We start from the raw sequence: 115343 nt of genomic DNA on the forward strand, positions 1-115343 counted from the left end.
GCATCCCGGCCAAACGCCAGCGCCGCAATGACCGCCAGCAGCAGCACCGCGCCGCCCGCCAGGGCAAACCACAGCACGTGGTGACGTTCCGCCTGTACTTTATCTCCGGCGTTCATCGCCGGGGCACTCATGCTGCGCAGGCGCGGCAGCAGCCAGAGCAGCAGCGGCGCGCCAATCAGCGCCGTCACCGAACCGGTAGAGACTTCCATCCACACCCGCGTTAGCCAGAGGATCACCTGGTCAGAGAGCCAGAGGATCAACGCGCCAATCAGCGGGGCGAGGATCAGGCGGGAGAGCAGACGCCGCGCGCCGAGCATTTTGGCCAGCAGCGGCGCGAAAAGGCCGATAAAGCCGATGATGCCCACCGCATTCACCAGCAGGGCGCTGATAACAATCGCCAGGGTCAGCGCCGCCAGGCGGGCCAGCGACAGCGCCAGGCCAAGGTTACGTGCCACGCCATCGTCCAGCCCCATCAGGGTGAGCGGACGCAGCAGCAGCAGGGTCAGCAGTACGCCGCCGAGCAGTTGAGGCCACAGGCGCTGGACGATGCTCCAGTCGGTTTGCGTCAGCGTCCCGGTGCTCCAGAGGAACATGCTCTGCAGCTGGTCGTGATGGAAAATCACCAGAAGCTGGTTAACCGCCCCGCAGTAGAGGCTCACCACCAGCCCGGCGAGGATCAACGTTACCGGCGAGAGGCGTTTACCCCAGGCCACGCCAAAGACAATCGCCCCCACCACACAGGCTCCCACCAGCGCGGCAAACTGCGCTGCCAGCGCGCCCGGCAGCGCCCACAGGGTGATGATGGTCATCCCCAGTTGCGCACCGGTTGCCACTCCCAGGGTGGTCGGTTCCGCCAGCGGGTTGCGCAGCACCTGCTGGAACAGGACACCCACCAGCCCAAGCCCGGCCCCCACCAGCAGCGAGATCGCCAGCCGCGGCAGCAGGCTGTAGTGGAACAGCATCTGTTGAATATTGTCGATATCCGGGGCGACCAGCGCGCTACCCCACTGGGTGCGCGGCAGGGCAATGCTCAGGTTCCACCAGGTTAAGCCCAGCGCAACGGCCAGCAGCAATGTGATTAACAGCGTCGGGAAAAAGGCGATCCGGGACCTCATGCCTGACCTCCCAGCGCGCTATCCAGCACGCGGGCAAAGTGCATGGCCGACAGGGTCGCGCCGTAGAACCACACCGCCGGCACGCGTTTGACGCGCTGCTGGCGGACAAAGGGCATCGCCTGCCACAGCGGCGTCGCCATTAAGGTCTGCATCTCGCGCTCATTGCCGTGATCGAAGCACAGCACATCCACATCGCGAAACGCCGCCAGACGGTCGATGCCGACGGCGGTACTGCCCCAGAAGGTCATCTCCCCTTCCCAGGCGTTTTTAATCCCGTAGCGATCGAGTACTTCCTGGAACAGGCAGTTATTGCCAAATACCAGCATATGGCGGGCATCGAGCAGGGTCACCATCAGCAGCGGGCGATCGCCGCGACCGGCAAAACGCGGCTTGTAGCTGTCGATCACGCTGTCGAAATGATCGAGATGCTCGCGGGCCGCCGCTTCCCGGTTCAGCAGCTGCGCCATCTCGCTTAAGGATTTACGGGCGTTGGTCAGCGGCTTTTTGCCGTCGCTAAAGGCGAACCCGCGCCCTGGCGCAATGCGCGCCAGCTTCTCTTCCGATGGACCATACCCGGCCGACCAGACCAGGTATGACGGTTTCATCTGGGTGAGCAGTTCAAGGTTAGGCTCGGTACGCAGGCCAATGTCGATCACCGATTCCGGCAGACGAGGCTCGTTCACCCACAGGGTGTAGTTAGGAATGTCGGCCACGCCGTAGGGAGTCACGCCGAGCGCCAGCAGCAGCTCGACCGGCAGCCACTCGAGGGCCACAATGCGATGAGGATCGACGGCGGCGGCATGCGCCGGGCTCATTTTCCACAGCAGCGGCGAGAGGGCCATGGCCGTCAACAGCCGACGACGGCTAATCATTAAATCAGGCATCAATAGACAAAGCTCACCGGTGCCGCTCCCGCAGGATGCGGCAGAATACCCATTGGAATTCCGTAGATGTGTTCCAGCGTTTCACTGCGCATCAGCTCGGCAGGCGTGCCCCGGGCGATCATCTCGCCGCCGCGCAGCGCCACCAGATAGTCGCAGTAACGCGCCGCCATGTTGATGTCGTGCAGCACCGCAATCACCGTCAGGCCGCGCTGCTGGCTTAAGCGATGCACCAGCGCCAGCACGTCCACCTGATGGGCAATGTCCAGCGCCGAGGTCGGTTCATCCAGCAGTAAACAACGGCTGTCCTGCGCCACCAGCATGGCGATCCACGCCCGCTGCCGCTCGCCGCCGGACAGGCTATCCACCAGACGATGGGCCAGCGGCTTTAACCCCACCAGCGCAATCGCCTCTTCCACTTTCTCGCGGTCGGCCACGCCGAAGCGACCCAGTGCGCCATGCCAGGGATAACGGCCAATCGCTACCAGCTCGCGGACGGTCATGCCCTCCGCCTGCGGCAGCTGCTGCGGCAGATAGGCCACCTTGCGGGCAAAGGCCTTACTGTTCCAGCTCTCCAGCGGCTGTCCGTCGAGCAGAATATCGCCCTCGGACGGCGGCTGATGGCGGCCCAGCATTTTCAGTAAGGTGGATTTGCCGGAGCCGTTATGGCCGATCAGGCCCGTCACCTGGCCTGCGGGAAAGGTCAGTGAAAGCGGATGCAGCAGCGTGCGTCCGGGAACGCGAAAGGAGACGCCGTCGAGCGCAAAAGTGGTATCGGATTGCGGGTTGTTTTCCTGCATGTTAGCCAACTTAAGTGAAGAAAAGGGCACGAAAATCGTGCCCAAGTTTCAGGATTAGAAGCGGAAGGTCGCGGTCGCAACCACCTGGCGCTCTGCACCCCAGTAGCACGCATAGTCTTTGTAGCAGCTGGAGACGTATTCACGATCGAACAGGTTATTCACGTTGACCGCGATGGAGGAACCTGGCAGGCCCAAACGCGCCAGATCGTATTTCACCATTGCATCTGCCAGCGTGTAACTTGCTACGCTAAACGGCTGATCTTTTTTGTCTCCGGTGGAGTAATAGCTCACCGTATTGCCCACGTAACGGGTACCTGCGCCAATCGTCAGACCACTGAGAGCCGTATTGGTGAAGGTGTAATCTGCCCACAGAGAAGCCTGATTACGCGGCACTTCGGCAGGTCGCTGGCCTTCAAACACCGTGTCATGGGTGAATTCTGCATCGGTATAGCTATACGCGGCCGTCACGTTGATGTTGGCATTCACCGCCGCTTTCGCTTCCAGCTCAAAACCACGGGAACGGACTTCGCCGCTTTGCACGCTATACAGCAGCGTTGGATCGTTTGGATCCGCAGTCAGGTTCTTGTCTTTGGTCAGCTCATAAACGGCAGCGGTCACCACGATCGGCAGATCTTTTGGTACATACTTCACACCAGCTTCATACTGCTTGCCGCGTGAAGGATCGAATGGCTTGCCATTACGATCGGAGCCAGAAGTAGGCTCAAACGATTCGCTGTAGCTGAAGTAAGGTGAGATGCCGTTATCGAACAGATAGTTAATACCGCCACGCCAGGTAAACGCCTGATCGTGGTTCTCGGCCAGCACATCAGTGGTACGCGTGTGGGTTGAGGTCATCGCATAATCATAACGGCCACCCAAAGTCAGCACCCATTTATCCCACTCGGCCTGGTCCTGAGCATACAGTCCGGTCTGCTCCATACGGTTAACGACGGAATAGTTAGACCATGGCAGGTTGGTGTTAATATTCGGGTTGCCGTAATCCGGGTTCTGGATATCAATTGGATCCGCTGAACCGTACAGGGCAGTAACATCGTTACGCATGCGAGAATAATCCACGCCGGTCAGCAAGGTGTGCTCTAACGCTCCGGTGGAGAATTTCGATTGCAGTTGGGTGTCAACGGTAAAGATGTTCAGGTCTTCATCTGAACGAACATAAGCACGGCTGATTTTACCAGGCGCCACGTAGCCATTACCGTAGACCGAACGGTAAAGCGTATTGACCTGTGCATAACGCAGGTTCTGACGGACGGTGAAGGTATCATCGAACTCATGAGAGAAGCTGTAACCCACCATCTGCTGGCGGCGTGACATCTTGTTGTCGGCTTCACCTTCGTTGAAATCTGTTGGGATTTTATGTTGATTGCCATCGGCATCACGATATGGCACAACCGTACCTTCGCGCGGCAGCCAACCGTAATAACCCGCATCAGGATCGTTCTGGAAGTTGCTCAGGAAAGTGAAATCCGTTTTGTCATCAGGGCGCCAGCTGAAAGATGGCGCAACCGCATAGCGTGTTGATTTCGACATCTCCTGCTGGGCATTCTCACTACGGCCTAAGCCGGTCAGACGGTAGGACCACACGCCGTCATCATCGATCGCATCGCTAAAGTCAAAGCCAGTCTGCCACAGGTTTTTGGTACCCATTTTAAACTGCACTTCTTTCAGCGGCTCGGTGGTAGGACGTTTGCTAACCATGCTGACGATACCGCCAGGGTTGCTGTTGCCGTACAGAACAGAGGTTGGCCCGCGCATAACTTCTACGCGCTCCAGGAAATACGGGTCCATAGAAACTTCAGAGTAGTTGTTACCCTGCAGCTTCATGCCGTCAAGATATTGGTTGGTGTTTACCGTTGAAGGCGCGGTAAAACCACGAATGGAGACCACATCATATGTGGTGGAGCTGCCACGGGTTGCAAATACGCTTGGGGTATAGCCCAGCGCTTCTTTTACCGTCGCAGGCTGGCGACGTTCCATTTCATCACGCGTTACTACGGAAATAGACTGCGGCGTCTTTTCAATAGGCGTATCTGTTTTAGTCGCTGTTGCGGAACGTTTTGCCGCAATCGTTGGTGCAGGACCCCAGGCACTCTCCTGTGGAGCAGGTGCCGCAGTAACGGTGATAGTTTCTTCTTTTTTAGGAGTGTCAGCAGCCTGAGCGTAAGCAGACATGCCGCTAACCGCTGTGGCTACAACGACTGCGATTTTACGCAGCGAAGATTGCATTGGCTGAGCAGTTTTTGAATGCGCCATTGGTATGTCTCTGATGAAAGCGTGAATGATAACGTAAACGATAATTATTATTATGACCGCAGCATATTATGCGAAACATTCACGGCATAGCAAGTGATATGCGCCCCTACGGGAATTAAGGGTATAAGAAATAAACAACGGAAAATGAAGGGTTAATAAACGGGAGATTTACTGTTGGGGGGATGTTGAATTGAGGTGAAAATGCCCTCTCCCGCAGGAGAGGGCATTTTTATTAGTTACCGCCGAACATATCCTTGATCCAGCCTGCGACGCCGTCGCTATCCTTCTTCTCATTCTGCTGCTGCGGCTGTTGTTGCTGCTGCTGCGGCTGTTGCTGAGGAGAAGACTGCTCAAACGGGTTGCCCGTCGGCTGCGGCGCTGGCGCCTGGCACAGGGAGTCCGGGTTGGTGGTCCAGACCGGAACGCTACGCATCCCGCCGCCACACACGAAGGTACCCGACTCATCCACGCCCATATCCACGATATCTTCCGGTGGCGTCAGGGTTAATGGAACCGGCGACTGGTTAGCCAGATAGCGCTGGTAAATCGACATCGCCCCGCTGGCACCGTACAGTTTGGTCGGTTGGTTGTTGTCGCGTCCTACCCAGGTGATCACCACTTCGCGCCCGTCGATGCCGGCAAACCAGGTATCGACGTTGTTGTTGGTGGTCCCGGTTTTACCCGCCAGATGCAGGCCCGGATACTTCGCGCCAAGCTGACGCCCGGTCCCGCGCTGCACTACCTGCTGCATGGTCCACAGAGTCATGTAGGCGGCCTGTGCCGGTACGGCACGCTCCGCCTGCGGGAAGCTCTGGTACAGCGGCGTACCGTCTTCAGCAATCACCGAACGCAGCGCAGAGAGCTGGGCACGGTTACCGCCGCTGGCGATGGTCTGGAACGCCTGCGCCACTTCAATTGGCGTCAGGTTCAACGCACCTAACAGCATGGCCGGAACCGGATGCAGCTGATCTTTTGGCACGCCCAGCTTCAGCCAGGTATCGGTGACCGCTGGCAGACCCAGCGCCATCCCGAGGTTGACCGTTGGCACGTTCATGGAACGCGTCAGAGCGTCCACCAGCATCACCTGGCCGCTGTACTGTTTATCGTCGTTCTGCGGCGACCACACCTGGCCATTCGGCTGGCGCAGGGATATCGGCGCATCGGCAATCCAGGTATTCAGTCGGTACTGGTTAGGCTGGCTCAGGGCGGTGAGATAGGTCGCCGGTTTTGCCAGAGAACCGATCGAACGGCGTGCCTGCATGGCGCGGTTGTAGCCCGCAAACTGCGGCTCCGCCCCGCCGACCATCGCCCGCACTTCACCGCTGGTGCGATCGACCACCACCATCGCAGTTTCAAGATCGCTCAGCTTACGCTGCTTCTTCAGCGCCGGAATGCCTTCCACCGCCGCTTTCTCTGCGGCGTCCTGCGCCACGGAGTCAAAGGTGGTGAAGATCTTCACGCCGGAGAGATCTTTAACTTTGTCGCCCAGTTTGGTCTGCAGCTCCTGACGCACCATCTGCATAAACGCAGGCTGCGGGGAGATCACGCCGCCGCGCGGCTGCACGCCTAACGGACGCGCGCTGAGCATGTCGTACAGCTCCTGGTCGATCACCTGCTGCTGTTGCAGCAGACGCAGCACCAGATTACGACGCTCCAGGGCCAGTTTCGGGTTACGCCACGGGTTGTAGATCGACGCCCCTTTCACCATACCGACCAGCAGCGCCTGCTGGTCGAGGCTCAGCTCTTCCACCGGACGCCCGAAGTAGTACAGGCTCGCCAGCGGGAAGCCGCGGATCTCATTGTCACCGCTCTGACCGAGGTAGACCTCGTTCATGTACAGCTCAAGAATGCGATCTTTGCTGTAGCGGGCATCCATCAGCACCGCCATGTAGGCTTCGTTGGCCTTACGCCAGTAGGAGCGCTCGCTGGAGAGGAACAGGTTCTTCACCAGCTGCTGGGTCAGGGTACTTGCCCCCTGCACCGTCCGGCCGGCCGTCAGGTTCGCCAGCACCGCACGGCCGATGGAGTACAGGCTGACGCCATCGTGCTCATAGAAGTGACGGTCTTCGGTCGCCAGCAGGGTATCCACCAGCAGATCCGGGAAGCCGTTACGCGCGACGAACAGACGCTGCTCGCCGTTTGGCGAGGAGAGCATAGTGATCAGTCGTGGATCGAGACGGAAGAAACCGAACTGGCGGTTGTTCTCCATGTTCTCAATGGTGTCGATATGATCGCCGTCGAAGGTCAGACGCGCGCGCACCTGTCCCTCTTTGCTGTCCGGGAAGTCAAACGGACGGCGGATCATTTCGATGCTTTTCGCCTGCACCGTAAACTCGCCGGGACGCGTCATCTTCGTCACCTGGCGGTACTGAGTAGCCTCCAGCAGTTTGACCATCTCGTTCTTGCTGATAGTCATTTCCGGCTCGAGGTTGACCATCCGGCCATACACCGCCGCTGGCAGCTGCCAGACTTTACCGTCGATACGGCTACGGATCTTCTGATCCAGATAGACGCCGTAGATCGCCAGCAGGACGATGAAAACAATTAACAGCTTCAGCAGCAGCCAGAACCAGCCGCGCTTGCCGCGAGGTTTTCCTTTTTTGCCTTTCCCTTTACGTGGCACGGACGCTTCATCCTCATACTCATTATCAACGTCGTCATATTCCTCATCGCTGAGGCGACGACGGCCTGCCTTTTCTTTCGCCGGACGCGTTGGTTTCCCTTTACGTCCTATTGGCTCGCGGTCATTCCCCGCCATGCTCTCTCTCCGCAACTATCAGGCGCAAAGGCCCGATTCTCAGTTCTTCCCCCTGATGGAGGAAGAAGAAATCTCTCAAAATAAACCGCGTTTGCTCCCTCTCCCCGTGGGAGAGGGTTGGGGTGAGGGCATCAGGCCGCTCGGTTCCCATTGCCGGGTGGCGCTGCGCTTACCCGGCCTACAACTGCTCGTTTTTCTCCCGCCCCGCTACGAATACTTCCTGGTGCGCCGGGTTGGCGCGGTATTCGCTGGATCGTCCGGCCAGACATGTTTGGGATAGCGCCCTTTCATCTCTTTTTGCACCTCGCGGTAGCTGCCGGCCCAGAAAGCACCGAGATCGCGGGTGATCTGCAGCGGACGCTGGGCCGGTGATAGCAGCTCCAGCACCAGCGGCACACGCCCCTGCGCAATGGCAGGCGTGGTCGCCTCGCCAAACATCTCCTGCATCCGTACCGCCAGCGCCGGAGGATTATCCTCATGATAACGAATGGCTATCCGGCTGCCGGTCGGCACAGTGTAATGCCCCGGAAGCTCAGTATCCAGACGTTGACGTAACGACCAGTCGGTTAAGTTCTGTAATGCCGACTTAACATCCAGTGATTTCAGGGCGCGAAGCGAATGTACGCCCTGCATTTGCGGCAGCAGCCACGTTTCAAGCGACGCCAGCAGCGAGGCCTCGTCCACCGCCGGCCAGTCAAATTCCGGCAGCCACTGCGCCGCGCAGTGCAGGCGCAGCCGGTACTGCTCCGCCTCCGGGGTCCAGTTCAGTACGCTGAGCCCTTTATCGCGAATGCCGTTGAGCATCGCCTGGTGCAGCTCCTCTTCCGAGGGCTTCGCCAGCGGTTTGACGTTCACCGTCAGGCGGCCAATCTGTGCCCGGCGAAAGGCCTTCAGCGTGCCCTGGGCATCATCCCACTCGACGATATCCGATTGTTCCACCAGGCCCGGCGAGGCCGCGATCAGGGCCTCAATATCCACGGCGACGGCCTGCAGAATGCGGGCATCTGGCGACTGGCTGCCCTGCAACAGCAGCGGAGCAATCAACCACTCGTGGCGGGTCATGGCGTCGTCGCTTTGCAGCATCGCTCCCATGCCGTTCGCCAGTTGATAGCGCCCGTCGAGCCCGCGGCGGCGGGCAATCCGGTCGGGAAACGCCTTTGCCAGCAGCGCAGGCACGCGGTCACTGTCCGGCGCCCCACCACGACTGTTGAGGCGTGAGCTTAACTGCCGGGCGCGCTGCTGCCACTCCGGCTGATTGCGGGAGAAGGCCTGGGCCAGATCGCTGCTGCTGCCTCGCGGCGGCTGTTCAAGGATAGCCGCCAGTTTTGCCGCCGTCGCCATTTCGTCTTCGCCCACGGCGCTGGCCAGCATCGCCGCCAGCCGCGGATCGTTGCCGAATTTCGCCATCTTCTGACCAAAGGGAGAAAGCTGTTCCCCCGCCAGCGCCCCGAGCTGGGTTAACAGACGGCGGGCCGCAGCAAGGTTAGTCGCTGGCGGCAGATCCAGCCAGCTCAGTTGGGAAGGATCCCGACAGCCCCACTGCAGCAGCTCCATCAGCAGGCCGCTGAGATCGCTTTGCAACATTTCCGGTGTGCCCTGAGCCGCCGCGCGCTCAGCCTGCTCAAACGGCGTCAGGTGCAGGCAGATGCCCGGCTCCAGTCGCCCGGCTCGCCCGGCGCGCTGGGTCATTGAGGCCTGGCTGACGCGCTGGGTCAGCAGGCGGGTCAGGCCGGTGCGCGGATCGAAATTCGCCACCCGCTCCTGGGCTGAATCTACCACCAGCCGGATACCTTCGATGGTCAGACTGGTTTCGGCGATATTGGTCGCCAGCACCACTTTGCGCTGTCCGGCTGGCGCGGGCAGGATCGCCTTACGCTGCTCGGCAAGCGACAGGGCGCCATACAAGGGGCAAAGCACCACGTCGTCGGCCACCCGACGGGCGAGCTGCTCCTGCACGCGCTGGATCTCGATCACGCCCGGTAAAAACAGCAGCAGCGAGCCCGACTCCTGGCGCAGCAGTTCGGCGGTCGCGACCGCCACCGCTTCGTCGAAACGGTGCTGGGCGGAGAGCGACTGATAGCGGCGCTCCACCGGAAAGGTACGCCCCTCAGAAACGACAGTGGGCGCGTCAGGCAGCAGGCGCTGGAGCCGATCGTTATCCAGGGTCGCGGACATGATCAGCAGCTTAAGATCCTCCCGCAGCCCCTGCTGGACGTCCAGCAGCAGCGCCAGGGCCAGATCCGCCTGCAGGCTACGCTCGTGGAACTCATCGAGGATCACCAGCCCCACGCCGGTCAGCTCGGGATCCTGCTGTAACATCCGGGTGAGGATCCCCTCGGTGACCACCTCCAGCCGGGTGGTCGCCCCCACGCAGGTTTCGGCACGCATCCGGTAGCCGATCGTTTCGCCCGGCTTTTCCCCCAGCAGATCCGCCAGCCGCTGCGCCACGTTACGGGCGGCGATCCGCCGCGGTTCGAGCAGAATAATTTTGCCGTTAATCTCCCCCTGGGCCAGGATCTGCAGCGGCAGCCACGTCGATTTCCCCGCCCCGGTGGGCGCAGTAAGCAGAACCTGGGGGGCGTGTTGTAACGCGAGGAGAAGTTCAGGAAGGACAGCGGCGACCGGCAACAGGGACACGAATGGCTCCAGAGGGTTAACTTTAGACGGCGTACATTGTAGCATCGCCACAATTCATTACCGAGTACCCCGTATGTCTGAGTCGAAAAGGCTGTTTTTTGCCATTGAAATGCCTGCCCCGCTCCAGCGCCAGATCGTGCGCTGGCGCGCCGACCATTTTGCCCCGGAAGCGGGCCGTCCTGTGGCCGGGGCCAACCTGCACCTGACGCTGGCGTTTTTAGGCGATGTCAGCGAGGAGAAACGTCAGGCGCTGGCGGCAATGGCCGGACGCATCCGCCAGCCGGGGTTTACCCTGACGCTGGACGATGCCGGTCAGTGGCTGCGCTCGCGGGTCGTGTGGCTCGGCACCCGCCAGCCGCCTCGAGGATTATTGCAGCTGGCCAATATGCTGCGGGCCCAGGCCGCGCGCAGCGGCTGTTACCAGAGCCCACAGCCGTTTCATCCGCACATCACCCTGCTGCGCGACGCCAGCCACGCGGTGGCCATTCCACCGCCGGGTTTTCAGTGGGCGTTTCCGGTGAATGAATTTGTCCTTTACGAGAGCCATTTTACCGGCGGGCGCACGCGCTATACGCCGCTGCAGCGCTGGACGCTTACCGAATAACAAGGAATCTGTATGCAGTTTACCCCTGCCCTCCAACCCGCCACGCTGGTGCAGCGCTACAAGCGTTTTCTGGCCGACGTAGTGACGCCGGAAGGCGAAACGCTGACCCTGCACTGCCCCAATACCGGGGCGATGACCGGCTGCGCTACGCCCGGCGATACCGTCTGGTACTCCACCTCTCTCAATATGAAACGCAAATATCCCCACACCTGGGAAATAACCCAGACTGCCGACGGCAACTTTATTTGCGTTAATACGCTGCGGGCCAACCAGTTGGTCAAAGAGGCGATTACGCTGGATTTAATTCCTGAACTGCGCGGCTACAACACCTTAAAAAGTGAAGTGAAATATGGTGCGGAAAGCAGCAGAATCGACTTTATGTTGCAGGCAGAGGATCGACCCGAGTGCTATATTGAAGTGAAATCAGTGACGTTAGCTGAAAGGGATAACGGCTACTTTCCGGATGCGGTGACGCTGCGAGGGCAGAAGCATCTCCGGGAGTTGATAAGTGTAGCGGCGGCGGGTAAGCGCGCGGTGCTGTTATTTGCGGTATTGCACAGCGCAATTGAACGATTTTCACCAGCTCGCCATATTGACCCTAAGTACGCGCAACTGTTGAATGAGGCACAAAAGCAGGGGGTGGAGGTTTTGGCCTATAAAGCGGAACTTTCTGCCGATAATATGACTCTGAGATCCGCTCTTCCCGTCACGTTATAAAAGGGGTTGAGCGTTGTTTATTAAGTGTTCTGGTCGTGTGCGCAAATACGCTTTTCCTCACAGGCTTGTCAAGTGTTACGTTTAGATAATTGCCTTACGGAAAAGCATCTGCTATTTATAGCGGCCTGATTTTTCCCCCAACACGGGGATCGATAGTGCGTGTTAAGGAGAAGCAACATGCAAGAAGGGCAAAACCGTAAAACATCGTCCCTGAGTATTCTCGCCATCGCTGGGGTGGAGCCGTATCAAGAGAAGCCGGGCGAAGAGTATATGAACGAAGCCCAGCTGTCGCACTTCAAGCGAATTCTTGAAGCATGGCGTAATCAACTCAGGGATGAAGTCGATCGCACCGTTACTCATATGCAGGACGAAGCAGCTAACTTCCCGGATCCGGTAGACCGTGCCGCCCAGGAAGAAGAGTTCAGCCTCGAACTGCGTAACCGTGACCGCGAACGCAAACTGATTAAGAAGATTGAGAAGACGCTGAAAAAAGTCGAAGACGAAGATTTCGGCTTCTGCGAGTCCTGCGGTGTCGAAATCGGCATTCGTCGTCTGGAAGCCCGTCCAACAGCCGACCTGTGCATCGACTGCAAAACGCTGGCAGAAATCCGCGAAAAACAGATGGCCGGTTAATACCGACCCTGTCATGACGCTATCACAGGCGGGAGTTTTCTCCCGCCTGATTACTTTCTGCGCTGTGTAATTATGCCTGCTGACTATATTGGGCGCTTCGCGCCATCCCCCTCTGGCGAACTGCATTTTGGCTCGCTCATTGCCGCGCTTGGCAGCTATCTGCAAGCCCGTTCCCGACAGGGTATCTGGCGCGTGCGGATCGAAGATATTGACCCCCCGCGTGAAGTTCCCGGTGCAGCAGAGACCATTCTGCGTCAGCTGGAACATTACGGCCTGCACTGGGACGGCGAGGTGTTGTGGCAATCCCAACGCCACGATGCCTATCGCGAACGCCTGGCCTGGCTGCATGCCCAGGGGCTCTCTTACTACTGCACCTGCACCCGGGCGCGCATTCAGAGCGTCGGCGGCGTCTATGACGGCCATTGCCGCACGCTGCATCACGGCCCGGAAAACGCCGCGGTGCGCGTGGTGCAACAGCATCCGGTCACCCGCTTTACCGATCGGCTACAGGGCGAACTCCACGCCGATCCACGGCTGGCGGATGAGGATTTTATTATCCATCGGCGGGACGGGCTGTTTGCTTACAATCTGGCGGTGGTGGTGGATGACCATTTCCAGGGCGTAAACGAAATCGTCCGCGGGGCCGATCTGATCGAACCTACCGTGCGGCAGATTTCGCTCTACCAGCTGTTTGGCTGGCCGGTGCCGGACTATATCCATCTCCCGCTGGTGGTGAATGAAAAAGGGATGAAACTCTCGAAACAGAATCATGCCCCCGCATTACCGACGGGCGATCCTCGCCCTGTTCTTATCAATGCTTTACAATTTCTAAACCAGGATGTAACACATGAGTGGCAGGATCTGCGAACCGAAGAATTACTGGAAAAAGCGGTGGCCCAGTGGTCGCTAAACCGCGTGCCGAAAATCCAGCATTCTCAAATGCGTCTCGCTGAGCTATGATTAGCCGCTATTTTTTGTCCTGAATTCTGAAACACACACTACCGAGGTGTACTATTTTTACCCGAGTCGCTAATTTTTGCCGTAAGGTGCTGAGCCGCGATGAGAGCATGGCGGATGACGTCATTGTTCAAAATACGATGTCGGTTATTCCGCGCGAGCAGCATGCTATTTCCCGCAAAGATATCAGTGAAAACGCCCTGAAGGTCCTTTATCGTCTGAATAAAGCTGGCTATGAGGCGTATCTCGTTGGTGGCGGGGTGCGTGACTTACTGTTGGGCAAAAAGCCAAAAGATTTTGACGTGACCACCAGCGCCACGCCTGAGCAGGTGCGTAAATTATTCCGCAACTGCCGTCTGGTCGGTCGCCGCTTCCGTCTCGCCCACGTCATGTTTGGGCCTGAGATCATTGAAGTGGCCACCTTCCGTGGTCATCACGAAGGCACCCCATCAGACCGGACGACCTCTCAACAGGGTCAGAACGGCATGCTGCTGCGTGACAACATCTTTGGCTCTATCGAAGAAGATGCCCAGCGTCGTGATTTCACCATCAACAGTCTCTATTACAGCGTGGCTGACTTTACCGTCCGCGATTTCGTGGGTGGCGTACCGGACCTGAAAGCCGGGATCATCCGCCTGATCGGCAACCCGGAAACGCGCTACCGCGAAGATCCGGTGCGTATGCTGCGTGCCGTGCGTTTTGCCGCCAAGCTGGATATGAAGATCAGCTCCGAGACCGCCGAGCCGATCCCACGCCTGGCTACGCTGATCAACGATGTGCCACCGGCGCGTCTGTTTGAAGAGGCGTTGAAGCTGCTGCAGGCAGGCCACGGTTTTGCTACCTATCAGCTACTGCGCGAATACAGTCTGTTCCAGCCCCTGTTCCCGACCATCACGCGTAACTTCACCGAAAAAGGTGACAGCGCGATGGAACGCATCATCGACCAGGTGCTGAAGAATACCGATAACCGCATTCAGAACGACATGCGCGTTAACCCGGCGTTCCTGTTTGCCGCGATGTTCTGGTATCCGCTGCTGGAAACGGCGCAGAAGATTGCCCAGGAAAGCGGCCTCGCCTACTACGATGCCTTCGCGCTGGCCGCCAATGACGTGCTGGATGAAGCCTGCCGCTCGCTGGCGATCCCGAAACGCATTACCACGCTGGTGCGTGATATCTGGCAGCTTCAGCTGCGGATGTCCCGTCGTCAGGGTAAACGCGCCTGGAAGTTAATGGAGCATCCAAAATTCCGCGCGGCTTACGATCTGATGGCTCTTCGTGCCGAAGCGGAAAACAACCGCGAGCTGCAGCTGCTGGTGCAGTGGTGGGGTGAGTTCCAGGTCTCTGCACCACCGGCGCAGAAAGACATGCTCGGCGATCTGGATGAAGATCCGGCTCCGCGTCGTCGTCACCGCCGTCCACGCAAGCGCGCCCCGCGTCGCGAAGGCGCGGCATGACGCTGGCGTATATCGCCATCGGCAGCAATCTGGCCTCTCCGCTGGAGCAGGTCAATGCTGCCGTCCAGGCGCTGGGCGACATCCCGCAGAGCCGCGTTGTCGCCCTCTCCTCGTTTTACCGTACGCCCCCGCTGGGCCCGCAGGATCAGCCCGACTACCTGAACGCCGCCATTGCGCTGGAAACCGCGCTCAGCCCTGAGGCGCTGCTGGACAACACCCAGCGCATCGAGTTGCAGCAGGGTCGCGTACGCAAAGAAGAACGCTGGGGACCGCGCACTCTCGATTTAGACATCATGCTGTTTGGTGATGCGGTGATGAATACCGAGCGCCTGACGGTGCCGCATTACGACATGAAGCGCCGCGGCTTTATGCTCTGGCCGCTGTTTGAAATCGCCCCTGACCTGATCTTCCCCGACGGCGAAAGCCTGAGCGCCCTGCTGGCGCAGCTGAACGCCGAAAAACCCGCCCGCTGGTAACAGCAAAAATTTATTGATTAGCCATAAAACATTTGTGGTTAATCGGTTGCCTAAAATCATTGTTCCCTCGAATGTTACTGTTAGAATGCGCAAAGATTCGCTTTGGGCTATCAGGAAACAGTATGAAACCAACCACCATCGCCACCTTGCAGAAATGCAAACAGGACAAGCAGCGCTTCGCCACCATTACCGCCTATGACTACAGCTTCGCCAAACTCTTTGCCGAAGAGGGTATTAACGTCATGCTGGTGGGCGACTCGTTAGGGATGACGGTCCAGGGACATGACTCCACTCTGCCAGTAACGGTAGAGGATATTGCTTACCACACCCGGGCGGTGCGTCGCGGGGCGCCAGCCTGTCTGCTGCTCGCCGATCTGCCGTTTATGGCCTACGCCACGCCGGAGCAGGCGTTCGAAAATGCCGCCACGGTGATGCGCGCCGGGGCCAATATGGTCAAAGTGGAAGGCGGCGCCTGGCTGGTGGATACCGTCCGCATGCTCACCGAGCGCGCGGTGCCGGTCTGCGGCCATCTGGGATTAACCCCGCAGTCGGTCAATATCTTTGGCGGCTATAAGGTACAAGGGCGCGGCGACGCCGCCCAGACCCTGTTTGATGATGCGCTGGCTTTAGAAGCCGCAGGGGCACAGCTGCTGGTGCTGGAGTGCGTGCCGGTCGCGCTGGCGAAACGCATTACCGACGCGCTCACCATTCCGGTGATCGGCATTGGTGCCGGTAACGTCACCGACGGCCAGATCCTGGTGATGCACGATGCCTTTGGCATCACCGGCGGGCACATCCCGAAATTTGCGAAGAATTTCCTTAGCGACGCAGGCGACATGCGCGGCGCGGTCAGGCAGTATATTGCCGACGTTGAATCGGGTGTTTACCCGGGTGAAGAACACAGTTTCCAGTAAGGAGTCAAGGTGTGCTAATCATAGAAACCCTGCCGCTGCTGCGCCAGCACATTCGCCGTTTGCGCCAGGACGGTAAACGTATCGCGCTGGTGCCCACCATGGGCAACCTGCATGACGGACACATGAAGCTGGTGGACGAAGCCAAAGCCCGCGCCGATGTGGTGGTGGTGAGTATTTTCGTAAACCCGATGCAGTTCGACCGTGCCGACGACCTGGCGCGCTACCCGCGCACGCTGCAGGAAGACTGCGAGAAGCTGAAAAAGCACAAGGTAGATTTCGTCTTCTCCCCTGCCCCGGCGGATATCTATCCGAAAGGCACGGAAGAGGCCACCTTTGTCGACGTGCCGGGCATCTCCACCATGCTGGAAGGGGCCAGCCGTCCGGGACACTTCCGCGGCGTCTCCACCATCGTCAGCAAGCTGTTTAACCTGGTGCAGCCGGATATCGCCTGCTTCGGCGAGAAAGATTTCCAGCAGCTGGCGCTGATCCGCAAGATGGTGGCCGACATGGGCTACGACATCGACATCGTGGGCGTGCCGATCGTACGGGCCAAAGACGGCCTGGCGCTGAGTTCGCGCAATGGCTACCTGACCGCCGAACAGCGCAAAATCGCGCCGGGCCTGTACAAGGTGATGAGCACCATGGCGACCCAGCTGAAAAACAAAGAATTGAGCAGCGAAGAGATCGTGGCTCTGGCGGAACAGGCGCTGAATGATGGCGGCTTACGGGCTGACGATGTGCAGATCCGCGATGCCGACACCCTGCAGCCACTCTCCCCTGACAGCAAGCGCGCGGTGATCCTGGTGGCGGCATGGCTCGGCCAGGCGCGGCTTATCGATAACACAGTAGTTGAACTGGCTCAGTAAGTACTGAGCATATCCATGCTAACGGATTAGTGATTCTCAGCCCCTTCTTCGGGAGGGGATACGACAAAGAGTTAAGGTAACGTCATGATTCGCAAAATGCTGCAAGGTAAGCTTCACCGTGTGAAGGTCACGCAGGCCGATCTGCATTATGAAGGCTCCTGCGCGATCGATCAGGATTTTCTCGACGCAGCGGGTATTCTTGAAAACGAAGCCATTGATATCTGGAACGTGAGTAACGGCAATCGTTTCTCAACCTACGCTATCGCGGCTGAACGTGGGTCTAAAATTATTTCCGTCAACGGTGCGGCAGCGCATTGTGCCAACGTGGGTGATATCGTCATCATCGCCAGCTTTGTCATGATGTCCGATGAAGAAGCGCGCCGCTGGCAGCCGAAAGTCGCCTATTTCGAAGGGGATAACGACATGAAACGTCTCGCGAAAGCGATCCCGGTTCAGGTCGCCTGACGCTAATATTCGGAATTGCCTGGCTTTCAGGCAATTCCATATTTATTTTGCCTCTTTTTACTCCCGTTATTTCTCTTCGCCTTCTCACGGCTGTCTTACTATTCCCGTACTAACTTCATTCACTTATTACATGCCGTGCTTATTGCAGGGAGGCATCATGCCCGCATTTATTCCCCCGCTCAGAAAAGGCGTCTGCGCCTTAACGTTGATAATTGCCGCCTGCACGTCATGGCAGGCCTGCGCGGATATTGTCATTTCCGGCACCCGAATTATTTATCCGCAGACGGCAAAAGACGTCACCGTGAATTTGCAGAACCGCGGCAATAAACCGCTGCTGGTGCAATCCTGGCTTGACGATGGTCGTGATACGGTCGATCCCCAACAAATTAAGCTGCCGTTTGTGATTACTCCGCCGGTCAGCCGCGTGGACCCGCAGCAGGGCCAGGCCATTCGCATTACCTGGCTTGGCCAGGCGTTGCCGAAAGATCGGGAGTCCCTGCTGTGGTTTAACGTCCTCGAAGTACCGCCTAAAGCAAAAACCGACGCCGATCGGAGTCGCTTACAGCTGGCCTTTCGCACGCGCATCAAACTGTTTTTCCGCCCGGAAGGGTTGGCCGGCTCCCCTGCCGGGGCCATTAAACAGCTGAGCTGGCAGGTGAAGCGCGCCGTAAAAGGCACCTATCTGGTGGCCAGTAATCACACGCCCTGGAACATCTCGCTCGCCAGCGCCAGCTTTATCACTGCGGGTAAAACCTATGTCGCAGACAGCCACGCCATTAAACCGTTTTCCAGCGAAGAGATGAAAATCAACGGCGCTACTGCGACGACCTTCGGCACGGTGAAATACGTGGCAATTAATGATTTTGGCGGCACAGAAGAATATCAGTCTGCCGTGAATTAATTTCTGAACTGTTTATACGCACACCGCGATTCGGGCTGACTTAAAATGAATTGGCGTCTCTCCTTTCTTTGCTTATCGGTTTGTGCGGCGATGTCCGTCGGCGCGAGCGCGCAGGATGACGTCGAATTTAACGATCAGTTTTTATTTAATACCGGCAGCAAAATAGACGTAAGCCGTTATTCCCGCGGCAACCCGGTGATGCCTGGAGAATATCGCGCGGCGATCCGCGTCAATGGCGTGGCGAAAATCACGACCGCCGTGACCTTCAATGATAATGGCACGCCGCAGGCCGCACCCTGCCTGACCTTACCGATGCTGAATCAGCTGGATCTGGACACCTCGCAGCTAAAAGCGGACGCCGAGTGTGTGGATCTGGCCAACGCCTACCCCGGCTCATCGGTGGCGTTTGATACCGCGACCCAGTCTCTCGATCTTACCGTTCCGCAGATCTACCTGTTAAAACGTCCGGCGGGCTATGTGGATGCCTCCCGCTGGGATGCGGGGATCCCCGTTGGCCTGCTGGCCTACGACCTTAACGCCTGGCACAGCCAGAATCCGCAGTCGACGCAGGATACGGCCTACGCCGGGCTGCGCTACGGCGTTAACCTGGGCGCATGGCGATTCCGCGCCCGCGGCAACGCCAACTGGGACCGGGAAACCGGCTCGCGCTATGACCAGCAGGATATCTACCTGCAGCGAGATATTATTCCCCTGAAAGCCCAGATGCTGGTGGGGGACTCTTACACCCGGGGCGATGCCTTTGACTCCGTCTCCCTGCGCGGCGTGCGGCTCTACAACGATGACCGGATGCTGCCCAGCGGATTAACCAGCTATGCCCCGACGATCCGCGGCGTGGCCAACAGCAACGCCAAAGTGACGGTGACCCAGAGCGGCAACACCATTTATCAGACCACGGTCCCGCCCGGCGCCTTCGAGATTAACGATCTCAACACCACCGGCTACGGCAACGATCTTAACGTCACCATCACCGAGGCCGATGGCAGCCAGCACGCCTTTTCCGTGCCCTATTCATCGGTGGCACAGATGTTACGCCCCGGCTTTGCCCGCTGGGATACCGGCGCAGGACGCCTGCAGGACGACACCTTGCACGACAAGCCGCAGCTGGCCTATGGCGACATCTATTATGGCCTCAGCAGTACCTTCACCGGGTACACCGGGGCGCAGTATCTGGATGTCGGCTTTTATGCCCTTCTTGCCGGGCTGGCGATGAACACCCGCCTCGGGGCCTTTGCGTGGGATATCACCCAGTCCCGGGCGCAAATCGCTGGCCTGCAACCGCTGGCGGGGCAACGCTATCGTTTGTCGTACAACAAAACGGTCAGCGAAACCCGGACCTCGCTCAATCTCTCTGCCAACCGCTTTTCCAGCGAAAAGTATCTGAGCCTGCACGATGCGGCAGAGCTGGCGGAATGGATGACGGACCCGGCAGAGCACAACGATATTCATGCCCTGCAACGCATGAAGAACCAGCTGCAGGTGAACATCAATCAGCCGCTGAAAATGGGCAGCACCGACCTGGGCTCGCTGTACGTTAACGGCAGCTGGCAAAACTACTGGAACGCCAGCGGCACCACCTCCAGCTTTTCGATGGGCTACAGCAATGCGTTTCGCTATGGCAGCTACACCCTGTCGCTACAGCGCACCTATGACGATACCGGCCAGCAGGATGACAGCCTCTACCTGAACGTCAGCCTGCCGTTTGATTCGCTGCCCGGCAGCCATCACCGTCCGGGAGGCTTTTCCAGCCTGAATATCGGCATGAACTCTGATTTCAACGGCAGCAACGGCCTCAACATGACCGCCAACGGCAGCTCGGCTGACAACCGCCTGAGCTACAGCGTCACCACCACCGACAACCAGAGCCCGGACAGCAATCTCAGCCAGGTGAGCACCTACGGCAGCTACAACAGCGCATGGGGTCCGCTGGGGGTTTCCGCCTCAGCCAGCAGCGACCACAGCCAGCAATACTCCGCCAGCTACAGCGGCGGCCTGCTGCTCCACGCCGGTGGCGTAACCCTGACGCCGGGCAGCCCGGGCGAAGCCGATGCGCTGGCGCTGGTGAAAGCCAGCGGGGCGAAAGGAGCAAGACTCACCAACGGTAACGCCGAAATCGGCGATTCCGGCTATGCGGTGCTGCCTTATCTCTCAGCCTACAAGGAGAACCGTATCACTCTCGACACCAGCACCCTGACGGCTGATGTCGAGGTGAAAAACAACAGCACCGTAGCCGTTCCGCGTAGCGGGGCCGTGGTGATGGTGGATTTTGCCACCAACCAGGGGCGTTCGGCGGTGCTGGAGCTACAGCGCGATGACCAGGGATTTATTCCGCTTGGCGCCGAAGTTTTTAATCAACAAGGAGAAGAGATTGGCTCAGTCGGACAGGCTGGCCAGGCCTATGTCAGAGGTATCAAAAAGAGTGGAACGCTGCGCGTGGTGTGGGGATCAGGAAAGGAAAACACCTGTACCGTGCGTTATCGAATGGATTCTGGCGCTCAGAAGGTGGGACTGACCACGATTTTGACCAACCAGATATGTCACATATAGCTGGAAAAAACATCATGACTCATTTTTTACATACACTCCCCCGGCAGGTTATAGGTTCAGCGGCGCTGCTTCTGCTTGGCAGCAGTTATGCCATGGCGGCGGACAATCTGGACGTAAGCTTTAGCGCCAATATCCGCGAAACCACCTGCGATATCAAAATTGACGGAGGTACCGGCGACGGCACCAGCAACACCATTACGCTGGGCACCGACGGGAAGGCCCGCGTTGACGATATTGCCAACGGTTCGGTGACCTTCCCCTTCAGGCTGCTGATCACCGAGTGTCCCTCCAGCCTGACCTCGCTGAAAACCGTAGTCAGCGGCACGGCCTCCGAGGTCAAAACCGCTCTGGCTAACAGCATTCTGGAGCCTGCGGGTGGCGCAGAGAACGTCGCCCTCGCCATTTCCCGCGCCGATAACCCGCAGGCGCCTTTTGAAATTAACGCCACCGATGACAGTAAACGGCTGGTCTGGACCCAGGATGAGATCGGCAACAAGGAAGTAGACCTGCTGGCCACCCTCATCGAAACCAAAAGCGGCGACGCCATGACCGGGGCGTTCTCGACCCTGGCGACCTTTAATTTTACCTATGAGTAACCCTGCAGAGTAAGGATACAAGGATGAGACACACCACTGCACTGATCGCATTAACCCTGGCTGGCGGGTTATTTTCTGCGTTCGCCAACGCCGCCATCACCGGCACCAGTTCGCTAAGCGCCACCTTTCTTTCGACCGTGGTGCCCGGCACCTGTACGGCGAACGTGGTGGATGGCGCCGGGAACACCACCTCGGAAATTCACTTTAACGACGTTTTCAAATCAGATCTGAGCAACAAGAGCCGCTCGGAAGCGTTTAAGGTCGTGTTGAGCCAGTGCTCAGGGGTGCGCGCGGCCGAGGTTACGGCCATGCCGGGCGCAGGCGGCGACTGCTCGACAGCCACCAGCGATAACTTTGGCGCGACCCATGCCACGGCATTCGAGCTGTGGAAAGGCAACGTGGATAGCGGCACCCGCCTGAGCTGTCAGAGTCAGCCCTTACAGAAAGTGCCCATTGTTGATGGCGGCGCCAATGTGGCGTTGAACGCCCGCATCGTGATTGCCGATGACAAAACCATCGCCGACGTGACGCCGGGTGACGTGACATCGCTGATCACCTTCCAGGTTGAATATCAGTAGTCCAGTGCGCAGGATGCCGTCATCCTGCGCGTTTTCCCCTCCCCGCCAGCCCTGAGAGACGCCAGCGTGAGACGAGTGCTTATTTTGATTGCCGGGTTAGTCGCCCTGCTGTTGATCCGCCCGGCGATGGCCGATATGAGTTGCTACATCAATTCCGACGCCGCAGGCGCTTATGCGGTGGGCAACTCCCCGCTGCTGGTGCTGAATCCCGGCCGGGTGACCACCCCGACCAGTCTGGGCGCCACTTACACCTTTGTCATTCCCCTCAGAGGCAGCAACCCGGTGGGCTGCAAAATGCAGGAGCCCTGGGATAACTCGGTGCATTTTATTACCGATGCCGGATCCAGTCTCGACACCGGCTTTGCCACGCCTGAGGGTAACGCCCTGATCAAGACGACGATCCCGGGGATCGATTTCACCCTTGAGCTGACCTGCTACACCTCCGACGGCTGCGGTAACAGCGGCGATCACCCGGACCTGTCGCTGTTTCTGAAAAGCGGTAACGGATCAGACAACGTGTTTCCGTCGATCGGTGACGGCTATCCCTGGGAAAGCGCGAATTCACAGTGGCGACTGAAAATGACGATGTGGATCACGCCGGATTTCCGGCCGCAAAAAGGCGTCCCCAGCGGGTTTTCGCTGAACGGTACCCTGGCACGTTTCCAGATTGGCCCAGCCAGCCAGCCGCAGATCACCTTTACATCCTCTGCCAGCACCCTGAGTTTTTCCGTCCCCGCCAGTAGCTGTGCGTTAGGCGTGGCGCAGGGCAGCAGCGTGACAAATAACGACGTGGCGCTCGGGGACTATTTTTTAAGCGACGTGAAGCAGGCGTTGACGCGGGAAATTCCGTTCTCGCTCTCGCTGGAGAGCTGCTACACGCCTAAGCTCTCGGTGAAAATGACCACCGCCTGGCCTTCGACAGACAATGAACTGCTGGGAAAAAGCAGCGGCAGTGCCAGCGGGATGGGGGTGAAAGTGACCAATACCGATCAAAACCTCAGCATGATGCCGGACGGCTCCAACAGCGCGGTCTACGATCGCAACAGCGACTGGTCAGCCCAGCAGAGCCTCAACTTTTCGGCACAGCTGAAAACAGACGGACAGCCGCTCAAGGCGGGCGATTTTAACGCCGCCGCCACCTTTACCCTCGATTACGAGTAGCCTACCCCCGCGGCTGGTTGCTGATCAGCCGCGACATTGTCTCCAGCGAATCGGTGCGCAGGATGTAGAGTCGCTTGAGCAGAAACGGATTATCTCCCGGCTTCACTTTGCCCTGCACCGTCGTCACTGCCAGGTGAAAACCGGCATCGTTCGCCGCTTTCACCGCAATGTCGTTATAGCCGCCAAAGGGGTAAGAGAGATAGAGCACGTGCGGGTTAAACTGCGCCAGCGCGCGGCGAGAGTGTTTAAAGTCCATCAATACGTTCGCATAGCTGCGGCTCAGCAGGATCGGATGGCGATTCGCATCCACCCGGTGCAAAAAGTGGGTGTGCGACTGCACATCAAACACGTCCTGGATCTCACGCAGCTCGGAAATGCTCATAAACTGCAGCGTCTTCGGATCCCATTTCAGCGGATGGGCTTTGATCCGCGAGGAGATAATAAACGCCGTGGCGTGAAAGCCGTACTGCTTCAGGATCGGCCAGGCGTAGCGGCTGACCGACTTCAGGCCATCGTCAAAGGTGATCGCCACCGCCCGGGCCGGGAGATTCATTTTGTTACGCACGTAACCTTCCAGCTGGTACAGGGTTAGCGTGGTGTAGCCCTGATCGCGCAGCCAGGCCATCTGGTTATTGAAGGCGCGCACGCTGGTGGTGGTAGACGTGTGACGATAGCGGGTGTTCTCTTCGTCGCGCAGGATATGGTGATAGGTCAGCACCGGCAGGCCGTTATCCTCCTGCGCATCCAGGCTGCTGACCCAGGCCAGGCGGTTGGCGATGCGGATCTGATACCAGGTCTGATTAAGCCGATCCTTCAGCTTGCTGAGGATCGGATACCGCAGATTGTCCGCCAGGGTGCCGAACGGGGCGCTGCCGGCATTGGGTGCGTTGTAGACCGGCGTATCCTTCCAGGTGATCAGGTTCTGGTTGCTGAGCGGCTTATTCAGATCGCCGAGGCTGTCCTCCACGCGCTGCTTTCCCTGCACCTCGCCCAGATGCTCTTTGTCGATAAAGCCGGTGCCAAAGCCAAAGCGGAACTCATAGTAATCCGCTGCGGTGGGCACCACCGCAACAATCTGCCCGGCGCGCACGTTGCCGACGGTCACGACATTGTTGCCCACCTGCGCCCAGATGGCGGCATCTTCGGTGGTTTGCATATAGCGGGGCGGGAGCCCTTGCTGGCTGAGCAGACTGGCAGACGCGCCGCCGGAGACCAGCAGCAGAAGCAGGAAAAAAATACGCGAGAGCATAGGGATTTATTCAGTACGAAAAACGGACGTCATTGTAACAAAAGCGCCAGCAATACCAATGCTTAATATTTCTCCAGGCCATGGAGCAGGACAAAGGGCGGATTTTTCTGCTGCTGATGCCACAGGCTGCTGACTTCCGGTGCGCCGCGAGCAACGATGGTGTCGCGAAAGCCGATGCTGTCGGTCATTTCCCGCAGGGGGTACATCGTCTCCAGCAGCGGATAGCTTATCCCGGAGATCACTTCGCAGTTGTCGTGCTTGTGGCTGAGCAGCGCTGCCGCGCGATAGGGGGCCGCGCCGGAGATATCGGTCAGGAAGATTACCCCGTCACCGCTGTCGACCTGATGCTGGGCATCGCACAGCATGCGGCTGAGCATATTGACGCTTAATCCGCGCCAGAAATTGACCACCTGGCACTGCACCAGCGGCCCAAACCGGACGGCGAGTTTCTCCGCCATCTCCTGCGCATGTTCATCATGGCACGTGATTACCCAACCCAGCATCGTCACCTCTCATCAAAAAGAGGTAGTCTAGCGGGGGCGGAGAAGTCGAGGGGTGATGATGGTCAATAAACCGGCCCGGCAACAGAACGCCGCCGGGCCTGAGGATCAGCTGCGCAGCCCGCGGCCGCGCTGGATCAGGTTCCAGCACAGCAGGTAAAAGGCCACGATAAAGATCACCAGCACGCCAACGGTGGTCACCAGCGGCACGTCGGAAATGCCAAGGAAACCAAAGCGGAAGCCGCTGATCATATAGACGATCGGGTTCAGGTGTGACAGCCCCTGCCAGAACGGCGGCAGCAGCGTCAGGGAGTAGAACACCCCGCCGAGATAGGTCAGCGGCGTCAGGACAAAGGTCGGGATCAGGCTGATATCGTCAAAGGTTTTGGCGAACACCGCATTCAGCAGACCGGCCAGCGAGAACAGCACCGCCGTCAGCAGCAGCGTCAGGCCGACAAACAGCCAGGAGTGCACCTGGAACGGCACAAAGAACAGGGAAATGGCCGTCACCAGCACGCCGACGCACAGGCCGCGCGCCACCCCGCCGCCAACGTAGCCGGCAATAATGACGTGGGTAGGCACCGGGGCCACCAGCAGCTCTTCAATGTTGCGCTGGAACTTGGCGCTAAAGAACGACGACGCCACGTTGGCGTAGGCGTTGGTGATCACCGCCATCATGATCAGGCCAGGCACGATAAACTGCATATAGGTGAAGCCGTGCATCTCACCGATCCGCGAGCCAATCAGGTTGCCGAAGATAATGAAGTAGAGGGTCATGGTGATCACCGGCGGCACCAGGGTCTGGATCCAGATGCGCATGAAGCGGTTGATCTCTTTGGCCCAGATACTCTTCAGCGCCACCCAGTAAAGCTGCATCATGCGCGATCTCCTTGTTTCTCATGGACCAGCGAGACGAACAGCTCTTCCAGTCGGTTTGCTTTGTTACGCATACTTAATACCTGAATCCCCTGCTGGCTCAGCTGGCTGAAGACGCTGTTGATCCCCTGCTCGCGCAGGACTTCCACTTCCAGGGTGGAGGTATCCACCAGGCGATACTGATAGCCTTCCAGCTTCGGCAGCGCGCTTTTCGCCGCCAGATCGAGAATGAAGGTTTCGGATTTCAGCTTGGAGAGCAGGTTCTTCATCGAGGTATTTTCTACCAGCGTACCGTGCTGAATGATGCCGATATTGCGGCACAGCATCTCCGCCTCTTCGAGATAGTGGGTGGTCAGAATGATGGTGGTGCCTTTGTCGTTCAAATCCTTCAAAAAGCCCCACATCGAGCGGCGAAGTTCGATATCTACCCCGGCGGTCGGTTCATCGAGAATCAGCAGTTTTGGCTCGTGCATTAACGCCCGGGCAATCATCAGACGACGCTTCATACCGCCGGACAACATCCGCGCGCGTTCGTTGCGTTTTTCCCACAAATCGAGCTGTTTGAGGTACTTTTCGCTGCGCTCTACCGCCTCTTTGCGCTCCACGCCGTAATAGCCCGCCTGGTTGACCACAATCTGCTGAACGGTCTCAAACGGGTTGAAGTTGAACTCCTGCGGGACCAGCCCCAGCTGGCGCTTGGCGTTCACCACGTCTTTTTCGAGGTCGTAGCCGAAGACCTTTACGTGGCCGGAGGATTTATTCACCAGCGAGCTGATAATACCGATGGTGGTGGACTTACCTGCCCCGTTGGGCCCCAGAAGCGCATAAAAATCACCGGCTTCGACTTTAAGATCTATGCCGCGCAGGGCCTGGACACCACCCGGATAGGTTTTTTTAAGCTGCTCAAGCTCCAGTGCAATGGTCATGAAATAGAGTTACCTATAGTGCTGACACGCGAAGTGTTGTTTTAAAAAAAATCGAGTTGCCCTATATTAGCGCAACGCATTAACCCGGTTACAGGCCGTTTATCTCCATGAATGACATAGATACACTCATCAGCAATAACGCACTATGGTCAAAGATGCTGCTGGAAGAAGATTCCGGATTTTTTGAGAAACTGTCACAGGCGCAGAAACCACGCTTTCTGTGGATTGGATGTTCCGACAGCCGCGTTCCCGCTGAACGTCTGACTGGCCTCGAACCGGGCGAACTCTTTGTTCACCGTAACGTCGCAAACCTGGTGATCCACACCGACCTGAACTGCCTGTCCGTGGTGCAGTACGCGGTTGACGTGCTGGAAGTGGAACACATCATTATTTGCGGCCACTACGGCTGCGGCGGCGTCCAGGCGGCGGTTGAAAACCCTGAGCTGGGCCTTATCGACAACTGGCTGCTGCACATCCGTGATATCTGGTTCAAACATAGCTCACTGCTGGGGCAAATGCCGCAGGAGCGTCGCCTGGATACCCTGTGTGAACTGAACGTGATGGAGCAAGTATACAACCTGGGCCACTCCACCATTATGCAGTCGGCCTGGAAACGCGGGCAAAAAGTGACGATTCACGGCTGGGCGTACGGTATTCACGATGGCCTGCTGCGCGATCTGGAAGTCACCGCCACCAACCGGGAAACCCTGGAGCAGCGCTACCGTCGGGGCGTCTCTAACCTCACCCAGAAGCACGATAATCACAAATAAGCCTGTAAAAAAGCCGGGTGGCGGCGTCGCCTTACCCGGCCTACGGTGTTCTCCCTCTCCCGTGGGAGAGGGCCGGGGTGAGGGCATCAGGCCGCACCCAACCTACCTTATTCGTCCAGCAGCACCACTTTGCCAACATACGGCAGGTGACGATAGCGCTGAGCGTAGTCAATGCCGTAGCCCACCACGAATTCGTCCGGAATCGAGAAGCCAACATACTCTACGGGAACCTGCACTTCACGGCGCTCAGGTTTATCCAGCAGGGTACAGATCGCCAGCGATTTAGGGCCACGCAGGCTGAGAATTTCGCGCACCTTCGACAGGGTATTCCCGGAGTCGATGATGTCTTCAACAATCAGAACATCTTTGCCGCGAATGTCTTCATCCAGGTCTTTGAGAATTTTAACATCACGAGTGGTCGACATACCGCTGCCATAGCTGGAGGCGGTCATAAAATCGACTTCATGGGAGACCTGCACTTCGCGGCAGAGATCGGCCATAAACATGAAGGAACCGCGTAACAGACCCACCAGCACCATCTCGCTGCCGCTGTCTTTATAATGTTCGGTGATCTGACGACCGAGTTCGGCGATACGCGCTTTGATCTCCGCTTCCGGGATCATCACTTCAACAGTATGTTTCATTTTACTAACCGTATGTTTTTATAACGAATTTCTCAATGCCGACGTGTTCGCGTCCGGCATCGCTACATAAGCCCTGAAGTATACCAGCAAATGGATCTTCCTGGCGCGTCCGTTCATAAAAGCCAGATTTGTGATTCCGATCACACTTGTTAAGTCCTATACTTAATTGCTATCAAAAAATTAACAAACTTAAAGAGTACTTTTTATGGCGGAAACAAAAGTTCAACATTCACGGTTACTCGTGAAGCTAACAGCGCTGTTCGCAGCCTTATGCGGGCTCTACCTGTTAATAGGTGGCGTCTGGCTGGTGGCAATTGGCGGCTCCTGGTACTACCCGATTGCTGGCGTAGTGATGCTGGGCGTCGCCGTGATGTTATGGCGCAGTAAACAATCGGCACTGTGGCTTTATGCTGCCCTGCTGCTTGCCACGATGATCTGGGGCGTCTGGGAGGTCGGTTTCGACTTCTGGGCTCTGACCCCACGCAGCGATATCCTGGTCTTCTTCGGTATCTGGCTGATCCTGCCCTTCGTCTGGCGTCGTCTGTTCGTGCGCTCCGGCGGTGCGGTTACCGCGCTGGTCGTGGCGCTGCTGATCAGCGGCGGGATCCTGACCTGGGCTGGCTTTAACGATCCGCAGGAGGTGAAAGGCACGCTGAATGCCGACGCCACACCTGCCGCCCCGATCTCCGAAGTGGCAGATGCCGACTGGCCTGCTTACGGACGTAATCAGGAAGGCCAACGCTACTCCCCGCTGAAGCAGATTAATGCCGATAACGTGCATAAGCTGAAAGAGGCCTGGGTGTTCCGTACCGGCGACCTGAAAAGAGAGAATGACTCCGGCGAAGTGACCAATGAAGTCACGCCGATCAAAGTGGGCAACATGCTCTACCTGTGTACTGCACACCAGCGTCTGTTCGCGCTGGATGCGGCAACCGGTAAAGAGAAGTGGCACTTCGATCCCCAGCTCAACTCTACCCCCTCTTTCCAGCACGTGACCTGTCGTGGCGTCTCTTACCACGAAGCGCGTGCCGATAATGCCAGCCCTGAGGTGGTTGCCGATTGTCCTCGCCGCATCATGCTGCCGGTGAACGATGGTCGTCTGTTCGCGCTTAACGCCGAGACCGGCAAGCCGTGCGAAACCTTTGCCAACAAAGGCGTGCTGAATCTGCAGACCAACATGCCGGATCAAACGCCGGGTCTGTATGAGCCAACCTCACCACCGATCATCACCGATAAAACCATCGTGATCGCCGGTTCGGTAACGGATAACTTCTCTACCCGCGAAACCTCCGGCGTCATCCGTGGTTTTGACGTCAACACCGGTAAACTGCTGTGGGCCTTTGACCCGGGTGCGAAAGATCCAAACGCTATCCCGTCGGATGAGCACACCTTCACCTTCAACTCGCCGAACTCGTGGGCACCTGCGGCCTATGACGCGAAGCTGGACCTGGTCTACCTGCCGATGGGCGTGACCACGCCGGATATCTGGGGTGGCAACCGCACGCCGGAGCAGGAGCGTTACGCCAGCTCCATCGTGGCGCTGAACGCGACCACCGGAAAACTGGCGTGGAGCTACCAGACCGTTCACCACGATCTGTGGGATATGGATATGCCGTCCCAGCCGACGCTGGCTGATATCACCGTTAACGGCCAGTCCGTACCGGTGATCTACGCCCCGGCGAAAACCGGTAATATCTTCGTGCTGGATCGTCGTAATGGCCAGCTGGTCGTGCCGGCACCGGAAAAACCGGTTCCGCAGGGCGCGGCGAAAGGCGACTACGTCACCAAAACCCAGCCGTTCTCCGATCTGAGCTTCCGTCCGAAGAAAGATCTCAGCGGGGCAGACATGTGGGGCGCCACTATGTTTGACCAGCTGGTATGCCGCGTGATGTTCCACCAGATGCGCTATGAAGGCATCTTCACGCCACCGTCCGAGCAGGGCACGCTGGTATTCCCGGGTAACCTGGGGATGTTCGAATGGGGCGGTATCTCCGTGGATCCAAACCGTCAGGTGGCGATTGCTAACCCGATGGCGCTGCCGTTTGTTTCAAAACTGATCCCTCGCGGCCCGGGCAACCCGATGGAACAGCCTAAAGACGCGCAGGGTACGGGTACTGAGTCCGGTATTCAGCCGCAGTACGGCGTGCCGTTTGGCGTGACGCTGAACCCGTTCCTCTCTCCATTTGGCCTGCCGTGTAAACAGCCTGCCTGGGGTTATATCTCCGCGCTGGATCTGAAAACCAATCAGGTTGTCTGGAAAAAACGTATTGGTACGCCACAGGACAGCATGCCGTTCCCGATGCCGATTCCGGTGCCGTTCAATATGGGTATGCCGATGCTGGGTGGCCCAATCTCCACCGCCGGTAACGTGCTGTTTATTGGCGCGACTGCCGACAACTACCTGCGCGCATACAACATGAGCAATGGTGAAAAACTGTGGCAGGGTCGTCTGCCAGCCGGTGGGCAAGCCACGCCAATGACCTATGAGGCCAATGGTAAGCAGTTTGTGGTGATCTCCGCGGGTGGTCACGGTTCGTTTGGCACCAAGATGGGCGACTATATTGTTGCCTACGCGTTGCCTGACGAGAAGTAAGTAACAAAAAAGCCGGGTGGCGGCTTCGCCTTACCCGGCCTACAGTTCGAGCTCACGTAGGCCCGGTAAGCGTAGCGCCACCGGGCTTTTTTTATACTGTGAACCCCAACATCATCCCCGTATCTTCATGCTCCAGCAGATGGCAGTGCGCCATGTAGGCATACTCTTTCGGCGCGTCATGATCGAACTTCACTAACACCTCGCTCACCCCGCCCTCAACGCGTACCGTATCCTTCCAGCCCGCGCGATGCACCGCTGGCGCTTTGCCGTTTTCCGACAAGATGCGGAACTGGGTGCCGTGAATATGGAACGGATGCAGCATCATGTCCCCTTCCCCGGAGATCAACCAGCGCTCATGCTGCCCTTTGGTGGCCGCGAACTGCGGCGTGTCCATATCGAAGGCCTGGCCGTTAATCCGGTTGCCGTTACGGAAATCGAACCCGTGCATGCTGTGATCCATCCCGCCCATCTTGCCGTGATCCATCTGGCCATGATCCATGCCCGCCATGGCCTGGTGGCCGTACTTCTTCATTAACGCCTGCATGCCCATCATATCGAGCATCGGATCCATCGACAGCTGCAGCTTCCGCTGGGTCAGCCCCTCCAGTGACGGCAGAGCCGGTACGTTGACCAGCGTGTCCGGCAGCTCGCCGGAAGCAGTCACCAGGAGCGGCTGAATGCGCAGTACCGGCTGCGGCTTATCGAACGGCGCAACGGCCATCCCCATCTGGCTCACCGGCAGCGTCAGCAGGTCAAACGCCTTGCCGTCGCTGATATCCACCAGCACCTCAAAACGTTCGCCCATCAGCATCGGCAGTTCGGTCACTTTCACCGGCTCCGCCAGCAGCCCCCCGTCGCTGGCAACCACGTACAGCGGACGTTTGTCGCTGGCGGCAAAGTTAAGCGACCGGGCGTTACAGCCGTTGAGCAGACGCAGGCGCAGCCAGCCTTTCGGGGCATTATGCTGCGGGTAAACCGCACCGTTGGTCAGCAGCGTGTCGCCAAACCAGCCCACCGCGGCGCTCATCACATCCAGCTGATAATCGATCTGCCCGTCGGGGGTGAACTTTTTGTCCTGTACGATCACCGGCACATCGTCGATGCCCCACTGCTTTGGCAGGCGCAGCAGGCGGCTTTCGTCATCCTCAATTAACACCAGCCCGGCGAGCCCCATCGCCACCTGGTGCCCGGTTTTCCCGTGCTGATGGGGGTGGAACCAGCAGGTAGCCGCCCGCTGCTCCGGGGTAAAGGTCACCGTCCGCTGGCCGCCGGGTTTAATGATGCCGTGCGGGCCTCCGTCTACTTCGCCCGGCACCTCCAGACCGTGCCAGTGGACGGTAGTCTCTTCATTGAGCGTATTGTGGATGTTAACGGTCAGGGCTTTTCCCTTGCGCAGCTGCAGGGCCGGGCCCAGCAGAGTGCCGTTGTAGCCCCAGGTGGTGGCGGTGTGCGGCCCAAAGGTCGTCTTGCCCGCCTGCACCACCAGGTTCACCTGATTACGCGCATCGGGAGTAAGTAAATCGGGGATCGGCAGAACGGGACGCTCGGCCGCAAAAGCGGCGCGACTCCACAGCGGTAACGCACTGGCAATACCCAGCGCGGCAGAATATTTTAAAAAATCACGGCGTTGCATGTTCATCTCCTTATTCGCAGCAGGCGATGTCATGAGCATAAACCCTCCCCTTGCCGGAAGGTCAAGAAAAGCGGCGATAATAAAGATCGTCGCACCGGCGGGAATTATGCTAACGTTGAATTTCCGTGACGTATTGGTAGAAGCAATGAAGACGTTTTTCCGAACAATCCTGTTCAGCACCCTGATGATAAGTTGCGCAAACAGCTATGCGCTGAGTGAAAATGAAGCCGAAGATATGGCGGATTTAACAGCGGTGTTTGTATTCCTGAAAAACGACTGTGGCTACCAGAATTTACCTAACGGTCAGATTCGTCGCGCGCTGGTCTTCTTTGCGCAACAGAACCAGTGGGATCTGAGCAACTACGACAGTTTCGATATGAAAACCCTCGGTGAAGACAGCTACCGCGATCTCAGCGGCATCGGCATTCCTACAGCAAAAAAATGTAAAGCCCTGGCTCGCGACTCGCTGAGCCTGCTCGCCTACGTTAAGTAACTCCCCCTCCCGATGCCCTTTTGCTGAATGGATGACCGTGCAACCACGGTCATTGTTAGCTATGATGTTTCGCCCGTTTTAACCGGGTGTTAACAAAGGAGGTATCATCCCATGGCCGAAAAGAAAATGTGGCATGAAACGCTGCATGACCAGTTTGGACAGTACTTTGCCATTGATAACGTGCTCTATCATGAGAAAACCGATCATCAGGATCTGATCATTTTCGAAAACGCGGCCTTTGGCCGGGTGATGGCGCTGGATGGCGTGGTGCAAACCACCGAGCGTGATGAATTCATCTATCATGAGATGATGACCCACGTCCCGCTGCTGGCCCACGGCAATGCGAAACATGTGCTGATCATCGGCGGCGGCGACGGCGCGATGCTGCGTGAAGTGTCCCGCCACAAAACCATTGAAAGCATCACCATGGTAGAGATCGACGCCGGCGTCGTCTCCTTCTGCCGCCAGTATCTGCCCAATCACAATGCCGGAAGCTACGACGATCCGCGCTTCACACTGGTGATCGACGACGGCGTCAATTTTGTTAACCAGACGACGCAGACCTTTGATGTGATCATCTCCGATTGCACCGATCCGATTGGGCCGGGCGAGAGTCTGTTTACCTCGGCGTTCTATGAGGGCTGCAAACGCTGCCTGAACCCTGGCGGGGTCTTTGTCGCCCAGAACGGCGTCTGCTTCCTGCAGCAGGATGAGGCCCTCGACAGCCACCGTAAGCTGAGCCATTACTTTACCGATGTGAGCTTCTACCAGGCGGCGATCCCGACCTACTACGGCGGCGTGATGACCTTTGCGTGGGCGACGGATAATGAAGCCCTGCGCCATCTCTCTACCGGCATCATTCAGGCGCGCTTCCAGCACGCCAATCTGACCTGCCGTTATTACAATCCGGCCGTCCATACCGCAGCCTTTGCCTTGCCGCAATATTTGCAGGATGCTCTTAGGGGGTGAATGAATTGAAAAAGCTTAAACTGCATGGCTTTAACAACCTGACCAAAAGCCTGAGTTTTTGTATTTACGATATCTGCTATGTGAAAACGGCGGAAGAGCGCGATGGTTATATCGCCTATATCGATGAACTCTATAACGCCAACCGACTGACCGAGATCCTGTCAGAAACCTGCTCTATTATCGGCGCCAACATCCTGAATATCGCCCGTCAGGATTATGAACCCCAGGGTGCCAGCGTCACCATTCTGGTCAGCGAAGAGCCGGTTGACCCCACGCTTATCGACCACACCGAGCGCCCCGGCCCGCTGCCGGAAGCGGTGGTAGCCCATCTCGATAAGAGTCATATCTGCGTGCACACCTACCCGGAGAGCCACCCGGAAGGCGGGCTATGTACTTTCCGCGCCGATATTGAAGTATCGACCTGCGGTGTGATTTCGCCCCTTAACGCGCTGAATTACTTAATTCATCAACTTGAGTCAGACATCGTGACCATTGATTACCGCGTGCGCGGCTTTACCCGTGATATCAACGGCATGAAGCACTTTATCGATCATGAAATTAACTCGATTCAGAACTTCATGTCTGACGATATGAAATCGCTGTATGACATGGTGGATGTGAACGTCTATCAGGAAAATATCTTCCATACCAAGATGCTGCTGAAGGAATTCGACCTTAAGCACTACATGTTCCATACCCGGCCAGAAGATTTAAGCGAAGATGAGCGCAAGGTCATTACTGACCTGCTGTGGAAAGAGATGCGCGAAATTTATTACGGCCGCAACATTCCGGCCGTATAGGATGCGTATGGAGCAGGGACGCTCCGGATATTACTTCTGTTTCATGAAATCGCGGTAGGCCGCCACCACCTGAAGGAAATCTTCCACGCCGCACAGCGACAGGCTCTCTTCATCGTAGTAGTTCATCCCCTCTTCCATCTCGTCACCGGAAAACTCCAGCTGGTTGGCGCGAACCATGACCTCTTCGCCATCCATCCACAATGTGTATTCATGCCCGGTGCGTTGCCAGGATCGTTCACTGCCTTTAACCGTGCGCGCAGCCTGTTCCACTTCATCGAGCAGGCTCAGGTTCTCTTTCACTTCCTCATTGAACCAGTGACCGACCACTTCATGGCCCATCGACATACGCACTTTCACCACGCCGGTGATATCACGCAGAAATTCGTAATCCATAGTATTTTCCTCTGCAAAGCCCTTGCAGTAATTATCGCAGCCCGGAGGAAGAAAAAAAGCGGAACGCGTGGAAGGAATGAAAATAAAAAAGGTGAGAGCAAGACCCTGCGGTCTGATGCCCTCACCCTGGTCCTCTCCCACAGGGAGAGGGAACAAACACTAAAAACCGTCTCCGAAGAGACGGTTTTGCTGTTTACACTGCCGTCTGGAAGATAACCCCGTCAGCCTTCTCGGTGTACTGAGAGAGCTGGTCGAAGTTCAGATAGCGATAGGTATCCACCGCCGTCTTATCCACCTGCGCCACGAAGGTCTGGTACTCTTCCGGCGTTGGCAGTTTGCCAATCAGCGCCGCAACTGCCGCCAGCTCCGCAGAAGCCAGGAAGACGTTTGCACCGGTCCCTAAGCGGTTCGGGAAGTTACGGGTAGACGTAGACACTACCGTCGCACCGTCGGCAACACGTGCCTGGTTACCCATACACAGGGAACAGCCAGGAATTTCGATACGCGCCCCGCTCTTACCAAACACGCTGTAGTAGCCCTCTTCGGTCAGCTGCGCCGCATCCATACGGGTTGGCGGCGCCACCCACAGACGGGTTGGCAACTGGCCTTTATGGGTATCCAGCAGTTTACCGGCAGCACGGAAGTGACCGATGTTGGTCATGCAGGAACCGATGAACACTTCGTCGATTTTTTCACCCTGCACTGCAGACAGCGGACGCGCGTCGTCCGGATCGTTCGGTGCACACAGGATTGGCTCTTTGATGTCAGCCAGCTCGATGTCGATCACCGCCGCATATTCTGCGTCAGCATCGGCTTCGAGCAGCTGTGGATCCGCCAGCCATTTCTCCATGCCCTGAATACGACGCTCCAGGGTACGACGGTCGCCGTAGCCTTCTGCAATCATCCACTTCAGCAGCACGATGTTGGAGGTCAGGTACTCTTCGATCGGCGCCTGGTTCAGCTTGATGGTACAGCCCGCAGCGGAACGCTCAGCGGAGGCATCGGTCAGCTCGAACGCCTGCTCCACTTTCAGATCCGGCAGACCTTCGATCTCGAGGATGCGGCCAGAGAAGATGTTCTTCTTGCCTTTCTTCTCAACGGTCAGCAGACCCTGTTTGATAGCGTACAGCGGGATCGCATGCACCAGGTCACGCAGGGTGATGCCCGGCTGCATTTTGCCTTTGAAACGCACCAGAACGGATTCCGGCATGTCCAACGGCATCACGCCGGTCGCAGCGGCAAAGGCCACCAGGCCGGAGCCCGCCGGGAAGGAGATCCCAATCGGGAAACGGGTGTGGGAGTCACCACCGGTACCGACGGTATCCGGCAGCAGCATACGGTTCAGCCACGAGTGGATAACGCCATCGCCCGGACGCAGAGAGACACCGCCGCGGTTCATGATGAAGTCTGGCAGCGTGTGGTGCGTAGTGACGTCAACCGGCTTCGGATAGGCCGCGGTGTGGCAGAAGGACTGCATCACCAGGTCTGACGAGAAGCCCAGACACGCCAGGTCTTTCAGTTCATCACGGGTCATTGGACCGGTGGTGTCCTGAGAGCCCACGGAGGTCATCTTAGGCTCGCAGTAGGCACCCGGACGGATACCGGCTACGCCGCATGCGCGGCCAACCATTTTCTGCGCCAGGGAGTAACCACGGTCGCTTTCCGCCACGTCTTTCGCCTGACGGAATACGTCGCTGTGCGGCAGACCCAGCGCTTCACGCGCTTTGGTGGTCAGGCCACGGCCGATGATCAGCGGGATACGGCCACCGGCACGCACTTCGTCGATCAGCACGTCGGTTTTCAGCTCGAAGCTCGCCAGCAGTTCGTTGGTTTCGTGGTTACGCACTTCGCCTTTGAACGGGTAAACGTCAATCACGTCGCCCATGTTCAGGTTATTCACGTCCACTTCGATTGGCAGGGCGCCAGCATCTTCCATGGTGTTGAAGAAGATAGGGGCAATTTTGCCGCCGAGGCACAGGCCGCCACCGCGCTTGTTCGGCACGTGAGGGATATCATCGCCCATAAACCACAGCACGGAGTTAGTTGCGGATTTACGGGAAGAACCGGTTCCCACAACGTCACCCACGTAAGCCAGCGGGAAACCTTTCTGCTGCAGCGCTTCGATCTGCTTGATCGGGCCGACAGCACCCGGCTGATCCGGATCAATGCCTTCACGGGCGTTTTTCAGCATCGCCAGGGCGTGCAGTGGGATATCCGGGCGTGACCAGGCATCCGGCGCCGGAGAGAGGTCATCAGTGTTAGTTTCGCCAGTCACTTTGAAGACGGTGACGGTCATTTTTTCCGCCAGCGCAGGGCGACTCAGGAACCATTCGGCATCAGCCCAGGACTGCATGACCTGCTTCGCGTAGCTGTTGCCCGCTTTCGCTTTCTCTTCGACGTCGTAGAAGTTATCGAACATCAGCAGCGTATGGGACAAGGCTTTGGCGGCAATCGGTGCCAGCGTGTTGCTGTCCAGCGCATCAATCAGCGGATGAATGTTATAACCACCCTGCATGGTGCCGAGCAGTTCAATCGCTTTTTCAGGGGTAACCAGTGGGGAGGTTGCGTCGCCTTTGGCAATCGCAGCAAGGAAACCGGCCTTAACGTAGGCGGCTTCATCGACGCCTGGCGGTACACGGTTGATCAACAGATCTAACAGGAATTCTTCTTCGCCTTTAGGCGGATTCTTCAGCAGCTCGACGAGCCCAGCCATCTGGGTAGCATCTAAGGGTTTCGGTACAATCCCCTCGGCGGCACGTTCTGCTACGTGCTTACGGTATTCTTCTAGCACGACGGTTCTCCTCGCTCTCATTGTCATATGCGGCCGGCGTTCTCTTCACGCTCCTGTGAGACAGCAGTTTGTAGGGTAAATGCCCGATACCGCGTCGGGCAGCATAGCAGGATTTTCAGACAGTGTTAATCCGTTTACAAAAAAGCAACATTAAATTGTTTGCTGAATCGTTAAGCATGGTGTAGCGGCGAGGCGGGAAGAATTTCGGACACAAAAAAACCGCCCTGAAGCGGTTATTTTGTTGCCTTGCGGTGGTAGCACACCGGGTTGGCAGATTTGCGGCAAAGTCCCAACGAAACTGATTTTGCTCCCAAGTCTGTTCACTTGCAACCTAGAAGTTTCCTTTTGCGTAGCTTTATCCAGTTTCGTATGAAACCGCATGTAATTAGCTCTTCCCGCTTCTGAGCTCAGCATGAATACGCTATTGTTTTTATCGGCCTGCTTCGCTGGTGTAGCAACCAGTCACCGGGCCTGGGAGCAGTTCCGTAACCTACGTGGCAAAGTCCCAATTTGCCTGGTTCTGCCTTTCCCGGTGAAGAATGAACCCGCGTAGCCTGCAAAGGAACGCTCGCAATGGAGATGCGATTCTGTACGCTGATCGTTGTGATCGGTTTATTGCTGACGGCACTGCACGGTGGCTGGAGTATATCCGACATTACAGTGCTGTTTGTCATTAACCTCGGCAACTAGCTGCTGGCCGCTCGCAAGAGCGGCCATTTGAATACCCCAACGGCTTACGCACCATCGGATATAATTTGTGTAATAACTGCTCATACTCTTTTCCCGGACATTTAGTCCGGTTCCCAGTTTAAGTCAAAAAAGTAATACCCGGGTGCATATACTCGCGGCAACGTAAACGCCTTACGGCCTCGCTCTCGTCGGAGTCTTATTATGAAGTTGCCCCTTAAGCCTCATCTGCTTGCTCTCATATGTAGCGCCGGGCTGTTAGCCGCCTCTGGCGTTGTCTACGTGAATAGCCGCGCCACGGACACTATCACTCAGCCACCTCCACCCGTTCAGCCCGCGCCGACAGCGCAAACCGCCCCGGCGGTTGCACCTCAGGTGCCGGTGGCCTACACCGCAGCGCAAATCGATCAGTGGGTGGCACCTGTCGCCCTCTACCCTGACGCGCTGCTGTCGCAAGTATTGATGGCCGCCACCTATCCGGCGAACGTGATACAGGCGGCCCAGTGGTCGCGGGATAACCCTCGTATGCAGGGGGATGCGGCGGTTCAGGCCGTGGCGGGGCAACCCTGGGATCCGAGCGTGAAGTCGCTGGTCGCCTTCCCGCAGCTGATGTCGCTGATGGGGGAAAACCCGCCCTGGGTGCAAAATCTCGGCGACGCGTTTCTCGCCCAGCCAAAGGATGTGATGGACTCCGTTCAGCGCTTACGCCTGCTGGCGCAGCAGACCGGCGCGCTGCAATCGACCCCACAGCAGACGGTGACCACGGTCGCGAAAACCGCACCGGCAAAAGCCTCCTCTTCGACCTCAACCTCAACGTCGACATCAGCCCCTGCCCCAACGGTGATCAAGATTGAATCTGCCGATCCGCAGGTGGTATATGTCCCGACCTACAACCCCAGCACGGTTTACGGCACCTGGCCTAACACCAGTTACCCGCCGGTCTATCTGCCGCCGCCTCCGGGGGAGCAGTTTACCGACAGCTTGGTCAAAGGACTGGGCTTCAGCCTCGGGGTGGCCACGACCTACGCCATCTTCAGCAATATCGACTGGGATGACGATGACGACTGGGATCATGACCATCATGACCATCATGACGGGGATCACCACGGCGGCTATTCGCGTAATGGCGATAACAACATCAATATCAACGTGGACAACTTCAATAAAATCAGCGGTGAGCGGCTGACCGATGCCAACCGCGGCTGGCAGCATAATCCGGCCTATCGCGGCGGCGTGCCCTACGCCACCAGCCAGCTGAATAACCGCTATCCGCAGAACAACACTGCGGAGCGCCGGACCGCTAACACCAGCCTCACAGCGCCGCAAGGGACTGTCAACCGCGACGCCCAGCGCCAGGCGGCAAACCAGCAGCTGAATCAAATCTCCCAGCGCAATAACTACCGGGGGTACGACAACGATCGTCCGCAAGCCGCAAAACGTGAAAACAACACCCCGCGTACGGCGGCCCGTCAGGAGACCGCCCGCAAGCCGCAGCCGCAGCAGCGCACCGAGCAGACCCGGCAGCGGGCAACGCAGACGCATCAGCGGGCCAACGCCCTCAGCGGCAACGACAGCCGCTCGGCCAACTGGCAGGCGCAGCAGCAGCGCGGAATGCAGAGCCGTCAGCAGTCGACCCGTAATCTGGAACAGCGCAGCGGCGGCAGAGCACAGATGTCTGAACGCCGGGGCGGCGGTGAACACCGTGAATTACGTCATCGTTAAGGGAGACGACCATGAAAAGTAAATTACTCAGCGGAATGATGTTGTTCATGGTATCGACCGGCGTCTTTGCCCAACAACATTTCAGCACGCCTGAACAGGCGACCGATGCGCTGGCGAAAGCCATCAACGAGCAGAACGACAAGGAGCTCGGCAACCTGCTCGGCGAAGACTGGCGCACCTTTTTACCCTCCGATGGCGTTGATCCGGAAGCGGTGGATCGCTTTAAGCGCGACTGGCAGGTGAACCATAACACGGTGATCGACGGCGATATGGCCTGGCTCACCGTAGGCGAGTACCACTGGCAGCTGCCGATCCCGGTGGTGAAACGCGCCGAGGGCTGGCAGTTCGACATGCAGGAAGCCAAAGAGGAGATCCTCAATCGCGAAGTGGGCCGCAATGAACTGGCCGCCATCGAGGCGCTGCACGCCTACGTGGATGCGCAGGAGAGCTATTACGCCCTCACCACCCAGTATGCGCAGAAAATTGTCAGCAGCGCGGGCAAAAAAGATGGGCTCTACTGGCCGGTAAAACCCGGTGAAGCACCCAGCCCGCTCGGCCCGGCCTTCAGCCCCAAAGAGCCAGGTCAGGGGTATCACGGCTACCATTTCCGCATCCTGCCGGACAGCAAATCAGGCTTCGCGATGATCGCCTGGCCGGTAAGCTACGGCGAGACCGGGGTGATGAGCTTTATGATTAACGGTGAGGATCGGGTGTGGCAGGCCAATCTGGGCGAGAAGTCAGCGGAGGAAGCGAAAGCGATGCCGACCTTTAACCCGGACGATCGCTGGCAGCTTGTGGCGCAGTAGGGTTTGGCAGGATAAAAAAAAGCGGCTCAGGAGCCGCTTTTTTCATGCCGGAAGAAAATTACTTCTTCTTCGCTTTCGCGTTTGGCAGGTCGGTGATGCTGCCTTCGAACACTTCTGCCGCCAGGCCAACAGACTCGTGCAGAGTCGGGTGAGCGTGGATGGTCAGCGCGATGTCTTCAGCGTCACAGCCCATTTCGATCGCCAGACCGATCTCACCCAGCAGCTCGCCGCCGTTGGTGCCGACAATCGCACCACCGATCACACGGTGAGTTTCTTTGTCGAAGATCAGTTTGGTCATACCGTCTGCGCAGTCAGAAGCGATAGCACGGCCAGAAGCAGCCCACGGGAAGGTGGCGGTTTCGTAGCTGATGCCTTTCTCTTTCGCTTCTTTCTCGGTCAGACCCACCCAGGCAACTTCTGGCTCGGTGTACGCGATAGATGGGATCACTTTCGGGTCGAAGTAGTGTTTCATGCCGGCGATAACTTCTGCGGCAACGTGACCTTCGTGAACACCTTTGTGCGCCAGCATTGGCTGACCGACGATGTCGCCGATAGCAAAGATGTGCGGCACGTTGGTGCGCAGCTGCTTGTCAACACGGATGAAGCCACGGTCGTCAACTTCCACGCCCGCTGCGCCGGCATTGAGGTTTTTACCGTTCGGCACACGACCGATCGCCACCAGCACGGCGTCGTAACGCTGCGCTTCTGCAGGGGCTTTTTTGCCTTCCATGGAAACGTAAATACCGTCTTCTTTCGCTTCAACGGCAGTTACTTTGGTTTCCAGCATCAGGTTGAATTTCTTGCTGATGCGTTTGGTGAAGACTTTAACGATGTCTTTGTCAGCAGCCGGGATAACCTGGTCGAACATTTCAACCACGTCAATCTGTGAACCCAGCGCATGGTATACGGTGCCCATTTCCAGACCGATGATACCGCCACCCATAACCAGCAGGCGTTCAGGAACGGTTTTCAGTTCCAGCGCATCGGTGGAGTCCCACACGCGTGGATCTTCATGTGGAATGAACGGCAGTTCGATCGGACGGGAGCCCGCCGCGATGATCGCGTTGTCGAAGTTGATCACGGTTTTGCCGTTTTCGCCTTCCACTTCCAGGGTGTTAGCCCCGGTAAATTTACCCAGACCGTTTACCACTTTCACTTTACGGCCTTTGGCCATACCGGCCAGACCACCGGTCAGCTGAGTGATAACTTTCTCTTTCCAGGTACGAATCTTGTCGATATCGGTTTTCGGCTCGCCGAAGACGATACCGTGTTCAGCCAGCGCTTTGGCTTCTTCGATAACTTTGGCTACGTGCAGCAGCGCTTTAGAAGGGATACAGCCGACGTTCAGACAAACACCGCCGAGGGTGCTGTAACGTTCTACGATGACGGTTTCCAGACCTAAATCCGCGGCACGGAATGCTGCGGAATAACCTGCCGGGCCTGCCCCAAGTACTACGACCTGAGTTTTGATTTCTGTGCTCATCATGACCTCTTAATTTATACCCGTCGTCCACCGGGTCGTTCTATCCGCTCGCATTTTACAAAATTGTTAACAATTTTGAAACAACAAACGGCTCACGAATTTTTGCTTTCGCCAATAAACTCACGAACTGCATGAGGTTACCAGAAAAAAGCCGGCCGATTGGCCGGCTTTTCGATTACATCACCAGGCGGCGAATGTCGCTCAGGGTGTTGTTGATGATGGTGATGAAACGTGCACCATCAGCACCGTCGATCACGCGGTGGTCGAAGGAGAGAGAAATCGGCATCATCAGACGCGGAGTAAACTCTTTCCCGTTCCACACTGGCTCCATCGCGGACTTGGAGACACCGAGGATCGCCACTTCCGGCGCGTTAACAATCGGCGCGAAGTGGGTCGTACCCAGGCCGCCGATGCTGGAGATGGTGAAGCAACCGCCCTGCATTTCGCCAGCAGTCAGCTTACCGTCACGCGCTTTCTTGGAGATCACGGTCAGTTCGCGGGACAGCTCAGTGATGCTCTTCTTGTTCACGTCTTTGAAGACCGGAACAACCAGACCATTTGGCGTATCAACCGCAACACCGATGTTGATGTATTTCTTCAGCGTCAGCTTCTGGCCGTCTTCGGACAGGGAGCTGTTGAAGCGTGGCATCTGTTCCAGAGCCGCAGCAACCGCTTTCATGATGAAGACCACTGGGGTGAATTTCACGTCCAGTTTGCGCTTCTCAGCTTCGGCGTTCTGCTGTTTACGGAACGCTTCCAGATCGGTGATATCGGTTTTGTCGAAGTGCGTAACGTGCGGGATCATCACCCAGTTACGGCTCAGGTTAGCACCAGAGATTTTCTGGATGCGGCCCAGTTCCACTTCTTCGATTTCGCCGAACTTGCTGAAGTCCACTTTCGGCCATGGCAGCATGCCCGGGATACCGCCGCCAGCGGCTGCAGCAGGTGCAGCTTCGGCGCGTTTCACCGCGTCTTTTACGTAGGTTTGAACGTCTTCGCGCAGGATACGACCCTTACGGCCGGTCCCTTTCACTTTCGCCAGGTTTACACCGAACTCGCGCGCCAGGCGACGAATCAGCGGAGTAGCGTGGACGTAAGCGTCGTTTTCAGCGAACTCAGATTTGCCTTCCGCTTTTGCAGCAGGAGCCGCAGCAGGTTTAGACGCCTGAGCCGGTGCAGCAGCAGGTGCCGGAGCAGCCGGTGCAGCCGGAGCTGCGGCAGGCGCAGCGCCTTCCACTTCGAAGACCATGATCAGAGAGCCGGTAGACACTTTGTCGCCGGTGCTGATTTTGATCTCTTTAACGGTACCCGCGAACGGCGCAGGGACTTCCATAGAAGCCTTGTCGCCTTCAACGGTGATCAGTGACTGTTCAGCGGCAACTTTGTCGCCCACTTTAACCATCACTTCGGTCACTTCAACTTCGTCACCGCCGATGTCCGGTACGTTAACGTCTTTCGCGCCGCCGGCAGCAGCTGGTGCAGCGGCCGGAGCCGGAGCAGCGGCCTGTGCTGGCGCGGCAGCAGGTGCAGCACCCGCCACTTCGAAGATCATGATAAGCGACCCGGTAGACACTTTGTCGCCGGTGTTGATCTTGATCTCTTTAACGGTACCGGCGAACGGAGCCGGCACTTCCATAGAGGCTTTGTCGCCTTCTACGGTGATGAGGGACTGCTCAGCCGCAACGGTGTCGCCCACTTTCACCAGGATCTCAGTGACTTCAACTTCGTCACCGCCGATGTCAGGCACGTTCACTTCTTTCGCTGCCGCGGCGGCTGCTGGAGCAGCAGCGGCCGGAGCGGCTTCTTTCTTCTCTTCCTGCGCAGGTGCAGCAGCTGCTGCACCGTCGGCGGAATCGAAAATCATGATCAGTTTGCCGGTCTCGGTTTTATCGCCAACAGAGACTTTGATCTCTTTAACGATGCCAGCCTGAGGAGACGGGACTTCCATAGAGGCTTTGTCGCCTTCTACGGTGATCAGCGACTGTTCAGCTTCAACTTTGTCGCCTACTTTGACCAGGATCTCGGTGATTTCAACTTCATCAGCCCCGATGTCCGGAACATTGATTTCGATAGCCATTATTCTTTTACCTCTTACGCCAGACGCGGGTTAACTTTTTCTGCATCGATGTTGAATTTGGTGATTGCGTCTGCAACCACTTTCTTATCGATTTCGCCACGTTTAGCCAGTTCGCCCAGTGCTGCTACTACCACATAAGAAGCATCAACTTCGAAGTGGTGACGCAGGTTTTCGCGGCTGTCAGAACGACCGAAGCCGTCAGTACCCAGAACGCGATAATCATCAGCTGGAACGTAAGTACGAACCTGCTCAGCGAACAGTTTCATATAGTCAGTAGAAGCTACCGCTGGAGCGTCGTTCATCACCTGAGCGATGTACGGAACGCGCGGCGTTTCCAGTGGGTGCAGCATGTTCCAGCGCTCACAATCCTGGCCATCACGCGCCAGTTCGGTGAAGGAGGTTACGCTGTACACGTCAGAACCGACGCCGTAGTCGTTCGCCAGGATCTGTGCTGCTTCACGGACGTGACGCAGGATAGAACCGGAGCCCAGCAGCTGAACTTTACCTTTGCTACCTGCAACGGTTTCGAGTTTGTAGATACCTTTACGGATACCTTCCTCGGCACCTGCTGGCATCGCCGGCATGTGGTAGTTTTCGTTCAGCGTGGTGATGTAGTAGTAAATGTTCTCTTGCGCTTCACCGTACATACGGGTCAGACCGTCATGCATGATGACAGCGACTTCGTACGCGTAAGACGGGTCGTAAGAGATACAGTTAGGGATAGTCAGAGACTGAATGTGGCTGTGGCCATCTTCGTGCTGCAGACCTTCACCGTTCAGGGTCGTACGACCGGAAGTACCACCTACCAGGAAGCCGCGAGCCTGTTGGTCGCCAGCCTGCCAGCACAGGTCACCGATACGCTGGAAACCGAACATGGAGTAGTAGATGTAGAACGGGATCATCGGCAGGTTGTTGGTGCTGTAGGAGGTCGCAGCAGCCAGCCAGGATGCGCCGGCACCCAGTTCGTTAATACCTTCCTGCAGGATCTGACCTTTCTCGTCTTCTTTATAGTATGCAACCTGCTCGCGGTCCTGCGGGGTGTACTGCTGACCGTTCGGGCTGTAGATACCGATCTGACGGAACAGACCTTCCATACCGAAGGTACGCGCTTCGTCAGCGATGATTGGAACCAGACGATCTTTGATCGACTTGTTCTTCAGCATCACGTTCAGGGCACGCACGAAGGCGATAGTGGTGGAGATCTCTTTGTTCTGCTCTTCCAGCAGCTGAGAGAAGTCTTCCAGCGCTGGCAGTTCCAGTTTCTCGGTGAAGTTCACCTGACGGGACGGCAGGTAGCCGTTCAGTTTCTGACGCTGAGCGTGCAGATAGGTGTGCTCTTCAGAGCCTTCCGGGAAGGTGATGTAAGAGAGGTTTTCAACCTGCTCGTCGGTCACTGGAACGTTGAAACGGTCGCGGATATAACGCACGCCGTCCATGTTCATTTTCTTAACCTGGTGCGCGATGTTTTTACCTTCGGCAGTGTCACCCATGCCATACCCTTTAATGGTATGAGCCAGGATTACGGTTGCTTTGCCTTTGGTTTCCTGCGCTTTTTTCAGTGCAGCGTAGACTTTCTTCGGATCGTGACCACCACGGTTCAGGGCCCAGATCTGCTCGTCAGTCCAGTCTGCAACCAGCGCTGCGGTCTCAGGGTATTTACCGAAGAAGTGCTCACGTACGTAGGCACCGTCTTTGGATTTGAAGGTCTGGTAGTCGCCGTCAACAGTTTCCTGCATCAGCTGCATCAGCTTACCGCTGGTGTCTTTACGCAGCAGCTCATCCCAACGACCGCCCCACATGACTTTAATCACGTTCCAGCCAGCACCTGCGAAGATGCCTTCCAGTTCGTTGATGATCTTGCCGTTACCGGTTACCGGACCATCCAGACGCTGCAGGTTACAGTTGATGATGAAGCACAGGTTGTCCAGCTTCTCACGGGTCGCGATGGTGATCGCACCTTTAGATTCTGGCTCATCCATCTCGCCGTCGCCCAGGAAGGCGTAAACGGTCTGCTGGGAGGTGTCTTTCAGACCACGGTGTTCCAGATATTTCAGGAACTTAGCCTGATAGATCGCACCAATTGGACCCAGACCCATGGAAACGGTTGGGAACTGCCAGAATTCTGGCATCAGTTTCGGGTGCGGATAAGAGGACAGGCCTTTACCGTGAACTTCCTGACGGAAGTTGTTCATCTGCTCTTCAGTCAGACGACCTTCCAGGAACGCACGTGCGTACACGCCCGGAGAGATGTGGCCCTGGAAGTACACCAGGTCGCCGCCGTCTTTCTCGGTGCGCGCGCGGAAGAAGTGGTTGAAGCACACTTCATAAACGGTTGCAGAAGACTGGAAGGAAGCCATGTGGCCACCCAGCTCCAGATCTTTTTTGGACGCACGCAGAACGGTCATGATGGCGTTCCAGCGAATTGCAGAACGGATGCGGCGTTCCAGATCCAGATTGCCCGGGTATTCCGGTTCGTCTTCGACGGCAATCGTGTTTACGTAGTTGTTAGCCCCTGCACCTGCAGCGACTTTCACGCCACCTTTGCGGGCTTCAGAAAGCATCTGTTCAATCAGATACTGAGCGCGCTCAACACCTTCTTCACGGATGACCGATTCGATCGCCTGTTGCCAGTCGCGAGTTTCGATCGGATCCACGTCATTTTGGAGACGTTCTGACATGGGGGTATTCCTTATCTATCTAATACGTTGATTTGTCTGGAACCTGTCCCATTGTATTCTTGGGCAAGAACACAATAAGACAGGTTCTGCGTTTAGTTGCCGCGCTCTAAAAAAACTGGCGCTTAATCCTTTCGTTGCTGTATGCGACGCAGTGAACGTTCTCGACGACTCTGTTCACGGCTGCGGTCCAGCAAGATTTCCTCAATGAAAGCCAGGTGACGGTGCGACGCTTCACGCGCCTGCTCCGGCTCCCCGGCCATTATCGCCTCGAATACTCGGGTGCGATGGTTGCTGACCAGCGGGAGCATCTCCCGACGGGCATACAACAATTCAAAATTCTGACGAACGTTCTGGGCAAGCATTGGCTCCATGCAGCGTAGCAGATGGAGGAGCACCACGTTGTGGGCTGCTTCTGTGACGGCAATTTGATACTGGACGACGGCGTCGGACTCGGCGTCGAGATCGCCGGACTGTTGGGCCCGTTCAATGGCCTGATGGAGTTCGCGAATGCGTTCACGATCTTCATCGTTGCTGCGCAGCGCCGCGTAGTAAGCCGCGATGCCTTCAAGCGCGTGACGGGTCTCAAGCAGATCGAACTGGGATTCTGGGTGGTCGGAGAGCAGCTCCACTAACGGGTCGCTGAAACTCTGCCACAGGCTGTTTTGCACAAAGGTTCCGCCACCCTGGCGACGAAGCAGCAGGCCCTTGGCTTCGAGACGTTGGATCGCCTCACGCAACGAGGGACGGGAAACGTCGAACTGTTTAGCCAGTTCGCGTTCAGGTGGCAGTTTTTCACCGGGGCGCAGGGTCCCTTCAAGGATCAAAAACTCCAGCTGCTGTTCAATCACATCGGATAATTTTGGTTGGCGAATTTTGCTGTAGGCCATATTCCCTGTCTTACGCCTTTTTGCCCGGAGTCAATTGGTCTTACCAATTTCATATTCGTATCGCTAAAGTAACAAAGTATTCACCTTCTGTCCATATTGGTTTTGACCGAAATCAGTAAACCCTGCTTATTTTAACAACCTTACAGAAATAACGTTTCAAAAATGTAACTCTGCACAAATGAATTGATTACCCCCAAAGGGGCAGTTTTAACTTTAATGAAACGGGGAAAAGTGCGATCTGAACCGATTTAGCGGAGCAAAAAATGAAAAACCGCCCACTTCTGGCGCATTTTTATTCTATAGGTTGATAAAGGGACTTAAACGGGACGATTTACAAATGCTTTCTTTTTATTCGAACTCGCTTTCTCCTCGCACAAAGCAGGTGCATTCGCCGTCGCTTAACACTATTCTTGCCAATACGGAAGACACATCCGGTTATTTCAGCCAATTGAACCGTAAACTAATAAATACATGAAATGGAATTTCATAATTACACACGCCAGAGCGTGAACATAACAACCACACACGAGGTTTCATAATGGATGGTCAACAGCATGGCGATCAGCTGAAGCGCGGCCTTAAAAACCGCCATATTCAGCTTATCGCTCTCGGTGGCGCTATCGGTACCGGCCTGTTCCTGGGCAGCGCATCGGTTATTCAGTCTGCCGGTCCGGGTATTATTCTGGGTTACGCCATTGCCGGTTTTATCGCTTTTCTTATTATGCGTCAGCTGGGTGAAATGGTGGTCGAAGAGCCGGTCGCCGGTTCCTTTAGCCATTTTGCCTATAAATACTGGGGCAGCTTTGCCGGGTTCGCTTCCGGCTGGAACTACTGGGTGCTGTATGTGCTGGTAGCGATGGCGGAACTGACCGCGGTCGGTAAATACGTCCAGTTCTGGTGGCCTGAGATCCCGACCTGGGCCTCCGCGGCGGTCTTCTTCGTGGTGATCAACGCCATTAACCTCACCAACGTGAAAGTGTTCGGTGAAATGGAGTTCTGGTTCGCCATTATCAAAGTTATCGCGGTTGTGGCGATGATCCTGTTCGGCGGCTGGCTGCTGTTTAGCGGCAACGGCGGCCCGCAGGCAAGCGTGAGCAACCTCTGGGATCAGGGCGGCTTCCTGCCGCACGGCATGACCGGTCTGGTGATGATGATGGCGATCATTATGTTCTCCTTCGGTGGTCTGGAGCTGGTGGGTATCACCGCCGCTGAAGCAGACAACCCGGAACAGAGCATCCCGAAAGCGACCAACCAGGTTATCTACCGTATCCTGATCTTCTATGTGGGCTCGCTGGCCGTGCTGCTCTCCCTGCTGCCGTGGACCCGCGTCACCGCTGACACCAGCCCGTTTGTCCTGATCTTCCACGAGCTGGGCGACACCTTCGTGGCCAACGCTCTGAACGTAGTGGTACTGACTGCGGCCCTGTCGGTCTATAACAGCTGCGTCTACTGCAACAGCCGCATGCTGTTCGGCCTGGCTCAGCAGGGCAACGCTCCGAAAGCGCTGCTCAATGTGGATAAGCGCGGCGTGCCGGTGAACACTATTATCGTTTCGGCCATCGTTACCGCCCTGTGCGTGCTGATCAACTACCTGGCACCGGAATCCGCCTTCGGTCTGCTGATGGCGCTGGTGGTCTCCGCGCTGGTGATCAACTGGGCGATGATCAGCCTGGCGCACATCAAGTTCCGTCGTGCGAAACAGCAGCAGGGCGTGAAAACGCGCTTCCCTGCCCTGCTCTACCCGCTGGGTAACTGGGTATGCCTGATCTTTATGGCAGCGGTACTGGTGATTATGCTGATGACGCCGGGCATGGCGATTTCGGTCTACCTGATCCCGGTCTGGATTGTCATCCTCGGCATCGGCTATATGTTTAAAGAAAAAAATGCCAAAGCCGTAAAAGCGCATTAATGCTCTTCCCCTCTGCGCCCCCGCGGGCGCAGAGGGTTGTTACCTTCCTCACACTTTCCCGTCTACAGCAATTTTATCCATATCCCCGACGTTATACTGCAACGCATATTTTGCTTTGGCAGCGAATAATTCTCTCCATACCGTAACTCGGAGAGTCGTCGATGGATAACAATAAACTGTCAGTAAAAGAAAAGATCGGCTATGGAATGGGTGATGCCGGATGTAACATCATCTTTGGCGCCATCATGCTGTTTGTAAACTATTTTTATACAGATATTTTCGGCCTGGCCCCGGCACTGGTGGGCGTATTGCTGCTCTCCGTGCGCGTCATCGATGCTGTCACCGATCCGATTATGGGCGCTATCGCCGATCGTACCCGCAGTAAGTATGGGCGATTTCGTCCATGGCTTTTATGGATCGCCTTCCCCTATGCGCTGTTCAGCATCCTGATGTTCACCACCCCGGACTGGACTTACAACAGCAAAGTTATCTATGCCTTTGTCACCTACTTCCTGCTCTCTCTGACCTATACGGCTATCAATATTCCTTACTGCTCGCTGGGTGGGGTAATCACTAACGATCCTAAAGAGCGCGTGGCCTGTCAGTCCTATCGTTTCGTGATGGTCGGTATCGCCACGCTGCTGCTGTCCCTGACGCTGCTGCCGATGGCCGACTGGTTCGGCGGCGAGGACAAAGCTAAAGGTTACCAGATGGCCATGACCGTGCTGGCGCTGATTGGCACCTGCATGTTCCTGTTCAGCTTCTCTACCGTGCGCGAGCGCGTGCGTCCGGCTGTGCAAACCAATGACGAGCTGAAAAACGATCTGAAAGACGTGTGGAAGAACGACCAGTGGGTACGCATTCTGCTGCTGACCCTGTGTAACGTCTGCCCGGGCTTTATCCGCATGGCGGCAACCATGTATTACGTCACCTGGGTGATGGGTCAGAGCACCCATTTCGCTACCTTGTTTATCAGCCTGGGCGTGGTGGGCATGATGCTCGGTAGCGTGCTGGCAAAAGTGTTGACCGACCGCTGGTGTAAGCTGAAGGTCTTCTTCTGGACCAACATCGTGCTGGCGATTTTCTCCAGCGCCTTCTACTTCTTCGACCCGAAAGCCACCGTCACCATTGTGGTGCTCTACTTCCTGCTGAACATCCTGCACCAGATCCCGTCTCCACTGCACTGGTCGCTGATGGCCGACGTGGACGACTACGGCGAATGGAAAACCGGTAAACGTATCACCGGGATCAGCTTCTCCGGCAACATCTTCTTCCTCAAGCTGGGGCTGGCGATTGCCGGGGCAATGGTGGGCTTCCTGCTCTCCTGGTACGGTTATGACGCGGGTGCCAAAGCGCAAAGCGCGGACGCCATCAACGGCATCGTGCTGCTCTTTACCGTCATTCCTGGCGTCGGCTACCTCATTACCGCCGGCGTGGTCCGCCTGCTGAAGGTCGATCGCGAAACCATGAAGCAGATTCAGTCCGATCTTGAAAAACGCCGGAACAACTATCGCGAGCTGAACGATTTTCAGGAACTCAAAGCCGCTGAGACCAAATAAGGAAAGCCGAATGCAAACCTGGCCAAACCCGTTTATTGAACAACGCGCCGACCCGTACATTCTTCATCATCAGGGGCAATACTATTTTATTGCCTCGGTGCCGGAATACGACCGGCTGGCGATCCGCCGCGCCGACTCGCTGGAAGGGCTGCGCAGCGCCGCTGAGGTGGTGGTCTGGCGCAAGCCGGACACCGGCCCGATGAGTCAGCTGATCTGGGCCCCGGAGCTGCACAATATTGACGGCAAGTGGTACATCTACTTTGCCGCTACGCACACCCAGGCGCTGGATAAGCTTGGGATGTTCCAGCACCGCATGTTTGCCCTGGAGTGTGCCGACAGCGACCCGCTCACCGGCACCTGGGTTGAGAAAGGGCAGATCAATACGCCGTTCGACACCTTTGCGCTGGATGCGACCACCTTTATGCACCAGGGTAAACGCTGGTATCTCTGGGCGCAAAAAGCCCCGGATATTGCCGGTAACTCGAACCTGTACCTGTGCGAAATGGAGAACCCGTGGACGCTTAAAGGCGAACCGGTGATGCTCAGCAAGCCGGAATATGACTGGGAGTGCCGCGGGTTCTGGGTCAACGAAGGCCCGGCGGTACTGTTCCACGGTGAGCGGTTGTTTATCAGCTACTCCGCCAGCGCCACGGATGAAAACTACTGTATGGGACTGCTGTGGATCGATCTGAATGCCGACCCGCAGAACCCGGCGAACTGGCATAAATCACCGCAGCCGGTGTTCACCACCAGCTACGAAAATCGTCAGTACGGGCCGGGGCACAACAGTTTTACCCAAACGCCGGACGGCGAAGACGTGCTGATTTACCATGCGCGTAACTATACCGAAATCGAGGGCGACCCGCTCTACGATCCGAACCGCCACACCCGCCTGAAGCGGGTACGCTGGAATGAAAACGGGATGCCTGATTTTGGCATCCCGTCAGCAGATACAGTCTAAGACCTGCGGCACGCGGGTTTAGATCAGCGTGCCGTAAATCGTCAGCAGCGCCACAATCACCACCACCGCGAAAGAGGTTTTCTTGGCCATTGAAACCGCCGCTTTCGGCGTTTCGATCTTATCGGTGTGCGGCTCACGCGCCAGCGAGAACTGCGCCAGACGCGTTAACACCAGGTACTGCGAAGTATGGCGATCCCCCAGCGAGGCGAACCATGCTGGCAGGGCTTTCTCGCCATGTCCGATCAGGGCGTAAACCACCCCAAACAGCCGCACCGGCAGCCAGTCCAGCACGTGCAGAATAGCGTCGATCCCGGACTGCAAACGTTCGTGCGGCGTCAGGTAGCGCGCCAGCCAGCTCTGCCAGGCGCGTAAAAACGCGTAGCCCATCAGCAGGACCGGGCCCCACGCCCCGCCCACCACAAACCAGAACAGCGGCGCCAGATAGAAGCGGAAGTTAATCCACAGCAGCGCATTCTGCAGCTCGCGTAAAAATTCACGTTCGTCGCACTCCGGCGGAACACCGTGGATCAAGGTCAGCTCGCTGGCCATCGCCCCGCGGGCATGGGCATCATTATTGGTTGCCGCCTTCAGATAGGCATGGTAGTGCAGACGCACCTTGCCCGCGCCAATGCAGAGGACGCCGAGCAGGATCCACACCACCAGCAGCGGCACATTGAAGAAGAGGCCATACAGCGAACGCAGCAGCAGGAACACCACAAGCATCACCCCCGCCGTCATCAGCAGGGTACGGAGCATGGAAAAATGGCGGATGCGACGAAACAGCACTTCCATCCGGTGATCCAGATGCCAGTGCTCGCCCAGCTTGAACAAACGCTCAGCAATTATCACCAGCAGCATGGTAAATAACGTCATGTCATCTCCTTATCTGACAGGGCGGTAAGCAGTGTGTTGAATCGTTGCCAGTCAAACGCCGGGCCTGGGTCGGTCTTGCGCTGCGGGGCAATATCGCTGTGTCCGGTCACGTTGCGGGCAATAGCCGGGTAGAGGCTAATAAGAGTGCGCGTCACCGCGGCCAGCTGCTGATACTGCGCATCGGTGTAAGGCAGCGTATCCGTCCCTTCCAGCTCGATGCCGATAGAGAAGTCATTGCAGCGTTCACGCCCCTGATATTGCGAAACGCCCGCATGCCAGGCTCGTTTATCGAAAGGAACATACTGGACGATTTCACCGTCACGGCGAATCAGACAATGGGCAGAAACGCGCAGGTGGGCGATCTCCGCAAAAAAGGGGTGAGCATCGGGATCGATTGTCCCGGTGAATAGCGCGTCAATCCACGGACCGCCAAATTCGCCTGGCGGCAGGCTGATGTTATGCACCACCAGCAGCGACGGGATCTCGTCCTCCGGGCGGCAATCGTGGTGTGGCGAAGGAACACGCCGTGCATCTGCCAGCCAGCCATGTTCTAACTGCATGCAGGATCTCCTTATATATGGTGCTGATTCCCGGTTCAGAGTAGCATGTTTCAATCTTATGATTCGTTACCAATTTGGAGTTTTAACATGCCGCCTCGCCGCTACAACCCCGACCACAGACGTAACGTACTGCTGGAACGTATAAATCTCGATATTCCGGCAAGCGTCGCCAATGCGCTGCGTGAAGATCTGGGTGGAGACGTCAATGCTGACAACGACATTACCGCTCAGCTGCTGGCGGAAGATGCCCGTTCTCATGCGGTCGTGATCACCCGTGAGGACGGTGTTTTCTGTGGTAAACGTTGGGTGGAAGAGGTCTTTACCCAGCTGGCCGGTGACGGCGTGAAGGTGACGTGGCATGTTGAAGATGGCGACAGCATCAAAGCTAACCAGCCGTTGTTTGAACTTGAGGGCTCTTCGCGCGTCCTGCTGACCGGTGAGCGCACCGCACTGAACTTTGTCCAGACGCTCTCCGGCGTTGCCAGCGAAGCACGCCGCTATGTCGACCTGCTGGAAGGGACCAATACCCAGCTGCTGGATACGCGCAAAACGCTGCCCGGCCTGCGTACCGCCCTGAAATATGCCGTGCTGTGCGGCGGCGGTGCCAACCACCGTCTGGGGTTATCCGATGCGTTCCTGATCAAAGAGAACCATATTATTGCCTCCGGCTCCGTTCGCCAGGCGGTGGAAAAAGCCTTCTGGCTGCATCCGGATGTGCCGGTGGAAGTGGAAGTGGAAAACCTGCAGGAGCTGGACGATGCGCTGAAAGCCGGTGCCGACATCATCATGCTGGATAACTTCAAAACTGAAGAGATGCGCGAAGCGGTGAAACGCACTAATGGCCAGGCCCGTCTCGAGGTCTCCGGCAACGTGACGCACGAAACCTTACGCGAATTTGCCGAAACCGGCGTCGATTTCATCTCCGTTGGTGCCCTGACCAAACACATTCGCGCTCTCGACCTGTCGATGCGCTTTCGCTAAGTGACAGAAAGCCCGGTCTGCACAGGCCGGGCAAGCCCGATTTCCGACCCGCCCCGCAAACCTTCTGCATTGTTCTGCAACGCCCACACATCTCGCTGAATCACGCTTCACGAAACGATTTTTGCCCCTCGCCCCCGGCCTGACCCGCTGCCACAGTAGCGAACGTCAACATAAGGAGCGACCCATGGAAAGACAAAAAGGATTTACCCTCATCGAGTTAATGGTGGTCATCGGCATCGTGGCCATTCTCAGTGCAATTGGCATTCCGGCTTACCAGAACTACCTGCGAAAAGCCGCCCTCACCGATATGCTGCAAACCTTTATGCCCTACCGTACCGCAGTGGAACTCTGCGCCCTCGATCATGGCGGGACCGAGAGCTGCGATGCGGGTGTTAACGGTATTCCCTCCCCGGCGACCAGCCGCTATGTCTCCGGGATGAGCGTTGCCAAAGGCGCGGTCACCCTGACCGGGCAGGAGAGCCTCAACGGTCTCGAGGTAGTGATGACCCCGCTGTGGGATAATCGCAACGGCATCACCGGCTGGAAGCGTCTCTGCACCGTGGCTGAAGACAGCGCGCTGAAGCAGGCCTGCGAAGACGTCTTCCGCTTTACGGCTGAGCAGGAGAGCGAGCAATGAATGCCGATCGCTTAACGGCCCTTTGTCGGCGTCACAACGCCCTGCTGCTGACCTGCGCCCCGGACAGGATCAATATTGCGGTAGTCGGCAACCCGCCGCCCGAACTGCTGGAGGCGTTACGTTTCGCCACGCAGAAAAGAATTGATATCGAATGCTGGACCGCCGAGCGCATGGAAAAGCACCAGCAAACCACGTCAGAGGCGCACCTGCCGGCGGTCTCCAGCTCGACGCGTTCGGCCATCGACATTCTCAACCACACCCTGACCCAGGCGCTGAGCCAGCGGGCATCGGATATTCACATCGAGCCCGCTGACGAAAGCTGGCAGATCCGGTTACGTATTGACGGCGTGCTCTACCCGCAGCAGCCGCTTTCGACCGAACTCGGCACCAGCCTTATCGCCAGGCTGAAAGTGCTGGGCAATCTCGATATCGCCGAGCGTCGCTTACCCCAGGACGGGCAATTCACCGTGGAGCTTTCAGGCTCCCCGGTCTCGTTTCGTATTGCCACGCTCCCCTGTCGCAGCGGCGAAAAGATCGTCCTGCGGCTTTTGCAGCAGGAGCAACAGGCGCTGCGGCTCGAACAGCTGGGGATGAGCGAAACCCAGCTGCAGCTGTTCGTCAGCGCACTCAATAAATCCCAGGGGCTGATTCTGGTCACCGGCCCCACCGGCAGCGGCAAAACCGTCACCCTCTACAGCGCGCTGCAGGCCAGGAACACACCCGAAGTGAACATCTGCAGCGTGGAAGATCCGGTCGAGATCCCGCTGGACGGGCTGAATCAGACCCCCATTAATCCCCGGGCGGGGTTAACCTTCCAGAGCGTACTGCGGGCGTTTTTACGCCAGGATCCCGACATCATCATGGTGGGGGAAATACGCGATGGCGAAACGGCGGAGATCGCCATCAACGCCGCGCAGACCGGCCATCTGGTGCTGTCGACGCTGCATACCAACTCCACCGCGGAGACGCTGGTGCGCCTGCAGCAGATGGGCGTGGCGCGCTGGATGATCTCCTCGGCGCTGTCACTGGTGATAGCCCAGCGGCTGGTGCGCCGATTGTGTCCACACTGCCGTACCGAGGTGCGGCGGGACGCGCCCTTACCCCAGGCACTATGGCCTCGCCCTTTGCCGCACTGGCAGCCCGTAGGCTGTGACCGCTGCTATCACGGCTTTTATGGCCGGGTGGCAATTTTCGAGGTAATGGTGATCACCCGTGAACTGCGCTCAGCTATTGCCAGCGGAGCGCCGGTCGAGGAGATCGAAAAACTGGCCAGACAGTCAGGCATGGTCACGCTGTTCGAGCATGGCTGCATGGCGGTCGAGCAAGGCTACACCACGCTCGGGGAGCTGGTACAGATGCTGGGCGAATCGGATGGCCGGTAATCAACTCTGGCGCTGGCGGGCCCTCAGCCAGCAGGGGGAGCAACAGGCAGGCGCGCTCTGGGCCCCTGACAAACAGGCGGCATGGAACGTTCTGTTGGGTCGGGATCTTTATCCTCTTGAGCTCAAACGAAGCCTGCAGCAGACGCGCTGGCAGGCGCAGCATCGCTACGAGACGATCCACCAGCTGGCGACGCTGCTGCAGGCGGGCTTAACGCTCTCGGCTGGTCTGGCACTTCTGGCCCAGCAGCACCCGGCCCGGCAGTGGCAGGCGCTGCTGCAGAGCATCGCTGACGATCTCAGCGCCGGATGCGCCTTCTCCGACGCCCTGAAAAAGTGGCCGCATGTCTTCCCTCCCCTCTATATTTCGATGATGAAAACCGGGGAGCTGACCGGCAAGCTCGATGAATGTTGTCGTCAACTGGCTCGGCAGCAAAAAACGCAGCAACACCTCAGCGCTAAGGTGAAGAAGGCGCTGCGTTATCCGGTGATTATCCTCGCCCTGGCCGTCGCCGTGGTGCTGGGGATGGTGACTCTGGTACTGCCGGAGTTTGCCGCCATCTACAAAACCTTCAACACGCCCTTACCGGGCCTGACCCGGGCGGTGATGGCGCTGGCGACCGCGCTTCAGGATCGGGGTGCCGGGCTGATGCTCAGTCTGCTGGCGGCAGCGTCCGGCCTGATGTTCGCTCATCGCAACCGACGATGGCAATCCGCCACGCAGCGTCTGCTGCTGAAAAGTCCGGTGGTTGGCCCGCTGGTGCGCGGGCAAAAGCTCAGCCAGATATTTACCGTTCTGTCGCTCACGCAGCAGGCAGGCATCGCCTTTATCCAGGGGCTGGAAAGTACCGAAGAGACGCTGACATGCCCCTTCTGGCAGGAGAAATTACAGGCGATACGCCAGCGCATCATGCAGGGTGCGCCTATCTGGTCTGCCCTGAATGAAGCGGCGATCTTTACGCCACTCTGCATTCAGCTCGTGCGCACCGGCGAAGCGTCGGGGGCACTGGATACGATGTTGAGTAATCTGGCGCAGCATCATAATGAACAGACCTTTCAGCAAGCCGATAATCTGGCCTCGCTGCTGGAGCCGCTGCTGATGATTGTGACGGGATTAATTATTGGCACGCTGGTGGTTGCGATGTATCTGCCGATTTTCCATCTGGGGGATGCGATGAGTTCGGGATAACGCTGGCGCGGGACGCGCCAGCGAGCAAGCATTACAGGCTGTTGAAAACGCGGTTTTCCTGTTCCTGAACGCGGATAAAGGTGGTGCGCTTGGTCAGCTCTTTCAGACGGGATGCGCCCACGTAGGTGCATGCAGAGCGCAGGCCACCCAGGATATCACGCGCGGTGTTCTCAACCGGGCCGCGCAGTGGCAGCTTGACGGTTTTACCTTCTGCCGCACGATACTGAGCAACGCCGCCCACGTGACGATTCATCGCCGATTCAGAACTCATGCCGTAGAACAGCATGAATTTTTCACCGTTTTCATCAACCACGGTACCGCCGCTCTCTTCGTGACCTGCCAGCATTCCGCCCAGCATCACGAAGTCTGCGCCGCCACCAAAGGCTTTCGCCACGTCACCCGGCGTGGTGCAACCGCCGTCGCTGATGATCTGGCCGCCGAGGCCGTGAGCGGCGTCAGCACACTCGATCACCGCCGAGAGCTGCGGATAGCCAACACCGGTTTTCACGCGGGTGGTGCAGACTGAACCTGGGCCAATGCCCACTTTCACGATATCTGCCCCGGACAGGATCAGCTCTTCACACATTTCGCCAGTAACCACGTTACCCGCAATAATGGTTTTGGTCGGCCAGGCCTGGCGCGCTTTGCTGACGAACTGCACGAAATGCTCGGAGTAACCATTCGCGACATCAATACAGATGAAGTTCAGGTTCGGGTTAGCAATCAGGATCTGTTTCGTTTTTTCGAAATCGGCGTCGGAGGTACCGGTGGAAACCATCACGTGCTTGAGAATGGTTTCAGATACGGAACCAGCAAAAGCATTCCACTCTTCAACGCTGTAGTGCTTGTGCACGGCGGTCAGAATGTCGAAGGAAGCCAGTGCTTTTGCCATCGCAAAAGTCCCAACCGTATCCATATTGGCGGCGATGACAGGTACGCCAGACCAGGTCTGACCGGAATGCTTAAAGGTGAATTCACGTTCGAGTTCAACGTCGGAGCGACTTTTCAGAGTAGAACGTTTAGGGCGGATAAGAACGTCTTTGAAACCTAACTTCAGATCTTCTTCGATACGCATTTGCGGATTCCTGGGGTAAATGTCGAAAAACGAAACACACAACTCCAGTGACGCTATCATACGCACTAATACCTGTTGCGCAAGACTGCGAAAATCACTTTTTTTACGCTACAATCCTATAAATTTACCTGGTAAAAAGTTCGTAAGCAGAGCTTAACCTTTGCTGTTAAAAGATTAAATCTTAAGCAATTGATATCAATAATGAATATTTCCCAGGATTTTAATTAATGGGGTACATCGTTGCATTAACGGGAGGCATTGGCAGTGGCAAAAGCACTGTGGCCGACGCCTTCTCTCGTCTGGGTGTCACGATTATTGATGCCGACATCATTGCCCGCCAGGTGGTAGAGCCCGGTACACCCGCATTACACGCTATCGCAGAACATTTCGGCCACGACATTATCGCGCCTGACGGAACCCTTAACCGCCGGTTGCTGCGCGAACGCATTTTCTCGCAGCCTGAAGAAAAAGCCTGGCTGAACGCCCTGCTGCATCCGCTGATCCAGCAGGAGACGCAAAAGCAGATATCACAGGCAACCTCCCCCTATGTCCTCTGGGTCGTCCCGCTTCTGGTGGAAAACAAGCTCCACGAAAAAGCTGACCGGGTGCTGCTGGTGGATGTGTCTGTGGCGACCCAAATTCAGCGCACCATCGCCCGCGATAATGTCGCGCGCGAACATGCCGAACAAATTCTTGCCGCGCAGGCCACACGTGAAGCACGCCTTGCCGTCGCGGATGATGTTATTGATAATAACGGCGCACCGGATGCCATCACCTCCGATGTTGCCCGCCTGCATCAGTTCTACCTGGCGCAGGCCGTTTTACAGGAAAAAATCTAATGCACACCCACGTTCTTTTTGAGCATCCCCTCAATGAAAAAATGCGTACCTGGCTGCGCATCGAGTTTTTAATCCAGCAGCTTTCAGGCCTCCTGCCGGTACACGACCACACCACGGCGCTGCATTTTTTCCGTAACGTAGGCGACCTGCTGGATGTGTTAGAGCGTGGCGAAGTCCGCACGGAATTACTGAAAGAGCTGGAGCGTCAGCAGCGTAAATTACAGGCATGGGCTGAAGTTCCGGGCGTGGATAACAGCCGTATCGACAGCCTGCGTCAGCAGCTGAAACACAACAGCACGGTGCTGATGGCTGCGCCGCGTATCGGCCAGTTTCTGCGGGAAGATCGCCTGGTGGCGCTGGTGCGTCAGCGCCTGAGCATTCCTGGCGGCTGCTGCAGTTTCGATTTGCCGACCCTGCATATCTGGCTGCATATGCCGCAGGAACAGCGTGATGCCCAGGTACAAAGCTGGCTCGGCAGCCTTGAGCCGCTGACGCAAGCGCTGTCGCTGATCCTCGATTTGATCCGCAACTCCGCACCGTTCCGCAAGCAGACCAGCCTGAACGGTTTTTATCAGGATAATGGCGAGGATGCCGATCTGCTGCGCCTGCAGCTGACCCTTGCCGATCAGCTTTACCCGCAAATTTCAGGTCACAAGAGCCGCTTTGCGATTCGTTTTATGCCGCTCGACAGTGAACATGGTCTGGTGCCGGAACGTCTCGACTTTGAGCTGGCGTGTTGTTAAGGAGTCATGATGTCTGATGTTACCACCGTGAACTGCCCCACCTGTGGGAAGCCCGTTATCTGGGGCGAGCAGAGTCCTTTCCGTCCTTTTTGCTGCAAACGTTGCCAGCTGATCGATCTCGGTGAATGGGCCGCAGAAGAGAAACGTATTCCAAGCGAAGGCGGTCTCTCCGACAGCGATGACTGGAGCGAAGACCAGCAGCCATGATATCTCAGCCTGCTGGCGCTTCGCTGAGCAGGCTTACTGGTTACCCACTAATCGGGTAATAACAGGCGCATTTGCCGGCGGGAACTTGTCGGCATCCTGTGCGCTCAGGGCAACCCAGCTTCCAGGCTGCCCCTCTTTGCCCCACGGCTCCCCTTCCCAGCTTTCCACCAACCAGAACCACAGGGTGATATGGCGATCGGGAAACGTATATTCCAGTTTATCGAACAGGGTCGCGCCAAGCGGAGTGATCCCCACCTCTTCCTGAAGCTCGCGGATCAGCGCCTGCTCTGGCGTTTCGCCAGACTCGATCTTCCCGCCGGGAAACTCCCACTTATTCGCCATATGCGCATCGGCCGCACGCTGGGTAATAAAGATGTGGTTATCGGCATTGCGAATGATCCCGACAGCGATTTGCAGTGTTTTCATTGTCCTGATTCCATAAAAAAGGCGCAGATATCTGCGCCTTTTCAGTTGGTTTAATGCTTAGCTCAGACGGCCATGGCACTGTTTGTATTTTTTACCTGAACCACATGGGCACGGATCGTTACGGCCAACCTTACGCTCACCGGCCTGCGCAGCAATCGCGGCAGCGGCGGCTTCTTCGTCGTCCTGATGGCTGAGCTGCTGCATCTGGGCCAGACGTTCAGCCTCTTCGCGACGCTGCTGCTCCATCTCTTCAACTTCTTCCGGCATGCGCACCTGCACCTTGCTCAGGGTGCTGATCACTTCGTATTTCAGGGATTCAAGCATTGAAGCAAACATGGCGAAAGATTCGCGTTTGTACTCCTGCTTCGGATCTTTTTGCGCATAGCCGCGCAGATGGATCCCCTGACGCAGGTAGTCCATCGCCGCCAGGTGCTCTTTCCACAGGGAGTCCAGCGTTTGCAGCATCACGCCTTTCTCGAAGTGACGCATCATCTCAGCGCCGACCACTTCTTCTTTACGCTGATAAACCTCAATGGCGGTGGCAAAAATACGCTCGCGCAGGGTCTCTTCGTGCAGCTCCGGCTCTTTATCCAGCCACTCCTGAATTGGCAGGTCGAGGTCGAAGTCATTTTTCAGACGCGCCTGCAGGCCTTCGATATCCCACATCTCTTCCAGAGATTGCGGAGGAATGTGGCCATCGAGAGTCGCTTTGAAGACGTCTTCGCGGATGCTGTTGATGGTTTCGCTCACATCGGAAACGTCCAGCAGTTCGTTACGCTGGGTGTAAATAGCGCGACGCTGGTCGTTGGCAACATCATCGTACTCAAGCAGCTGCTTACGAATATCGAAGTTACGGCTTTCCACTTTACGCTGGGCGTTGGCGATAGCTTTGGTCACCCACGGGTGCTCAATCGCTTCGCCCGGCTTCATGCCCAGTTTACGCATCATACCCGACACACGGTCAGAGGCGAAAATACGCATCAGGGCATCTTCCATCGACAGGTAGAAGCGGGATGAACCGGCATCACCCTGACGACCCGCACGACCACGCAGCTGGTTGTCGATACGGCGGGATTCATGACGTTCGGTACCGATGATGTGCAGACCGCCTGCGGCCAGTACGGCATCGTGACGAACCTGCCAGTCGGCTTTGATCTGCGCAATCTGTTCCGGGGTTGGGTCTTCCAGCGCGGCTACTTCTGCCTGCCAGCTACCGCCCAGCATGATGTCGGTACCACGACCCGCCATGTTGGTGGCGATGGTCACTGCTGACGGGTAACCCGCCTGGGCAACAATATCCGCTTCTTTAGCGTGGAACTTGGCGTTCAGGACGTTGTGTTTGATCCCGGCTTTGGTCAGCTCTTCGGAGACCACTTCCGATTTTTCGATGGAGATGGTACCCACCAGAACCGGCTGGCCCGCGGCGGTACGGTCGCGAATGTCTTCGATAATGGCCTGAATTTTTTCCGCTTCGGTCATGTAGACCAGGTCCGGCATATCCTTACGGATCATTGGACGGTTGGTTGGAACCACCACGGTATCCAGCTTGTAGATAGAGCTGAATTCAAAGGCTTCGGTATCCGCCGTACCGGTCATCCCCGCCAGCTTCTCGTACAGACGGAAGTAGTTCTGGAAGGTAATGGAGGCCAGAGTCTGGTTCTCGTTCTGGATATCGACGTTCTCTTTGGCTTCTACCGCCTGATGAAGACCATCGGACCAGCGGCGACCCTGCATGGTACGGCCGGTGTGTTCGTCGACGATAATGACTTCGCCATCTTTAACGATGTAGTCCACGTCACGGGTAAAGAGCACGTGCGCACGTAACGCCGCGGTCACGTGGTGCATCAGCATGATATTGCTTGGGGAGTAGAGTGACTCACCCTCATCCATAATGCCCTGCGCAACTAACAGCTCTTCGATCTGAACCAGACCACGCTCGGTCAGGTTCACCTGACGGGCTTTTTCGTCCACGGAGAAGTGGCCTTCACCCTGGAAGGTGTCGGAGTCCTCTTTTTCCTGACGGATCAGGTGTGGAATGATTTTGTCTACTTTGCGATACATCTCGGAGCTGTCTTCAGCCGGACCGGAGATGATCAGCGGGGTACGAGCTTCATCGATCAGAATGGAGTCAACCTCATCCACCAGCGCATAGTGCAGCTTACGCTGGACGCGCTCTTCCGGGCTGAAGGCCATGTTATCGCGCAGGTAGTCAAAGCCGTATTCGTTGTTGGTGCCGTAGGTAATGTCTGCGTTGTAGGCTTCACGTTTCGCCGGAGCCGGCAGGCCTGACATGTTGATCCCGACACTCATGCCGAGGAATTCGAACAGTGGACGGTTGTTTTCGGCGTCACGCTGCGCCAGATAGTCGTTGACGGTGACAACGTGCACGCCTTTACCCGACAGGGCGTTAAGGTAAGCCGGCAGGGTCGCGGTCAGGGTTTTACCTTCACCGGTACGCATCTCGGCGATGCAGCGGTCGTTCAGGACCATACCGCCCAGCAGCTGCACGTCGAAGTGACGCATGCCGAACACACGCTTACTTGCTTCACGCACAACGGCGAAGGCTTCCGGGATCAGACTCTCAACGGTTTCGCCTTTTTCGAGGCGGGCACGGAATTCTGCGGTTTTGCCTTTCAGCTCGTCATCAGAGAGTTTTTCCATCGCCGGCTCAAGGCCGTTGATGACGCTGACAGCTTTGCGCATGCGGCGCAGAGTACGATCGTTACGACTACCGAAAACTTTAGTTAGTAATTTGATTAACATAATAAATTCTCAAACGCCCCATCATGGGCAGTTAAATTAAGGTATTGAAAAGAGTTAATTTAGCTGAGGCGTTGAGGTCCGGCGCGGATGCCCTGCACCTGGCTAATCCAGGCGGAGACGGAGAAAACGGATTGAGGATAGAATGCGGTAAGAGCAACCTGACGAACGATGACCGGCGGCTCGCTCTGCTGGGTAAGCAGCGTATTGAGCGTATCCAGCAGCGCCAGGTGGTGCGCCTGAACCGGCAGGGACTCTTCAACGGCAGGCAACGCCTGCGGTGCCATGGCGAAAGAGAGATGACGAATAACGGTGCGGATAGCGTGCTGATGCCAGTAATCCACCGTGAAATTCGGTCGGCGGTTCGCTTCCAGCAGGGCAAGGTTAGTGAAATTAACCCGCGTATTCAGGTCTTGTCGGGAGGTGGCAGTCTTCGCAGGGTTAGCCGCTTCGGCATTACTGCTGAGCGCGGGCAGGCCAAAGCTTGCCGCGACCATCCCCAGAAGGAGATGCGGCCAGAAGTAACGTCTGCCAAATTGTCGCCAGCGCGTCAGAATTCCGCTCAATTGCCCCACCACAAGTAAGTAAGCCTTGAGGCTCACCGTATGATTTTTATTTTTTCGCGCCCAGATATTACCATCAATGCGGCGGCGCAGCAGCAGTAATAAGACACACCGAAGGTTAAAAATGGTGATGAAATCAGCAAACGCGCCATTGACTACGGCAATACAGAAAGGACAAAAACAAAAACGACTGGTCTTGCTGGCCGGAGAGAGTGCCAGGTCAACCAGTCGAATTTAGATAACGGAATCTGCCGTTACGCCAGAACCGTGCTCGGTGCTTTGAATGCCAGTGGCAGTTCAGCTTCGTCTTCGAAGGTCACAAACTCCCAGGCTTCCTGTTTTGCCAGAACAGCCTGCAACAGTTTGTTGTTCAGGGCATGACCGGACTTATACGCGGTAAACGCACCGATGATATTGTGACCACACATGAACAGGTCCCCAATCGCATCCAGCATTTTGTGACGAACGAATTCATCTTCAAAACGCAGGCCGTCTTCGTTCAGTACGCGATAATCGTCAACAACGATGGCACAATCGAAGCTGCCGCCCAGGCACAGGCCGCGGGACTGCAGGTATTCGATATCACGCATGAAACCGAAAGTACGCGCACGACTGATTTGACGCATAAACGCATCAGCAGAGAAGTTCATCGCATAGCGCTGGGTGCTGGAATCAATCGCCGGGTGGTTAAAGTCGATGGTGAAATCCAACGAAAAACCATTAAACGGCTTGAATTCAGCCCATTTGTCGCCATCCTGGACACGAACGGTCTCTTTGATACGCACAAATTTCTTCGCACTGTTCAGTTCTTCAATGCCGGCATCCAGCAACAGATAAACGAACGGTGCAGCGCTGCCATCCATAATCGGGATTTCTGGCGCATCGACTTCTACAACGATGTTGTCGATACCCAGACCCGCCAGGGCGGCATTCAGGTGCTCTACGGTAGAGATCCGCACGTCATGCTCGTTCACCAGGCAAGTACAGAGCATAGTATCACGCACAGATTTGGCATCAGCCGGGAAATCTACCGGTGGATTCAAGTCGGTGCGACGATAGATGACCCCGGTATTGGCCGGCGCAGGGCGCAACGTCAGTGTGACTTTCTTGCCGGTATGTAAACCGACACCAGTCGCCTGAACGATACGTTTTAATGTCCTTTGTTTGATCATCGTATAATCTCGCCAAGTTACTTATCCAACCGAGAGTGTATATCACTATCGGGCGGCCAGTTTAGCACAAAGAGCGTAAATTCCCTAATTCCAGCTAATTCTTAATCAGCTTGCTTACGCAGGAACGCAGGGATATCCAGATAATCCGGCTCTTTCTGGGTCTGTGTTGTGTTGTCATTGACCACTTTCGCGGCCGGCTTCTGCTCTTGCGTCAGCGGTGCCATGCCGTGCGGCTGATAGCGATCCATCACGGGCTGCTGAGCAGGTTTATTGGTCACCAGGGTGATCTCAGGACGCTTGTCCATGCCGATACCGGTCGCTACAACCGTTACGCGCAGTTCGTCGTTCATTTCCGGATCAAGGGAAGTACCAATTACCACGGTGGCATTGTCTGAAGCGAACGCACGAATGGTGTTACCCACGGTTTCGAACTCATCCAGACGCAGGTCGAAGCCCGCGGTGATGTTGACCAGCACGCCGCGCGCACCAGACAGATCGATATCTTCCAGCAGCGGAGAAGAGATCGCCATTTCAGCGGCTTCTTCTGCACGGTCTTCACCTTTCGCCACGCCGGAGCCCATCATCGCGTAGCCCATTTCGGACATCACGGTGCGCACGTCAGCAAAGTCGACGTTCATCAGACCCGGGCGGGTGATCAGCTCTGCGATACCCTGTACTGCGCCTTTGAGAACATCGTTCGCAGCGCCAAAGGCGTCCAGCAGAGAGATGCCACGGCCCAGCACTTTCAGCAGTTTGTCGTTCGGGATAGTGATCAGCGAGTCCACGTGTTTGGACAGCTCGGTGATACCCTGCTCGGCAAACGCCATACGCTTCTTGCCTTCAAAGTTGAAAGGCTTAGTCACGACAGCAACCGTCAGGATACCTAAATCTTTAGCAACTTCAGCAACCACTGGCGCAGCACCGGTTCCGGTACCACCACCCATGCCCGCGGCGATAAACACCATGTCTGCACCATCAAGCGCAGCACGCAGGGCTTCACGATCTTCTTCAGCAGCATTACGGCCGACTTCCGGGTTTGCCCCAGCGCCCAGCCCTTTGGTGATGCCGCCACCGATTTGGATCGTCTGGCCAACCGCCGTCTTACGCAGTGCCTGCGCATCGGTGTTCACCGCGAAGAACTCTACACCTTCGATGCGCTCGCGCACCATATGCTCTACAGCATTACCGCCGCCGCCACCGACGCCGATGACTTTAATCACCGCGTCGTTGGTCAGTTCCATAGGTTCAAACATAGTTTCTCTCCGTTTTGTGCCTGTCGCCCGAAACCGTTAATTTTCGCCGGTCTCTTACTAAAATTAAAATTCTTTTCGCAGCCAGGTGTTGATTCGTTTGAACCACGAACCTACCGACGCGCGTTTTTCTACTTCTGCTTCACCACTGAGATGCGTTTCTTTCCCGTAATGAAGCAAGCCCACGGCCGTTGAGTAATACGGCTCCTGAGCATAATCCGTTAAACCGGTGATGTTCAGCGGTGCACCGATGCGCACCTGCGTATGGAACACCCGCTGAGCACAGGCCGCAAGACCTTCAATTTGCGCCGCGCCGCCGGTTAATACAATCCCCGCCGCAAGATGGTGTTTGACACCCTGCTGACGAAGCTGTTCCTGTAACTGCAAAATCTCTTCGTTGACCAGGTTGAGCAGCTCGGTATAACGCGGCTCAATGACCTCGGCTAACGTCTGGCGCTGCAGGCTGCGAGGTGGACGCCCACCGACGCTAGGCACTTCAACGCTCTCATCTTTGCCCACAATGGAGCCCAGTGCACAACCGTGGCGCACTTTAATCGCCTCTGCATCGCTCGGTGGCGTGCCAAAGGCGTAGGCGATATCGCTGGTCACCACGTTCCCCGCGTACGGGATAACTTTAGTGTGGCGCAGCGCACCACCGGTATAGACGGCCATGTCCATGGTACCACCACCGATATCCACCACACAGACGCCCAGTTCACGTTCGTCTTCGGTCAGCACGGAATAACTTGCCGCCAGACCGGCGAAAATCAGTTGGTCAACTTTAAGACCACAACGTTCAACGGCTTTGACAATGTTCTTCGCCATATCGTTGTGACATGTGATCAAGTGCACTTTTGCCTGCATGCGTACGCCGGAAAGCCCTACCGGATTTTTAATCCCTTCCTGGTAGTCGATCGCATACTCCTGCGGAATCACGTGCAGAACGCGATGCTCATCACGAACGCGCACAGACTTCGCAGTATGCACGACGTTTTCGACGTCTTCCTGCGAGACTTCTTCTTCTGAGATCGGCACCATGCCAATCTCGTTCTGGCAGCTGATATGCTTGCCAGAGAGCGCCAGATACACGGAGGAAATCTGGCAATCTGCCATCAGTTCGGCCTGATCGATGGCGCGCTGAACGCATTTCACCACCGACTCGAGGTCGTTTACCCCACCTTTATCCATACCACGAGACGGGCAGCTACCCACACCAATGATATTGACCATACCGTCGGGCAGAACTTCCCCTACTAAAGCGGCAACCTTCGCAGTGCCAATCTCCAGTCCTACTACCAGTTTTCTGTCCGTCGCCTTGATCATTGTTATTCTGCCTGTACCTGAGCCTGATTCTGTTGCTGATTAGGTTCCTCAACCGGCGCCGGGATCCACCCGACCGATGCGCCTGAGTCATAGCGCAAATCAACGTAGCTAATCCTTTTGCCTTCAGCCTGCGCCTGTTGCTGTAGAACGGGATAAAGTTCTACAAAACGGGCCAGACGCTTCATCGTGTCACCCCGGCCAAGATTCAGCTTAATGTCGTTCGTCAGCGTCAACTGCCAGGAACGACGCGCCGTCATCGCGGCTTGTTTCAGGGTAAAACGATCTTTAGCCAGCACCTGCCCCATGTTACGGAAACCTTCCAGCACTTCGTTTTCGCTGCCTTCCGGGCCATACAACATGGGTAAGTTTTGCTTGCTGACACGATCGGCCGGGACGCTGAAAGAAATTCCATCTACGTCAACCATATGCTGATCATTCCAACGCGCAATGGGTACATATTCAACCAGATGAATCTTCAATTCATCCGGCCACTGCTTTCTTACGCTCGCCTGTTTAATCCATGGCAAACGCTCAATCTGGCTCTGGATAATATTCACGTCCTGCGTCATGAAGGTGCCGGGCGAGCCTAATGCCAGAATTGACTGCCGGATATCATCATTACGCGTGTAGTGACGGTCACCCGTCACGACCAGTTTCGACAGAGGCAGACGTTGTGCATCTTCCATCCAGCCGAGCACCATCCAGCCGCTGACAAACACCGTACACAGCACGGCAAGCAGGAAGGTGATCCCTGCAAGACGCGTTCCATTACTCCGCCGTGAAGAGGAATACTCTTCTTCTTCCTCACGGTTTCGCGTGTTCAGCGCAGCCTGAGACATATCAGCCCGCCTGATCCAGAATGCGAACCACTAACTGCGAGAAGCTCATTCCCGCCTGGCGCGCCGCCATCGGCACCAGGCTGTGACTGGTCATACCCGGTGAGGTGTTGGCTTCCAGCAGATAAAACTGCCCATCGCTATCCTGCATCACGTCGATTCGTCCCCAGCCACGGCAGCCAAGTACATGCCAGGCTTTAAGCACCAGAGCGTTTAAAAGCGCTTCACGCTCCGCTTCCAGACCACTTGGGCAGAAATATTGCGTCTCATCAGAGAGATACTTCGCCTCATAATCATAGAAGGTTCCAGCTGGTTGGATACGAATTGACGGTAAAATTTCTTCACCGAGCATCGCAACGGTAAATTCCGGTCCGCTGAGCCATTTTTCGATCAAAACTTCTTCATCATGTTGAAATGCCAGCGCTAATGCAGATGATATATCGCCCGCTTCGTCTACTTTAGACATTCCTACGCTTGAGCCTTCACGGCTGGGTTTTACAATCAACGGCAATCCCAGCGCCGCAATGCGTTCCGTAACGCTGGCGTCAAGGCCCAGCTCAAATTCACGACGGGTCAATGCCACCCAGGGCGCAACCGGTAAACCGGCCCCCTGCCACAGCAGCTTGCTGCGCAGTTTGTCCATAGAGATGGCCGAAGCCATCACGCCGCTGCCGGTATAAGGCAGGCCGATAATGTCCAGCAAGCCCTGCAGCGTACCGTCTTCACCACCGCGGCCGTGCAACGCGATAAAGACTTTAGCAAAACCCATCTCTTTCAGGCGCGTCACGTCAGTCTCTTTCGGATCGACCAGATGCGCATTCACGCCGCCTTCGCGAAGCCCTGCCAGCACCGCTGCGCCAGAATTCAGGGAAACCTCGCGCTCAGCAGAGGTGCCGCCAGACAGGACCGCAATCTTATCAGCCATGACGCTCTTCCTCCGAAATTTGCGGCTTAAGTTTGATTTCAGCCAGCGTACGGGCGATCTTGCCGATATTTCCCGCGCCCTGCACCAGAATCAAATCATTGCCGGTCAACACCGGGGCAAGCATCGCTGCGGCCTGGGCATGATCGGAGACCAGAATCGGGTCGATCTTACCGCGACCGCGAATGGTGCGGCACAGAGAGCGACTGTCTGCGCCCGGAATAGCCGCTTCACCCGCCGAGTAAACATCCAGCATCAGCAGGGCATCAACCTGCGACAGCACGTTTGCGAAATCGTCGTACAGGTCACGGGTACGGGTATAACGGTGCGGCTGGAACAGCATAACCAGATTTTTGTCCGGCCAGCCCGCGCGTGCCGCTTTGATCGTCGCATCCACTTCGGTCGGGTGATGGCCGTAGTCATCAACCAGCATTGCGGTTCCGCTTTTCCCGTTAACGGTTTCCAGCGGAAACTCGCCAAGGAAATCGAAACGACGACCGGTGCCCTGGAAGCTTTCCAGCGCCCGCAGAATATCTTCGTCGTCAATGCCTTCTTCTGTTGCTACCGCCACGGCTGCTGCGGCGTTCAGGGCGTTGTGACGGCCTGGCGCATTCAGCGTCACCTGCAGCAGCTCTTTGTCCTGACGCGCGAGAGTGAAATGCCCCTGCGCACCAATCTGTTTGTAACTTTCCACACGGACGTCGGCATCTTCGCTGAAACCGTAGGTGGTGATCTGACGGCCGACGCGCGGCAGCAGCTCACGGATCACCGGATCGTCAACGCACATCACCGCCCGTCCATAAAACGGCAGATTATGGAGAAAGTTTATAAATGTTTGCTTTAAATTTTCGAAGTCGCCCTGGTAGGTATCCATATGGTCGGCTTCGATGTTGGTGACAATCGCCACCATCGGCTGCAGATGGAGGAAAGACGCGTCGCTTTCATCCGCTTCGGCAATCAGATAACGGCTGTTGCCCAGGCGCGCGTGCACGCCCGCAGCTTTCACCAGGCCGCCGTTGACGAAGGTCGGATCGAGGCCCGCTTCGGCATAAATACTGGAAACCATCGCCGTGGTGGTGGTTTTACCGTGAGTACCGGCAATGGCGATGCCGTGACGAAAACGCATCAGCTCGGCCAGCATCTCCGCACGGCGGATCACCGGGATACGCGCTTCGTGTGCGGCAACGATTTCCGGGTTGTCGGCAGAGATGGCGCTGGAGACCACGACCACGCTGGCATCAAGAACGTTTTCCGGGCGATGGTTAAAATAGATGGTCGCACCAAGCGAGGCCAACTGTTGCGTAACAGGGTTCGGCGCCAGATCGGAACCGCTGATCTGGTAGCCTTCATTCGCCAGCACCTCGGCAATACCGCCCATACCGGCGCCGCCGATGCCAACAAAGTGAATGTGCCGGACGCGACGCATCTCGGGCACGATTGAACGCAGTTTCGCCAGTTGTTGTGTATTCATTCTCTAAACGCCATCGACTACTTCAAAAAATTCGTGCAGCGCAACACGCGCTGCGAGGGTTAAACCTGGGCTGCCAGGCTCACTTCTTTTGCCACCCGCTCCGTTGCATCCGGGATCGCTGCGGCACGTGCGTGCTGCGCCATCTCCAGTAATGTCTCCCGGTTCCAGCCCGCCAGGGTGGTGGCGACCGCGTCTGCGGTAAACTGCGGCTGTTCAAAAATTTTCGCGGCGCCGGCTTTCTCAAGCGGCAGCGCATTCCAGTACTGCTGACGGTCTTTGTGCTGGAACGGCACAAACAGCGCCGGTAAGCCTGCGGCGGCAATTTCGCTCACCGTCAGCGCGCCGGAGCGGCAGACCACGACATCGGCCCAGGCATACGCCGCCGCCATGTCGTCGATAAATTCAGTCACTTTATGCTGCGGCTGGCCCGCGTCGGCATACGCCTGCTCGACCGCTTGCTGACCGCCCTTTCCGCTTTGATGCCAGATGGTCACCGCATCGCCGAGCTTCGCGGCCACCTGCGGCAGCGTCTGGTTCAGAATGCGCGCGCCCTGAGAGCCGCCCACCACCAGCACGCGCACCGGGCCTTCGCGCCCGACAAGCCGCTCCTGCGGCAACGGTAGCGCCAGTACGTCTACGCGCACCGGGTTGCCCACCACGTCTGCCTTTGGAAACGCGCCGGGGAACGCCTGCATCACTTTGCTGGCGATGCGGGAGAGCCACTTGTTGGTCAGGCCTGCAATACCGTTCTGCTCATGCAGCACAACCGGGATCCCCAGCGACCACGCCGCCAGTCCGCCAGGACCCGAGACATAACCGCCCATCCCCAGCACCACGTCCGGCTTAAAGCGCTTCATGATCGCCCGCGCCTGACGCCAGGCATTGAAAATACGCACCGGCGCCAGCAGCAGAGCTTTAACGCCCTTGCCGCGCAGGCCGGAGATATGGATAAAGTCGATCTCAATGCCGTGCTTCGGCACCAGATCGGCCTCCATGCGGTCTGCGGTTCCCAGCCAGCGTACCTGCCAGCCCTGATCCATTAAATGGTGCGCAACCGCCAGCCCGGGGAACACATGTCCGCCGGTACCGCCTGCCATCACCATTAACCGCTTCGGTTGATTCATCGTGAACCTCGTGTAAACGCCTGGGCATTTTCCAGACGCGTTTCATAATCTATACGTAGCAAAAACATGATGGCGGTCGACATGATCAGCAGACTCGAGCCACCATAACTGATTAACGGCAACGTCAGACCTTTGGTCGGCAGCATGCCTGCTGCTGCACCCACGTTCACTAAAGCCTGAAAACTGAACCAGATACCGATCGAACAGGCTAAAAAACCCGAGAAACGGTGGTCGATAACCAGTGCTTTCCGGCCGATCGACATCGCACGGAAAGCCACGAAGAATACCATTAAAAGTGCCAGTACCACACCGATATAACCCAGTTCTTCCCCAATAATGGAGAAGATGAAGTCGGTGTGCGCCTCGGGTAAATACTCCAGTTTTTGCACTGAATTCCCCAGGCCCTGACCCCATACTTCACCGCGGCCAAAGGCCATCAATGACTGGGTCAGCTGATAGCCGCTGCCGAAGGGATCTTCCCACGGGTTCCAGAAAGAGGTCACACGGCGGATACGATACGGCTCGGCAAGGATCAGCAGCACCACTGCGGAAATCCCCATCCCGATGATGGCGATGAACTGCCAGAGTTTCGCCCCCGCCAGGAACAGCATCGCCAGGGTAGTGACGAACAGCACCACCACGGTACCGAGGTCAGGCTGGGCCAGCAGCAGAACCGCCAGCACCAGGATCACGCCCATTGGTTTTAAGAAGCCGCGCAGGTTGTTACGAACCTCATCCACCTTACGCACCAGGTAGTTGGCGAGGTAGCAGAACAGCGACAGCTTGGTGAATTCCGCAGGCTGAATACGCAGCGGACCAAAAGCAATCCAGCGCGATGCCCCGTTCACCGAGCTGCCCACCACCAGCACGACCAGCAGCATAACGATCGAGGCGATCAGCATCGCGGTACTGTGGCGCTGCCAGAAGGCCATCGGCAGACGCAAAGTCACCATCGCCAGACAGAATGCCAGGATGATGTACAGCCCGTCACGCTTGGCGAACAGGAAGGGATCGTTAGCCAGACGCTGCCCGACGGGCATTGAGGCCGAGGTGACCATAATAAAGCCAATCGCCGCCAGCCCGAGCGTAAGCCAGAGCAGTATGCGGTCATACATCACCAGGCTATCGGAATCTTTATCCCGGGAGCCCATAACCCAGCCTTTTAACGCCGACGAGATCCACACCAGGATGCCAAATCCAGGCAGGCGCGGCATTTTCGGGCGAGGGAGAGAGAAGCGCATCAGCCTAACTCCTTCGCCAGGCGAGTGAAGAGATCGCCGCGTTGCTCGAAGTTCTTAAACTGATCGAGGCTGGCGCAGGCCGGAGAAAGCAGCACCATGTCACCCGGCTTCACGCGCGGGGCAATCAGCCGCATCGCCTGCTCCATGGTGTCGGTCTGCTCCGCAACCTCGGGACGCAGCGCCGCCAGCTCGGCACCGTCACGGCCAAAGCAGTAAAGACGCACGTTATCACCGCTGAGATATTGCTTCAGCGAAGAGAAATCGGCTGATTTGCCGTCGCCGCCCAGCAGCAGATGCAGGGTGCCATCAACGTGCAGGCCATTCAGCGCCGCTTCGGTGCTGCCGACGTTGGTGGCTTTTGAGTCGTTGATCCAGCGTACGCCGTTATGTTCCAGCGCCAGCTGGAAGCGATGCGCCAGACCGCTAAAGGTGGTCAGGGCTTTCAGGCTGGTCGCACGCGGCAAGCCGGCAGCATCCGCCAGTGCCAGCGCGGCAAGGGCGTTGGTGTAGTTATGCTGACCCGTCAGGTGCATCTCTTTCACGTTCAGCACCTTCTCACCTTTCGCCCGCAGCCAGGTTTCGCCCTGCTGACGGTTCAGGTGATAGTCGCCCATATTGATGCCAAAGCTCACGCAGCGTTCATCCGCTCCGCGTACCGGCATGGTAAGTGCATCATCAGCGTTCACCACGCAGACCTGGGCATTTTCATAGATACGCAGCTTGGCGGCGCGGTACTGCTGCAGACCAAACGGATAGCGATCCATATGATCTTCAGTCACGTTGAGGATGGTCGCCGCCACCGCCTGCAGGCTGGAGGTGGTTTCCAGCTGGAAGCTGGAGAGCTCAAGGATATACAGCTCGCGGGCCGCATCCAGCAGCATCAACGCCGGCAGGCCGATGTTGCCGCCCACGCCCACATTGACGCCAGCGGCTTGCGCCATTTCACCGACCAGGCTGGTCACGGTGCTTTTGCCGTTGGAACCGGTAATGGCCACGATCGGCGCCTGGGCTTCACGGCAAAACAGTTCGATATCGCCGACAATCTCAACGCCCGCATCCGCCGCGGCGTTTAACGCCGGGTGCGCCAGGGCGATGCCCGGGCTGGCGACAATGAGATCCGCGGCATTCAGCCAAGCTTCATTCAGACCACCAAGGTGGCGTTCAACCTGCTCCGGCAGTTTATCCAGACCAGGTGGAGAGACACGCGTATCCATCACGCGAGGCGTTACGCCCCGCGCGAGGAAAAAGTCCACGCAGGAGAGGCCGGTTAAGCCTAGCCCGATGATAACGACTTTTTTACCCTGGTAATCTGCCATGATTAACGTACCTTCAGCGTTGCCAGGCCAATCAGGACCAGCATCAGCGAAATAATCCAGAAGCGCACGATGACGCGCGGTTCCGGCCAGCCTTTCAGTTCATAGTGGTGATGGATAGGCGCCATCCGGAAGATGCGCTGTCCGCGCAGCTTGAAGGAGCCTACCTGCAGGATCACCGACAGGGTTTCAACCACGAACACGCCGCCCATGATCACCAGCAGGAACTCCTGACGCAGCAGCACGGCGATAATGCCCAACGCGCCGCCCAGCGCCAGCGAACCGACGTCGCCCATAAAGACCTGCGCCGGATAGGTGTTAAACCACAGGAAGCCCAGGCCCGCGCCGACAATCGCCGTACAGACGATGACCAGTTCACCGGCATGACGCAGATACGGAATGTGCAGGTAGCTGGCGAAGTTCATGTTGCCGCTTGCCCACGCCACCAGAGCAAAGCCCGCCGCGACGAAGACCGTTGGCATGATCGCCAGGCCATCAAGACCATCGGTCAGGTTTACCGCGTTGCCGGTACCGACAATCACGAAGTAGGCCAGCAGGATGTAGAACAGCCCCAGCTGCGGCATCACGTCTTTAAAGAACGGCACGACCAGCTCGGTGGCCGGGGTATCTTTGCCAGCCAGATAGAGCGCAAACGCTACGCCGAGCGCAATCACCGACATCCAGAAATACTTCCAGCGGGCGATCAGCCCTTTGGTGTCTTTGCGCACCACTTTGCGGTAGTCATCGACAAAACCGATCACGCCATAGCCCACCAGCACCACCAGCACGCACCAGACGTACGGGTTGGATGGATAGGCCCACAGCAGCACCGACACCACAATCGCGGTGAGGATCATAATGCCGCCCATGGTTGGCGTGCCGCGTTTACTAAAGTGTGATTCCGGACCGTCGTTACGCACAACCTGACCGAAAGAGAGTTTTTGCAGACGGGCAATCATGCGCGGGCCCATCCACAGCGAGATGAACAGCGCAGTCAGCAGGCTGACGATGGCGCGAAACGTCAGATAGGAAAAGACGTTAAAGCCGGAATAATATTTGACCAAATGCTCGGCCAGCCAAACTAACATGTCCCATTCTCCTGTAAAGCGTGCACAACCTCTTCCATGGCGGCACTGCGTGAACCTTTCACTAAAACTGTCACAATTTGTTGTTCTTCGACCAGGGCTTTAAGGCGGGCGATTAACGCCGCTTTATCGGCAAAATGCTCACCGACGCCGCTGGCCTGGCTGATATTTTTACTGAGGTGACCCGCGCTTAATACGCGATCAATCCCGGAGGCTTTCGCCGCTTCACCCACCTGGGTGTGGCAGGCTTCGCTCTCATCGCCCAGCTCGGCCATATCGCCCACCACCATCACGCGATAACCCGGCATCTCAGACAGCACCTGTACCGCAGCAGTCATGGAGCCAACGTTGGCGTTGTAGGAGTCATCCAGCAGCAGTTTGTTTTCCGCCAGCGGGATCGGGAACAGGCGTCCGGGGACGGCTTTCAGGTTTGCCAGCCCGGTTTTGATCGCCGACAGCGGCGCGCCGACAGCCATTGCCAGCGCGGTGGCGGCCAGGGCATTGGCGATATTGTGGCGACCCGGCAGCGGCAGCAGCACGTCCACATTCCCCGTTGGGGTCTGCAGCGTAAATTCGGTACCGTGAGAGGTCACATGCACGTTGGTGGCGGTGAAGTCGCTGTTGGCGGCATTCGGTGAGAAGCGCCAGGTTTTGCGATCCCCAATGACGCTTTTCCAGTTCAGCCAGTCGTTGTTGTCGGCATTCATAATGGCGATGCCGTTAACCGGCAGGCCGGTGTAGATCTCGCCCTTCGCCTTCGCCACGCCTTCCAGCGAGCCGAAGCCTTCAAGGTGCGCCGCCGCGAGGTTATTCACCAGCGCCGCTTCCGGCTGCGTCAGGCTAACGGTCCAGGCGATTTCGCCCTGATGATTCGCACCCAGTTCGATCACCGCATATTCATGCTCGGGGGTCAGGCGCAGGAGGGTCATCGGCACGCCGATATCATTATTCAGATTGCCTGCGGTATAGAGCGTGTTGCCACACTGGCTGAGGATCGCGGCGGTCATCTCCTTAACGGAGGTTTTACCGGAGGAGCCGGTCAGCGCCACGACGCGCGCCGGAACCTGCTGGCGAACCCATGCCGCCAGTTCACCAAACGCCAGGCGGGTGTCTTTCACCACCGCCTGCGGCAGGTCGATATCCAGTTTACGGCTTACCAGCAGCGCACCCGCGCCTGCGGCTTTCGCCTGCTCAGCAAAGTCATGCGCATCGAAACGCTCACCCTTCAGCGCCACAAACAGGCAGCCAGGCGTGATTTTACGCGTGTCGGTGGTGACCGCATCGAAGGTCATCTCGCCGCTGACGTCAGCGCCCAGGATAGTAGCCAGCTGGCTTAGCGTTACGCTAATCATGCCACCACTCCCAGCAGACGCGCCGCGGTGACACGGTCGGAGTAGTCCAGACGGTTGGTGCCGACGATCTGATAATCTTCATGGCCTTTACCGGCCAGCAGTACCACGTCGTTCTCACCGGCCTGCATGATGGCGTTGGTCACCGCTTCGGCGCGACCCTCGACAACACGGGCACGCCCGGCATCGAGCATCCCGGCCAGAATGTCGTTGATAATGGCGCGCGGCTCTTCGGTACGCGGGTTGTCATCGGTCACTACCGCGATATCCGCGAACTGCTCGGCAATGGCACCCATCAGCGGGCGCTTGCCTTTGTCGCGATCGCCGCCGCAGCCAAAGACACACCACAGCTTACCGGCGCAGTGCAGACGCGCCGCTTCCAGCGCTTTTTCCAGCGCATCCGGGGTGTGGGCGTAATCCACCACTACGGTGGGTTTGCCAGGGGCGGTGAAGACTTCCATGCGCCCGCAAACCGGCAGCAGACGTGCGGAGGTGCTGAGCAGTTCCGCCAGCGGATAACCCAGCGCCAGCAGAGTGGCAAGAGCCAGCAGCAGGTTGCTGACGTTGAACGCCCCCATCAGACGGCTTTCGATTTCGCCTTCGCCCCAGCTCGATGCAAAGCGGATGGTCGCGCCGCTGTCGTGATAGATCACGTCGGTAGCTTTCAGCCAGCGACCGTGGCAGTTCGGATTGATATGCTCAGCCATGGAGACCGCAACGGCGTCCGGCAGCTTAGCCAGCCAGCGGCGGCCCACTTCGTCATCAGCATTGATAATGGCCTGACCGGCGTGGTGCGTGGCATACAGCTGCCATTTCGCCGCTTCGTAGTTTTCCATGTCGCCATGGTAGTCGAGATGGTCCCGGCTCAGGTTAGTAAACACGGAGGCGGCGAATTTCAGCGCCGCGACACGGTGCTGGACCAGTCCGTGAGAAGAGACTTCCATCGCCGCGAAGGTGGCGCCCTGCCCTGCCAGACCGGCAAGCACATGCTGCACGTCGACGGCGGAGCCGGTGGTATTTTCCGTTGGGTTCACTTTGCCCATCAGGCCGTTACCCACGGTACCCATCACCGCGCTGGTTTCACCCAGCAGTTGGGCCCACTGCGCCATCAGCTGCGTGGTGGTGGTTTTACCGTTGGTGCCGGTTACGCCAACCAGGCGCAGCTGGTCAGAAGGTTCATTATAGAAACGCCCCGCCAGCGCGGAGAGACGTTCGGTTAACTGGCTGAGATAGATGACCGGCACGCCGTGCATTTCGCGGATTTCACCATCCGCGGCTTCATCTTTTGCCTCAGCAATAATGGCAGCTACACCTTGCGCTATCGCCTGCGGGATATACCGACGCCCGTCCGCCTGATGACCCACTACTGCCACAAAAAGATCGCCCGAGGCAGCCACACGGCTGTCGAGTACCATCTCTCGCAGTACTCGCGCAGGTAAACCAGCTACCCACGGAGCAAGAAGGTCGCGCAAATTACGATCTGCCACCTGTTCCCTCGCCTTGATTAATCACAAATTCACTTTTCTCGCCCGTTGCCAGCGCATCCGGCTCGATGTTCATGGTGCGCAGTACGCCGCCCATGATGGCACCGAAGACCGGCGCGGAAACGGCGCCACCGTAGTATTTACCCGCCTGTGGATCGTTGATAACCACCACCAGCGCAAAACGCGGATTACTCGCAGGCGCAACGCCTGCGGTGTATGCAATGTATTTATTGATATAGCGACCATCCGGCCCGACTTTTTTCGCCGTACCTGTTTTAATCGCGATGCGATAGCCTTTGATCGCCGCCTTCACGCCACCGCCGCCGGGCAGGGCCACGCTTTCCATCATGTGTACGACGGTGCGGACGATCGATTCCGGGAAGATACGCTCACCGGGAACCGGCGGATCGACTTTGGTAATCGACAGCGGGCGATAGACGCCATAGCTGCCAATCGTTGCATAGACACGCGCTAACTGTAACGGCGTTACCATTAGCCCGTAGCCGAAAGAGAAGGTGGCCCTCTCTATGTCAGACCACCGTTGTTTTTGAGGATATAAGCCACTGCGTTCTCCGACCAACCCCAAATTGGTCGCCTTTCCGAGTCCAAAACGCGAGTAAGTTTCTACCAACGCTGAGGACGGCATCGCTAACGCCAGCTTAGAAACGCCGACGTTACTCGACTTCTGTAAAACCCCGGTGAGGGTCAATTCGCTGTAACGCGCCACGTCTTTGATTTCGTGGCCGTTGATTCGGTAAGGCACCGTGTTGAGCACGGTATTTTCATTGACGATACCGCGCTGCAGAGCCGTCATCACCACCATCGGTTTAACCGTTGAACCCGGCTCGAAGACGTCGGTGATGGCACGGTTACGCATGGCATCTTTGGCAGTGCCGGTGAAGTTGTTCGGGTTATAGGACGGGCTGTTGGCCATCGCCAACACTTCGCCGGTGCTGACATCCACCAGTACCGCACTGCCCGATTCCGCCTTGTTGAACGCCACGGCGTTATTCAGCTCACGATACACCAGCGCCTGCAGACGTTCGTCGATGCTCAGCGCCAGGTTGTGCGCCGCCTGGCTGTCCGTGGAAGAGATATCTTCAATCACGCGGCCGTAGCGGTCTTTACGCACTACACGTTCGCCCGGCTGGCCGGTCAGCCACTTATCGAAACTCTTCTCGACGCCCTCAATGCCCTGGCTGTCGACGTTGGTAAAGCCGATCAGGTGCGCGGTGACTTCTCCGGACGGGTAGTAGCGACGCGACTCTTCACGCAGGTGAATGCCGGGCAGCTTCAGCTTTTTGATGTAGTCGGCCATGTCAGGGTTAACCTGACGCGCCAGATAGATAAAGCGCCCTTTCGGGTTGGCGTTGACGCGAGCCGCCAGCTGATCGAGCGGCATTTTCAGCGCGTCAGCCAGGGCCTTCCAGCGGTTATCGAGGGAGATCCCGCCAGCGTCATGCAGCTCTTTCGGATCCGCCCAGATCGCTTTCACCGGCACGCTGACCGCCAGCGGACGCCCGGAACGGTCGGTGATCAGACCACGCGAGGTGGAGACCTCCTGCACGCGCAGGGAACGCATATCGCCCTGACGCACCAGCATGTCGGGAGCAATGATTTGCAGCCACGCCACACGTCCCAGCAGGAAACCCAGCGCCAGTAAAATGCAGCCGCAAAGCAACGCAAAACGCCAGCTGATAAAGCTGGCCTGTTCTTCCTGACGTTTTGGTTTAAGCGCCTTCGCCGCGGATTTCATGCGTCGCGTTTTCCCTTATTTTTGTACTACGATATTTTCCTGAGAAGGATCAACATGCTGCATCTGCAGCTTTTCCGTTGCGATCCGTTCAACCCGGCTATGATCGCCGAGCGCATTTTCTTCGAGGATCAGATTTCGCCACTCGATATCCAGCGCATCACGCTCCAGCACCAGCTGTTCGCGCTGCGCCGTTAACAAACGGGTATGGTGAGCGGTGGTCACTACGGTGACCGCCGACACAATAATGCAAATGAACAGGCACAGTGGCAGCTTGCCGAAACGCAACAGGTCGTCCCAGATGACGCCCGGCAAGGCATGACGCTCGTTGCTGCCTAACGTCTCTTTTACCTTGCTGAGGGTACCTGCCACTCTGCCGATCATGCACTGGTCCTTTCTGCGATGCGCAGTACTGAACTGCGGGCGCGTGGGTTCTCGTCCACTTCCGCTTCGCCCGGCATTAATTTGCCTAAGGCGCGCAGCTGGCGACCGCCCAGTTTTTTGAGTTGCTCTTCCGTCATCGGTAACCCGGCCGGCACCTGCGGACCACGGCTTTGCTCACGCATAAAGCGCTTCACAATGCGGTCTTCCAGCGAATGGAAGCTGATAACCGACAAACGGCCTCCCGGAGCCAGCACGTTAAGCGAACTTTTCAGCGCCTGCTCGATCTCGTCGAGCTCGCTGTTAACCCAGATACGAATGGCCTGGAAGGTGCGGGTCGCCGGGTGTTTGTACTTATCCTTCACCGGCGTTGCCGCAGCGATCACTTCCGCCAGCTCTTTGGTGCGGGTCATGGGTTCAATGCGGTTACGTTCCACGATGGCGCGGGCAATACGTTTGCCAAAGCGCTCTTCCCCGAAGGTTTTGATCACCCAGGCGATATCCGCTTCTTCTGCCGTTTGCAGCCACTCGGAGGCAGACTGGCCGCGCGTCGGATCCATACGCATGTCCAGTGGACCATCGCGCATAAAGGAGAAGCCGCGTTCAGCATCGTCAAGCTGAGGTGAGGAGACGCCAAGATCGAGGAGGATCCCGTCAATCTTACCGGTTAAATCGCGCTCACTGACGTACTCAGCCAGCGCAGAGAAAGGTCCATGTACGATGGAAAAGCGTGGGTCATCGATGGTTTTCGCCACGGCGATAGCCTGCGGATCGCGATCGATTGCCAGCAAACGGCCGTCCGCGCCCAGTTGGGAGAGGATCAAACGTGAGTGGCCACCCCGGCCAAAAGTGCCATCAATATAGATGCCATCAGGACGAATATTCAGGCCGTTGACGGCCTCATCCAGTAGCACCGTCGTATGTTTATAATTTTCCATCATATTTATAGAGACAAATCCTGCAATCGTTCCGACAATGTTGCGGAATCAGACTGCTCAGCGTCGATATCTTCCTTGACCCGTTGATACCAGGCCGTTTCATCCCACAGTTCAAACTTATTGAACTGTCCGACCAGCATCACTTCTTTTGTCAGACCGGCATGCTGCCGCAGCACGGGCGCAATCAATAAACGCCCCGCGCTGTCCATCTGACATTCACTGGCATGACCCAATAACAGCCGCTGCACGCGGCGTTCCTGCGGGTTCATGCTCGACAGTCGAGACAGCTTTTGCTCAATGATTTCCCATTCAGGCAAGGGGTAAAGCAGCAGGCAGGCGTGGTTGATGTCAATGGTGCAGACCATTTGACCAGAAGCGCTCTCGTTCAGCTGGTCGCGATATCGGGTTGGTACCGACAAACGCCCTTTGCTGTCGAGATTAACTAACGTCGCTCCACGGAACATGCCAGTCTCACCCCTCCTCACCACTTTAACCCACAAATTCCCACTTAAGGGAGTTTACGGAGCGATGGAAAAGCTTGTCAAGCCAGGACTTCCGCGACATCTGTCTAAATGCCACTGATTTACGAATGGAAGTTAACCCGGTTATTAACTGCACAACTGGCGCGGCAAAATTAACGTGATGAATATTTGTGAGAAAAAACGCGAATATGCATACCCGTCTTAAAAAACACTCATATCATCGCAGGTAAATATAAAGTGTCAGTTTGCGACGCGGGCGGCATTTTAAGCCATATTGCAGGGGGATGACAGCGCCAGATGCAGCGCGGGCGCGAAGCCTCTCACAGGCAGGCGTATACGGGCAAAAACAGAGAGTAAAAACGGCTGATAATTCAGCACTGGCGATGGGTTATGTAACAAAATAATACAATTATCTGCATAAATGACGACTAAATAAATATGAAACAACGTTTTCCTCAGTAAAGAGAATTAAAACGCGTAGCAGGCAAAGATTTTAAAGGAATTATCTTAAAAAGAATGTGGGAATTAATACGTTGATTCAGGATGAGAAATTCAGGGCAGCTTCCGCTGCCCTGTGGTCACTACACGCGGCTTAATATGCCGCGACGATAGAGATTACGACGGATACGTGTCAGGCCCGGTTTCGGCTTGCGCGGCTCATCGAGACTCGCCAGCACAATCTCCAGCACCCGCTCGGCCACGTCGCGATGACGCTGTGCGACGGCCAGTACCGGGCACTGCAGGAAATCGAGCAGCTCATGATCGCCGAAGGTGGCAATCGCCAGATCTGACGGGAGCTTACCTTCACGACGCAGCGTCACGTCCATCACCCCCTGCAACAGCGCAAACGAGGTGGTGAACAGCGCCTGCGGCATCGGATGGGTCTCCAGCCACTTCTCAAACAGCTGGGCAGAGGCTTCGCGCTCGTAGCTGTTGGCGTAGAGATAATCGACTTCACGAGGATCGTCTTTCCAGGCGGTGCGGAAACCCTGTTCACGCAGGAAACTCACGGAGAGTTCCGGCAGAGCCCCCAGATAGAGGACATTTTCCGCCGGGAAGGTGCGGAGCTCTGCCGCCAGCATTTCAGCATCGTCCTGATCCGCACCGACCACGCTGGTGAAGTGCTCACGATCTAACGCTCGGTCGAGAGCGACAATCGGAAATGCATCGTTGGCCCAACGCTGATAGAAGGGATGCTCAGGAGGTAACGAGGTGGAAACGATAATGGCATCAACCTGGCGTTGCAGCAGATGCTCAATGCAGCGCATTTCATTATCGGGCTGGTCTTCCGAACAGGCGATCAGCAGTTGATAGCCGCGCTGACGCGCCTGGCGCTCAAGGTAGTTTGCGATCCGGGTGTAGCTGGTATTTTCCAGATCCGGGATCACCAGACCGATCGAACGGGTGCGCCCGGCACGTAAACCTGCCGCGACGGCATTCGGATGGTAGTTATGTTCACGAACCACTGCCATGACTTTCTCAACGGTCTTATCGCTGACACGATACTGCTTCGCTTTACCGTTAATCACATAGCTTGCCGTCGTTCGCGACACACCGGCTAGCCTGGCGATTTCATCCAGTTTCACAATTGCCCCTTAAAAAAAAGAAAAGAGTCCATGACCTCGTCAGGGTTATGGCTAAATCTTGTAACATCTAAGCGCAGAATAGCCTGTGCAGCAACCGCTTTTGTCGGTGCAGCGGCGTCTGTACGCAAAAAAAAGCCCGGTCATTCACACCGGGCAAGCGAGAGGCGAATCTTTTATCCTTAACGCATCACTTTGTCGCCGCGGGAAAGCCCCACGACGCCCGAACGTGCGACTTCAACAATTTTGGCGACATCCCGCACCGAGGCGAGGAAGGCGTCCAGTTTATCACTGGTGCCGGCCAGCTGAACGGTATAGATAGAGGGGGTGACGTCGATGATCTGTCCGCGGAAAATGTCCGCGTTGCGTTTCACCTCTTCCCGCCCGTAACCGGTGGCCTGAATTTTCACCAGCATGATCTCACGTTCAACGTAAGCCCCCTGCCCCAGTTCGCTGACGCGTAATACATCAACCAGTTTGTGCAGCTGCTTTTCGATCTGCTCCAGCACCTTTGCGTCACCGACCGTCTGGATAGTCATGCGCGAAAGCGTGGGATCGTCCGTCGGGGCAACCGTCAGGCTTTCGATGTTATAGCCGCGCTGTGCAAAGAGCCCAATCACGCGCGACAGCGCGCCGGACTCGTTTTCCAGTAATACAGATAATATCCGGCGCATATCAGGTTCTCTCCGTTTTGCTTAACCACATTTCATCCATACCGCCGCCGCGAATATGCATCGGATAGACATGCTCTGTGCCATCAACCACGACATCGACAAACACCAGGCGGTTGTTGTTAACGTGCTCAAGCGCTTCGCTGAGCTTCGCCTCCAGCTCTGCCGGATTGCTGATGCGCATACCAATGTGGCCGTAGGCTTCGGCCAGACGGACAAAATCAGGCAGCGACTTCATGTATGACTGTGAATGACGGCCCGAATAGATCATGTCCTGCCACTGCTTCACCATGCCCAGATAACCGTTGTTCAGGTTAAGGACCAGTACCGGCAGGTCGTACTGCAGCGCAGTGGACAGCTCCTGAATGTTCATCTGAATGCTGCCATCGCCGGTCACGCAGACCACCGTTTCGTTCGGTAACGCCAGCTTCACGCCCAGCGCGGCTGGCAGGCCAAAGCCCATGGTGCCGAGGCCACCGGAATTGATCCAACGACGCGGCTTATCAAACGGATAATAGAGGGCGGCAAACATCTGGTGCTGACCCACGTCCGAGGTCACGTAAGCCTCGCCTTTTGTCAGTCGCCAGATGGTTTCAATTACCGCCTGCGGCTTGATGCTTTCACTTTGGGTGTCGTATTTCAGGCACTGGCGGGCGCGCCACTGCTCGATCTGTAACCACCAGTCTCGGATCTCATCGAGCGGCTGAACGTCGTTTTCCTGCCCCAGCAGTTCCAGCATCTGTTCTAGTACCAGACGCGCGTCGCCAACAATGGGCACATCCGCCGGGACGGTTTTGGAAATGGAGGTTGGATCGATATCAATGTGCAGCACCGTGGCGTTCGGACAATACTTCGCCAGGTTGTTGGTAGTGCGATCGTCAAAGCGCACCCCGACAGCAAAAATGACGTCGGAATTGTGCATCGTCATGTTGGCTTCATAGGTGCCATGCATCCCGAGCATGCCGAGTGCCTGACGGTGAGTGGCCGGGAAAGCGCCTAAACCCATTAATGAAGAGGCCACCGGTAGGTTCAGCTTTTCGATAAGCGCACGCAGCTGCGTTTCACACTTAGCGTTGACTGCCCCGCCGCCGACATACACCACCGGTTTTTTCGCCGTCACCAGAGTCTGCAACGCCCGCTTGATCTGGCCTTTGTGCCCCTGAGTGGTGGGATTGTAAGAGCGCATGCTGACCGATTCCGGCCAGACGTACGGCAGTTTGTTCGCCGGATTGAGGATATCTTTAGGCAGGTCAACCACCACCGGTCCCGGACGCCCGCTCGCTGCCAGCCAGAAGGCTTTTTTCAACACGCCGGGAATATCTTCCGTCTGTTTGACCAGGAAACTGTGTTTCACCACCGGGCGGGAGATGCCGACCATGTCGCACTCCTGAAAGGCATCGTAGCCAATCAGCGAGGTTGCAACCTGACCGGAGAGCACCACCATCGGAATGGAGTCCATATAGGCCGTGGCAATACCCGTAATGGCGTTGGTCGCACCGGGGCCGGATGTCACCAGCACCACGCCAACTTCACCTGTCGCACGCGCCAGTCCATCGGCCATATGTACGGCGGCTTGCTCATGGCGCACCAGAACGTGATCGATACCGCCCACGGTATGTAGCGCATCGTAAATATCGAGGACCGCGCCCCCGGGGTAACCGAACACTTGCTTCACGCCCTGATCGATTAACGATCGGACGACCATTTCGGCGCCAGACAACATCTCCATGATTAGCCTCCAGGCTTATCGTTTCAGACGGACAGGAGAAATATGCACTGAGCCGTCTTTTTTGTCAGGGTCTCCCCTGGCGTTTTTTATTGTGCAGAGTGACAGTTACCATAACCGCTCGCCGAAAGGCAGGCAATTAGCAAACCTGTACGGGCGCATAAACGCGAAAGAAGAAAAATGAGGTATTAATCTTTGTTATGGATAAATCAACTACGATAACGAAGAGGCTTGCGCATTCATCATTTAAAAAGGGAAAGGTGCAGTAATTCATGCAATTTTACCGCCGGGAAGCGGCAGTAAAAAAAACGGCTACAGAATAAAATTTCAGAAATTAAAATAAAATCAGGATAAAGAGCAAGAACAGGGCCATTTATCCTGGCGTCGTTTAGCGGCGGCACACGCTCACCAGCAGCTCTTCCATCCATTGATGGCCTTTATCGCGCCCGGCAGCCTCGTGCCAGGAGAGATAGCACGTGCGCGAGTTAAGGTTCAACGGCAGCGGTAATATCCTCAGATTCAGCGGCTCGGCAAACTCCTCTACCAGCCACCGCGGCGCAATGGCAACCAGCTGCGTTTGCGAGACGACATTTAATACGCTGACCATTGCCATTCCCTGATATGCCACGCAGGCCTGTTTATCCGGGGTGTCGTACCACGGCTGGCTAAAGGAGGCGTAGCGATCGAGAGCGACAACCGCATGCTGCTCACGATAAATATCGCTCTCCAGCAGCGTACCAAGCAGGCGTGGGTGTGATTTGCTGGTTACCAGCACCATTTCATCTTTGAATAAGGGTACGCAGGAAAATTCCGGACGGCGGAACTCTTCATAGCCAATCACAAACTCAGTTTCCTGATAACGCAGCTGATGTTCCGTATTCTGGTTAAGGGAAGACTTGAACACCAGATGAATATTAGGCGCGACCTGTTCAACCTGATTATAAATAAGCGAGGTCAAATAATTATCGAGCGGACTGCAAACGCATAAATGAAAAATACGTTCGCTGCTCGACGAGTCGAAACCCGAACCCGGGAGTTCATTCTGTACGAGCTGCAGTGCCTGGCGGACCGAGGCAAACAGCTGGAATGCACGCGCCGTAGGCTGGATCCCACGGCCATAGCGCACAAATAATTCGTCATTAAACATCACCTTGAGCCTGGCGACGGCATTACTGACGGCGGGCTGTGACATCCCCAGAGACTGGGCGGCGCGCGTGATATTTTGCTCTTGCATCACTGCGTCAAAGACCGTTAACAGATTCAAATCAACCGTACGAAGCTGCGGTTTTGCCCCGTCGAATGCTGCCGGTTTTTCACTTTTTTCTTCAGACATATCCTGCTCCACTGTCACACTAAGCTCCCTTTACTCGTCAGCAATAATCATTTTTAAAAATATGATTTACCACGCATATAAAACAAGAAAAAGAGAAATGTTACAAATTAGGAATATATAAATACCCGTCAACCGCGACAGGGATAAGAAATAAAACACGAGAACGTGCTCAGATAAGGTGAAACATATCTTTGAGCTAATGATTCGAATGAAACCATAAATCACACAAATAAACAATATGGCGTTTAGTTAAGGGTTATTTAAGTTTTAATGAATTATTAATGGCAACTTAATTTAAATGGTTAACATTTTATTATCACTAACATTACTTCCGTCTGCTTTATACGCTTAGCATCTGGCTAACGTAATGAAAGTTAAAGACTTCAAAAGGCAAACCTATTGTTTCGAAAGTTTGAATAATTGCAATCAAGTATATTCAAATAATTCTGTCGATGTATTTAGCCTAATCCGGCAGAATAACAAAATCGCCAAAAACGGAAAAACCAGCACAATAAGCTAACTTCATCGTTTGAGGCTGGAAGGCTGAACCATCGTTTTCACTTCACAGGGGTTGACATCAAACCGCGTATCCAGTACCACTAAAAGCATATCTTATTTATCTGGGGCATGATTCATGATTCGCAGCATTCGTTTCACCGGTCTACTACTACTAAACGCATCCACTGTGCGCGGTAGACTGGCGGGCGAAATTCAGCGTTGAATCGTTCTCTGGTTAACACAAAAAACCCGCGCCACTGCGCGGGTTTTTTTATGCTCGTAGCAAGGCGCCCAAATACAGACAAGGACCTAACCCATGAGCCAGCAAGTCATTATTTTCGATACGACCTTACGTGACGGTGAACAGGCATTACAGGCAAGCCTGAGCGTTAAAGAGAAATTGCAGATTGCTCTGGCCCTTGAACGTATGGGCGTGGACGTGATGGAGGTGGGCTTCCCGGTCTCTTCTCCGGGTGATTTCGAATCCGTTCAGACCATTGCCCGCACCATCAAAAATAGCCGTGTATGCGCCCTGGCCCGCTGCGTCGAGAAGGACATCGACGTGGCCGCTGAGTCGCTGAAAATTGCTGAAGCTTTCCGAATTCATACCTTTATTGCTACTTCACCAATGCACATCGCCACCAAGCTGCGCAGCACGCTGGATGAGGTGATTGAGCGCTCCATCTATATGGTGAAACGCGCCCGTAACTACACCGACGACGTTGAGTTCTCCTGCGAAGACGCAGGCCGTACGCCAATTGAAGATTTAGCCCGTGTGGTTGAAGCGGCGATCCGTGCCGGTGCCACCACCATCAACATCCCGGACACCGTCGGCTACACCATGCCGTTCGAATTCTCCAACATCATTACCGGGCTGTATGAACGTGTGCCGAACATTGATAAAGCGATTATCTCCGTTCACACCCATGACGATTTGGGCCTGGCGGTAGGTAACGCCATTGCAGCCGTCCATGCCGGAGCGCGTCAGGTAGAAGGCGCCATGAACGGTATCGGTGAGCGTGCGGGCAACTGTTCGCTGGAAGAAGTGATCATGGCGATCAAAGTGCGCAAAGACATCATGAATGTGCAGACCCGCATTAATCACCACGAAATCTGGCGCACCAGCCAGACCGTCAGCCAGATCTGCAACATGCCGGTCCCGGCGAACAAAGCGATTGTCGGCACCGGGGCCTTTGCCCACTCCTCCGGTATCCACCAGGACGGCGTGCTGAAGAACCGCGAAAACTACGAGATCATGACCCCGGAATCTATCGGTCTGAACCAGGTGCAGTTGAACCTGACCTCCCGCTCTGGCCGTGCTGCGGTAAAACACCGCATGGAAGAGATGGGTTATAAAGAGACCGATTACAACATGGATCACCTGTACGACGCCTTCCTGAAGCTGGCCGATAAGAAAGGACAAGTCTTCGATTACGATCTGGAAGCGCTGGCGTTTATCAACAAGCAGCAGGAAGAGCCAGAGCATTTCCGTCTGGATTACTTCAGCGTGCAGTCAGGTTCAAGCGATATTGCCACCGCCTCCGTTAAGCTGGCCTGTGGCGATGAGATCAAAGCGGAAGCTGCCAACGGTAACGGTCCGGTCGATGCCATTTACCAGGCCATTAACCGCGTCACCGAGTACGACGTTGAGCTGGTCAAATATGACCTGACGGCCAAAGGCCAGGGCAAAAACGCGCTGGGCCAGGTGGATATCGTGGTCAACTATAACGGCCGCCGCTTCCATGGCGTGGGCCTGGCGACCGATATCGTCGAATCCTCCGCCAAAGCGATGGTTCACGTCCTGAACAACATCTGGCGCGCCGCTGAAGTGGAAAAAGAGTTGCAACGCAAAGCTCAGAATAAAGAGAACAATAAGGAAACCGTGTAATGTCGAAGAATTACCATATTGCTGTGTTACCGGGCGACGGAATTGGCCCCGAAGTTATGGCACAGGCGCTGAAGGTTCTGGAAGCGATCCGCACCCGTTTTGCGATGAAAATTACCACCAGCCACTACGATGTGGGCGGTATCGCCATTGATAATCACGGCACGCCGTTGCCGCAGGCGACCCTGACAGGCTGCGAGAACGCCGACGCGGTGCTGTTTGGCTCCGTGGGTGGCCCGAAGTGGGAACACCTGCCGCCGGCCGAGCAGCCTGAGCGCGGCGCGCTGCTGCCGTTGCGTAAACATTTCAAGCTGTTCAGCAACCTGCGTCCGGCAAAGCTGTACCAGGGGCTGGAAGAGTTTTGTCCGCTGCGCGCCGATATCGCCGCTAACGGGTTCGACATTCTGTGCGTTCGCGAGCTGACCGGCGGCATCTACTTTGGTCAGCCGAAAGGCCGTGAAGGCAGCGGTCAGCACGAAAAAGCCTTTGATACCGAGGTTTATCACCGTTTTGAGATCGAACGTATCGCCCGTATCGCGTTCGAATCTGCCCGCAAGCGTGGCCATAAAGTCACCTCGATCGATAAAGCGAACGTGCTGCAATCCTCGATCCTGTGGCGTGAAATCGTTAACGAAATCGCCCGGGAATACCCGGACGTGCAGCTGTCGCATATGTATATCGACAATGCCACCATGCAGCTGATTAAAGATCCGTCCCAGTTCGACGTGCTGCTGTGCTCTAACCTGTTCGGTGACATTCTCTCTGACGAGTGCGCGATGATCACCGGCTCGATGGGGATGCTGCCGTCCGCCAGCCTGAACGAAGAAGGCTTTGGCCTGTACGAACCGGCAGGCGGTTCAGCGCCGGATATCGCGGGTAAGAACATTGCGAACCCGATTGCGCAGATCCTCTCCCTGGCGCTGCTGCTGCGCTACAGCCTGGATGCCAACGACGCGGCGACGGCGATTGAAAACGCCATCAACCGGGCGCTGGAAGAAGGCATTCGCACCGGTGATTTGGCCCGTGGCGCTGCTGCCGTTACTACCGATGAAATGGGTGACATCATCGCCCGCTATGTCGCTGAAGGGGTGTAATCATGGCGAAGACGTTGTACGAAAAGTTATTTGATGCGCACGTAGTCTTTGAAGCGCCGAACGAAACCCCACTGCTCTATATCGATCGTCATCTGGTTCACGAAGTGACCTCGCCGCAGGCGTTTGATGGCCTGCGTGCGCATCATCGCCCGGTGCGTCAGCCAGGCAAAACCTTTGCGACCATGGACCATAACGTTTCGACGCAGACTAAAGACATCAACGCCTCCGGTGAGATGGCGCGCATTCAGATGCAGGAGCTGATCAAAAACTGCAACGAGTTTGGCGTTGAGCTGTACGACCTGAACCACCCGTATCAGGGCATTGTCCACGTGATGGGGCCGGAGCAAGGGATTACCCTGCCGGGCATGACTATCGTCTGCGGTGACTCCCATACCGCCACCCACGGCGCTTTTGGCGCGCTGGCGTTCGGGATCGGCACCTCAGAAGTAGAACATGTGCTGGCGACGCAGACCCTGAAGCAGGGCCGCGCGAAGACCATGAAGATTGAAGTTACCGGCGAGGCTGCCCCGGGCATCACCGCCAAAGACATCGTGCTGGCGATCATCGGTAAAACCGGCAGCGCCGGCGGCACCGGTCATGTGGTGGAGTTCTGCGGCAGCGCGATCCAGGCCCTGAGCATGGAAGGCCGTATGACCCTGTGCAACATGGCCATTGAGATGGGCGCAAAAGCCGGTCTGGTCGCCCCGGATGAGATCACCTTCGCCTATGTGAAGGATCGTCTGCATGCCCCGAAAGGCCAGCACTACGACGATGCGGTCGCTTACTGGAAAACCCTGAAAACGGACGAGGGCGCGCAGTTTGACACCGTGGTGACCCTGCAGGCCGAGGCCATCGCACCGCAGGTGACCTGGGGCACTAACCCAGGCCAGGTGATCTCCGTTAACGACAACATTCCTGACCCGGCCTCGTTCGCCGATCCGGTTGAGCGCGCCAGCGCAGAGAAGGCGCTGGCCTATATGGGGCTAAAACCGGGCGTGCCGTTGACCGACGTGGCGATTGATAAAGTGTTTATCGGCTCCTGTACCAACTCGCGTATCGAAGATTTACGTGCGGCAGCCGAAGTGGCTAAAGGCCGTAAAGTGGCCGCAGGCGTGCAGGCGCTGGTAGTGCCGGGCTCCGGTCCGGTAAAAGCGCAGGCGGAAGCCGAAGGTCTGGATAAAATTTTCATTGAAGCGGGCTTTGAATGGCGTCTGCCAGGCTGCTCCATGTGTCTGGCCATGAATAACGACCGCCTGAACCCGGGTGAGCGTTGCGCCTCCACCAGTAACCGTAACTTTGAAGGTCGTCAGGGGCGCGGCGGGCGCACACACCTGGTCAGCCCGGCGATGGCCGCGGCAGCCGCAGTGACCGGCCATTTTGCCGATATTCGCAGCCTGAAATAAGGAGACCATCATGGCAGAGAAATTTACCCAACATACTGGCCTGGTGGTCCCCCTGGACGCGGCCAACGTCGATACCGACGCCATTATTCCGAAGCAGTTTTTGCAGAAGGTTACTCGCACCGGTTTTGGTGCCCATCTGTTTAACGACTGGCGTTTTCTGGATGACAAAGGCGAAGTGCCGAACCCGGAGTTCGTACTGAACTTCCCGGAATTCAAAGGCGCTTCTATCCTGCTGGCGCGGGAAAACTTCGGCTGCGGCTCCTCCCGTGAGCACGCGCCCTGGGCCCTGACCGACTACGGTTTCAAAGTGGTGATTGCGCCGAGCTTTGCCGACATCTTCTACGGTAACAGCTTCAACAACCAGCTGCTGCCGGTGACGTTAAGCGATACACAGGTCGACGAGCTGTTTGCGCTGGTGCAGAGCCATCCGGGGATGACGTTTGAAGTGGACCTGGAAGCTCAGGAAGTGAAAGCCGGGGATAAAACCTATAGCTTTAACATTGATGCGTTCCGCCGCCACTGCATGATCAACGGCCTGGACAGCATCGGGCTGACGCTGCAGCACGAAGACGCGATTTCCGCCTACGAGAACAAACAGCCGGCGTTTATGCGTTGATTTAATGGCCCGCGATGCGGGCCATTAAAAAGGTGCCTGAGCCAACCAAACGACTCACTCTGGAAAGGCGGGGAAACCTCTCCCCGCCCTCGCCTTAACGTTTCACTTCGCAAGCTAACACTGCCGCCAGCTCTGTATGGTCCTGTCTGTATCGCAGCTCACACAGCGAGTCGCGCACCATCCAGGTGAAGATCAATAACGTCATACAGATCATCAACAAACCTAACAGCAGAGTACGTTTTGGCATTCCAGCCACCTTATTGCTTTCCAGCGATGAAGAGGCTACCCTCACAGGGCTTAGTTGTGTTGGTTGGTTGGGTAGCCTCACATCAATGTTACGTTGAGTGGGGCTTTCTTCTGTCTACCCTTCCAGCAATGCTTCAGGCAAACAGCCTCAAGCACCCGCGTGAACTCTATTCGTAATCCGTCCTGCTGTCAGAATGGGCTCTCATTTCGTGAAGCCGCCTTCCAGAATTTCAGTCTCTTTTACCCGCCAGGTCAGCACCAGCGCCACCAGCGAAATCGCCGCAATCACCCAGTACACCCGGTAGTGACCATAGTTTTGCGCCAGCGCGCCCTGGATAATCCCCGCCAGAATGACCCCGGTTGAAATGCTGTTGGTAAACAAGGTAGTGGCTGAACCTGCCCGCCCCGGCATCAGGTCCTGGAACCAGAGCATGCCAATCCCGGCGACGATGCCGATAAAGACCGCATTAAACAGCTGCAGAGCGAGTAGCGCTTCGCGGCTGTGAAAGAGGATCAGACCCAGATAAAACAGCACACCCGCTGCCACCGCAATCACCATCATCCGACGTTTACCGAAGTATTTAACGTAATAACCGGCAAGGATCATCGCCGGAATTTCCAGCCCGGCAGCGGTGCCCATTAAGATCCCGGCCAGCTTGTCCGGCAGGCCCAGATCGCTGCTGATCCACAGCGGCATGTCGATGATGTACATGGTGTTGCAGGTCCACATCAGCGTGGAGGCGATAAACAGCCTGCGGACATTTTTGTCTTTCCAGCCGCTGACCTGGGTCACCGGTACCGCGTCTGCGGAGTCTACCCGGGAAACGGAGGGCAGCGCGAAGGCAATCAGCCCCAGGCTAATGGCAAAAATGGCCGCCGCAATAGAGAACATGGCGGTAAAGCCATAGTTGAGGGCCAGCATAAAGGCCAGCGGCGGGCCGATGACCCACGCCAGAGAAAGCTGAGCACGCATCACCGAGCTGAACATCACCACTTCCCGCGCGGAGCTATCGGCATATTCCCGCGCGAGAGCAAACAGCTGCGGCATGGCGGTATTGGCCAGTGAAGCCAGCAGCACGCCGCAGGTGAGTAAGGTCAGATAGTGACGGTTAAAGGCAAACAGCAGCGCGTTGCCGATCGCCATCGCGCAGCAAAAGAGGATCAACTTGCGGCGATCGCCCTGGCTGTCCGATCGCTTCGCCAGCCACAGGCTGACCAGGATCCCGGCGACGGCGTTGACGGTGTAAAAAATCCCCACCCAGAAAGGCTGAGCACCCACCTCACGGCTCAGGAACAGGCTCAGGGTCGGGGCCTGCAACGCACCGGCGACGCCCATCATAAACGCCACCACCATAAAGGCAGCATACACACCGTTGAGACGGCGTCCCATCGTCATTAACCAGAGCATTACCTGTTCCCTTTAGCGCAAGTGAAAACGAAAAAAGCCAGCAGATAATACCTGCTGGCGTGGTGATTCGCACCAATACTCAGTCACACATGATCGAAGCAATTCAGCGTTCCGAGGTCGACGTTGTCACCTCCCACTGCATCAGATCTTCCAGTATTTTCAGCCGCTGCTCTGCACACCGGCGGGCCAGCCAGGACACTCCCTTTGTCGCTGAAAAGTACTGTTGGTAAAACTGATTCGCGGTAGACCTCTTCATATTCACCTCCTCGCTTCAACGAAGTGAATTATTGGCCTAATATAGGGATTAATAAATTGCTGATTTTTTGTCAGGAGTTCCCCTTTTATGCCCTCTGGTCGTCTGCAACAACAATTCATCCGCCTGTGGCAATGCTGTGATGGCCAGACCCGGGACACCACGCTCAGCGAGCTGGCCGAACTGCTCAGCTGCTCGCGACGCCACATGCGCACCCTGCTCAACACCATGCAGCAGCAGGGCTGGCTGAGCTGGGAGGCCGAGGCCGGACGCGGCAAGCGTTCCCGTCTCACCTTTCTGTACACCGGCCTCGCGCTGCAGCAGCAGCGGGCGGAAGATCTGCTCGAGCAGGATCGCATCGAGCAGCTGGTGCAGCTGGTGGGCGACAAGGCCGCGGTGCGCCAGATGCTGGTCTCCCACCTGGGCCGCAGCTTCCGTCAGGGCAGGCATATTCTGCGGGTGCTCTATTATCGCCCGATGAAAAACCTGTTGCCGGGCAGCGCGTTACGGCGCTCCGAAACCCACATGGCGCGGCAGATCTTTAGCGGGCTGACGCGTATAAATGAGGAAAACGGGGAACTGGAAGCCGACATTGCCCACCACTGGCAGCAACTTTCCCCGCTGCACTGGCGCTTTTTCCTGCGGCCCGGCATCCATTTCCATCACGGACGCGAGCTGGAAATGGCCGACGTGATTGCCACGCTGCAGCGCGCCCGCGAGCTGCCCCTCTATTCACACATCACCCGGATCCAGTCCCCCACCGCCTGGACCCTGGACATCCAGCTTTCACAGCCCGACCGCTGGCTGCCCTGGCTGCTGGGGTATGTACCCTCGATGATCCTGCCGCGCGAGTGGGAAACGATGCACAACTTTACCAGCCAGCCGGTGGGCACCGGGCCCTATGCCGTCTCGCGCAACAACAATAACCAGCTCAAGATCCGCGCCTTCGATGATTACTTTGGCTACCGGGCGCTGATTGACGAGGTGAACGTCTGGGTCCTGCCGGATATCAACGAAGAACTGAGCGTCGGCCTGACGCTGGAAGGGCCCACCGAGGGGGAAAAGGCGGTGGAGAGCCGGCTTGAAGAGGGCTGCTACTATCTGTTGTTCGACGCCCGCTCTCACCGTGGAGCCAGCCCCGAGGTGCGCCAGTGGGTAAGCCGGATCCTCTCCCCGGCCAACCTGATCTATCAGGCCGAGGAGTTGTATCAATCCTACTGGTTCCCGGCGTATGGCCTGCTGCCCCGCTGGCACCATGCCCGCCCGGGGCGCGGTGACAAACCGGCCGGGCTGGAGAGCCTCACCCTGACCTTCTATCGCGAGCATATTGAACATCGGGTGATCGCCAGAATGATGAGTGAACTGCTGGCCGCCGAGCAGGTGACGCTGAATATTCAGGAGGTCAGTTATGAGGAGTGGCATCGCGGCGAGACGGTGAGCGACATCTGGCTTAACAGTGTCAACTTCACCCTGCCCCTCGACTTCTCGCTGTTCTCGCATCTGTATGAAGTCCCGCTCCTGCAACACTGCATCGCGCGCGACTGGCAGCAGGACGCCACCCAGTGGCGCGCGGGCGAGATGAACCTTGCCGTCTGGTGTCAGCAGCTGCTGTCCCAGCAGGCGATTGTCCCGCTGATCCACCACTGGCTGATGATCCAGGGACAGCGCAGTATGCGCGGCTTACGCATGAACACCCTGGGCTGGTTTGACTTTAAATCGGCGTGGTTTGCGCCGCCGGAACCATAATACTTTCGTAATATTCACCAAATCATTACAATACCGCCGTTCTCAACGGGGTGCTGCGCGCAAGCGTGTGCTGAGAAAATACCCGTCGAACCTGATCCGGATAACGCCGGCGAAGGGATTTGAGGCTGTCGCTCAAAATCCTTTGCCACTCTCACATACAGAGGTGCAAAGTGTTCAAAACTGTTCTTCCCCTGCTGGCGCTGATTGCGCTGCCTGCCGTCGCCAGTCCTGTCCTGACGGTCTACACCTACGACTCCTTCGCCGCCGACTGGGGCCCAGGCCCGGCGGTCAAAAAAGCCTTTGAAGCCGACTGCAACTGCGAGCTGAAATTCGTGGCGCTGGAAGATGGCGTCTCGCTGCTCAATCGCCTGCGTATGGAAGGCAAGAACAGCAAAGCCGACGTGGTGCTGGGTCTGGACAACAACCTGCTGGAAGCGGCCACGCAAACCGGGCTGTTCGCCAAAAGCGGCGTGGCCACCGAGGCGGTTAACGTTCCTGGCGGCTGGAAGAACGAGACCTTTGTGCCGTTCGATTACGGCTACTTCGCCTTCGTGTATGACAAAAATAAGCTGAAAAACCCGCCGAAAAGCCTGAAAGAGCTGGTTGAGAGCGACCAGAAATGGCGCGTGATCTACGAAGATCCGCGCACCAGCACGCCGGGGCTGGGTCTGCTGCTGTGGATGCAAAAAGTGTACGGCGATAAGACCCCGGAAGCCTGGCAGAAGCTGGCCGCCAAAACCGTCACCGTTACCAAAGGCTGGAGCGAGGCCTACGGCCTGTTCCTGAAAGGGGAAAGTGACCTGGTGCTGAGCTACACCACCTCTCCGGCGTATCACATTATTTCGGAGAAAAAAGAGAACTATGCCGCCGCTGATTTTGCCGAAGGTCACTACCTGCAGGTCGAAGTCGCTGCCCGCACCGCGGCCAGCAAACAGCCTGAACTGGCCGAGAAGTTCCTGAAATTTATAGTCTCGCCGTCGTTCCAGAATGCTATCCCGACCGGCAACTGGATGTACCCGGTCACCAACGTGGCGTTACCTGCCGGTTTCGACACTCTGGTGAAACCGCAAACCGCGCTGGAATACTCCCCGCAGGAAGTGGCCGGGAAACGTGCCGCCTGGGTCAGTGAATGGCAACGCGCCGTCAGCCGCTGATCGCCGGCTGGTTACTCCCGGGGCTGATGGCCGCCACCCTGATGGTGGCCGTCGCCCTGGGAGCATTTCTGGCGCTGTGGTTTAACGCGCCGGCCACCGACATCGCGGGGCTGCTGCACGACAGCTATCTGTGGCACGTCATCCGCTTCTCTTTCTGGCAGGCGTTTCTTTCCGCCCTGTTCTCCGTCGTGCCTGCCATTTTTCTTGCCCGCGCCCTCTACCGGCGTCGTTTCCCCGGACGGCAGGCGCTGCTGCGCCTGTGCGCCATGACCCTGATCCTGCCGGTGCTGGTGGCGATATTTGGCATTCTCAGCGTCTACGGGCGTCAGGGCTGGCTTGCCGCCCTCTGCCAGGCCCTCGGGCTGGAGTGGAGCTTCTCGCCTTATGGCCTGCAGGGCATTCTGCTGGCGCACGTCTTTTTCAACATGCCGATGGCGACGCGGCTGCTGCTGCAGGCGCTGGAGAACATCCCCGGCGAGCAGCGCCAGCTCGCCGCCCAGCTCGGGATGCGCGGCGGGTCCTTTTTCCGGTTTGTGGAGTGGCCGTGGCTGCGTCGGCAAATTCCCCCCGTCGCGGCGCTGATCTTTATGCTCTGCTTTGCCAGCTTCGCCACCGTGCTCTCGCTGGGCGGCGGGCCGCAGGCCACCACCATTGAGCTCGCCATCTATCAGGCTTTAAGCTACGACTACGATCCGGGTCGTGCGGCGCTGCTGGCGATGGTGCAGATGTTCTGCTGCCTGGGGCTGGTGATGCTAAGCCAGCGGCTGGGTAAAGCCATCGCGGTGGGCAGCAGCCAGCTTGCCGGCTGGCGCGATCCGCAGGACAGCCTGCGCAGCCGCCTGACCGACGGCCTGCTCATCACCCTTGCCCTGCTGCTGATGCTCCCGCCGCTGCTGGCGGTGGTGGTGGATGGCCTGAATCTTAACCTGCTGTCGGTGCTGCAACAGCCGGTGCTGTGGCAGGCGCTCGGCACCTCGCTGCGCATTGCCCTGGGGGCGGGTCTGCTCTGCGTGCTGCTGACCATGATGCTGCTGTGGAGCAGCCGCGAGCTGTATGCCCGTCAGGCGAAAGTGGCCGGGCAGGTGCTGGACCTGAGTGGGATGCTGATCCTGGCGATGCCCGGCATCGTGCTGGCGAGCGGCTTTTTCCTGCTGTTTAACAGCACCGTCGGCCTGCCCGAGTCGGCCGATGGCATTGTCATCTTCACCAACGCCCTGATGGCCATTCCGTATGCGCTGAAGGTGCTGGAAAACCCGATGCGCGATCTCAGCGCCCGCTACACGCTGCTCTGCGATTCGCTGGGGATGCACGGCTGGCAGCGGCTGAAGGTGGTGGAACTCCGCGCGCTGAAACGCCCGCTGGCGCAGGCGCTGGCCTTTGCCTGCGTGCTGTCGATCGGTGATTTCGGGGTGGTGGCGCTGTTTGGCAATGATGATTTTCGCACCCTGCCGTTCTGGCTGTATCAGCAGATAGGCTCGTATCGCAGCCAGGATGGCGCCGTCACGGCGCTGCTGCTGTTGCTGCTGTGCTTTGCATTATTTACCGTTATCGAAAAACTCCCGGGGCGTGATGCTAACTCTCACTGATGTCACCTGGCTTTATCAGCATCTGCCGATGCGCTTTACCCTGTCCGTGCGCCAGGGTGAATTGATCGCCGTGCTCGGCCCCAGCGGTGCGGGGAAAAGCACGCTCCTCAACCTGGTGGCGGGTTTTCTGCAACCGGCCAACGGCCGTATCACCATTGAGGGCCAGGATCACACCCACACACCGCCGTCGCAGCGTCCGGTATCGATGCTGTTTCAGGAAAACAATCTCTTTACCCATCTGAGCGTGCGCCAGAACATCGGTCTCGGCATGCATCCTGGGCTCAGGCTGAATGCCGGACAACAGCAGAAGCTGAGTGATATCGCGAGCCAGATGGGAATTGGCGATCTGCTGGACCGGCTGCCGGGTGAGCTTTCGGGGGGGCAGCGTCAGCGCGTCGCCCTCGCCCGCTGTCTGGTACGCGAGCAACCGATCCTGCTGCTGGATGAGCCCTTCTCGGCGCTCGACCCGGCATTACGTCAGGAGATGCTGCAGCTGGTCAAAGAGGTGTGCGAACGCCAGAACCTGACGATGCTGATGGTCTCCCACAGCGTGGAAGATGCGGTCAAAATTGCCCATCGGTCGGTGGTGATTGCCGATGGCCGTATCGCCTGGGACGGCGATACGGAGCAGCTGGTGAGCGGAAAGGCCAGCGCGTCGCGCCTGCTGGGGATCCGCTAACGGCGGTCAGCGGCTGACCACCTTCAATAAGATCTCGCCATAGACCGGCATCAGCGGGTGGCGGATCAGCGCCACCAGCGCCACTACGGCGATCCCCAGGGTGACGGGTGCCAGCCAGAATAAGCGTCCGCGCGGCAGATAATGGCTCAGACGATCCCCGGAGGCTTTCCCGCTGCGCCACAGTCGCCAGCAGAGCCATGCCGCCAGCCACAGCAGCAGCGCGGTCGCCAGCAGCAGCCACTTAAAGCCGCCGCTCTGAACGTCAGAAGGAATATCGATGGCCGCCCCGGCCAGAATGCCTGGCAGGAAGTAAACTGGCGGCCACAGCAGGCAGCCCAGCAGGTTCGGCACAATGAACTTGCTTACCGGCAGATCCAGCATCCCCGCTACCATCGGCACCAGCGGACGCGTCGGGCCAACAAAGCGGCCCACCAGAATGGTAAACATGCTGTGCTGATGCAGGGCGTGCTCGGTTTTATCGAGCAGGGCTTTGTTCTTCTTCATGAACGACCAGCGGTGGAGCGGCTTTTTAAAGCGCCAGCCCAGCCAGAATGAGATCCAGTCCCCCAGCAGACACCCGACAATCCCCGCCAGCCACGCCTGCCAGAAGTTCACCTCGCCGCTGCCGATCAGCGCGCCAAGCCCGCTCATCATCACCGTGCCGGGTAAAATCAGACCGACCAGCGCCAGGGATTCAAGAAAGGCCACTAACGCCACAGCGATGAGCGAGTAAGTAACGGACTGGGTAATGAAATGTTCCAGCAATGCCTGCATAACAGTTCCGGTCAGGTGACGAAGCAGGGATTCTGCGAAGAGAGGCCTGCCGCGTCAAGACAACAATTGTCTGAATAGTTTACCGGGTGTGAACGGCATACAGCGAATATGTTTAGTTTTATTTACCTTCTATTCACACCCTGCGCGAAATTCGCTCGGGCTGGCACCGGTGCATTTTTTGAATACCCGGGAAAAATAGAGCTGATCTTCAAAGCCGACGTTACGTCCGACGGTGGCAATCGGCATCCGGGTGGTGCTGAGCAGCAGCTTGGCCTGGCTGATACGCTGATCCTCGCGCCAGCTCAGCACGCTTACCCCCAGCTGCTGGCGGAACAGGTGCGACAGACGCGACGGCGACAGACAAACGTGCTGGGCGACGCTGGCGATATCAAACTGGCTGTCCGCCAGATGATCGCTGATGTACTGGCAGGCTTCGCGCACCCGGTGATCCAGCGGCGGGTTCAGGGATTCGTTGATCGCCTCCATCCGGCGCAGCAGAAGCTGCTCCAGCAGGTTGATCGCCAGCAGCTCGGCATAACGTCCCCCGGCCTGTCCGGCCTCGATGATCTGGGCAAAGAGTTCACGAAACAGCGGCTGATGAACCTCATCCGGGCGATAAAAGCCGGTATGGGCAAACATCGACGGCCAGGCCAGCCACTCGTGCCAGTAGGCGCGGGGGCGGAAGTAGACCCATTGGTGATACCACTCCCGCGCATCGGGATGGCGACCGTAGTGATGAATTTCGCCCGGCGGGAAGAGCAGAATATCGCCCGGACGACAGACGAAGGTCCGATCGCCGTTCTTGATCACCCCCTCTCCGCGCACGGTCAGGTTGAGGATATAGCCCTTCATCCCCAGCGGTCGGTCAACGTAAAAATCGAGATAGCCTTCGGCCTCAATGGGCGTCAGTCCCGCCACCAGATGCGCGTTAAACGAGTAGCCCGGCAGCAGGGGATCACTTTGCGTCTCAGCCATATTGTCTGTACTCCTGACGGTCCTGAAGGAAACCATTTGTCCATATCAACAAAAGCGGCATAAAAACGGGCCTGCCAAAGCGCAAAAAGGTATCAGCCCGCTTTTAGATCCGCCATCTTAACGCTTCCGTTGCGATTTAACCGTAACATCGAGCGGGTCGGCAGTAACAAAAGTGTCTATAACCACGGCAGAAATGTCCACATCCATTATTTGCACGGCGTCACACTTTCCCATGTCACAGCAAAATCATCCATAAGATTAGCGGATCCTGCCTGACGATTTTCCCCCTCACTCTCTAATGTTCATTCATATCTGTTTTTTGATGGAGCAACACCATGGCAATTGCGATTGGCCTCGATTTTGGCAGTGACTCAGTACGCGCCCTGGCAGTGGAGTGCACAACGGGTCAGGAGATAGCGACCAGCGTTGAGTGGTACCCGCGCTGGCAAGAGGGGCGCTTCTGTGATGCGCCGAACAATCAGTTCCGCCACCATCCCCGCGACTATATCGAGTCGATGGAAGCGGCGATCAAAACCGTGCTGGCTGAGTTAAGCGATGAGCAGCGCAGCCAGATCGTTGGCATCGGCGTGGACAGCACCGGTTCCACCCCGGCACCGATTGACGCCGACGGCCACGTGCTGGCGCTGCGCCCGGAGTTTGCCGACAACCCGAACGCCATGTTCGTGCTGTGGAAAGACCATACCGCGGTGGAAGAAGCCGAGGCCATCACCCGTTTGTGCCATCAGCCTGGCAAAAGCGACTACTCCCGCTACATCGGCGGCATTTACTCGAGCGAATGGTTCTGGGCGAAGATCCTGCACGTGACCCGTCAGGATCGGCACGTTGCCGAGGCGGCGGTGTCATGGATTGAGCTGTGCGACTGGGTTCCGGCCCTGCTCTCCGGTACTACCCGCCCGCAGGATATTCGTCGCGGTCGCTGCAGCGCCGGGCATAAATCCCTCTGGCATGAAAGCTGGGGCGGCCTGCCGCCTGCCGCCTTCTTTGACGAGCTCGACCCGATCATCAACCAGAATCTCGACTACCCGCTGTTTACCGACACCTGGACCGCCGATATCCCGGTGGGCACGCTTTGCGCCGAGTGGGCAGAACGTCTGGGCCTGCCGCAGCAGGTCGCCATCTCAGGCGGTGCTTTTGACTGCCATATGGGCGCGGTCGGCGCCGGTGCCCAGCCGAATACGCTGGTGAAAGTGATCGGTACCTCCACCTGCGACATTTTGACGGCGGATAAAGCCAGCGTCGGCGACCGCGCGGTGAAAGGCATCTGCGGGCAGGTGGACGGCAGCGTGGTACCTGACTTTATCGGCCTCGAAGCGGGTCAGTCCGCCTTCGGGGACATCTACGCCTGGTTTGGCCGGGTGCTGGGCTGGCCGCTGGATCAGCTGGCGGCTGCGCATCCTGAGCTGAAAACCCAGATCGCTGCCAGCAAGAAACAGCTCCTGCCGCAGCTGACCGAGGCCTGGGCCAAAAATCCGTCCCTCGACCATCTCCCGGTGGTGCTCGACTGGTTTAACGGTCGCCGTACACCGAATGCGAATCAGCGCCTGAAAGGGGTCATTACCGATCTGAATCTCGCCACCGACGCCCCGGCGCTGTTCGGCGGTCTGGTCGCGGCTACCGCCTTTGGCGCGCGCGCCATTATGGAGTGCTTCACCGAGCAGGGGATCGCCGTCAATGAGGTGATGGCCCTGGGCGGTATCGCTCGTAAGAACCCGGTGATCATGCAGGCCTGCTGCGACGTGCTCAATCGTCCGCTGCAGATTGTCGCCTCCGATCAGTGCTGCGCCCTCGGCGCGGCGATCTTCGCCGCAGTTGCTGCGGGGGTCCATGCCGATATCCCGACGGCGCAGCAGCATATGGCCAGCCAGGTGGAAAGCACCCTGCAGCCGCGCGCCCAGCAGGCGCAACGTTTCGAACAGCTTTATCAGCGCTACCAGCAATGGGCGAAGAGCGCTGAACAGCACTATCTCCCTGTCGCCGCACCGGTTAAGAGCATCCCGGCATCTACGGCAACCCTGACACATTAAGGACACGATAATGACGATTTTTAATAATTATGAAGTGTGGTTTGTGATTGGTAGTCAGCATCTTTACGGGCCGGAAGCCCTGCGCCAGGTGACTCAGCACGCAGAACATGTGGTCAACGCCCTGAATGCGGAAGCAAAACTGCCGTGCAAACTGGTACTCAAGCCGCTGGGTACCTCACCGGATGAAATCACCCATATCTGCCGCGACGCCAATTACGATGACAAATGCGCCGGGCTGGTGGTGTGGCTGCACACCTTCTCCCCGGCCAAGATGTGGATCAACGGCCTCGCGATCCTCAACAAACCGCTGCTGCAGTTCCATACCCAGTTCAACGCGGCGCTGCCGTGGGACAGCATCGACATGGACTTTATGAACCTGAACCAGACCGCGCACGGCGGCCGCGAGTTCGGCTTCATCGGCGCGCGTATGCGCCAGCAGCACGCGGTGGTGACCGGCCACTGGCAGGACAAACAGGCCCACCAGCGTATTGGCTCGTGGATGCGCCAGGCGGTATCGAAGCAGGATACCCGTCAGCTGAAAGTGGTGCGCTTCGGCGACAACATGCGTGAAGTGGCGGTGACCGACGGCGACAAAGTGGCCGCGCAGATTAAATTTGGTTTCTCCGTCAACACCTGGGCGGTGGGCGACCTGGTGCAGGTCGTCAATGAGATCGGCGACGGCGACGTGAATGCGTTGGTGGATGAGTATGAAAGCAGCTACCGCCTGACCGACGCGGCGCAGATCAACGGCGACAAACGCCAGAACGTGCTGGATGCGGCGCGCATCGAGCTGGGCATGAAGCGCTTCCTTGAACAGGGCGGCTTCCATGCTTTTACTACCACCTTTGAAGATCTTCACGGGCTGAAGCAGCTGCCGGGCCTGGCGGTACAACGTCTGATGCAGCAGGGCTACGGCTTTGCCGGGGAAGGCGACTGGAAAACTGCCGCTCTGCTACGCATCATGAAAGTGATGTCAACCGGTCTGCAGGGCGGCACCTCCTTTATGGAGGATTACACCTACCACTTCGAGAACGGCAACGATCTGGTGCTGGGCTCGCACATGCTGGAAGTCTGTCCGTCGATCGCCGTCGATGAAAAACCGATCCTCGACGTTCAGCACCTCGGCATCGGCGGCAAAGCCGATCCGGCCCGTCTGATCTTCAACACCCGCACCGGCCCGGCGATCAACGCCAGCCTGATCGATCTGGGGGATCGTTTCCGCCTGCTGGTCAACTGCGTTGATGCCGTTGAAACGCCTCACGCTCTGCCAAAACTGCCGGTGGCCAACGCCCTGTGGAAAGCCCAGCCGGATCTGGCGACCGCTTCGGAAGCCTGGATCGTGGCGGGCGGTGCCCACCATACCGTCTTCAGCCATGCGCTGGATCTCAACGACATGCGTCAGTTCGCAGAGCTGCACGACATCGAGCTGACCGTGATTGATAACGACACCCGTATGCCAGCCTTCAAAGATGCCCTGCGCTGGAACGAAGTCTATTACGGTTCAAAACGTTAACAGGGGAACCTTTGGCCTGCCGCAGGGCGGGCCTTTTTTCCTGGAGGATACATGCTGGAAGATCTCAAACGTCAGGTGCTTGAAGCTAACCTGGCCCTGCCGGAACATAATCTTGTCACCCTGACCTGGGGCAACGTCAGCGCGGTTGACCGCGAAGCGGGCGTGTTTGTCATTAAACCCTCCGGCGTCGACTACCGGGTGATGACCGCCGACGATATGGTGGTGGTCAGCATCGCCACCGGCGAAGTGGTCGAAGGGACGAAAAAACCCTCCTCCGATACGCCGACGCATCGCCTGCTTTATCAGGCCTTCCCGTCGATTGGCGGCATCGTTCACACCCACTCCCGTCACGCGACCATCTGGGCGCAGGCCGGGCAACCTATCCCGGCGACCGGCACCACGCACGCCGACTATTTCTATGGCACCATCCCCTGCACCCGCAAGATGACCGATGCCGAGATCAACGGTGAATACGAGTGGGAAACCGGCAACGTGATTGTCGAAACCTTCGAAAAACAGGGGATCGACGCGGCGCAAATGCCGGGAGTGCTGGTTCACTCCCACGGCCCGTTCGCGTGGGGCAAAAACGCCGAAGACGCCGTGCACAACGCCATCGTGCTGGAAGAGGTGGCCTATATGGGCATTTTCTGCCGCCAGCTGGCACCGCAGCTGCCGGATATGCAGCAAACGCTGCTGGATAAGCATTACCTGCGCAAGCACGGCGCGAAGGCCTATTACGGGCAGTAAAACCCGCCCGGTGGCGCTACGCTTACCGGGCCTACAGGACCTGTAGGCCGGATAAGCGCAGCGTCATCCGGCGAAAACACACCTGTATAAAACCCCAGCAAAACACCCGCAACCAGGCTATACTCACGCCTGGTTTTGTTTTATGAGAAAACGGCGTGGCGCAGGCGCAAGAAGGCTTTTTACTGACCCGACACTGGCGGGATACCCCGCAGGGTACCGAAGTGGAACTCTGGCTGGCGACCGACAACGGCCCGCTGAACATCACCCTGCCGCCGCAGGAGTCCGTTGCCTTTATTCCTGAGCCTGACGTCGAAAAAACCAAACAGCTGCTGCGCGGCGAGAACGGCTGGCGGCTGACGCCCCTCGAACTGAAAGATTTCCAGCGCCGTCCGGTCTACGGCCTCTACTGCCGCGCCCATCGTCAGCTGATGCGCTATGAAAAACTGCTGCGCGACGCGGGCGTGACCCTTTACGAAGCCGATGTCCGCCCCCCGGAACGTTTTCTGATGGAGCGCTTCATCACCGCCCCGGTCTGGGTAGACGGAACGCCTCAGGGCGATCGGCTGATCAATGCCCGACTCAAACCCAACCCCCACTATCGCCCGCCGCTGAAATGGGCATCGGTAGATATTGAAACCACCCGCCACGGCGAGCTGTACTGCATCGGCATTGAAGGCTGCGGCCAAAGGGTGGTCTACATGCTGGGCCCGGCAAACGGCGATGCGTCCGGGCTCGATTTTGATCTCATCTACGTGAACAGCCGCCCGCAGCTGCTCGAGAAGCTCAACGCCTGGTTTGCAGAGCACGACCCGGACGCGATCATCGGCTGGAACGTGGTGCAGTTCGACCTGCGGGTGCTGCAAAAACACGCCGAACGCTACCGCATTCCGCTGCGACTCGGGCGCGGCAACAGCGAGCTGGAGTGGCGCGAGCACGGTTTTAAAAACGGCGTCTTCTTCGCCCAGGCTAACGGACGGCTGATTATCGACGGCATCGAGGCGCTAAAGTCGGCGTTCTGGAGTTTTTCATCGTTTTCGCTGGAGTCGGTATCACAGGAGCTGCTCGGGGAAGGCAAGTCCATCGATAATCCCTGGGACCGGATGGACGAGATTGACCGCCGCTTCGCCGAAGATAAACCGGCGCTGGCGACCTATAACCTGAAAGATTGCGAGCTGGTGACGCGCATCTTTCACAAAACCGAAATCATGCCGTTCCTGCTGGAGCGCGCCACGGTCAACGGTCTGGCGGCCGACCGGCACGGCGGATCCGTCGCCGCCTTCAGCCATCTCTATTTTCCGCGCATGCACCGGGCGGGCTACGTGGCCCCCAACCTCGGCGACGTGCCGCCCCAGGCCAGTCCCGGCGGCTATGTCATGGACTCCCGCCCCGGCCTCTACGACTCGGTGCTGGTGCTGGATTACAAAAGCCTCTATCCATCGATCATCCGTACTTTTCTGATCGATCCGGTCGGATTGGTGGAAGGCCTGGCGCAGCCGGACGAGCAGCACAGCACCGAAGGCTTTCTCGGGGCGCGTTTCTCCCGGGAAAAGCACTGCCTGCCGGAGATTGTCAGCCAGATCTGGCACGGGCGCGAAGAGGCCAAGCGTCACGGCAACAAGCCACTCTCCCAGGCGCTGAAGATCATCATGAATGCCTTTTACGGCGTGCTCGGCACCAGCGCCTGCCGCTTCTTCGACCCGCGCCTGGCGTCGTCGATTACCATGCGCGGCCACGAAATCATGCGCCAGACCAAAGTGCTGGTGGAATCTCAGGGCTATGACGTGATTTATGGCGATACCGACTCGACCTTCGTCTGGCTCAGGGGCGCGCAAAGTGAAGCGGAGGCCGCCGCCATCGGCCAGGCGCTGGTGGCTTACGTGAACGACTGGTGGCAGGCTCATCTGCAGCAGGCCGGCTTAACCAGCGCCCTGGAGCTGGAATATGAGACCCACTTCTGCCGCTTTTTAATGCCCACTATCCGCGGCACCGATCAGGGCAGCAAAAAGCGCTACGCCGGGCTTATCCAGGAGGGGGAGAAGCAGCGGATGGTGTTTAAAGGGCTGGAGACCGTGCGTACCGACTGGACCCCGCTGGCGCAGCACTTCCAGCAGGCGCTGTATCTGAAAATCTTTCGCCGCGAGCCCTATCAGGAGTTTGTCCGCGAGACCATCGCCAGCCTGATGGCGGGCGATCTTGATGACCAGCTGGTGTACCGCAAACGCCTGCGCCGACCGCTGGCGGAGTATCAGCGCAACGTCCCGCCGCACGTGCGCGCCGCCCGGCTTGCCGACGAGGAGAACGTTCGTCTAGGGCGGGCGCCGCAGTACCAGAACCGCGGCACCATCAAGTATGTCTGGACCACCAGCGGCCCGGAACCGGTGGATTATCAGCGCTCTCCCCTTGACTATGAGCACTACCTTACCCGCCAGCTACAGCCCGTCGCGGATGGAATATTGCCCTTTATGGACGACGACTTTGCTACACTGATGACAGGTCAGTTGGGGCTATTTTGACAGGTGACGAAATCGCTGCCATCCAGTACCATAGCGCCCTTTCCATTCCCGGACCCATTATTCGATTACCGTCATTTTTGATCGGTGGTTGAACTATTGCCTGCAATTAAAGATTAGAGCCGAACAAATATGCCTTTTACACTTGGTCAACGCTGGATCAGCGACACAGAAAGCGAACTTGGATTAGGAACGGTAGTGGCGCTGGATGCGCGTATGGTCACTCTCCTCTTCCCCGCCACCGGTGAAAACCGTCTGTATGCTCGCAATGATTCCCCTGTCACCCGCGTGATGTTCAACCCGGGCGACACCGTTACCAGCCATGAAGGCTGGCAGCTGAAGATTGAAGACGTAAAAGAAGAGAATGGACTGCTTGCCTACATCGGGACTCGCCTCGATACCGACGAGACCGATGTGATGCTGCGCGAAGTGCTGCTCGACAGCAAACTGGTCTTCAGCAAGCCGCAGGATCGCCTGTTCGCCGGTCAGATTGACCGTATGGATCGCTTCTCCCTGCGCTACCGCGCGCGCAAGTTCCAGAGTGAGCAGTACCGTATGCCGTGGAGCGGCCTGCGCGGCCAACGCACCAGCCTGATCCCCCACCAGTTAAACATCGCCCATGACGTGGGCCGTCGCTATGCGCCGCGCGTCCTGCTGGCCGATGAGGTGGGTTTAGGCAAAACCATCGAAGCAGGCATGATTTTGCATCAACAGCTGCTCTCCGGCGCGGCCGAACGTGTGCTGATTGTGGTGCCGGAAACCCTGCAGCACCAGTGGCTGGTTGAGATGCTGCGCCGCTTCAACCTGCGCTTCTCCCTGTTTGACGATGAACGATACGCCGAAGCCCAGCACGATGCCGATAACCCGTTCGAAACCGAACAGCTGGTGATCTGCTCCCTGGACTTCGTCCGCCGCAGCAAACAGCGTCTCGAACACCTGTGTGATGCCGAGTGGGACATTATGGTGGTCGACGAAGCCCACCACCTGGTGTGGAGCGAAAAGGCCCCGAGCCGTGAGTACATGGCGATTGAGCAGCTGGCCGAACGCGTGCCGGGCGTGCTGCTGCTGACCGCGACGCCGGAGCAGCTGGGTCTGGAGAGCCACTTTGCGCGTCTGCGCCTGCTGGATCCAAACCGCTTCCACGATTTTGAGCTGTTTGTTGAAGAGCAGAAAAATTACCGCCCGGTAGCCGATGCGGTGGCCCTGCTGCTGGCAGGAAAGCACCTCTCCAACGAGGAGCTCAACACCCTGAGCGAACTGATTGGCGAACAGGATATCGAGCCTTTACTGCAGGCCGCCAACAGCGATCGTGACGGTGCGGAAGCCGCGCGTCAGGAGCTGGTCTCCATGCTGATGGACAGGCACGGCACCAGCCGCGTGCTGTTCCGTAACACCCGTAACGGGGTGAAAGGTTTCCCGAAACGCGAGCTGCACACCATCCGTCTGCCGCTGCCAACCCAGTACCAGACGGCGATCAAGGTCTCCGGCATCATGGGCGCACGTAAAACGGCGGAAGAACGCGCCCGCGATATGCTCTACCCGGAACAGATTTATCAGGAATTTGAAGGCGACAGCGGCACCTGGTGGAACTTCGACCCGCGCGTTGAGTGGCTGATGGGCTATCTGACCGCCAACCGCTCGCAGAAGGTGCTGGTGATCTGTGCCAAAGCCGCCACCGCGCTGCAGCTCGAGCAGGTTCTGCGCGAGCGGGAAGGTATCCGCGCGGCGGTGTTCCATGAAGGTATGTCGATTATCGAACGCGACCGCGCGGCGGCGTGGTTCTCCGAAGAGGACAGCGGCGCCCAGGTGCTGCTCTGTTCCGAAATCGGCTCCGAAGGGCGTAACTTCCAGTTCGCCAGCCGTCTGGTGATGTTCGATCTGCCCTTCAATCCGGATCTGCTGGAGCAGCGTATCGGCCGTCTGGATCGTATTGGTCAGGCCCACGACATTCAGATCCACGTCCCGTATCTGGAAAAAACCGCCCAGTCCGTACTGGTGCGCTGGTTCCACGAAGGGCTGGATGCGTTTGAACATACCTGCCCGACCGGCCGTACCATTTACGACAAAGTGCATAGCGAGCTGACCGGTTACCTGGCGACGCCGGAAAACACCGACGGTTTCGACGACCTGATTAAAATCTGTCGCGAGCAGCACGAAGCGCTGAAAGCGCAGCTGGAGCAGGGCCGTGACCGTCTGCTGGAGATCCACTCCAACGGCGGCGAAAAGGCCCAGGCGCTGGCGGAGAGCATCGAAGAGCAGGATGACGATACCAGCCTGATCAGCTTCGCCATGAACCTGTTTGATATCGTCGGTATTAATCAGGACGATCGTGGCGAGAACATGATTGTGCTGACCCCGTCCGATCACATGCTGGTTCCGGATTTCCCGGGCCTGCCGGAAGATGGCTGCACCATCACCTTTGAGCGTGATGTGGCGCTGTCCCGCGAAGACGCGCAGTTCATCACCTGGGAGCATCCGCTGATCCGCAACGGCCTGGATCTGATCCTCTCCGGCGATACCGGCAGCAGCACCATTTCGCTGCTGAAGAACAAGGCGCTGCCGGTGGGTACCCTGCTGCTGGAGCTGATCTACGTGGTTGAAGCCCAGGCGCCGAAACAGCTGCAGCTCAGCCGCTTCCTGCCTGCCACTCCGGTGCGTCTGCTGCTGGATAAGAACGGTACCAACCTGGCAGCGCAGGTCGAGTTTGAGAGCTTCAACCGTCAGCTGAGCGCAGTTAACCGCCACACCGGCAGCAAGCTGGTGAACGCGGTGCAGCAGGACGTGTATACCATTCTGCAGCAGGGTGAACCTCAGATTGAGAAAGCGGCGCGGGCACTGATTGACGCCGCGCGCAGCGAAGCGGATGAAAAACTGTCTGCGGAGCTGTCGCGTCTGGAAGCCCTGCGCGCGGTGAACCCGAACATTCGTGATGATGAACTGGCGGCGATTGAAAGCAATCGTCAGCAGGTGCTCGAAAGCCTGAATCAGGCGGGATGGCGTCTGGATGCGCTGCGTCTCATCGTTGTGACGCATCAGTAAGCGGAGCGCAAAATGTTGATGGAACCCTACAATCCGCCGCAGGATCCGTGGCTGGTCATTCTGTATCAGGATGAGCACATCATGGTGGTCAACAAGCCGAGCGGCCTGTTGTCCGTGCCGGGCAGGCTGGACGATCACAAAGACAGCGTGATGACGCGCGTTCAGCGCGATTACCCGCAGGCGGAGTCTGTCCATCGTCTGGACATGGCGACCAGCGGTGTGATTGTGGTTGCGCTGACCAAGGCGGCAGAGCGTGAGCTGAAGCGTCAGTTTCGTGAGCGCGAGCCGAAGAAGCAATACCTGGCGCGCGTCTGGGGACATCCACACCCAGCGGAAGGGTTGGTTGACCTGCCGCTGATCTGCGACTGGCCGAATCGCCCGATGCAGAAGGTCTGCTACGAGACCGGGAAGGCGGCGCAAACCGAGTATGAAGTGCTGGAGTACGCGGCCGATAACAGCGCCCGCGTGCTGTTAAAACCGATTACCGGCCGCTCACACCAGCTGCGTGTGCATATGCTGGCACTGGGTCACCCGATTCTGGGTGACCGCTTTTACGCCACGCCGGAAGCCCGGGCCATGGCGCCGCGTCTGCAGCTGCATGCGGAGATGCTGACCATCACCCATCCAGAATACGGCACGCCGATGACCTTTAAGGCTCCGGCAGATTTCTGATGTTTTGCCCGGCGGCGCGATGCTTGCCGGGCAATCATCTTACTTGAAGCCCTTCTGCTCTTTGATGAGCTCGTACGCTTTCTGAATTTCCTGCGCTTTTTGCTTCGCCATTTCCATCATTTCCGGCGGTAACCCTTTCGCCACCAGCTTATCCGGATGATGTTCGCTCATCAGCTTGCGGTAGGCGCGCTTAATGGTCGTCGGTTCATCGGTGGGCTTCACGCCCAGCACGTTGCAGGCATCTTCCAGAGTTGGGCCACGCTGCGCCTGCTGCCAGCCGCCACCGCCCGTCTGCTGCTGTTGATAGCCGTCGCCAAACTGCGCGCCGCCCTGCATCATGCGCAGGAACTGATCGAACTGGGTACGAGAAATGCCCAGCTCTTCGGCAATGATATAGAGCACCGCACGCTCGTTCGGGTGAAGCGAGCCATCGGCGAAGGCCGCCTGGATCTGAATCTCCAGAAACATCCGAATTAAGTCGAATCGTCCGAAGCAGATGCTGCGAAACTGACGCATTTTTTCGCGCAGGGGATAGTTATCCGCCTTGCCAATGCGAAATGCGTGTTGCGCCGCCGCCCGGGAGTCACCGTGCAGGTTCATGCGGTCCATAAACTGGCTGGCAACATGGATGTCGGCCTCGGTTACCCGCCCCTTGGATTTGGTCAGATGCCCCATCACCTCAAAGGTCGTGGCAAAAAAAAGCGCCTGACGTTCACGCTGGTTGGCAAACCAGGCCATCTTACGACTTCGAGCTTTATCAAACATATGGCCGATAATCAGGCCCAGAACGATACCCCAGAAGCCCGCGCCCATCAGTAAAGCGAACGCCACGCCGATAATTTTTCCCCAATACTGCATATACTCCCCAAATGGTGATGTATTTGATCCCGCGAACGCCATCATTCCGGTGGCCTGGCCACGGTCAATTGAAGGACATCGCCTATAATTTGCATTATCATACTCGTCATTCAATAACGAGCCTATCACCACGGCTTGTTTACGGGCAGGATTAACGCTGGCACTGTGATGATGAGTAAGATAGTCTCTGACCGTTTGCCAGCGATAAGCCACTGATGACGGAACAATAAATAAAACGTATGAAAAAACGTATCCCCACCCTCCTGGCCACGATGATAGCTACTGCCCTGTACAGTCAACAGGGTCTGGCAGCCGATCTCGCCTCGCAATGTATGCTGGGTATCCCCAGCTATGATCGCCCGCTGGTTCAGGGTGATACGAACACGCTACCGGTCACCATCAATGCTGACAATGCGAAAGGGAATTATCCTGACGACGCCGTGTTTACCGGCAACGTGGATATTAACCAGGGCAACAGCCGTTTGCTGGCCGATGAAGTGCAGTTGCACCAGAAACAGCCAGAAGGCGCGGCAGAGCCAGTGCGAACCGTGGATGCACTGGGTAATGTGCGCTATGACGATAATCAGGTCATCCTGAAAGGTCCGAAAGCCTGGTCGAACCTGAATACCAAAGATACCAACGTCTGGGAAGGTGATTATCAGATGGTGGGCCGTCAGGGGCGCGGTAAAGCCGACCTGATGAAACAGCGCGGTGAAAACCGCTATACCATTCTGGAGAATGGGACCTTTACCTCCTGTCTGCCGGGCTCTGATACCTGGAGCGTGGTCGGCAGCGAAGTGATCCAGGACCGGGAGGAGCAGGTGGCGGAGATCTGGAATGCCCGCTTTAAGCTTGGCCCGGTGCCGGTCTTCTATAGCCCGTACCTGCAGCTGCCCATCGGTGATAAACGTCGTTCAGGCTTCCTGATCCCGAACGCCAAGTACAGCTCCAACAACTATTTCGAATTCTACCTGCCGTACTACTGGAACATCGCGCCCAACATGGACGCCACGATCACGCCGCACTATATCCATAAGCGCGGCAATATCATGTGGGAAAACGAGTTCCGTTATTTGACGCAAGCGGGCGCAGGCCTGATGGAGCTGGACTATCTGCCATCGGATAAAGTTTATCAGGATGAGCATCCGACCGAGGGCGATCGCCACCGCTGGTTGTACTACTGGCAACATGCCGGGGTGATGGATCAGGTCTGGCGTT

97 protein-coding genes and 1 riboswitch (1 of these 98 running past the window's edge) are annotated in these 115343 nt (G+C 57.3%); of the genes, 47 read left to right on the forward strand and 50 right to left on the reverse strand.

Annotation, left to right across the window (positions count from 1 at the left end; translation table 11 throughout):
• The 6 genes from V7Q49_RS11495 to hrpB form a co-directional block, all read right to left on the reverse strand.
• A partial coding sequence (locus V7Q49_RS11495) for an iron ABC transporter permease (protein ID WP_333851319.1) occupies positions 1 to 1115 on the reverse strand: 1115 nt, incomplete at its 3' end.
• On the reverse strand, positions 1112 to 1999 hold the full coding sequence (gene fhuD / locus V7Q49_RS11500; RefSeq protein ID WP_442913064.1) for a Fe(3+)-hydroxamate ABC transporter substrate-binding protein FhuD: 888 nt from the start codon (positions 1997 to 1999) through the stop codon (positions 1112 to 1114). The genes V7Q49_RS11495 and fhuD, both read right to left, overlap by 4 nt.
• Positions 1999 to 2796, reverse strand: a complete 798-nt coding sequence (gene fhuC / locus V7Q49_RS11505) for a Fe3+-hydroxamate ABC transporter ATP-binding protein FhuC (RefSeq protein ID WP_333851323.1) — start codon at positions 2794 to 2796, stop codon at positions 1999 to 2001. Before fhuC ends, fhuD begins: the two co-directional genes overlap by 1 nt.
• A gap of 54 nt (positions 2797 to 2850) precedes the next feature.
• Positions 2851 to 5067: a ferrichrome porin FhuA gene (gene fhuA / locus V7Q49_RS11510; RefSeq protein ID WP_333851325.1), complete on the reverse strand. Its 2217-nt coding sequence runs from the start codon at positions 5065 to 5067 to the stop codon at positions 2851 to 2853.
• Positions 5068 to 5299: 232 nt separating this feature from the next.
• Positions 5300 to 7825 carry a bifunctional glycosyl transferase/transpeptidase gene (mrcB, locus tag V7Q49_RS11515; RefSeq protein WP_333851327.1) on the reverse strand — a complete coding sequence of 842 codons (2526 nt, stop codon included), beginning with the start codon at positions 7823 to 7825 and terminating at the stop codon, positions 5300 to 5302.
• A 207-nt stretch (positions 7826 to 8032) separates the two neighbouring features.
• Positions 8033 to 10462 (reverse strand): ATP-dependent helicase HrpB, encoded by a 2430-nt coding sequence (gene hrpB / locus V7Q49_RS11520; RefSeq protein WP_333851330.1) that lies wholly within the window; start codon positions 10460 to 10462, stop codon positions 8033 to 8035.
• A gap of 73 nt (positions 10463 to 10535) precedes the next feature.
• Between hrpB and thpR the strand changes: the two genes are divergently transcribed.
• The 14 genes from thpR to V7Q49_RS11590 all read left to right on the forward strand — a co-directional run bounded on the left by thpR (position 10536) and on the right by V7Q49_RS11590 (position 23349).
• Positions 10536 to 11066: an RNA 2',3'-cyclic phosphodiesterase gene (gene thpR / locus V7Q49_RS11525; RefSeq protein WP_333851331.1), complete on the forward strand. Its 531-nt coding sequence runs from the start codon at positions 10536 to 10538 to the stop codon at positions 11064 to 11066.
• Between the two features lie 12 nt (positions 11067 to 11078).
• Complete coding sequence (sfsA, locus tag V7Q49_RS11530; protein WP_333851334.1) at positions 11079 to 11783, forward strand: DNA/RNA nuclease SfsA; 705 nt, start codon at positions 11079 to 11081, stop codon at positions 11781 to 11783.
• A gap of 177 nt (positions 11784 to 11960) precedes the next feature.
• Complete coding sequence (dksA, locus tag V7Q49_RS11535; RefSeq protein ID WP_012016093.1) at positions 11961 to 12416, forward strand: RNA polymerase-binding protein DksA; 456 nt, start codon at positions 11961 to 11963, stop codon at positions 12414 to 12416.
• A 69-nt stretch (positions 12417 to 12485) separates the two neighbouring features.
• Positions 12486 to 13376, forward strand: a complete 891-nt coding sequence (gene gluQRS / locus V7Q49_RS11540) for a tRNA glutamyl-Q(34) synthetase GluQRS (RefSeq protein ID WP_442913065.1) — start codon at positions 12486 to 12488, stop codon at positions 13374 to 13376.
• A gap of 53 nt (positions 13377 to 13429) precedes the next feature.
• Entirely contained in the window at positions 13430 to 14827 is a 1398-nt protein-coding gene (gene pcnB / locus V7Q49_RS11545; protein ID WP_333852402.1) for a polynucleotide adenylyltransferase PcnB, read from the forward strand.
• Entirely contained in the window at positions 14824 to 15303 is a 480-nt protein-coding gene (folK, locus tag V7Q49_RS11550; RefSeq protein WP_333851342.1) for a 2-amino-4-hydroxy-6-hydroxymethyldihydropteridine diphosphokinase, read from the forward strand. Before pcnB ends, folK begins: the two co-directional genes overlap by 4 nt.
• A 122-nt stretch (positions 15304 to 15425) precedes the next feature.
• The gene (gene panB / locus V7Q49_RS11555) at positions 15426 to 16217 is read left to right on the forward strand and encodes a 3-methyl-2-oxobutanoate hydroxymethyltransferase (RefSeq protein WP_333851344.1); all 792 of its coding nucleotides are present in this window, start codon (positions 15426 to 15428) and stop codon (positions 16215 to 16217) included.
• 11 nt (positions 16218 to 16228) lie between these two features.
• Positions 16229 to 17083, forward strand: coding sequence for a pantoate--beta-alanine ligase (panC, locus tag V7Q49_RS11560; protein ID WP_333851345.1), 855 nt, complete (start codon positions 16229 to 16231; stop codon positions 17081 to 17083).
• 84 nt (positions 17084 to 17167) lie between these two features.
• Positions 17168 to 17548, forward strand: a complete 381-nt coding sequence (gene panD, locus V7Q49_RS11565) for an aspartate 1-decarboxylase (protein WP_333851347.1) — start codon at positions 17168 to 17170, stop codon at positions 17546 to 17548.
• A gap of 157 nt (positions 17549 to 17705) precedes the next feature.
• Complete coding sequence (locus V7Q49_RS11570) at positions 17706 to 18449, forward strand: fimbrial chaperone (protein WP_333851350.1); 744 nt, start codon at positions 17706 to 17708, stop codon at positions 18447 to 18449.
• Positions 18450 to 18494: 45 nt separating this feature from the next.
• The gene (locus tag V7Q49_RS11575) at positions 18495 to 21014 is read left to right on the forward strand and encodes an outer membrane usher protein (protein ID WP_333851352.1); all 2520 of its coding nucleotides are present in this window, start codon (positions 18495 to 18497) and stop codon (positions 21012 to 21014) included.
• A 14-nt stretch (positions 21015 to 21028) separates the two neighbouring features.
• Positions 21029 to 21610 (forward strand): fimbrial protein, encoded by a 582-nt coding sequence (locus V7Q49_RS11580; RefSeq protein ID WP_333851355.1) that lies wholly within the window; start codon positions 21029 to 21031, stop codon positions 21608 to 21610.
• 23 nt (positions 21611 to 21633) lie between these two features.
• A complete protein-coding gene (locus V7Q49_RS11585; protein WP_333851357.1) occupies positions 21634 to 22188 on the forward strand; it encodes a fimbrial protein in 555 nt (184 codons plus the stop codon).
• Positions 22189 to 22254: 66 nt separating this feature from the next.
• Positions 22255 to 23349, forward strand: a complete 1095-nt coding sequence (locus tag V7Q49_RS11590) for a fimbrial protein (protein WP_333851359.1) — start codon at positions 22255 to 22257, stop codon at positions 23347 to 23349.
• Between the two features lies 1 nt (position 23350).
• Here V7Q49_RS11590 and V7Q49_RS11595 read toward each other — a convergent pair whose 3' ends face one another.
• The 4 genes from V7Q49_RS11595 to V7Q49_RS11610 all read right to left on the reverse strand — a co-directional run bounded on the left by V7Q49_RS11595 (position 23351) and on the right by V7Q49_RS11610 (position 26900).
• On the reverse strand, positions 23351 to 24604 hold the full coding sequence (locus tag V7Q49_RS11595; RefSeq protein WP_333852404.1) for a polysaccharide deacetylase family protein: 1254 nt from the start codon (positions 24602 to 24604) through the stop codon (positions 23351 to 23353).
• Between the two features lie 56 nt (positions 24605 to 24660).
• Complete coding sequence (locus V7Q49_RS11600) at positions 24661 to 25101, reverse strand: PTS sugar transporter subunit IIA (RefSeq protein ID WP_333851361.1); 441 nt, start codon at positions 25099 to 25101, stop codon at positions 24661 to 24663.
• A gap of 105 nt (positions 25102 to 25206) precedes the next feature.
• Entirely contained in the window at positions 25207 to 25977 is a 771-nt protein-coding gene (locus tag V7Q49_RS11605; RefSeq protein ID WP_106994273.1) for an ABC transporter permease, read from the reverse strand.
• Entirely contained in the window at positions 25974 to 26900 is a 927-nt protein-coding gene (locus V7Q49_RS11610) for an ABC transporter ATP-binding protein (RefSeq protein ID WP_333851365.1), read from the reverse strand. The genes V7Q49_RS11605 and V7Q49_RS11610 overlap by 4 nt, the downstream gene beginning before the upstream one ends.
• 107 nt (positions 26901 to 27007) lie before the next feature.
• Here V7Q49_RS11610 and can point away from each other — a divergent pair, with 107 nt between their 5' ends.
• Positions 27008 to 27670, forward strand: a complete 663-nt coding sequence (gene can, locus V7Q49_RS11615) for a carbonate dehydratase (protein WP_333851367.1) — start codon at positions 27008 to 27010, stop codon at positions 27668 to 27670.
• Positions 27671 to 27777: 107 nt separating this feature from the next.
• Here the strand turns inward: can and hpt are convergent, their stop codons facing one another.
• Complete coding sequence (gene hpt, locus V7Q49_RS11620) at positions 27778 to 28314, reverse strand: hypoxanthine phosphoribosyltransferase (RefSeq protein ID WP_333851369.1); 537 nt, start codon at positions 28312 to 28314, stop codon at positions 27778 to 27780.
• A gap of 205 nt (positions 28315 to 28519) precedes the next feature.
• Between hpt and V7Q49_RS11625 the strand changes: the two genes are divergently transcribed.
• Positions 28520 to 30907: a glucose/quinate/shikimate family membrane-bound PQQ-dependent dehydrogenase gene (locus V7Q49_RS11625; protein ID WP_333851370.1), complete on the forward strand. Its 2388-nt coding sequence runs from the start codon at positions 28520 to 28522 to the stop codon at positions 30905 to 30907.
• Between the two features lie 91 nt (positions 30908 to 30998).
• Here V7Q49_RS11625 and cueO read toward each other — a convergent pair whose 3' ends face one another.
• Positions 30999 to 32540, reverse strand: coding sequence for a multicopper oxidase CueO (gene cueO / locus V7Q49_RS11630; RefSeq protein ID WP_333851371.1), 1542 nt, complete (start codon positions 32538 to 32540; stop codon positions 30999 to 31001).
• A gap of 145 nt (positions 32541 to 32685) precedes the next feature.
• On the opposite strand from cueO, the gene V7Q49_RS11635 reads away from it, so the two are divergent.
• From V7Q49_RS11635 to speD, 3 genes are all read left to right on the forward strand, one after another.
• On the forward strand, positions 32686 to 33033 hold the full coding sequence (locus tag V7Q49_RS11635) for a YacC family pilotin-like protein (RefSeq protein WP_103178301.1): 348 nt from the start codon (positions 32686 to 32688) through the stop codon (positions 33031 to 33033).
• Between the two features lie 111 nt (positions 33034 to 33144).
• Positions 33145 to 34002: a polyamine aminopropyltransferase gene (speE, locus tag V7Q49_RS11640; protein WP_333851375.1), complete on the forward strand. Its 858-nt coding sequence runs from the start codon at positions 33145 to 33147 to the stop codon at positions 34000 to 34002.
• A 5-nt stretch (positions 34003 to 34007) separates the two neighbouring features.
• Positions 34008 to 34802, forward strand: a complete 795-nt coding sequence (speD, locus tag V7Q49_RS11645) for an adenosylmethionine decarboxylase (RefSeq protein WP_333851378.1) — start codon at positions 34008 to 34010, stop codon at positions 34800 to 34802.
• A gap of 30 nt (positions 34803 to 34832) precedes the next feature.
• On the opposite strand, the gene yacL is transcribed toward speD, so the two are convergent.
• Both yacL and acnB read right to left on the reverse strand, forming a co-directional pair.
• The gene (yacL, locus tag V7Q49_RS11650) at positions 34833 to 35195 is read right to left on the reverse strand and encodes a protein YacL (protein WP_106994266.1); all 363 of its coding nucleotides are present in this window, start codon (positions 35193 to 35195) and stop codon (positions 34833 to 34835) included.
• Positions 35196 to 35388: 193 nt separating this feature from the next.
• A complete protein-coding gene (gene acnB / locus V7Q49_RS11655) occupies positions 35389 to 37986 on the reverse strand; it encodes a bifunctional aconitate hydratase 2/2-methylisocitrate dehydratase (RefSeq protein WP_333851380.1) in 2598 nt (865 codons plus the stop codon).
• A gap of 891 nt (positions 37987 to 38877) precedes the next feature.
• Here acnB and V7Q49_RS11660 point away from each other — a divergent pair.
• Together V7Q49_RS11660 and V7Q49_RS11665 are read left to right on the forward strand one after the other, a co-directional pair.
• The gene (locus tag V7Q49_RS11660) at positions 38878 to 40395 is read left to right on the forward strand and encodes a DUF3300 domain-containing protein (RefSeq protein ID WP_333851383.1); all 1518 of its coding nucleotides are present in this window, start codon (positions 38878 to 38880) and stop codon (positions 40393 to 40395) included.
• Between the two features lie 11 nt (positions 40396 to 40406).
• Complete coding sequence (locus V7Q49_RS11665) at positions 40407 to 41201, forward strand: DUF2950 family protein (protein WP_333851385.1); 795 nt, start codon at positions 40407 to 40409, stop codon at positions 41199 to 41201.
• Positions 41202 to 41259: 58 nt separating this feature from the next.
• Here V7Q49_RS11665 and lpdA read toward each other — a convergent pair whose 3' ends face one another.
• The 4 genes from lpdA to pdhR form a co-directional block, all read right to left on the reverse strand.
• Positions 41260 to 42684, reverse strand: a complete 1425-nt coding sequence (gene lpdA / locus V7Q49_RS11670; RefSeq protein WP_333851387.1) for a dihydrolipoyl dehydrogenase — start codon at positions 42682 to 42684, stop codon at positions 41260 to 41262.
• Between the two features lie 175 nt (positions 42685 to 42859).
• The gene (gene aceF / locus V7Q49_RS11675) at positions 42860 to 44761 is read right to left on the reverse strand and encodes a pyruvate dehydrogenase complex dihydrolipoyllysine-residue acetyltransferase (protein ID WP_333851389.1); all 1902 of its coding nucleotides are present in this window, start codon (positions 44759 to 44761) and stop codon (positions 42860 to 42862) included.
• A 14-nt stretch (positions 44762 to 44775) separates the two neighbouring features.
• The gene (aceE, locus tag V7Q49_RS11680) at positions 44776 to 47439 is read right to left on the reverse strand and encodes a pyruvate dehydrogenase (acetyl-transferring), homodimeric type (RefSeq protein WP_333851391.1); all 2664 of its coding nucleotides are present in this window, start codon (positions 47437 to 47439) and stop codon (positions 44776 to 44778) included.
• A gap of 122 nt (positions 47440 to 47561) precedes the next feature.
• Complete coding sequence (gene pdhR, locus V7Q49_RS11685; protein ID WP_103947083.1) at positions 47562 to 48326, reverse strand: pyruvate dehydrogenase complex transcriptional repressor PdhR; 765 nt, start codon at positions 48324 to 48326, stop codon at positions 47562 to 47564.
• A gap of 538 nt (positions 48327 to 48864) precedes the next feature.
• On the opposite strand from pdhR, the gene aroP reads away from it, so the two are divergent.
• From aroP to V7Q49_RS11700, 3 genes are all read left to right on the forward strand, one after another.
• The gene (gene aroP, locus V7Q49_RS11690; RefSeq protein WP_333851395.1) at positions 48865 to 50235 is read left to right on the forward strand and encodes an aromatic amino acid transporter AroP; all 1371 of its coding nucleotides are present in this window, start codon (positions 48865 to 48867) and stop codon (positions 50233 to 50235) included.
• A gap of 161 nt (positions 50236 to 50396) precedes the next feature.
• A complete protein-coding gene (locus V7Q49_RS11695; RefSeq protein WP_333851397.1) occupies positions 50397 to 51794 on the forward strand; it encodes an MFS transporter in 1398 nt (465 codons plus the stop codon).
• Positions 51795 to 51804: 10 nt separating this feature from the next.
• Positions 51805 to 52755, forward strand: coding sequence for a glycoside hydrolase family 43 protein (locus V7Q49_RS11700; protein WP_333851399.1), 951 nt, complete (start codon positions 51805 to 51807; stop codon positions 52753 to 52755).
• Between the two features lie 18 nt (positions 52756 to 52773).
• Here V7Q49_RS11700 and ampE read toward each other — a convergent pair whose 3' ends face one another.
• A complete protein-coding gene (gene ampE / locus V7Q49_RS11705) occupies positions 52774 to 53628 on the reverse strand; it encodes a beta-lactamase regulator AmpE (protein WP_333851401.1) in 855 nt (284 codons plus the stop codon).
• Complete coding sequence (ampD, locus tag V7Q49_RS11710) at positions 53625 to 54188, reverse strand: 1,6-anhydro-N-acetylmuramyl-L-alanine amidase AmpD (RefSeq protein ID WP_333851403.1); 564 nt, start codon at positions 54186 to 54188, stop codon at positions 53625 to 53627. The genes ampE and ampD overlap by 4 nt, the downstream gene beginning before the upstream one ends.
• 87 nt (positions 54189 to 54275) lie before the next feature.
• Between ampD and nadC the strand changes: the two genes are divergently transcribed.
• From nadC to hofC, 4 genes are all read left to right on the forward strand, one after another.
• The gene (gene nadC / locus V7Q49_RS11715) at positions 54276 to 55169 is read left to right on the forward strand and encodes a carboxylating nicotinate-nucleotide diphosphorylase (RefSeq protein ID WP_333851405.1); all 894 of its coding nucleotides are present in this window, start codon (positions 54276 to 54278) and stop codon (positions 55167 to 55169) included.
• Positions 55170 to 55353: 184 nt separating this feature from the next.
• Complete coding sequence (gene ppdD, locus V7Q49_RS11720) at positions 55354 to 55806, forward strand: prepilin peptidase-dependent pilin (RefSeq protein WP_333851407.1); 453 nt, start codon at positions 55354 to 55356, stop codon at positions 55804 to 55806.
• Positions 55803 to 57188, forward strand: a complete 1386-nt coding sequence (gene gspE / locus V7Q49_RS11725) for a type II secretion system protein GspE (RefSeq protein ID WP_333851409.1) — start codon at positions 55803 to 55805, stop codon at positions 57186 to 57188. The genes ppdD and gspE overlap by 4 nt, the downstream gene beginning before the upstream one ends.
• The gene (gene hofC, locus V7Q49_RS11730) at positions 57178 to 58374 is read left to right on the forward strand and encodes a protein transport protein HofC (protein WP_333851411.1); all 1197 of its coding nucleotides are present in this window, start codon (positions 57178 to 57180) and stop codon (positions 58372 to 58374) included. The genes gspE and hofC overlap by 11 nt, the downstream gene beginning before the upstream one ends.
• 31 nt (positions 58375 to 58405) lie before the next feature.
• Here hofC and V7Q49_RS11735 read toward each other — a convergent pair whose 3' ends face one another.
• On the reverse strand, positions 58406 to 59449 hold the full coding sequence (locus V7Q49_RS11735; protein WP_333851413.1) for a GMP reductase: 1044 nt from the start codon (positions 59447 to 59449) through the stop codon (positions 58406 to 58408).
• A 227-nt stretch (positions 59450 to 59676) separates the two neighbouring features.
• Between V7Q49_RS11735 and coaE the strand changes: the two genes are divergently transcribed.
• The 3 genes from coaE to yacG are packed head-to-tail and all read left to right on the forward strand — an operon-like array spanning position 59677 to position 61238.
• Entirely contained in the window at positions 59677 to 60288 is a 612-nt protein-coding gene (gene coaE, locus V7Q49_RS11740) for a dephospho-CoA kinase (RefSeq protein ID WP_333851416.1), read from the forward strand.
• On the forward strand, positions 60288 to 61031 hold the full coding sequence (gene zapD, locus V7Q49_RS11745; protein ID WP_333851417.1) for a cell division protein ZapD: 744 nt from the start codon (positions 60288 to 60290) through the stop codon (positions 61029 to 61031). The genes coaE and zapD overlap by 1 nt, the downstream gene beginning before the upstream one ends.
• A 9-nt stretch (positions 61032 to 61040) precedes the next feature.
• On the forward strand, positions 61041 to 61238 hold the full coding sequence (gene yacG / locus V7Q49_RS11750) for a DNA gyrase inhibitor YacG (protein ID WP_333851419.1): 198 nt from the start codon (positions 61041 to 61043) through the stop codon (positions 61236 to 61238).
• A 33-nt stretch (positions 61239 to 61271) separates the two neighbouring features.
• Here yacG and mutT read toward each other — a convergent pair whose 3' ends face one another.
• The 23 genes from mutT to leuO all read right to left on the reverse strand — a co-directional run bounded on the left by mutT (position 61272) and on the right by leuO (position 88424).
• Positions 61272 to 61664 carry an 8-oxo-dGTP diphosphatase MutT gene (mutT, locus tag V7Q49_RS11755; RefSeq protein ID WP_333851421.1) on the reverse strand — a complete coding sequence of 131 codons (393 nt, stop codon included), beginning with the start codon at positions 61662 to 61664 and terminating at the stop codon, positions 61272 to 61274.
• A 57-nt stretch (positions 61665 to 61721) separates the two neighbouring features.
• The gene (secA, locus tag V7Q49_RS11760) at positions 61722 to 64427 is read right to left on the reverse strand and encodes a preprotein translocase subunit SecA (protein WP_333851422.1); all 2706 of its coding nucleotides are present in this window, start codon (positions 64425 to 64427) and stop codon (positions 61722 to 61724) included.
• Positions 64428 to 64486: 59 nt separating this feature from the next.
• Positions 64487 to 64990, reverse strand: coding sequence for a secA translation cis-regulator SecM (secM, locus tag V7Q49_RS11765; protein WP_333851424.1), 504 nt, complete (start codon positions 64988 to 64990; stop codon positions 64487 to 64489).
• Between the two features lie 251 nt (positions 64991 to 65241).
• Positions 65242 to 66159, reverse strand: a complete 918-nt coding sequence (gene lpxC, locus V7Q49_RS11770; RefSeq protein ID WP_333851426.1) for a UDP-3-O-acyl-N-acetylglucosamine deacetylase — start codon at positions 66157 to 66159, stop codon at positions 65242 to 65244.
• 101 nt (positions 66160 to 66260) lie between these two features.
• Complete coding sequence (ftsZ, locus tag V7Q49_RS11775) at positions 66261 to 67412, reverse strand: cell division protein FtsZ (protein ID WP_142488237.1); 1152 nt, start codon at positions 67410 to 67412, stop codon at positions 66261 to 66263.
• Positions 67413 to 67475: 63 nt separating this feature from the next.
• Positions 67476 to 68732 (reverse strand): cell division protein FtsA, encoded by a 1257-nt coding sequence (gene ftsA, locus V7Q49_RS11780; RefSeq protein WP_032616543.1) that lies wholly within the window; start codon positions 68730 to 68732, stop codon positions 67476 to 67478.
• A gap of 2 nt (positions 68733 to 68734) precedes the next feature.
• A complete protein-coding gene (gene ftsQ, locus V7Q49_RS11785; RefSeq protein WP_333851432.1) occupies positions 68735 to 69571 on the reverse strand; it encodes a cell division protein FtsQ in 837 nt (278 codons plus the stop codon).
• Position 69572: 1 nt separating this feature from the next.
• Positions 69573 to 70493: a D-alanine--D-alanine ligase gene (locus V7Q49_RS11790; RefSeq protein WP_333851434.1), complete on the reverse strand. Its 921-nt coding sequence runs from the start codon at positions 70491 to 70493 to the stop codon at positions 69573 to 69575.
• Positions 70486 to 71961, reverse strand: coding sequence for a UDP-N-acetylmuramate--L-alanine ligase (murC, locus tag V7Q49_RS11795; RefSeq protein WP_333851436.1), 1476 nt, complete (start codon positions 71959 to 71961; stop codon positions 70486 to 70488). The genes V7Q49_RS11790 and murC overlap by 8 nt, the downstream gene beginning before the upstream one ends.
• 59 nt (positions 71962 to 72020) lie before the next feature.
• On the reverse strand, positions 72021 to 73085 hold the full coding sequence (gene murG / locus V7Q49_RS11800) for an undecaprenyldiphospho-muramoylpentapeptide beta-N-acetylglucosaminyltransferase (RefSeq protein WP_333851438.1): 1065 nt from the start codon (positions 73083 to 73085) through the stop codon (positions 72021 to 72023).
• On the reverse strand, positions 73082 to 74326 hold the full coding sequence (gene ftsW / locus V7Q49_RS11805) for a cell division protein FtsW (RefSeq protein WP_333851440.1): 1245 nt from the start codon (positions 74324 to 74326) through the stop codon (positions 73082 to 73084). The genes murG and ftsW overlap by 4 nt, the downstream gene beginning before the upstream one ends.
• Positions 74326 to 75642 (reverse strand): UDP-N-acetylmuramoyl-L-alanine--D-glutamate ligase, encoded by a 1317-nt coding sequence (gene murD / locus V7Q49_RS11810; RefSeq protein WP_333851442.1) that lies wholly within the window; start codon positions 75640 to 75642, stop codon positions 74326 to 74328. Before murD ends, ftsW begins: the two co-directional genes overlap by 1 nt.
• A 2-nt stretch (positions 75643 to 75644) precedes the next feature.
• Positions 75645 to 76727 (reverse strand): phospho-N-acetylmuramoyl-pentapeptide-transferase, encoded by a 1083-nt coding sequence (mraY, locus tag V7Q49_RS11815; protein WP_333851444.1) that lies wholly within the window; start codon positions 76725 to 76727, stop codon positions 75645 to 75647.
• Positions 76721 to 78076 carry a UDP-N-acetylmuramoyl-tripeptide--D-alanyl-D-alanine ligase gene (murF, locus tag V7Q49_RS11820; RefSeq protein WP_333851445.1) on the reverse strand — a complete coding sequence of 452 codons (1356 nt, stop codon included), beginning with the start codon at positions 78074 to 78076 and terminating at the stop codon, positions 76721 to 76723. The genes mraY and murF overlap by 7 nt, the downstream gene beginning before the upstream one ends.
• Positions 78073 to 79560, reverse strand: a complete 1488-nt coding sequence (murE, locus tag V7Q49_RS11825) for a UDP-N-acetylmuramoyl-L-alanyl-D-glutamate--2,6-diaminopimelate ligase (RefSeq protein WP_333851446.1) — start codon at positions 79558 to 79560, stop codon at positions 78073 to 78075. Before murE ends, murF begins: the two co-directional genes overlap by 4 nt.
• On the reverse strand, positions 79547 to 81313 hold the full coding sequence (locus V7Q49_RS11830; RefSeq protein WP_333851448.1) for a peptidoglycan glycosyltransferase FtsI: 1767 nt from the start codon (positions 81311 to 81313) through the stop codon (positions 79547 to 79549). The genes murE and V7Q49_RS11830 overlap by 14 nt, the downstream gene beginning before the upstream one ends.
• A gap of 15 nt (positions 81314 to 81328) precedes the next feature.
• Positions 81329 to 81694 carry a cell division protein FtsL gene (gene ftsL, locus V7Q49_RS11835; RefSeq protein WP_333851450.1) on the reverse strand — a complete coding sequence of 122 codons (366 nt, stop codon included), beginning with the start codon at positions 81692 to 81694 and terminating at the stop codon, positions 81329 to 81331.
• Entirely contained in the window at positions 81691 to 82632 is a 942-nt protein-coding gene (rsmH, locus tag V7Q49_RS11840) for a 16S rRNA (cytosine(1402)-N(4))-methyltransferase RsmH (RefSeq protein ID WP_333851452.1), read from the reverse strand. The genes ftsL and rsmH overlap by 4 nt, the downstream gene beginning before the upstream one ends.
• Positions 82633 to 82634: 2 nt before the next feature.
• Complete coding sequence (gene mraZ / locus V7Q49_RS11845; RefSeq protein WP_103178262.1) at positions 82635 to 83093, reverse strand: division/cell wall cluster transcriptional repressor MraZ; 459 nt, start codon at positions 83091 to 83093, stop codon at positions 82635 to 82637.
• 599 nt (positions 83094 to 83692) lie between these two features.
• Positions 83693 to 84697, reverse strand: a complete 1005-nt coding sequence (gene cra, locus V7Q49_RS11850; RefSeq protein WP_333851454.1) for a catabolite repressor/activator — start codon at positions 84695 to 84697, stop codon at positions 83693 to 83695.
• Between the two features lie 179 nt (positions 84698 to 84876).
• Positions 84877 to 85368 (reverse strand): acetolactate synthase small subunit, encoded by a 492-nt coding sequence (gene ilvN, locus V7Q49_RS11855; RefSeq protein WP_032616525.1) that lies wholly within the window; start codon positions 85366 to 85368, stop codon positions 84877 to 84879.
• A 1-nt stretch (position 85369) separates the two neighbouring features.
• Positions 85370 to 87094 carry an acetolactate synthase 3 large subunit gene (gene ilvI, locus V7Q49_RS11860; protein ID WP_333851457.1) on the reverse strand — a complete coding sequence of 575 codons (1725 nt, stop codon included), beginning with the start codon at positions 87092 to 87094 and terminating at the stop codon, positions 85370 to 85372.
• Positions 87095 to 87479: 385 nt separating this feature from the next.
• Entirely contained in the window at positions 87480 to 88424 is a 945-nt protein-coding gene (gene leuO / locus V7Q49_RS11865) for a transcriptional regulator LeuO (protein WP_333851460.1), read from the reverse strand.
• A 634-nt stretch (positions 88425 to 89058) separates the two neighbouring features.
• On the opposite strand from leuO, the gene leuL reads away from it, so the two are divergent.
• From leuL to leuD, 5 genes are all read left to right on the forward strand, one after another.
• On the forward strand, positions 89059 to 89145 hold the full coding sequence (leuL, locus tag V7Q49_RS23540) for a leu operon leader peptide (RefSeq protein ID WP_103178258.1): 87 nt from the start codon (positions 89059 to 89061) through the stop codon (positions 89143 to 89145).
• Positions 89146 to 89238: 93 nt separating this feature from the next.
• Positions 89239 to 90810 (forward strand): 2-isopropylmalate synthase, encoded by a 1572-nt coding sequence (leuA, locus tag V7Q49_RS11870; RefSeq protein WP_313824003.1) that lies wholly within the window; start codon positions 89239 to 89241, stop codon positions 90808 to 90810.
• Positions 90810 to 91901, forward strand: a complete 1092-nt coding sequence (gene leuB / locus V7Q49_RS11875) for a 3-isopropylmalate dehydrogenase (protein ID WP_333851465.1) — start codon at positions 90810 to 90812, stop codon at positions 91899 to 91901. The genes leuA and leuB overlap by 1 nt, the downstream gene beginning before the upstream one ends.
• Positions 91902 to 91903: 2 nt before the next feature.
• Positions 91904 to 93304, forward strand: coding sequence for a 3-isopropylmalate dehydratase large subunit (gene leuC, locus V7Q49_RS11880; RefSeq protein WP_333851467.1), 1401 nt, complete (start codon positions 91904 to 91906; stop codon positions 93302 to 93304).
• A gap of 10 nt (positions 93305 to 93314) precedes the next feature.
• Entirely contained in the window at positions 93315 to 93920 is a 606-nt protein-coding gene (gene leuD / locus V7Q49_RS11885; protein WP_333851469.1) for a 3-isopropylmalate dehydratase small subunit, read from the forward strand.
• Positions 93921 to 94014: 94 nt separating this feature from the next.
• Here leuD and V7Q49_RS11890 read toward each other — a convergent pair whose 3' ends face one another.
• From V7Q49_RS11890 to sgrT, 3 genes are all read right to left on the reverse strand, one after another.
• The gene (locus tag V7Q49_RS11890; RefSeq protein WP_106994224.1) at positions 94015 to 94167 is read right to left on the reverse strand and encodes a Hok/Gef family protein; all 153 of its coding nucleotides are present in this window, start codon (positions 94165 to 94167) and stop codon (positions 94015 to 94017) included.
• Between the two features lie 201 nt (positions 94168 to 94368).
• Positions 94369 to 95574 carry a sugar efflux transporter gene (locus V7Q49_RS11895; RefSeq protein WP_333851473.1) on the reverse strand — a complete coding sequence of 402 codons (1206 nt, stop codon included), beginning with the start codon at positions 95572 to 95574 and terminating at the stop codon, positions 94369 to 94371.
• 103 nt (positions 95575 to 95677) lie between these two features.
• The gene (sgrT, locus tag V7Q49_RS11900; protein ID WP_142488216.1) at positions 95678 to 95830 is read right to left on the reverse strand and encodes a glucose uptake inhibitor SgrT; all 153 of its coding nucleotides are present in this window, start codon (positions 95828 to 95830) and stop codon (positions 95678 to 95680) included.
• Positions 95831 to 95917: 87 nt separating this feature from the next.
• Here sgrT and sgrR point away from each other — a divergent pair, with 87 nt between their 5' ends.
• The 4 genes from sgrR (at position 95918) to thiQ (ending at position 100992) form a co-directional block, all read left to right on the forward strand.
• Positions 95918 to 97573 (forward strand): HTH-type transcriptional regulator SgrR, encoded by a 1656-nt coding sequence (gene sgrR / locus V7Q49_RS11905; RefSeq protein ID WP_333851476.1) that lies wholly within the window; start codon positions 95918 to 95920, stop codon positions 97571 to 97573.
• A gap of 36 nt (positions 97574 to 97609) precedes the next feature.
• A riboswitch (TPP riboswitch) is annotated at positions 97610 to 97709 on the forward strand.
• 34 nt (positions 97710 to 97743) lie between these two features.
• Positions 97744 to 98727: a thiamine ABC transporter substrate binding subunit gene (gene thiB / locus V7Q49_RS11910; protein ID WP_333851478.1), complete on the forward strand. Its 984-nt coding sequence runs from the start codon at positions 97744 to 97746 to the stop codon at positions 98725 to 98727.
• Positions 98703 to 100313, forward strand: coding sequence for a thiamine/thiamine pyrophosphate ABC transporter permease ThiP (gene thiP / locus V7Q49_RS11915; RefSeq protein WP_333851480.1), 1611 nt, complete (start codon positions 98703 to 98705; stop codon positions 100311 to 100313). The genes thiB and thiP overlap by 25 nt, the downstream gene beginning before the upstream one ends.
• A complete protein-coding gene (thiQ, locus tag V7Q49_RS11920; RefSeq protein ID WP_333851482.1) occupies positions 100297 to 100992 on the forward strand; it encodes a thiamine ABC transporter ATP-binding protein ThiQ in 696 nt (231 codons plus the stop codon). The genes thiP and thiQ overlap by 17 nt, the downstream gene beginning before the upstream one ends.
• A gap of 6 nt (positions 100993 to 100998) precedes the next feature.
• Here thiQ and V7Q49_RS11925 read toward each other — a convergent pair whose 3' ends face one another.
• The gene (locus V7Q49_RS11925) at positions 100999 to 101766 is read right to left on the reverse strand and encodes a DedA family protein (protein WP_333851484.1); all 768 of its coding nucleotides are present in this window, start codon (positions 101764 to 101766) and stop codon (positions 100999 to 101001) included.
• Between the two features lie 129 nt (positions 101767 to 101895).
• Positions 101896 to 102741, reverse strand: coding sequence for an arabinose operon transcriptional regulator AraC (gene araC, locus V7Q49_RS11930; RefSeq protein WP_333851486.1), 846 nt, complete (start codon positions 102739 to 102741; stop codon positions 101896 to 101898).
• 335 nt (positions 102742 to 103076) lie between these two features.
• On the opposite strand from araC, the gene araB reads away from it, so the two are divergent.
• The 6 genes from araB (at position 103077) to rluA (ending at position 113267) form a co-directional block, all read left to right on the forward strand.
• Positions 103077 to 104786 carry a ribulokinase gene (gene araB, locus V7Q49_RS11935; RefSeq protein WP_333851488.1) on the forward strand — a complete coding sequence of 570 codons (1710 nt, stop codon included), beginning with the start codon at positions 103077 to 103079 and terminating at the stop codon, positions 104784 to 104786.
• 10 nt (positions 104787 to 104796) lie between these two features.
• Entirely contained in the window at positions 104797 to 106299 is a 1503-nt protein-coding gene (gene araA / locus V7Q49_RS11940) for an L-arabinose isomerase (RefSeq protein WP_333851490.1), read from the forward strand.
• A gap of 51 nt (positions 106300 to 106350) precedes the next feature.
• Positions 106351 to 107046, forward strand: coding sequence for an L-ribulose-5-phosphate 4-epimerase (gene araD, locus V7Q49_RS11945; protein WP_142488207.1), 696 nt, complete (start codon positions 106351 to 106353; stop codon positions 107044 to 107046).
• A 155-nt stretch (positions 107047 to 107201) separates the two neighbouring features.
• Positions 107202 to 109559: a DNA polymerase II gene (polB, locus tag V7Q49_RS11950; protein ID WP_333851493.1), complete on the forward strand. Its 2358-nt coding sequence runs from the start codon at positions 107202 to 107204 to the stop codon at positions 109557 to 109559.
• Between the two features lie 129 nt (positions 109560 to 109688).
• Positions 109689 to 112595 carry an RNA polymerase-associated protein RapA gene (gene rapA, locus V7Q49_RS11955; RefSeq protein WP_333851495.1) on the forward strand — a complete coding sequence of 969 codons (2907 nt, stop codon included), beginning with the start codon at positions 109689 to 109691 and terminating at the stop codon, positions 112593 to 112595.
• A 12-nt stretch (positions 112596 to 112607) separates the two neighbouring features.
• Positions 112608 to 113267 (forward strand): bifunctional tRNA pseudouridine(32) synthase/23S rRNA pseudouridine(746) synthase RluA, encoded by a 660-nt coding sequence (rluA, locus tag V7Q49_RS11960; RefSeq protein ID WP_333851497.1) that lies wholly within the window; start codon positions 112608 to 112610, stop codon positions 113265 to 113267.
• A 39-nt stretch (positions 113268 to 113306) separates the two neighbouring features.
• On the opposite strand, the gene djlA is transcribed toward rluA, so the two are convergent.
• Positions 113307 to 114125, reverse strand: a complete 819-nt coding sequence (djlA, locus tag V7Q49_RS11965; protein WP_333851498.1) for a co-chaperone DjlA — start codon at positions 114123 to 114125, stop codon at positions 113307 to 113309.
• Between the two features lie 239 nt (positions 114126 to 114364).
• Here djlA and lptD point away from each other — a divergent pair, with 239 nt between their 5' ends.
• On the forward strand, positions 114365 to 115343 hold the start of the coding sequence (lptD, locus tag V7Q49_RS11970; RefSeq protein ID WP_333851499.1) for an LPS assembly protein LptD. It continues 1370 nt past the right edge of the window; only the first 979 of its 2349 coding nucleotides appear in the window; the start codon lies at positions 114365 to 114367; its stop codon lies off the right edge, out of view.

The sequence above is a fragment of the Leclercia sp. genome (assembly GCF_036780805.1).
GTDB lineage: Bacteria > Pseudomonadota > Gammaproteobacteria > Enterobacterales > Enterobacteriaceae > Enterobacter.

Bases quoted from the DNA above. Each gene is read 5' to 3' on its own strand.
- ppdD (WP_333851407.1), top strand. From the start codon at position 55,354: ATGGAAAGACAAAAAGGATTTACCCTCATCGAGTTAATGGTGGTCATC.
- gspE (WP_333851409.1), top strand. From the start codon at position 55,803: ATGAATGCCGATCGCTTAACGGCCCTTTGTCGGCGTCACAACGCCCTG.
- pdhR (WP_103947083.1), bottom strand. From the start codon at position 48,326: ATGGCCTACAGCAAAATTCGCCAACCAAAATTATCCGATGTGATTGAA.
- mutT (WP_333851421.1), bottom strand. From the start codon at position 61,664: ATGAAAACACTGCAAATCGCTGTCGGGATCATTCGCAATGCCGATAAC.
- V7Q49_RS11570 (WP_333851350.1), top strand. From the start codon at position 17,706: ATGCCCGCATTTATTCCCCCGCTCAGAAAAGGCGTCTGCGCCTTAACG.
- aceF (WP_333851389.1), bottom strand. From the start codon at position 44,761: ATGGCTATCGAAATCAATGTTCCGGACATCGGGGCTGATGAAGTTGAA.
- murF (WP_333851445.1), bottom strand. From the start codon at position 78,076: ATGATTAGCGTAACGCTAAGCCAGCTGGCTACTATCCTGGGCGCTGAC.
- murC (WP_333851436.1), bottom strand. From the start codon at position 71,961: ATGAATACACAACAACTGGCGAAACTGCGTTCAATCGTGCCCGAGATG.
- V7Q49_RS11605 (WP_106994273.1), bottom strand. From the start codon at position 25,977: ATGATGCAGCTTTACTGGGTGGCGCTGAAGAGTATCTGGGCCAAAGAG.
- araC (WP_333851486.1), bottom strand. From the start codon at position 102,741: ATGGCTGAGACGCAAAGTGATCCCCTGCTGCCGGGCTACTCGTTTAAC.
- fhuD (WP_442913064.1), bottom strand. From the start codon at position 1,999: ATGCCTGATTTAATGATTAGCCGTCGTCGGCTGTTGACGGCCATGGCC.
- V7Q49_RS11890 (WP_106994224.1), bottom strand. From the start codon at position 94,167: ATGCCAAAACGTACTCTGCTGTTAGGTTTGTTGATGATCTGTATGACG.
- V7Q49_RS11695 (WP_333851397.1), top strand. From the start codon at position 50,397: ATGGATAACAATAAACTGTCAGTAAAAGAAAAGATCGGCTATGGAATG.
- dksA (WP_012016093.1), top strand. From the start codon at position 11,961: ATGCAAGAAGGGCAAAACCGTAAAACATCGTCCCTGAGTATTCTCGCC.
- coaE (WP_333851416.1), top strand. From the start codon at position 59,677: ATGGGGTACATCGTTGCATTAACGGGAGGCATTGGCAGTGGCAAAAGC.
- folK (WP_333851342.1), top strand. From the start codon at position 14,824: ATGACGCTGGCGTATATCGCCATCGGCAGCAATCTGGCCTCTCCGCTG.
- sfsA (WP_333851334.1), top strand. From the start codon at position 11,079: ATGCAGTTTACCCCTGCCCTCCAACCCGCCACGCTGGTGCAGCGCTAC.
- nadC (WP_333851405.1), top strand. From the start codon at position 54,276: ATGCCGCCTCGCCGCTACAACCCCGACCACAGACGTAACGTACTGCTG.
- V7Q49_RS11925 (WP_333851484.1), bottom strand. From the start codon at position 101,766: ATGCAGGCATTGCTGGAACATTTCATTACCCAGTCCGTTACTTACTCG.
- lpxC (WP_333851426.1), bottom strand. From the start codon at position 66,159: ATGATCAAACAAAGGACATTAAAACGTATCGTTCAGGCGACTGGTGTC.
- mraZ (WP_103178262.1), bottom strand. From the start codon at position 83,093: ATGTTCCGTGGAGCGACGTTAGTTAATCTCGACAGCAAAGGGCGTTTG.
- speE (WP_333851375.1), top strand. From the start codon at position 33,145: ATGGCCGAAAAGAAAATGTGGCATGAAACGCTGCATGACCAGTTTGGA.
- V7Q49_RS11575 (WP_333851352.1), top strand. From the start codon at position 18,495: ATGAATTGGCGTCTCTCCTTTCTTTGCTTATCGGTTTGTGCGGCGATG.
- ftsW (WP_333851440.1), bottom strand. From the start codon at position 74,326: ATGCGCTTCTCTCTCCCTCGCCCGAAAATGCCGCGCCTGCCTGGATTT.
- rapA (WP_333851495.1), top strand. From the start codon at position 109,689: ATGCCTTTTACACTTGGTCAACGCTGGATCAGCGACACAGAAAGCGAA.
- thiP (WP_333851480.1), top strand. From the start codon at position 98,703: ATGGCAACGCGCCGTCAGCCGCTGATCGCCGGCTGGTTACTCCCGGGG.
- murG (WP_333851438.1), bottom strand. From the start codon at position 73,085: ATGAATCAACCGAAGCGGTTAATGGTGATGGCAGGCGGTACCGGCGGA.
- V7Q49_RS11600 (WP_333851361.1), bottom strand. From the start codon at position 25,101: ATGCTGGGTTGGGTAATCACGTGCCATGATGAACATGCGCAGGAGATG.
- leuL (WP_103178258.1), top strand. From the start codon at position 89,059: ATGATTCGCAGCATTCGTTTCACCGGTCTACTACTACTAAACGCATCC.
- mraY (WP_333851444.1), bottom strand. From the start codon at position 76,727: ATGTTAGTTTGGCTGGCCGAGCATTTGGTCAAATATTATTCCGGCTTT.
- murD (WP_333851442.1), bottom strand. From the start codon at position 75,642: ATGGCAGATTACCAGGGTAAAAAAGTCGTTATCATCGGGCTAGGCTTA.
- V7Q49_RS11830 (WP_333851448.1), bottom strand. From the start codon at position 81,313: ATGAAATCCGCGGCGAAGGCGCTTAAACCAAAACGTCAGGAAGAACAG.
- ftsA (WP_032616543.1), bottom strand. From the start codon at position 68,732: ATGATCAAGGCGACGGACAGAAAACTGGTAGTAGGACTGGAGATTGGC.
- ftsZ (WP_142488237.1), bottom strand. From the start codon at position 67,412: ATGTTTGAACCTATGGAACTGACCAACGACGCGGTGATTAAAGTCATC.
- ftsQ (WP_333851432.1), bottom strand. From the start codon at position 69,571: ATGTCTCAGGCTGCGCTGAACACGCGAAACCGTGAGGAAGAAGAAGAG.
- V7Q49_RS11895 (WP_333851473.1), bottom strand. From the start codon at position 95,574: ATGCTCTGGTTAATGACGATGGGACGCCGTCTCAACGGTGTGTATGCT.
- ilvI (WP_333851457.1), bottom strand. From the start codon at position 87,094: ATGGAGATGTTGTCTGGCGCCGAAATGGTCGTCCGATCGTTAATCGAT.
- V7Q49_RS11790 (WP_333851434.1), bottom strand. From the start codon at position 70,493: ATGGCTGATAAGATTGCGGTCCTGTCTGGCGGCACCTCTGCTGAGCGC.
- aceE (WP_333851391.1), bottom strand. From the start codon at position 47,439: ATGTCAGAACGTCTCCAAAATGACGTGGATCCGATCGAAACTCGCGAC.
- rluA (WP_333851497.1), top strand. From the start codon at position 112,608: ATGTTGATGGAACCCTACAATCCGCCGCAGGATCCGTGGCTGGTCATT.
- V7Q49_RS11635 (WP_103178301.1), top strand. From the start codon at position 32,686: ATGAAGACGTTTTTCCGAACAATCCTGTTCAGCACCCTGATGATAAGT.
- araB (WP_333851488.1), top strand. From the start codon at position 103,077: ATGGCAATTGCGATTGGCCTCGATTTTGGCAGTGACTCAGTACGCGCC.
- cueO (WP_333851371.1), bottom strand. From the start codon at position 32,540: ATGCAACGCCGTGATTTTTTAAAATATTCTGCCGCGCTGGGTATTGCC.
- leuB (WP_333851465.1), top strand. From the start codon at position 90,810: ATGTCGAAGAATTACCATATTGCTGTGTTACCGGGCGACGGAATTGGC.
- ampD (WP_333851403.1), bottom strand. From the start codon at position 54,188: ATGCAGTTAGAACATGGCTGGCTGGCAGATGCACGGCGTGTTCCTTCG.
- ampE (WP_333851401.1), bottom strand. From the start codon at position 53,628: ATGACGTTATTTACCATGCTGCTGGTGATAATTGCTGAGCGTTTGTTC.
- sgrR (WP_333851476.1), top strand. From the start codon at position 95,918: ATGCCCTCTGGTCGTCTGCAACAACAATTCATCCGCCTGTGGCAATGC.
- yacL (WP_106994266.1), bottom strand. From the start codon at position 35,195: ATGGATTACGAATTTCTGCGTGATATCACCGGCGTGGTGAAAGTGCGT.
- ilvN (WP_032616525.1), bottom strand. From the start codon at position 85,368: ATGCGCCGGATATTATCTGTATTACTGGAAAACGAGTCCGGCGCGCTG.
- ftsL (WP_333851450.1), bottom strand. From the start codon at position 81,694: ATGATCGGCAGAGTGGCAGGTACCCTCAGCAAGGTAAAAGAGACGTTA.
- V7Q49_RS11660 (WP_333851383.1), top strand. From the start codon at position 38,878: ATGAAGTTGCCCCTTAAGCCTCATCTGCTTGCTCTCATATGTAGCGCC.
- mrcB (WP_333851327.1), bottom strand. From the start codon at position 7,825: ATGGCGGGGAATGACCGCGAGCCAATAGGACGTAAAGGGAAACCAACG.
- leuD (WP_333851469.1), top strand. From the start codon at position 93,315: ATGGCAGAGAAATTTACCCAACATACTGGCCTGGTGGTCCCCCTGGAC.
- leuO (WP_333851460.1), bottom strand. From the start codon at position 88,424: ATGTCTGAAGAAAAAAGTGAAAAACCGGCAGCATTCGACGGGGCAAAA.
- V7Q49_RS11585 (WP_333851357.1), top strand. From the start codon at position 21,634: ATGAGACACACCACTGCACTGATCGCATTAACCCTGGCTGGCGGGTTA.
- aroP (WP_333851395.1), top strand. From the start codon at position 48,865: ATGGATGGTCAACAGCATGGCGATCAGCTGAAGCGCGGCCTTAAAAAC.
- secA (WP_333851422.1), bottom strand. From the start codon at position 64,427: ATGTTAATCAAATTACTAACTAAAGTTTTCGGTAGTCGTAACGATCGT.
- yacG (WP_333851419.1), top strand. From the start codon at position 61,041: ATGTCTGATGTTACCACCGTGAACTGCCCCACCTGTGGGAAGCCCGTT.
- zapD (WP_333851417.1), top strand. From the start codon at position 60,288: ATGCACACCCACGTTCTTTTTGAGCATCCCCTCAATGAAAAAATGCGT.
- araD (WP_142488207.1), top strand. From the start codon at position 106,351: ATGCTGGAAGATCTCAAACGTCAGGTGCTTGAAGCTAACCTGGCCCTG.
- djlA (WP_333851498.1), bottom strand. From the start codon at position 114,125: ATGCAGTATTGGGGAAAAATTATCGGCGTGGCGTTCGCTTTACTGATG.
- V7Q49_RS11665 (WP_333851385.1), top strand. From the start codon at position 40,407: ATGAAAAGTAAATTACTCAGCGGAATGATGTTGTTCATGGTATCGACC.
- V7Q49_RS11610 (WP_333851365.1), bottom strand. From the start codon at position 26,900: ATGACCATTGCACTGGAGCTTGAGCAGCTTAAAAAAACCTATCCGGGT.
- leuC (WP_333851467.1), top strand. From the start codon at position 91,904: ATGGCGAAGACGTTGTACGAAAAGTTATTTGATGCGCACGTAGTCTTT.
- hpt (WP_333851369.1), bottom strand. From the start codon at position 28,314: ATGAAACATACTGTTGAAGTGATGATCCCGGAAGCGGAGATCAAAGCG.
- hofC (WP_333851411.1), top strand. From the start codon at position 57,178: ATGGCCGGTAATCAACTCTGGCGCTGGCGGGCCCTCAGCCAGCAGGGG.
- panB (WP_333851344.1), top strand. From the start codon at position 15,426: ATGAAACCAACCACCATCGCCACCTTGCAGAAATGCAAACAGGACAAG.
- V7Q49_RS11700 (WP_333851399.1), top strand. From the start codon at position 51,805: ATGCAAACCTGGCCAAACCCGTTTATTGAACAACGCGCCGACCCGTAC.
- thpR (WP_333851331.1), top strand. From the start codon at position 10,536: ATGTCTGAGTCGAAAAGGCTGTTTTTTGCCATTGAAATGCCTGCCCCG.
- lpdA (WP_333851387.1), bottom strand. From the start codon at position 42,684: ATGAGCACAGAAATCAAAACTCAGGTCGTAGTACTTGGGGCAGGCCCG.
- can (WP_333851367.1), top strand. From the start codon at position 27,008: ATGAATGACATAGATACACTCATCAGCAATAACGCACTATGGTCAAAG.
- araA (WP_333851490.1), top strand. From the start codon at position 104,797: ATGACGATTTTTAATAATTATGAAGTGTGGTTTGTGATTGGTAGTCAG.
- V7Q49_RS11735 (WP_333851413.1), bottom strand. From the start codon at position 59,449: ATGCGTATCGAAGAAGATCTGAAGTTAGGTTTCAAAGACGTTCTTATC.
- sgrT (WP_142488216.1), bottom strand. From the start codon at position 95,830: ATGAAGAGGTCTACCGCGAATCAGTTTTACCAACAGTACTTTTCAGCG.
- leuA (WP_313824003.1), top strand. From the start codon at position 89,239: ATGAGCCAGCAAGTCATTATTTTCGATACGACCTTACGTGACGGTGAA.
- fhuC (WP_333851323.1), bottom strand. From the start codon at position 2,796: ATGCAGGAAAACAACCCGCAATCCGATACCACTTTTGCGCTCGACGGC.
- V7Q49_RS11625 (WP_333851370.1), top strand. From the start codon at position 28,520: ATGGCGGAAACAAAAGTTCAACATTCACGGTTACTCGTGAAGCTAACA.
- panD (WP_333851347.1), top strand. From the start codon at position 17,168: ATGATTCGCAAAATGCTGCAAGGTAAGCTTCACCGTGTGAAGGTCACG.
- rsmH (WP_333851452.1), bottom strand. From the start codon at position 82,632: ATGATGGAAAATTATAAACATACGACGGTGCTACTGGATGAGGCCGTC.
- thiQ (WP_333851482.1), top strand. From the start codon at position 100,297: ATGCTAACTCTCACTGATGTCACCTGGCTTTATCAGCATCTGCCGATG.
- fhuA (WP_333851325.1), bottom strand. From the start codon at position 5,067: ATGGCGCATTCAAAAACTGCTCAGCCAATGCAATCTTCGCTGCGTAAA.
- V7Q49_RS11580 (WP_333851355.1), top strand. From the start codon at position 21,029: ATGACTCATTTTTTACATACACTCCCCCGGCAGGTTATAGGTTCAGCG.